The following is a 91742-nucleotide window of genomic DNA, read 5'->3' as shown; positions in this document are numbered from 1 at the left end:
CCTGTGTCACGGCTTCCTCGACCACACCGGACTTTCCTTGTGAGCAGTACTCACCCAATTAACGAAAGGTCTTTAGGTTGGATGGATGCCCTCAGTCGAGCACACCGGGATCGATCCGGAGCAGTCTGCGGACCGCGCCGGCCCAGTAGACGCCCGCAGCGCGCTCTACGAGCGCCTTCTGCATCGCGGACCGGATGCTCTTCTCGATCGGCAGGGGCTCTTTGCCCAGCAGCAGGATGTCGTAGGCAAGTCGGCAGAACCGGTCGATCGACGCCGCGCGGTAGACCGCGAGTTCGATCGTGTCGGCGGTGGTGATGATGCCGTGACTGGCGAGGATCACGTTGTTACAGTCGCCGATCCGGTCCGCGAGATCCTTGCCCATTTCGGCGTCGTTGACCTCGCCACCGTACTCGTCGACCAGAGACAAGTCGTCGTCGTACAGACTGCCGGTCTGGTGCGCGATCATCGGCAGCACACCGACGGCGGCCAGCAAGGTCACATAGTACGGGTGGTTGTGGATGACCACCCGTGCATCCGGCCGACGTCGATGCAATTCGGTATGGATGTGATAAGCGGGCGTTACGTCCCACTTCCCTTCGATCACAACACCGTTCGAATCGACACGGCACACGTCGGAGGCCGAGACCTCCTCCCACCACAACCCCCACGGGTTGATCAAGAGGCTGGAGTCGTCCCGGTCTGCCCACGTGATGTGGCCGGCCATGTTCTCGCTGAAGCCGTCATGCGCCAACGTCCGGAACGCACAGGCAAGACTCTGCTCGTTCGTGAGGTCGACGCCGATCGGTGGAGTGGCACGCGGACTCCACTCGACCGCAGGATCCGTATCCGCTCCGGTCGTCGCCGGTTCGTCGTACACGATCATAACGCCCTCCAGAAGTTGAGATCGGGATCACAGATTAGGGATGGCCCGAACTCTAACTGACAAAGATTGGCAATGGAAGCAAATGCCACTCAATCGATTGATTGACTTCCGTCGATGGTAGTCCTATATTTGTGACGCACGCCATCCAGCGTGGACATCCATCTCCCCGCCCCTTCGTGTTGACCCGCGGGTGACCGACTCCAAACGCCCCCAGGAGCAGAAATCGATGAACGCCGGTGAGGTCGGGGATCGAAACAGTCCGGGAGAATTGCTCTCCCGGATACTGAACCGCCGGCGTGACACTCCGCTCCCACGCTTCCGTCGAGGCTTGTCGCGACAAGGAGAACAGGCATGACGTCGTCGTCACGCAACGACACTCCGCAGAATCCTGAGGCCGCCCCCTCGTCCACGTTCAGAGCCAAGGCGCGGATGATCCTGGCCGTCAACATGGGTAACTCATTGGAGTGGTTCGACTGGACCGTCTTCGCGATCTTCGCGGTCTACTTCTCGAACCAGTTCTTCCACTCGGCCAACGAGGTGTCGAACCTCCTCTCCACGATGGCTGTGTTCGCCGCCGGATTCGTCATGCGCCCGATCGGCGGCTTGCTGTTCGGTCTCGTCGCCGATCGACGGGGACGCAAATTCGTCATGGTACTGACGATGACGCTCGTCGCCGCATCGAGTGTCCTTATCGCAGTGGCACCCACCTACGACCAAATCGGCGTGTTCGCCTCCCTGTGGCTGCTACTGGTTCGGTGCATCCAGGGCGTGGCCCACGGCGGTGAGCAGGGCGGTTCATACACCTACATCGCCGAAGTCGCGCGCCCGGACAACCGCGCACTGTGGGGCAGCACGATCATCATGTCCACCGTCGGCGGAACGGTACTCGCCACCCTCCTCGGCGCCCTCATGCGCACCGCGATCGACTCTGACGCAATGGCCGACTGGGGATGGCGCATTCCGTTCCTGATCGGCGGTGCTCTCGGCTTCTTCGCGCTCTATCTGCGTCGCGGTCTTGAAGAATCCGCGGCCTTCGCTGATCACTCCAACGAGGACAACGAGCCCATCACGCAGTCGTCGGCACGATCGGCACTACACGACATCTGGGCGCAGCGCGGTTCGATCCTGCGGGTGGTCTTACTGGTCGGCGGCACCTCGGTCTTCTCGTACACCTGGTCGGTAAACGCACCCGCATACGCCATCAGCTTCCACCACGTGAACGACAAACTGGCGATGTGGGCTGGGGTAGCCGCCAACCTCGTCTTCATTGCCGCCTTACCACTCGCAGCGCTCCTCGCGGACCGCTTCGGACGACGCCTCAACAACATCGTGTGGGGACTCGCGGTGGCCTGTATTGCCTTCCCGTTGTCGGGGATGCTCGATGACTCGGCCCGCACCCTGGCCGTGACGATGTCTCTCGCGCTGGTCATCCAAGCGTTGGCCGCCAGCACTCAGGTCGCGTGGTTCGCCGAACTGTTCGCGACCAAGACCCGCGCCGCGGGCATCGGGATCGCAGTGTCGCTCGCGGGCGCGATCTTCGGAGGTACCGCGCCGTACCTCAATTCGTGGCTGACGTCCCGCGGCGCAGCGGACACGTTCACCTGGTACGTCATCGTGCTCGCGCTGGCTGCTGCCGTGACCGCCTACTTCACCCACGAGACCAAGGGCATCGACCTCACCGAAGCCAAGAAGACCTCGCAAAAAACGGCAGCCCGCGTGGACTGACCATTCGATACACCTCGAGGATCGCGGCATACACTCCAGACTGAACCTGACCCGGGTTGTCGCCACAGCCGCTCGTCCAATCAGACGCCGGAGCTCGACGGAGCCACAGCACCGACTCTCCCGATCCGGCGACCGAATCAACACCCATTCGCACATAGCGCTTTTCACATCAATTCAATCGAAATACGAGGAGCTGACATGGTCGACGACACTCGCACAGTTGATTTCACCAGGATGGACGACGCGACTCGCCCGGAGATGGAGCTGATTCAGTCCATGGCCGCGATCCACCGGCGTGACAACTGGCTTCCCACAATCTTGCGGTTGCTCGAGGCGATGAAGGGCAACACCTTCGGCTATCGCGTCGATCGCTACGAACATTCGCTGCAATCCGCGACGCGCGCCTATCGAGAGGGCGCCAGCACCGATCTCGTGATGGCCGCACTTCTGCACGACATAGGCGACGATCTGTGTCCAGATAATCACGCCGCCGTTGCGGCCGCGATTCTGCAGCCGGTCCTCAATGACGAAGCAGTGTGGGTCATCAAGCACCACGGCGTGTTCCAAACCTTCCACTATGGAGACAACCTCGGCATCCCGACCGACAGCCGTGAACGGTATCGAGATTCTCCGTATTTCGATTCGTGCGCGCATTTCTGCGCTGCTTGGGATCAGGAGTCGTTCGACCCGAACTACGACACCGAATCACTCGAGTTCTTCATGCCGATGCTCGAAGAAGTCTTCTCACGCCCGCCCCGCTCATGGAGCGAGCAGGACGTGGCGTGGTCGCGCGAGACGCCTGCCGATCCGGAACCCTCGTAGCTCGAGGCGCTTCGTTTGAGCTCGACCAAACATCGATCCGGTCGCCGCTGCGACGCGCACCCATCATCCCCCAACAGGAGCAGTACATGAATCTGATCGACACCGCCACGGCACGGCAGTACGTCGAGTCCGGTTGGTGGGGAACCGAACCACTGCACGAAATCATCCGGGCGCAGGCCGCCGCAACCCCGGAACGACCCGCTTTCATCACACCGTCGGAGAGAATCTCGTGGCACACGTACGACTGTGTAGCAGACGATCTGGCCGCCGCGTTGGTGGCGCTGGGTCTACCGACTGGAGCCCGGGTCGCGGTCCAGTTGCCGGACACCTTCCTCGTCCACGCCGCACTTGTCGCGGCTGCGAGGGCCGGCGTCGTCGCGGTCGGCATCGGTGCACGGGCGGGAACTCGGGAAATTGCCCACCTCATCCGCAAAACCCAGGCACTCACCCTGATCAGCATCGAAACCCTCGGCGGTCGGTCATCGGCACAACTGGTGCAGGAACTGCAAGGGCGGGACGTGTCGCTCGACTTCCACATCGTGCTGTCGGATCGCGGCGTGGACCGGATCACCGACGTCCGCGGTTCCGAGCCGCGCTCAATGGAGCCCGGTCGGGCAAGCCGGTCGGCGGTGGCTGCCCGCAGCATCGGACCGAACGATCTGTGCATGCTCAACTCGACGTCCGGAACGACCGGTCTCCCCAAATGCGTAACGCAGTTCGACAATCGATGGATGGCCTTCAGCCGCCTCGCGATCGAAGCCGGCGAACTGGGCGACAACGAAATCTTCCTCGGTGGCGTTCCGGCACCGTTCGGGTTCGGCCTGTGGACATCGCACTATGCCCCGGCGATCCTCGGCGCACCCACCGTCGTACTCCCCAAGTTCAATGCCGAGACCATGATCCGGATGATCGCCAAGGAGCAGGTGACAGTCCTGTGCTGCGTGAGCACGCAGTTCCGGATGCTGCTCAACTCACCACTGGCCGACGAGGAGGATTTGTCCTCGCTCCGGGTGATGTTCACCGGCGGTGAGGCCGTACCGCCGGATCGTGCGGCCGAGTTCGAGGCGCGCACGGGTGCCACGGTTCTCCAGTTCTTCGGGTCGAACGAGAGTGGCGCCTTCAGCGTCACCCGAGTCTCCGACACACCCGCCCAGAGGCTGAGCACCTCCGGTCGACTCATTCCCGACATGAACGTACGGTTGTTCGACGACCGGGGACGAGACGTCACGGCCACCGGAGGTCCCGGGCAACCTGGTGGACGGGGTCCGCTGGCATGCGCAGGCTATTACGAAGACGCTGCCGCCAACGCTCAGCTGTACACACCAGACGGTTGGATGCTGATGGGTGACGTCGTCACGATCGAGGACGGCTTTCTTACGCCCGTGGGCCGCACATCCGACATCATTATTCGCGGCGGGAAGAACATCTCTGCATCCCAGGTCGAGCAGGAGGTGGAATCCCATCCGGCCGTCGATCTGTCCGGCGTGGTTGCCGTACCGGACTCGGTGTTCGGCGAGCGGGTCTGTGCTGTTGTCAGTCTCCGCCCCGAACATGAGCTCACACTGTCCCAGCTCACCGAGCATCTCACCGGTCGCGGTGTGTCCAAGGAGCTCCACCCGGAGCACCTCGTGGTCGTCGACCACCTGCCCCGTTCTTCGGGTGGCAAGGTAGCGAAGGGCGAGATCCGCACGATCGCACTTGACTCCGTCGCCGCGTCGTCGAATGTCAGCGTGTCGTGAACAAGGTCAAACCGCCGACGTCTACACGTGTTGGGAGATCCTGCGCAGCAGAGCCGGAATCGAACAACATTCGTTGCCGAACGGGTTCGAGAGTGCTGGGCCGAATTATCCAGAGGCTGCGCCGAATCCGATGTTCAGCAGGCCACCTCACAACACTCCTGCGCGTTGACACCCCCGTTGACGTTTGCGAACATCGTCAGGCAGCTCTGATCGTGAAGCGGCCCTCGAGTGGCGACGGTCGCGGAGCTCGTCTGATACCTGATGTACAACCGCACTCGACACGGTGGGACATGCCCTTCCGAGCAGGGCTTCGAGCTCCCATTCTCCGAAGGTCTGCGCAACATCGAACGTGGACCGCGACCTGGTCGACTCATGAGAAGTCGCTTCTCCACACCCTTACCCGCCCATGCGGCGATCCCGGTGGACGCTCGAAGTCACACTCCCGTATGACCGGCACGTTCGTGTAGTCGGCCCCGACCCGCTGCTAGCCTCGGCTACGGCACTTGCACAGAGATTGTCAGTCCGGACACGAAAGGTGAACAGTGGCAGCCAGTCGGCGTCAGATGATCCTGGCAGAATCCTCTCGGTTATTCTCCGAACGCGGACTGTCTGCAACGACGATCCGTGAGATTGCCGATGCTGTCGGCCTGAACTCCGGGACGCTGTATCACTACTTCAGCTCGAAGGACGCCATCTTCTCCGAGATCCTGATGGGCTTCCTGACCGACCTGGTGCAGGGCTACGATGCCGTCCTGACCGGGGGCGGAACGGCCCGACACCGCCTCACACTGATGGTCCGAATCTCGCTCGAAGTCGCAGACCAACACCCCTACGCCACCGAGATCTACCAAAACGAGTACGAGAATCTGAGCGCGCTTCCCGACTACGCTGAGATCGCGAAGGCTGTCGAATCGTCACATCGTGCCTGGTACGGCGTCGCCGAAGAAGGCGTGAGCGCCGGGGAATTCAATTCGCGCATAGATATCTTCGAGTTCCAGAGGATGATGCGCGAGTGCGTATTCCAGTCGGTCAGGTGGCATCGGAACACCCTCGCCACCGATATCGAAACGATCACTGCTACTGTCACATCGGTCTTCCTCGACGGCTTCGCGCCGGCTCGAACCGAACAATCCGAGGCAACGCTGCAGCCGGCGCCAGCGAACGAACAGCGCGAACAAATTCCCGCCGCGGAGCCCGACCTCGAGCCATCCACCGGCATTGTGGACGAACTTCGCTCCGAACTCGACGAGCTGCGCTCCGATCTACATGCCATGCGCAACCTCATGGAGTCGTTGGCCAACCCACCCCGTGCACACCAAAGCGACAGCGGTAGCTGACGTTCCGCCGGTGAGTGCGGCCCGCGCACAACCTCGGCCACGTACCTTCGGAACGAGCGAGGAGGGCCGTAATGAGAGGTGGGGCTGTCCCATGGGAGGGGACACCGGGGACACGCTGACCTCCCCGGCTCTACAACGATCATTTTGCATTGCTGCTGTGGGCGGCAGGACAGTATGAGATCAACTCTGGCAATCAAGGACTGCTGTCACCTGAGCCAGCGCCTCGAACGGGAACTGATCGCGGCAGGTGAACAAGCGGTCCTGGTGCCCAGCGAAGCTCAGGCGATGGTGCACAACTGCCCAGACCTCAGCCCCATCGATACGCTTGCGGTCGTCCGAGCAGCCTTGCACGAGCCAGGCCTGTCCGACGCTCATCTCGACGGCGTCGAATGTGAGATCCGGCTCATGGTCGATCACCGCCAAGAACCTCGTGGCTGAACGCAGTCACATCATTGCACGGCTGCTCTGGCACCTGAACTCGATCCAGGCTGGACACTGCCCACGAAAGCGGGGCGAACCAGTGCTTTTCGTAAGATCGAGGCGTATACGACAGCGTTCATGGGCCCGGCCATCCATCGGACCGGACTGACTCAGGCCTGCCGACATGACGAGGCACGAGCACGAGTACTGTTGTCACGGCGCAAAGCCAACGGAGATGACGGCATGGAAGCACCGCGCATCCCCAAACGTCGGCTCCCCGATGTCGTTATCGACTCCGACTCCGACAAATCATCCTTACGATGCGCTCCGGGAGATCGTGATAAACGTGGTGCTCAGCCGCGAGAGCAATTGGTACTGCACTGGTCGAATGCACCTCAGACATCACTGACTTCTCCGAAGGCCTGCGCGCCGTTCTCAATGCGTGGAGCTTCATCGAGCCGCTTCGACTAAACTTGCCGTTCGACCCGGGGGACTGGCACGGGGATGGCTTCGAGGAGCTGTTGAGTGTAGCTCTCGCGGGGATCGGTGTAGATCTGGTCGACCGTGCCGGTTTCCACGACCTCTCCGGACTTCATGACCAGGACCCGGTCGGCGATGACCTCGATGAGCGCCAGATCGTGGCACACGAACAGGTAGGCGAGCCCGAGTTCTTCCTGCAGGTCGCGCAACAGATTGAGGACCTGGGCACGCACCGAGACGTCAAGGGCCGCGACGGGTTCGTCGCACACGATCATTTTCGGTTGGAGGGTCAACGCGCGGGCTATCGCCACTCGCTGAAGCTGTCCACCGGACAGCTCGGCCGGATACCTCCCGAGATACCGTGCGCCGATACCCACCTTGTCCAGCAGCCCCTCGGCGCGACGCCGACAAGCCGGGCGGTCCATGTCGGTATGCACGATGAGTGGCTCCACGACCGCGTCGAGCACCATCATCCGCGGGTCGAGCGAACTGTGCGGATCCTGGAAGATCATCTGCATGCCGCGCCGCATTTCGCGCAGCCGAGCAGGTTTGGCGGCGAGCACGTCTTCCCCGTCGAACATGACTGTGCCCGAGTCCGATTCGACCAATCGAAGCACCATCCGCCCGACCGTGGACTTACCCGCACCGGATTCGCCCACCACAGCAAGACATTCGCCGGAATCGAGAGTGAAGGACACATCGCGCACGGCGTGCGTCCATCCGGTGCGGCGCCCCAGCAGGTTCCGCCCGGTCGGGAACGACTTCGTCAGGTTCGCTACCTCGAGCAGGCTCATGATCCCGTCACTCCTTGCAGTTCCAGGTCGGTCACGCGCAGGCAGCGTGCGGAACGACCGGATATGGTCTCGTCCAACGTCGGGTGGATGCTGTCGCAGAGCCCCGTCCGGGCGTGGGCGCAGCGGTCGTGGAAGTGACAGCCGGCAGGCCACTCCCCCGCGGCGGGGATACGCCCGGGAATCGAAGCCAGCCGTCGGCCGGCGCTCATGCCGGGCCGCGGGATCGACGACAGCAGTCCCGACGTATACGGATGCTGCGGGGTGAAGAAGACCTCGTCGACCATGCCGTCTTCGATGACCTCCCCCGCATACATGACGACCACACGCCGGCACAGTTCCGCCACGACCCCGAGGTCGTGCGTGACGAACAACAGTGCCACTCCTGTCTGTTCCTGCAGGTCCTGCAGCAATTGCAGGATCGTCTTCTGCACTGTCACATCCAACGCCGTCGTCGGCTCGTCCGCGATCAGCAACCGCGGGTTGCAGGCCATGACCATCGCGATCATCACGCGCTGACACATCCCACCGCTGAACGCGTGCGGATACTCGCGCACTCGATCAGCGGCACGCGGAATCTGTACCATGTCGAGCATCTCGACTGCGCGAGCCATTGCAGCTTTGCGATCGAGACCAAGGTGCTTGCGGACCGACTCTGCGATCTGGTCGCCGACGGTGTAGGCGGGATTGAGACTGCGGATGGGTTGCTGGAAGATCATGCCCATCCCGGTGCCACGCAACGCCCGCCACTCCGCCTGCGGTGCCGACACCAGGTCACGCCCTTCGAATTCCACACTGCCGCGAGAAATCCGACCGCCGGTGTCTCCGGTCAAACCCATCACTGCGAGAGACGACACGGTCTTACCTGATCCGGACTCACCGACCAGAGCGACCGATTCACCGGCCGCGACGTCGAACGACACGCCCTGCACAGCAGTCACCCACTCCTTGCGACCGGTGCGGAACTGGACCGTCAGGTCGCGCACCCGAACCAACGGTGAGGTGGAGTCCGACGGGGTCTTCTCGAGATGCGTGAGTGCGTCAGTTGCCGCCATGTCGACTCCTCGTCAGAGCGCGGCGAACTCCGTCGCCGAGGTAGGTGAACGCGAGCACGGTCAGGAAGATCATCACGCCGGGCGGCCACACCAGGTACGGGGCGAGCTGCATATTCGACGCGGCAGTGCTGAGCATCGCTCCCCAGCTCGCAGCCGGCGGCGCCGCACCGAGCCCCAGAAAACTCAGGCTCGCCTCAGCCGCAACCGCAGTGCCGAGCGACACCGAGATCACCAACACGATCGGCGGCATCACGTTCGGAAGTATGTGTCGCGAGATCGTGCGGAAGGTACTGCATCCCAGTGCCACCGACGCTTCGATGTAGGTGTCGCCTCGCACGTCCATCGTCGAGGCCCGCGCCACCCTGAAGAACCGGGGTGCCATCACCAAGCCCACCGCGAGCATGGCATTGGTGATACCCGAACCGAGGACCGCGACGATCGTGATCGCCAGGACGAGCGACGGCGCGCTCATCAACGCGTCCATGATGCGGGTGAGGACGGTGTCCACCCAGCTGCCGCGATACCCGGCGACCACCCCCAGCGGAAGCCCGAGGACGAGGGCCAGCGCGACGGCCTGCAACGAGGCCTGCAGAGAGATGCGGACTCCGAAGATCAGCCGGCTCAACACGTCCCGGCCGTAATCGTCGGTACCCAGCCAATGCGCAGACGACAGCGGCTGTAACCGGTTCGCCACCTCCTGTGCATAGGGGTCGTAGGGAGCGATCAACGGCGCGAAGATCGCCATCAGCACCAGCAGCAGCACGAATGCCCCGGCGATCACCATCACCGGACGCCGCCGCGCGAACCCCCACACCCGCCCGGCGGTCCCGTGAATGCGCTCGGACGCGGTTATGGTAGGCAGAGTCGTTGTCATGTGCGCACCTTCGGGTTGAAGTAGCCGTACGAGATGTCGACCAGCAGATTCACGATCACCACCACGCACGTGGTAAACAACACGAACCCGAGCAAGACCGGAACGTCATGGTTCTGCACACTGTTGACCGCGAGGCTGCCCATACCCGGCATGCTGTAGATGATCTCGATCGTCACCGCACCGCCGAGCACCTCCGCGACCCGGAATCCGAGCACCGTCACGACCGGAATACACGCGTTTTTCAACCCGTGCTTGAGGACGACGCTCGCCAGCCCCAGCCCGCGTGCCTTCGCGTTGAGGATGTAGTCACTGCCCATCACCTGACCGAGTGCCGACCGCAATTGCACCGTCACCTCCGCTGCCGGTAGCAGGGCCAGTGCCACACCCGGCAACACCAGGTGCTGGAACCACGGCACCACACCGTCCGCAAGTGGTACGTACCCGAAGGCCGGGAAGATCTGGTTCGACACCGCGAACACCGACACCAGTACCAGGCCGAACCAGAACGCCGGGATCGCGATCGCGACCGAGGCGATCACGTTGATCGCGCGGTCGATCACGCCTCCGGGGCGCAGCGATCCCAGCACCCCCATGACCACACCGATCACGACCGCCAACACCATCGCGAAGCCTACGAGCGACAAGGTGGTCGCCATCCGTCGCAACAGCAGTTCGGCCACCGACTGGTCCGAGAGCAGCGACACACCGAGGTCGCCCTGCAGGATGCCCCCCACCCAGTCCAGATACCGCACGAACACGTTCTGGTCCAAACCCAACGTGGCCCGCAACAGCTCGAGTCGCTCCGGAGTCGGATCCTCCCCCGCAAGAATCACCGCCGGATCGCCCGGCGCCAGATCGATCAACAAGAATATCAACAACGGCACGATCAACAGCAGCGGAATCGCCGCCAGCAACCGTCGGCCGACATAACGCAACATCGTCAACCCCCAGTCCATCTCAGCAGGTATCGGTGTCTCAGCAGTATCGGTGTCGGAAAGAGAGGGCTACTTGGTCATGCCCACGTGCCGCACGTCGAAGATGCCGAGATTGACCCACGGCATGTCCTCGGTGCCGGTCACCTTGGCGGTGGAGACCGTGGCGTTGGTCTGGTTGCAGATCGGCACGAACATCGCTTCCTTCAACGTCAGATCCCAGATCTGGTTGTAGATCGGCGCCCGCTCTTCTTGCGACAGGGTCGGATCAGCGGCCTGCGCCGCAAGTTCCTTGATCTGCTGGTTGCCGTTTCCGAAGTCATACGGACCCGTCACGAAGGCGCTGACCGTCTCTGCAGGATCCACCTTGGGGCTGAAGCTGTTGGAGACAATCGACTGGAAGTCACCCGCGATGTAGCGGGGCTCGCTCTGCGTGATGGGAACCGGGTTCAGCTCGGCGTCGATCCCGGCCTGCGACAGCGCAGACTGAAGGACATTTGCCGGCTTCTCCGTGCTGGCGCCCGCTGCGAACGTCAACGTGACCTTCGCGCCGCCGACGGACTGCACCAAACTCTTTGCCTTCTCCAAATCAAACGTGTAGGGGTACTCGTATTCGTCGTCAGCAGGCCAGCTTCCCGGGGGATATATCTGACGCTGCGGCATGCAGGTTCCGGAGAACATCTGGCTGATTGCTTCAGGATCGATCGCGGACGCCACAGCCTGACGAACCTCTGGCTTGGCGAGATCACCCTGCGGTCGTATGAACACGCCGAACACATTGCGATAGGGCACCTCGATCAGGCTCATCGCGCCGCGGCTTGCCATCGCTTTAACCTCGGTCACCTCGTTGGCCGAGCTCATCCACGTCAGATCCGTCTCGCCTGTCTTGAGTCCGTTGAGTCGAGTGGTCGCGTCCGGGATCCACGTGAACTCCATGCCCGCAACCTTCCCTGCTTCTGGGTCCCAATTGGTGCCTTCAGCGCGGGCCAGGGTGACCGACTCCTCGGGCACGTAAGAGGCGACGACGTAGGCGCCGGAGCCGGACTGGCCCGGATTGTTGCGCAGGTCCGCACCCGTCTCGATGGCCTTGGGGCTGACCATCATTCCCGCATTCGAGCTGAAGACACCGGGCAGCTCCACGCCGGTGCCCGAGGCGAGTTGCAGACGCACGGTGTGGTCGTCGACGACCTCGACGTTCGTGATGTTCTTCAGCGCGGCGACGACTGTGCTGCCCTCCATCGTCTGTCCGCGCTGAATGTTGGCCTCGACAGCTGCCGCGTCGAATGGCGTGCCGTCGTGGAATGTCACGTCGCCACGCAGCTTCAACTCGAGGTATGAACCGTCCGGTCCGAACGTCCAAGATTCCGCCAGTCCGGGAATCAGGTTTCCTTGGGCGTCGACCATGGTCAGCCTGTCGAAGACCGGTGTCAGATAGCTCCACCCGCCGGAGCTGGCCTGAAGGTAAGGGTCGAGGTTACGGGTCGGCGCATTCGAGGTGATGCGCAGGACTGCGTTCGGATCAAGCTCACTACCTGAGGCGGCGGATCCCTGTGGAGACAACGCGGCACCGCCGCCGCACCCAGCCAACACGGTGGCTGCGACGGTGACTGTCGCAGCCCAGCAAATCCCTCGAATAGTCCTGTATCCCATGCATGTCCTCCTTAGAGCGGTGGACACTGCGTGTCCTTCCGAGTTGAGAATGATGGCTTACGCCATGAACGATCTGACTTGCAGGCGCTTAAGGTGGCGGACCGGGACGCAATCGGATGTAGATGCCAGCGGCGGACATCGTAGTGGCAGCTCGTCGACCACTATTGTCGGCGAGCTATGACCGGCGTGAGCACCGGACTTGGGTTCCTTCCGGATATCGACAGTCAGTCGCTGCGGTAACCCGTCGCGGGCCGACGACCTCCCGAAGGTGCGGAACGATCGACGCCAGTGCCATCGTCGGATGGTCGAAAGGGATACCTGTTTCTACGAGCCGCAGAAGTGTGCCGTCGCGTCCTAGTACGGGATTCCCTGTGGCGCTCAAGCGCGTTCCGGTCCAACCCGATCTTGTCGAAGTAGTGGTGTCCCTGGAACAAGCCGTGATGTTCGACCACCCGCATAGTCTCCTCGTCCAGGTACGGCCTGAGGATCGACGCTGCCAACTCTGCGTGGTTAGCCAGACCCATCGCGTCCCCACATTATGCAGAGTGCCGCCGGGACCCTGTCTACACGCGCAACCTCACGAAACGCACGCGTCGCGGTCAGTGAGTGTTCGTAGCGGTCGACACGGTACCCGAGCGTCGGCCCCTTCAAAAAGGGTTGAGCAGTCGATCATGGTGTCGACCGGCGTCATCTTCAAGCGCTCCTTCGACAGCACACCGATGAAGGATAGCTCCTCCTACATCGCGTCGTCCTTCTGAATGACCGACACCTGGAGTCTCTGATTCGCTGATCGAGTTCACGTCACTCCTTCTGAAGCCAGGCGGCCGGAGATTCGAAACCGGCATGCGAGAATTGATATCCGGCCGCGCGGCTTGGGCGTATTAGATGGTCGGCGACCCAGCAACAATTTGGCCCTGTCGGCAACCCGAGCTCAACCGCCGAGGAGCACAGACATGGGAATTTTGCTACTTCGCGCCGACTGGTACCGCCTCTTCGGCATTGCGCGCCGCAGATCCAAGCCGACGTGGGAGGAAGGCTGCGCAGATACCTCCGACGAGCGCACATGTAGCAATTAATCCGAAGGCCCACATGAACCCAGCACCCGCGTACACCGGCACTCCTTCGACCAACGTCTGGACGTTGGCGTTGAGCACGACGAACACCACCGTCGTTCCGACACCGGCCATGAGAGTGCGGCTGACCTCGGCGACACTCGAGCTCACCACCTGCGAGCCGGCAGGCACAGCCGCGATGACGAGGTTCGGAATGGCCGCGCCGGCCAAACCAACACCGAGGTGCGCCACCCCGGTGGCGATCAGCACCACCAGCTCTTCTCCGCGACCGGCGCCCATCATGAGGACACCGATCGCGATGAGAGCAGCAGCGGAAACCATATGCAACTTCGCGCCGGTTCGACGGGCGGTCAGCCCGACGATCAACCCACCCAGGACAATTCCAACGCCATTGATCACACCGAAGATCGCGTACTCACTGGCCGTCATACCGAAGCCGTAGTCGCCGCCGGACTCGCGCGGAGCCATCGCCATAATCGCGAGGATCGAGCTGCTGGTGGTCCCCACGCCGTACACGAGGCCCGACGAGAGCACAGTAAACAGCAGCGCCGGTCGACGTAGCTGCCGCACGTTGATCAGCGGCTCCGATATACGGCCAGCCTGCACGAGCCAAGCGGCGAACATCGCACACCCGAGCAGAAACAGCACCAGTGTTCCTGCGCTGAACCAACCCCACGCCGGAGCCTTGCTCACCGCCACCAGAACCGCCGCCACCGAGCCACCCAGAAGGACCGCACCCACCAGGTCGAGGTGGGAGTCCCCCGAGCGCACCGGCGATTCCGGGACGACTACGAATGCGGCAGCGGCCAACACGGCGGTGAGCGCCGTGATGAACCAGAACGCGCCTGCGACACCGTGATTGTCGATCAGCCAGCCCGCGAGGAACGGCTGCAGGACGACCACGATGCCGGTTCCGGTGATGGTGACGCTCACGGCGAACGGAACGATCTTCGCCGGGAACACATCCCGGATCAGCGAATAGCACAGGAACGCGACCGAGAAGATCGTGCCCTGCAGTGCACGCCCGATCAGGAACACGGAGAAGGTCGTCGCCACCGCGGACAACACTGACCCGATTACCGTCACTGCGAGCACGATCATGAGCAGCCGCTTCTTGCCATACATGTCAGCGAGCTTGCCCACCAACGGCATCGCGATGCTGGCCGTTAAGAAGGCGATCGTCATGGTCCATCCGGCCTGGGTGGTCTCGAACTCCGCTGTGATGGCGGGCAGCGCGGTCCCCGCGAGAACCGACGAGACGGGAACAATCTCGGATACCAAGATCAGCACGACCAGAATGGAGACCAGTTTCGGTGTCCACTGGTGCGTTTCGTTCGCGGCGGCCGCTTCCGCCGCCCCGTCGTCAAGCGTGCCGGTCACTGTGGAAGACCCTTGGTGCCTGCTGGCGGCGGCGTGTACCGATGTCCCCACACAGCGCCCTCGGTGATCTTGTACGTGGGTCTTGGACCCTCTATACGTTCTCCACCCCAACCGACCTCGGTAGCGTGGCCTTCAGGAGAGTAGACGTAAAACGACAACATCAGGTCGTTCGTGTGCTTGCCGAGCGCCTGCATCATCGGCACGCCGAGATCGGCTGCACGGTCGAGTGCCTTGCCGACATCGTCGATTTCCTTGGTTTCCACCATGAAGTGCATCAACGCGGGGGCCTTTGCGGGGCTGAGCCCGAACGTGTGCTGCCGCGGGTTGCAGCCCAGAAAGTAGCTGACACCGCCGGGCACATCAAGCGAGTTTCGTTCGACGAACCCCAGAACGCCCACATAGAATTCGTAGGCCTCCTCGGTGTCGAGCACGTTCACGATTACATGTCCCATGCCCTGGTCACCGGTGACGAAGCCGGACACACCGTTCAACTCCGCGGGACGGTGGCTGAGAACAGGACCGTAGAAGAGCTCGAGCGGGTTCCCGGACGGATCGTCGAAGCCCGCGAAGCCTGTGACCTGGCGCAGCTCGCACTCCGCCTGAGTACCGATATGGACCTTGACACCTGCGGCCTCGACCCGCTCGACCAAATCCTGCAGGTCCCTCCGATGAAGGACCTCGAAACCGATGGCCTCCAGTCCCGGTGTGAGGGATTCGGAGATCACCAGGCGCGGCGGATAGTCGTCCAGGCGGTAGTGCAGTGCATCGGGCAGGGGGCCGTCGACGTGCATCATGCCCAGGAAGACGCCGGCGAATGTCCGCCACGACTCGGTGGATTCGACACGTAGACGCAAGTATCCTAGCGAGAGGATCGGCATGACAGCTCCTTAAACATGAAAGCTCCTTGGATTAGTAGAGGCCATTGAGAGCGCCGGTGAGCAGGTACTCGCCGTACTCGTGGTTCACTTTGTCCGGTAGGTTGATCGCATGGTGCTGACCGGCGTGGACGTCACGCCAAACTGCCTGCAGCGCACACGATGACACAATGGAACGTGGGCCGCCGACCTGATAGGCCTTGTCTGCTGCCGAGACGGCCAGGCCGACGGCGGCAATGTGGTCACGCTTGCTGCGTTGACGCATCGGGAGCGGCACTTCTTTTCCGCGGACCACCGCCGCGTAGGCATCCGCCAAGTTGGACTGCAGGATTCGCTGGGCGGTGTCGACCTCACAATCCGCCTCGGTCAGACGCGCCAACGACGCCGGATGCGGGAGCTTCGTCGGGTCCGCTGCCAGCCGGGACTTGTGGATGCCTACAGCTTCGTCGACGACACGGCCGGCCATCCCGACCAGAGGCACCACGACCGCATTGACGAACACCGTGTACCACGGCATACGGAACAGAGGTCCGGGGTTGACCTCGTTGCCGGGGTAGCGCTCGCTGTACAGATCCGCGACATCGTGCACGCGGTGCTCAGGCACGAACACTTTGTCGACGACGATGTCGTTGCTGCCGGTGCCGATCAGGCCCGAAGTGAACCAGACGTCGTCGATCGTGTAGTCCTTGCGGGGAAGCAGCAGGTGAACCTGCTGTCCTGTGCGACGTCCGTCTTCGTCGGCGACCATCGCGCCGACGAACACCCAGTTGCAGTGATCGCTGCCGGAGGAGAAACCCCACCGGCCGGTCAACTCGTAACCGCCCGGCACGATCCTGGCGGTACCCGCCGGGCTGTAGGACGAGCTGATCCACGTATCCGGATCATCCCCCCAGACGTCTTGTTGCGCCTGGTCGGGGAACAAACCCAGATGCCACGAGTGGACGCCGACGACGCCGGTCACCCAGCCTGCGGAGCTCGACAAACGAGCGATCTCGTACATCGCGGCGTTGAAGATGCAGGGGTCGGCTTCGAACCCACCGTAGCGTTTAGGCTGGAGGAGTCGCATGATCCCCGCGTCGCGGAGAATTTTGGCTGTTTCGTCGGCGAGCCTGCGTTGCTGCGTGGATTCGGCTTCGAGTTCTCTCATCCGATCGCGCACCGTGAGTACCGTGTCGATGGCTTCGTGATTGATATGCATGGTTCTGGTTCCTTTTCGCCTGCGAGAGAAGGGATTCAGCGGGTGAGGAATGCCGTGGCGAGCGATTCGAAGTCATGCTTGCGCTCAACCTGAGCCCAATGCCCGCACTCGCCGAGGATGTGCAGGTCAGCCTTCGGCATGCGTCGCAGCGCGAAGAGGGCGCCGTCCGGAGGGAGCATCCGGTCGTCACGACCCCAGGTGACCAGTGTTTCGTGTCGGATCTCGTCGGTACGGGCCCACAGCGGCGCCTTCCCGGGCAGGCGCAGCGACGCCATCACCGCACGCATGCGTTCGATTGCCCGGGGCGCGGTGGCGTTGGACCAGCGCTCGTCGAGCAGTTGCGGTGTGATAGTTGCCTGGTCGTAGACCATGGAGTCGACCCACGCCTCGAGGTTCTGGCGGCTCGGTTCGGCCAAGAACTCATGTAGACGTCGGGCCCCTTCACTCATCATCGGCCCGAGCAGCGGCGCGTAGAGGCCGCCCGGACCCATCAAGACCATGCGTCCGATTCGTTCCGGTGCGAGCGCGGCCGTTTCGAGCGAGACCCATCCGCCCATCGAGTTGCCGAGCAGGTGGGTCTTCTCGATGCCGAGGTCATCAAGGAGTGTGACGATCGCCTGCGCCGCAATCTCGGGGTACGGACGGTCGTACTCCATATCAGGACTGGCACCGAACCCGGGCATATCGACAACGATTGTGCGGAATTTGCGTGCGAAGACGGGGAGATTCTTCGAGAAGTTCGACCAACCGGACACTCCAGGCCCTGACCCATGCAGCAGGACGAGAGGATGCCCGTCGCCAGCCTCGTGGTAGTGCAGTTCGTCCGTGACAGAGGGGCCACGAGTGGTGTCGCTGTAGTCATCCAAAAGGGTCACAGGTCTCCGATCTTCGGTGAGAATTCTCTGGCGAGCCGACTGGCCCGCGTGTGACCTCGTTCGGTTCGCGGCCCCGGGCAACTGAGGTCCACCGTCGGCCTAGGATCAGCACACGAGACACGCGATCAATAGTGACCGACGTCACCCGCCTTGTCAACCAATCGATTGAGAGTTGATCAATTGATTGACTGACTCTTGGATTCAGGCTTGCGTTCGCCGACAGTCGCTAACATGCCTGATTGTGCGCGTGTAATCCACGAGTCCACTCGGACGAGCCCATCGACTGATTGACTGACAATAGTTCGTGATCTACGGTTGGGTGAACGTAATGATCTCGCAGTACTGCCCATTCCCTCGGCTGATCTGTTGACGATCAGATCGGCGGTTGCGCCGGTGAATGCACCATCGTCCGGCGCGACCAGGAAGACCCTGCCATGTTTCCAAAGGTCGAATCTGTCCCCACCTCTTCTGTGCACGGCAGGGGAATTTTGCGCGACTAGATGGTGGTTCCGAAAACTGGCTGATGACGGATCGGTGAGACGAAACGCAAGGATGCAGAGGGAGGGTTCAACATCAATGTGCGACGAAAGACCTGACAACCCTCCTGACCGAACTGTGTGCTGCCCTCGACGATCATCTCGCCCCGCGCCCCGGGACGCAGTCGACGACCCCAGGACCGACGCCGACACTGCTCACTGTCGCGCAGGTGCTGCTCGGGCTCGGATGCGAACGTCGCTGGATCCGGCACGCCTACACCAACAGGGCACCGCGTGCAATGTTCCCCTACCTGCCCACCCAGCCCATCTAGCACACGCGATTCAACGCAGCACGGAGATTGTGGACCACCATGATTCGGATCCGTACAGCTCTCTGCGCCGCGGCACGACGACCTGCCGTTGCCAATGCAACCCCGGTTCCGGGTGGCCGGTACCGGGTACCGGTCAAGCGTTCCGGGCTCAGCCAGGGACGCCGGCGACTCGCTTCGCACTTCCACTTCTTCTCCGGGTTCAAGTTATACCCAGTATGTGTGCCGATGACAGGATGCCGATCATGTGAGCAACGGCGAACCCGAAGATCGGCGAACCAGACCCTCAAAGGTCAGCTCAGCCTGGAGAAAACACGACGGCCGCACCGTCGACGGCGTGGGCACCCGAGGCGCAAGCGACTATTCGCGACGCTGTTGGGACCCTGTACAACTGGAATACCCGGAACCCACCAAACGGTCCATCATCGCCTACGCTCCCCGAACCCGGATCAGGGAATCAATCGTCCCGGGCACAATGGCAACGAAATCGGTTCGGTAGTCGAAAGTAGCCAGTTGCCATCATCGTTCGGGGCACTCCTGCTCATCGATTGGAGATACTATGTCGGAGCGCACCACGATTGCCGAGATGCTGCTCGATCGCGTCGGGGACCAACACCTCGGTCTCCGCACCCGCGAACAGGACTGGACGTGGGACGAAGTTGTCCGTGCGAGCGCCTCGTGCGGTCAGCTCGCACGGTCACTGCGGGTCGACGGGCCGTTCCACATCGGCGTCCTGCTCGAGAACGTGCCCGAGTTCCTCTTCTGGCTCGGCGGTGCCGCGCTCACCGGCGCGACCATCGTCGGAATCAACCCGACCCGTGGCGCCACTGAAGTCGCGGCCGAGATCCGGTACGTCGACTGCCAGCTGATCGTCACCGACACGGCGGGCATGGACAAGCTGAAGGACCTCGACCTCGGTCTCACCGAGGACCGCTTCGTCCTGGTCGACGCCCCGGACTACCACGAGCGGCTCCACGCGCACCGAGTCGAGCCCGCGATGGCCGCCGGCATCGACGAGTTCAGTCTGTACCTGCTGCTGTTCACCTCCGGCACCACCGGCATGTCGAAGGGCGTCAAGTGCAGTCAGGGCCGCCTGTCGCGCCAGGCGTACGCCAACACCAAGAGGTATGGTCACAAACGCGACGACGTCGATTACTGCCCGATGCCGCTGTTCCACGGCAACGCGCTGATGGCACTGTGGGCCCCGGCGCTCGCAAACGGCGCCACGGTGTGCCTACCGGAAGCGCGCAAGTTCTCCGCCTCCGGCTTCCTGCCCGACGTGAAGTTCTACGGAGCAACATTCTTCACGTACGTCGGCAAGGCGCTCGCGTACCTGATGGCGACGCCGGAGCAGCCCGACGACAATGACAACAAACTCGAGCGCGGTTTCGGCACCGAAGCCTCACCTGAGGACAAGGCCGAGTTCGTGCGCCGCTTCGGCGCCGAGCTGCTCGAGGGATACGGCTCGTCGGAAGGCGGAGGTTCGGTCACACTCGATCCCGACGCGCCCGAGGGCGCGCTCGGACGTCCGGCACACGCAGGCATCTTGATCGTGAACCCCGAGACTCAGAAAGAGTGCGCTCGCGCGATCCTCGACGAGCACGGCCTCGTGTTGAACCCGGACGAGGCCATCGGCGAGATGATCAACACGGAGGGTGCGCGCGCGTTCGAAGGCTACTACAAGAACGATGCCGCCGACGCCGACCGCATCAAGCACGGCTGGTATTGGACCGGCGACCTCGGTTACATCGACGAGGGCGGCTTCATCTACTTCGCCGGACGCAAGGGTGACTGGATCCGGGTGGACGGCGAGAACACGTCGGCGTTGATGATCGAGCGCGTGCTGCGCCGGCACCCCGAAGTCATCGCGTCGGGTGTGTACGCAATCCCCGACCCGCGTTCAGGTGACCAAGTGATGGCAGCGATCGAGGTGGAGTCCCTCGAGTCGTTCGATGCCGTCAAATTCGCCGAATACATTGCCGGTCAGAATCATCTGGGAACGAAGGCGATCCCGCGGTTCGTCCGTGTGTCGACGAACCTGCCTATCACCGGTTCCAACAAGGTCCTCAAGCGTGAGCTGCAGGCAGACCTGTGGCGCACCGTCGAGCCGGTTTACCGCTGGGAGGGTCGCGGCGAGCCGGTCTACAAGCAGATGTCCGACGACGACAAGGCTGCGCTCGAGGCCGAGTTCGTTACCTTCGGCCGCCAGCGCTTCCTGGGCGTCTGAAATGACGAGCCGCGATATCCATCGAATACGCGTGTCCGAGCAGCAGGCTACGGTGCTTGGTCCGCACGAGTCTCGAAACGCCTTGTAGGGACATCCACAAGTTCCCTGCCACTGGGACAAGGTCGCATCAACGCGATGACCGTTGAATTGCCCCCTTCGCTCCATTTCTCGTTTGGACGTTCTTGTCTGCAAGCAGAACCACCGACCTTTGTTGATAGGGAGAGCATTGATGGATTTACGGGAATCCCCCGAACAGCTCGCGCTCCGTAGGGAGTTGCGCGCGTATTTCGCGTGCCTGATGCCGGAGGAGAAGCGGCGCAAGGCCGGAGAACAGGGCGTGGGTGGCGAGTACTTCCGCGAGGTCGTCACACTGCTGGGACAGGACGGTTGGCTGGGTATCGGCTGGCCTGTGGAGTACGGCGGACAGGGCCGCTCGATCGAGGAACAGTTCGTCTTCTTCGACGAGGTGCAGCGCGCCGGTCTGCCGTTCCCGTTCGTCACGGTGAACACCGTCGGGCCGACGCTGATGAAGTACGGCACCGAGGAACAGAAGGAACGTTTCCTGCCGGGCATCCTCTCCGGCGACATCGTCTTCGCGATCGGCTACACCGAGCCCGAGGCCGGCACCGACCTCGCCTCGCTCAAGACCCGCGCCGTCCTCGACGGCGAAGAGTTCGTGGTCGACGGCAACAAGATCTTCACCTCCGGTGCAAACACCGCCGACTACGTGTGGCTCGCATGCCGCACCGATCCTGAGGTACCCAAGCACAAGGGCATCTCGATCCTGGTCGTGCCTACCGACGATGAGGGGTTCTCCTGGTCACCGATCAACACGGTCGGCGGTCTCCAAACCACATCGACGTACTACAGCGGCATCAGGGTGCCGCGCAAGGACGTCATCGGTGAGGTCAACGGCGGTTGGCAGCTGATCGCCGCGCAGCTCAATCACGAGCGCGTCGGTCTGGCTGCGATCGGCGGACGCACCTACGGCCTGTGGCAGCAGACCCTCGACTGGGCCAGGGAGAACGGTGCCATCGAGATCCCCTGGGTGCAGCAGGAGTTTGCGCGCACACACGCGAAGCTCGAGGCGATGCGCCTGCTGAACTGGAAGATGACTGCGGCCGTCGCGGCGGACACCCTGTCCGGTGCCGACGCCGGCGCCACCAAGGCCTACGGTACCGAGACGCACATCGACGTCTATCGCACGCTGCTCGGCATTCTCGGTGCTGCGGGTCGTATCCGTCCGGAGTCGCCGGGTGCGCTGCTGGCCGGTCAGATCGAGCAGATCTCGCGACAGGGCATGGTCAACACGTTCGGCGGCGGCGTCAACGAGGTGCTGCGCGACATGGTCGGCACGATGGGCCTCGGGCTCGTGCGTGAGAAGAGGGTCAAGTGAGCGAATTCCTCACCGAGCTCGCGGCATTCGAGGGCAAGACCCTCGTCCCCACGACGTGGGGACCGGACGAGGTCAACACCCCGATGATCCGGCACTGGGTCGAGACCATGGGCGACACCAACCCCATCCACCTCGACGACGATGCCGCACGTGCCACCGGACGGGACGGTGCCGTCGCGCCCGCACTCATGACGCAGGTGTGGATCATGCGTACGTTCGTCGACAAGATGGCGAACAACGATCCGTCCCAGGTGTGGACGGATCTGATCGCCACGCTCGACGGTGCCGGATTCAGCTCTGTCGTCGCCACCGACTCCGACTTCGAGTTCTTCACCGAGCTGCGTCCCGGCGACCGGGTGTCGTTCACCGAGGTGATCGAGGACATCTCCGGCGAGAAGTCCACCGGACTCGGTGTCGGACATTTCGTGACCACCCTCAAGACCTATCGCAACGGTGATGACGAGGTCGTCGCGACCCAGCGGTGGCGCACGCTCCGTTTCCGGCCGAAGGCCGCCGAGAAGCCCACGGGATTGCGTCCGCGCCCGGCGCTCAACGCCGACAACGCCTTCTGGTTCGAGGCTGCGAAGGAACACCGCCTGGTGATCCAGCGCTGCACGGCCTGCAGCACCCTGCGGCACCCCACCGGACCGATGTGCGGTCAGTGCAGGTCGCTCGAGTGGGACACGGTCGACGCGTCGGGTCGTGGCCACGTCTACAGCTTTGTCGTCAACCACCATCCGCAGATCCCCGGCTTCGAGTATCCGCTCGTCGTGGCGACCGTCGAGCTCGACGAGGGCACCCGCCTCATCGCGAACATGACCGGTGTCGCACCGGAGGATGTCGAGGTCGGCATGGCAGTGGACCTGGACTGGATCGACGCCGACCCGGATCTGACGCTGCCCGCGTTCCGGCCGGCCACACGGGAGGAGCACTGATGGACTTCAACTTCAGCGAAGAGCAAGAGGCAATTCGCACCCTCGCCGACGAGGTTTTCACCAGCAAAGCCGGCATCGACCGCGTCAAGCAGGTCGAACTGGGCGACGAGCGCATCGACCGGGACCTGTGGCGCGAACTCGTGACCACGGGTCTGCTCGGCATCGCCCTGCCCGAGGAATACGGCGGTGGCGGACTCGGCCTGGCCGAACTGTACGTACTGCTCGAGCAGCAGGGCCGGCACGTCGCACCGGTGCCGATCTGGCAGACGGCCCTCGCAGCCCTCGCAGTCGTCGAGTTCGGCACCGACACCCAGCGCACTGCGCTCGTCCCCGGCGTCGCCGACGGCAGCAGTTTCCTGACCATCGGTCTCGAGGAGTTCGGTCCGTACGTCGACGGTGACCCGCAGACCACGGCCACCGAAGCCGGTGGTCGATGGACCCTGACCGGCGCCAAAGCTGTTGTCCCGATCACGCACGTCGCCGACCATGCGATCGTCTCGGCAACCACTCCCACCGGCGCTGCGCTGTTCGTCGTCGACCTGGCCGCCCCAGGTGTGTCGGTGGAGCAGACGCAGTCCACCAACTGGGAGATCTGCGGCAACCTCACGTTCGATGAGGCTCACGCAGAGCTGCTCGGCCCCGCTGACGGCAGAACCGCACAATGGTTGCTCGACCGGGTCGAGCTCGCGCTCTCGGCGCTCTCGCTCGGCGTCGGTTCCGGTGCCGTGGCGCAGGCGGTGACATACCTCAACGGCCGGCACCAGTTCGGGCGCCCGCTCGCGACGTTCCAGGCCGTCAACCATCAGCTGGCCGACTGCTACATCGACCTCCAGGCAATGCGCGTGACGCTGTGGCAGGCCGCGTGGCTGCTGGCCGAAGGCCAGGAGCCCGGTACGTCCGTGCTCGTTGCGAAGTGGTGGGCTACCGACGGCGGGCAGCGTGTCGTGCACAGGACCACGCACGTCCACGGCGGTATGGGTGTCGACACCGACTACCCGGTGCACCGCCACCTGCTGTGGGGCAAGCAGATCGGTGCCACCCTCGGTGGCGCGGCGTCCGACCTCGCGCGTCTCGGCGCGCAGCTCGCGGCCGGTGCGGAGGTGGTCGCATGACCGCCGCCGACACCATCACGGGTTGCAGTTACGACGACATCGTGGTCGGCGAGGTGCTGCCCGAGCTGGCGATCCCGCTCACCCGCACGCTGATCGTGGCCACCGCGATCGCCACGCGTGACTTCCAGGACGTGCACCACGACCCCGAGCTGGCGCGCGAACGCGGCTCGAAGGACGTGTTCATGAACATCCTCACCAGCAACGGGCTGGCCGGACGATTCGTCACCGACTGGGCCGGCCCCTACGTGACGGTGCGTCGCGTGAAGATCCGGCTCGGCGCCCCCAACTATGCGGGCGACACCATGACGATGACCGGCGAGGTGCTGTCGAAGAAGGACGGTGTCGTCGAAGTGCGGGTCGTCGGCGCGAACAGCCTGGGCAACCACCTCTCGGGCACGGTCACGGTCGCGTATCCGGCCGGTGAAGGGAAGGATGCCTGATGTCGCCGAGTCCGCTCTCGGGTGCCGCCGCGATCGTCGGTATCGGCGCCACCGAGTTCTCCAAGAAGTCCGGTCGTTCCGAGCTGCAGCTCGCGTGCGAGGCGGTTGTTGCCGCGCTCGCCGACGCCGGTATCGACCCGTCCGAGGTCGACGGTCTGTCCACCTTCACGATGGAGACCAACGGTGAGATCCTCGTCGCCCGCAACTGCGGGCTGGGGGAGCTGAAGTTCTTCTCCCGGATCGGGTACGGCGGCGGTGCCGCGTGTGGGTCGGTGCAACAGGCCGCGATGGCCGTGGCGACCGGGGTCGCCGATGTGGTGGTGGTCTACCGTGCCTTCAACGAACGTTCGGGTATGCGCTTCGGCCTGGGCCAGCACGACCGTCCGATGGACTCGACCGCGGACCGCGCCGCGTACGCGTGGCTGACCCCGCAGGGGCTGGCGACACCCGCACAGTGGGTCGCGATGTTCGCCCGCCGCTACATGCACCAGTACGGCGCTACCAGTGAGGACTTCGGCCGTGTTGCGGTGGTGGCCCGCAAGCACGCCGCGAACAACCCGGCCGCGTGGTTCTACGGCAAGCCGATCACGCTGGAGGACCACCAGAATTCTCGGTGGATCTCGGAGCCGCTGCACCTGCTGGACTGCTGCCAGGAGACCGACGGTGGGCAGGCGCTGGTCATCGTCTCCGCCGAGCGTGCGAAGGACCTGCGCAACACGCCCGCGATCATCAAGGGCGCCGCCCAGGGCAGCGGTAAGGACCAGCACATGATGACGAGCTACTACCGTCCCGACATCTCTGGTATCCCGGAGATGGGTCTGGTAGGCCGCCAACTGTACGCACAGGCCGGTCTGACGCCGGACGACATCGATGCCGCGGTCCTCTACGACCACTTCACTCCGCTGGTGCTTCCCCAGCTCGAGGAACTCGGCTTCTGCGGAGTCGGCGAGGCCAAGGACTTCATCAGAGAGGGCAATCTGGAGATCGGCGGCCGGCTGCCGAGCAACACGCACGGTGGCCAGGTCGGTGAGGCGTATCTGCACGGCGTCAACGGCATCGCCGAGGCGGTCCGGTTGCTGCGGAGGTCGTCCACCAACCAGCCCGAACACGTCGAGAATGTGATGGTCACGGCGGGAACCGCGGTTCCCACGAGTGGCCTGATTCTCGGCGCCACGTCACTATGATTCCTTGAGGAGGTAGCGATACAGCATGACGGGACAATCCAAGTCTCCCGCTGACGCGGATATCGAGCGGTTCCGCGACGTTCTGGGGAGGTTCTGCAGCGGTATCGTGGTGGTGACCGCTCTCGATAAGGGACGACCCATCGGGTTCACTTGCCAATCCTTCGCATCGCTCTCGCTCGATCCGCGGTTGATCATGCTCAGCCCAGGCCGGACATCGACGACCTGGCCGTCCATCCGCAACATCGGCTCGTTCTGCGTCAATGTTCTCGCCGAAGATCAAGCAGACGTCAGCGCGCGGTTCGGCCGGCCGGGTAAAGATAAGTTCGAGGGCGTGAGATGGGTCCAATCGCCCGGGGGTGCGCCACTCATCCTAGGGTCACTCGCATGGATCGACTGTCAGCTTTGGGCCGAACACGATGGTGGCGACCACACCATTGCCCTCGGCCAAGTGACCAACTTCGACGCGGCAACCAGCGGCAGCCCCGTTGTTTTCTTCCGGGGTAGCTACGCGGCCCTGACACTGTCGACCTTCTAATCTCGATACCACCACCGATCGCCCATCCCGTCCGTGCCGGTGCACTCGCTACCGTTCTGATCACCGGCGTCGGCTACGGCACCCTGGTCTCGATACCGCTGACCGCACTCAGTGGACCCGCTGATGTCCTGGTGTTCGAATCCCGCCGCCGCGCCGAACTCGGCGCGTATGCCATCCCCGCCCCGGCGCGTCCGTTGCTGGGCGCCGCCCGCACCTTTCAGGCTGTGCGTGGCGCCGAACCGCACAATGCGTTGTTCCGCGGCGGTCTCGGCGGCAAGGGCCGCTTTGTGCGGGAATCCGCCGTGGCCTGCGGGTTGACGCTTCCGCCTCGGCATCGGTGGGACGCGCGGTGGTTGTCCATGGTCACGGCGCACCCGTACGACGACCCTGATCGGTGATAGCCGCCCGAGAAACCCGTCTTCGTCGGACTCAGCGGCGGACGTGGCGGCTCAGGTCGGCCGAGAGCGGGGCGTTCCACGTTCACGCACCCACTCTCAGCTGAGAATTCCCGAGGGAGTGTCAGTAGCGATTCCCGTTTCGATGTCAGTGGCCGAGTCGGACCTGGGGATGAGCAACATCCGGCGCTGCACTCTCCTTCGACCAGGACGGATTCATCCTGATCTGTCGCGAAATCCTATGCCTCCGCCACATTCCCCAGGTCAACCCCGCGCCGGGCCCACTGACATCGAGTGGGAAGGTTCTCTGACAGGGATGGGAAAAACCCAGCTCATCGAACTGACATCCCGATGGGAAGTCTCAGTCCGAAGAACGTGATTCGCGGAAACATGCAGGTAGACCGGTCTCGTCCGGTACAGTGAGGGACGCGAGTCCTGCACGTGGCCGTTGCGTGTTCCCGGCCCTGTTTCGAGCCGGATGACGCTGGATGCGGCTGTTCGCGACACCTCTCTTTTCGGATATTTCGGGCATTTTTCTGTCCTGGGGGTTTGTCACTCCCGGTGTGTGCGGGGTGACCGACGAAAAGTGACATTATCGCGGCTATCCCTCGAAACTCCGAGGTGAAGTCGAACGAGTCCAGCGTGGCCGGGGTCGGCAGGCACGCGAACCGCAACCGGCCGGCCAGGCGGCGGGCTTCGGTGGCCTCGACCTCGACCGACAACAGATGCTCGAGCGTCTGCGTCATCGACCACTGCTGCGCCGCGGCCTCATCGAGAACCCGAGGTAAAGCCTCAGCGGCGGCCTCGAGCTTGAGGATGGCCAGATGAGTGCGGAGCTGCTGATACATCGAGATCGCCGCTTGGGAGTGCGGTGCGGCCGATCCGATGTTCGTGGTACCCATGGCAGTGTGGTCCCGTTCTGTGCGGCGCGTTCGTAGACGCTCATGTCGATCGCCGTCGCGTCGACGTCGGACGATGCTGATTCGATTGTGTTGCAGCGCAATATCTCTGCCTCGCTGCGCGCCAGCTCGCCGGGTGGGATGCGTTCCTTGCTGCGGTGCGGACGACCACCGGTGACCGCGGCCGCCAATGCGGCGGCATCGAGGGCGAGAATATGCCCGTGATCGCGGACCGCGATGCCGACGCCCGGTGAGGCGCACCGATGCCGGGCGATCACACTCCCCGTGGTGGTCGCGATGTCGATATGTCCATCACCGGGGCGCTCGCTGACCGTCACCTCGGCCATCGCCAGCTCTGGGGGCACCGAATAGGTGTTGCCGCGCCACGCCACCAAGGCCTGCCGGGATACTTGCCGGATTTCGGTCACGATCGCCGGGAACGGACTGACCGGCGGCGGTGCGAGGGGTTCGCGTTCGGCGACGGTGGCCACGGTGTACTTGCCGTCGGCGGTGGCGCGCATGCGGGTGTCCCCGCAGCGAGCAGAACTTGTCCACACTAGCCTGGGCCTGTTCGACGGTGAGGTCGTCGGCGAGGGTGCGCCACCAACGCTGCGCGGCGCCTTTGTTGGCGGCCTCGACGACGCCTTTGCGGTTGCCGCGCCTTGGTGGGCAGATCGCCACCGACACCCCGTAGTGCTTGGCCACGGCCGCGAACTCGGCGGTGACCTCACCACTGGCCGGGTGGCAGACCGTGGCCATGCGATCGAACTGCCACGTCCTGGTCAGGCCCCCGAAGCGGCGGGTGACGCGGTCGATCCCGGCGATAACCTGTGGGCGGGTCATGTCCGGGGCCAGATAGGCGCGCCACCGGCCCGAATGTGCCAGCGAGCCGACCAGAAGGAATGCTTTCGCACCCCATCGCCACGATGCGGGAGGATTCGGTAGTTCCAGCCAATCCCATTGGGTCTCTTCACCTGCTGGATGTTCGATGCACGCGTTGGGGCGTTGTGTCGCGTTCGCGCACTGGACGCAGACCGGGCGTAGTGCGCGGGCGCGGATCTGGCGTGTGAGCGTCTGATAGGGCCCTTCTCGGATGCTGGTGCATGGTCAGAGACCATCAGCATCGAGGGAGTCCCGCCCTGTTTGGCGGTGCCACACAAGTGAGCAGTTTCAGTTCGCGGAACTGGGCAGTTTCAAGGATCTGGCGCACTTTCCGTGAAGACGAAAGCATGCCGCTGATCAGCGGAAATATGCGATAGACCAAGATTATCCCGGTGTGACTTCGCGCCCCTAACCGCTCTCCTTCCTCACCTGAACGGCGTCGTCATCGAGCCGGGCAACTTCGTGATGTCCCAGGTGTACGTAGCCGCGTTCGGACAGGCCACCCGCAGACCGTCACGCATCCACGATGGCGCGCAGCTTCTCGATCTGCGCGACACGGCCCGCCGCGTCGGGGGCGAGGGCCCGGACGTTCAGCGTCGTCGCGCCGGACTCCTTGAACGCAGCGACCCGTTCGCGTACGTAGCCTTCAGGCCCGATCAGCGAGATTGCGCGTACGAGATCGTCGGGCACGGCCGCAGCGGCCTCGTCTTTCTTGCCGTCCAGGTACAGATCCTGGATGGTCTTGGCTTCCGCTTCGTATCCATATCGGCATGCGAGGTCGTTGTAGAAGTTCTTGCCGCGCGCACCCATTCCGCCGATGTAGAGGGCGAGGTGAGGCTTGACCGCATTGAGCAGGTGACCGACGTCGTCTCCGATTGCGAGAGCAGGTCCGGCATAGACCTCGAGTTCGCCGAGCGACGAATCACGACGTGCCGCGCCCTTCGCCAACGATTCGCCCCACACATCCTGCGCCCGCTCGGGATGGTAGAAGATCGGCTGCCAGCCCTCGGCAAGCTCAGCTGTGAGCGCCACGTTCTTCGGTCCCAATGCTGCAATGACGATCGGGATGCGGTCGCGCACCGGATGGTTGATCAGCTTCAGCGGTTTGCCGAGACCGGTGCCCTTGTCCGCCGGGAGAGGGATCTGGTAGTGCTTGCCGTCGTGGCGGACCGGTTCGCGTCGCCACACCTGCCTGCAGATGTCGACGAGTTCGCGGGTGCGGCCCAGCGGGGAGTCGTACGGCACGCCGTGGAAACCTTCGATCACCTGCGGCCCTGATGCGCCGATGCCGAGCACGAACCGGCCGTCCGACACGTAGTCGAGGCCGGCCGCCGTCATCGCCATCAGCGACGGGGTGCGTGTGTAGATCTGAAAAATACCGGACGCCAGCTGCACCGTCTTGGTCTTCGCTGCGAGGTAGCCGAGCTGACTGACGGCGTCGAACGAGTACGCCTCTGCCATGAAGATGATGTCGAGTCCGGCGCGTTCGAGATCAGCTGCCTCCTCGACGGTCTCGGCGAACCCACCGCTGTAGGTGATCATCGTTCCGATGCGCATCGGCAGTACTCCAATCGAACGACCCGGGACCCGAGTACGGATCCGGGTTTCGCGAACCTGAGGATTAACGCAGTTCAACAGTTCGCGATGCGTGACGCAAAGACACATCTCCGATTCAATACATCAGCAATGCCTATGCCGAGACTCCGACGGGTCCCTACCAGTTGACGGCTTCCGCCGCACGTGGGACCATCCCTCCACTGACCTTGAAATTAGGTCGACCCCGGCCGGTGCGCCAACACCGAACCGGGGTCTGGGCACACGACAGAAAGAGCTGTCATGCACCGTACGGTGGATTCTATCCACACGCCCCACAGAGGCGTGCACCAGCAACGAGCCGCGAGCGCCTTCTCACGCGCCGGCCACCTCTTCTGGCCTCCAAGTTCATCGACGTCCTGACCTTCTCACCCCTCGATCCTGCTCCGGCAGCCGGTCGAGGGGCCCGAGGTGTTTGCCGCCTGCACCGGCGTGCACAAGGGCCGTTCCGGTAACCACGGCACAGCGGGCAGGCATCGTCGCTCATCTCCCACAGTCCGACGTCAGCGCATCGACGCTGCGAACCGGGGTGCCATTCCCACGGTTCGAAACCGACTGGGCACCAGTATTCCTCGTCTCCACAGCTGGTGGTGGAGCACCCGATCGTGAGGGTCGACACGAACGACCGGGTCCAGCGCGAGCCACACGTCACTTTCGACGTGGGGCCAAAAGTGCTGGCCGAGACGGTCTATCGGGACATGGCGACCGGGCAGCGTTGGGGAAGGGGCCGAAGGCAAGCTCAGGGACCCGCAGGGTCTCCGCATGGTCAAGCACAGCCGCCCGAAGGGCGTCCTTCTCGAGTTGCCCAGCACGACACGGATCGCCCCTCAGCTTCCTGCGGTCGTGGTGTTCAAATATCGGTGACGTGGACACGTTCGCCCTGCACGCTGTACAGAGCGATGATCTCGGCGGGTCGGTCCTTGTGGGCGTTGGCGATCCAGTGCGGAGTCGTGGTGGCGAACTCTGCCGCCTCGCCCGCCCCGAGGGTGGTGCGCTCGTCGGACAACGCCAAGGTCACCGTGCCGCTGAGGACGTAGAACCACCCTCGCCCCGGATGGGTGTTGTACTTCACCGGGCTCGCCACACCACTGGGCGGGTAGATCACCTTGAATCCCCGTATGCCCCCGGCGTGGACGCCCAGCGGGATGAAGGTCAGACCGTCCTTACGCACAGGCTTCAGATGAACTCTCGGATCACCGACGCGCGGGGCAGCGACGAGTTCGTCCAGTGGGAGTCCATAGACCCGGGCGAGTGGAAGCAGCTGCTCCAAACTCGGACGCACCAGACCCCGCTCGAGACGGGAGAGCGTGCTGGCCGTAATCCCGCTACGTGCGGACAGCTCGTCGAGGCTCAGCCCGAGCGATTGCCGGAACCCTCGAAGCCGTGGACCGACCGCGCGGAGCACCTCGTCATCCATCGCGCCTCCTCGACCCAACCGGGCACCCTCATTTTGCAATCCTGCAAGGCCCCTGGCTTCGATGCAATACCGGGTGCGAGCGTGGATCCCATGACCAAACCTTCCATGACCACCTCCGAACCCAATCGGGGCGACGCCGACCGAGGACGATCGTCATGACTGTGAACCGACGCCGCGACGCCCCGCCACCGAAGACCGGCAACAGCGAGGCCGAGGTGCTGCGCGGCTTCCTGGACTACCTCCGCACATCGATCGCAACCAAGGTCGAGACCACCCCCGAGCCCGAGGTGCGCACCGCGGGCATTCCGTCGGGCACCAGCCTGCTCGGCCTGCTGAAACACCTCGCTCACGTCGAGAAGTCGATCTTCCTAGGCCGCCGAACCACCAATTGGCCGAAGACATTTCGTTGTGATTCCACAGACACCGTCGAGAGTGTCGTTACCCGCTACCGCGCTGCCGTCGAACAATCCAACGTGATGCTGGACAAGTGCACGGACCTTGCCGCGCCGATTCCACACGGAGCCGGTGAGCGTCCGGGGCCGAGTGCGCGGTGGGCGCTGGCGCACATGATCGAGGAGACCGGCCGCCACGCCGGGCACGCAGACATCCTCCGCGAGCTCATCGACGGAACCACGGGCCGATAGTGTGGATTCGAGCCCGGATACCGGGCTCGAATCCACACAAGTTCACGCGCGCCTCACAGCATCTCGACCGCGGCTGCAATGTAGGCATCGCCGTCGAAGTTGTCGTACAGGGACTGCTGCACGATGAAGCCCTGGACCACGCCGAGCACCACCGGTGCGTATCCGGCCGCCCAGGTGTGAGAGTCGACAGCTCCGGCGGGAAGCACGTCCGGGTCTGCTTCCGCGCATTCGACGAGTGCATCAGTGATCGCCCCGTGTAGCCGCCCGATGACGAACTGTGCGAGTTCGCGGATCTCGGGGTCGATGGTGGCTTCGGCCCACACCTGCAGGATCGCCCTTCCGTAATCGCCGCCCGCGAAGGTGTGCAGGTCTTCGGTAAGCGTCCGTATGATGCCGACAGCGACATCTCCTGGGCTCCTCGCTCCTGCAAACACGCCGCCGGTGTCCAGTGCAGTGTGCCGGTCGCTGAGGATGTGGTCGGCGACCGCGACGAGCAATTGCTGCTTGCCGCTGAAGTAGCCGTAGATGGCACCGGCCGACAAGCCGGACTCGGCAATGATGTCGGCCATCGATGTGCGCTGGTAGCCCGCACGGGTGAAACACCGTAGGGCCGCGTCGATGATCTCTGCCCGCCGCGCGACACGATGCGCCTCACTCACCCTCGGCACGACATTTCTCCTGTTCACAGCATCGTTGTTGACAAGCCACTCTAGCCGACCTCACTATAAAGAACGAATATTCTTTTTGATTGGAGCATCATGAGCGCCACCCCACCGGCGACAGGTACGCCACCGATTGCACGCGCCATCGCCCTCGCCGCCGGCGCAGCCGTCATCGTCGGCGTCGTCCTGCTGGCATTCGCGTGGCCGGCCGTCACCTCCGAACCGCGCGACGTGCCCGTCGGAATCGTCGGTCCCGCCGCATCCGTCGCACAGACCACCGGGATGCTCGAAGCTCAGTCCGGCGACGCACTACTCCTCACCGAGGAGGACACCCGCGACGCAGCGGTTGCCGCGATCGAGCGACGCGAGATCTACGGCGCGATCATCCTCGGCGACAGCCCCACCGACACGCCCGAGGTCCTCGTCGCCACTGCGGCGAATGCCCAAGTCGCGGCGATGCTTCAGGGCATCGCGACCGGCATGCAGCAGCAGATCGACGCGCAACTGCGGACGGCTACCGAAGCCGCGATCGCGCAGCGTCTCGCCGACCCTGCCGCCGCGAACGCGCCGATCTCCTTCACCATCCCGCAGGCCGAGGTTCCGGTGACCGACGTCGTACCCTTCTCCGATTCGGATGCGCGCGGGGTGAAGCTGAGTGTCGCCGCGTTCCCGCTCGTTCTGGGTGGGATGGCAGGCGCCGTCCTCATCTCGTTCGGTGTTTCGCGCGCATCCCACCGCCTTGCCGCGCTCGTGGCATACGGAGTGGTCGGGGGACTGCTGCTCGGCGCCATCCTGCAGGGCATGTTCGGGGCATTGCAGGGCAACTACTGGACGAACGCCGCTGCAATCGGGTTCGCGCTCGTCGCGATCACGGCACCCATCGTCGGACTCCGCAGCCTGATCGGCGCTCCCGGCATCGGGATCGGCGCCGTGCTGATGATGCTCGTCGCCAACCCCATTTCGGCTGCCACCATGCCCGTCGAGTTCCTGCTCTCACCGTGGGGCGCGATCGGCCAGTGGTTCCCGCCCGGCGCGGGCGCGACACTGCTGAAAGAACTCTCGTACTTCCCAGACGCGAGCACTGCGTTCGCCTGGGCTGTACTGGCGGGGTGGACGGCAGTCGGCGTGCTGCTCACCGCGATAGCCGTTGTGCGCGAACGGCGCACCCCCGACTCGGTCGACGCTCCGGAACTCGTGCCTGTCGGCTGAGCGAGCCCTCCGGGCGGCACGCGCACTACCGAACGATGCCCGCCGCTCGGGCTGCACGCAGCCAGTCCGGAAATTCGCTGAGCAACCGGCGGTAGAGCTCTGCGTCGCTGATCTTCCCGATGTCGTCGACGCTGAAGAATCCGGCGTTGTCGACAACGCGTCCCTCCATGGTGTCGAGACTTTCGAGGACCCCGTAGTCGGCCTTCCCGAGCCCGACGAACTGCCAGAATGCAGGCAGCGCGGCCGCTTCTTTCATCAGCGCGCTGATCTGCTTCTTCTGACTGAAGCCGCCGTCGGTGAAGAACAACACCAGGGTGGGCATCGTTGCTCCTGGTCTGAGCGAGGAGATGATCTCGCCCATGATCGGCAGTTCGTCGTTGAACCCGCCGATGCGCTTGTAATCGATACCGCCATGCACACCGCCCAGGTGCAGGTAGGTCGACGACCACTCTTCGACTTCGTGGACAGCGATGTCGGGAAGCCGAGCAAACGACACCGCGTACAGGTAGGGCTCGAGCTTTCCGTCGTCGTCGACCTGCACGGCGATCGGCACCATGCGTTCGACGACTTCGTGGATGCGCTTCTTCGAATACTGGCGATGCATGCTGCCGGTCTTGTCGATGACGAGAACGACGCGTGCCCGCACCCCGGGCGCCCCCTTGTCGAGGAGCACCTTGGCGACCTCACGCTTGCGCAGGTCGAGCTTCTGGCGCTTCTCGAGCGACAGCTTCTCCTCGCCCGCGACGGTGCGCACGCCGTCCTCGGCCGGTGCAGGCGCAGGAGGCGCGTCGTCGACCTGCACACCGTGCTCGGTGACGAGACCGGACAGGCCGGAATCCCAGCCGGCGGAGACATTGCGGATCTTCCACTCACCGTTGCGCCGGTAGACCTCGAGGAGCACTGCAGCGCGTTCGCTGGTCAGATCGAGAGCTTTCGCAGTCGCAGCGCCAGTGGGATGAGCGACGTCGACTCCGAGTCCGGGTACGGAGGCGAGACTGCCGGAGACGCTGTCGTCGAGTGCAACTGCGATCGAGAGACGTTCGATCGCGGGCGGGATGGCGGTGAGGTCGATGGAGACGCGGTCGGCGGCGACCAACCGGACAGCACCTTCTGGCGACGCTGGCTGGTTGAAGAACACGAAGTCGGTGTCGCTACGGACTTTGCCGTCGGCCCCGAGCTGGAAGACCATCAGGTCGACGGTCCCCTGCTTCGCTCCCGTCACCGATGCCGTCACAGCTCCGGTGCCGATGGTGGTGTTCTGTCCGCGCGCCAACTCAGCCATGACTGATTCTTACCTCGAGCTCTGCCGGAGAGACAGTTGAGTGTGCAGTTGTTGGCGGGTTCAGGACCAAATCATGCCGATAACTGCACACTCAAAAGGATTTCGAACGACTCGTAAGCCAAATTCCCGTCACGTCAGGTCCGGTCAGCGGGAACCGTGTCCGCCACCTTCTGGAGCGACGTTGTCCCCCACGAGAGCTACGCGCAGGTCAGTACTGTCGGGTGACGATTTCGAGGCACTGGATCCGTAGGTTCGAAACGATCGCGGCGCTCGGGGCCCGCGGCGCCGACGAAGGGATCTTCATGAGATTCGTCCTACAGCTCCTGGCCGTCGCGGCGGTGTCGTTCATCGGCAGTCAGGTCCTGTTTGCTGTAGACGGGAATGCTTGGCTCACAGCGTTTGTCGGCGTGTGTGCGGCAGTATCTGCCCTGTGGGTCTACCGCTGGGTGGTGCGACGCACCGAGCACCGGCCCACCACCGAACTGGCCCGACGCGGAGCCTGGCAGGCCATGGGGTGGGGGACGCTCATCGGTATCGCGCTTTTCGCCTTGGTGATTGTGAATCTTGCTCTCCTCGGAAACTACGACGTCGAGGGTTGGGGCTCGGTAACGGGGGCGTTGGGGATGATCGGGTTCATGGCCGCAGCTGCCGTCACCGAGGAGTTGCTCTTCCGCGGCGTCCTGTTCCGGATCGCGGAGGAACGCGTGGGTACGTGGATCGCGATGGTCGGGACCGGCCTCCTGTTCGGCATGGTGCACCTGTTCAACGAGCACGCCACCGTGTGGGGTGGCCTCGCGGTCGCGATCGAAGCCGGTGGCATGCTCACGGCTGTATACATTGCGACCCGCAGTCTGTGGCTGCCGATCGGGCTGCACTTCGGCTGGAACTTCGCCGCGGCAGGCATTTTCAGCAGCGAGGTTTCGGGAAACGCCGCCACATCCGGACTGTTGCAGACTTCGACCTCAGGTTCCACGCTGGTCACCGGCGGTAGTTTCGGCCCGGAAGGAAGTCTGTATTCGGTCGTGTTCTGTGTGCTGGTGACGCTCGCGTTCCTGTGGCTGGCGCGACGCCGCGGCCAGATTGTGCCGCGGCGTGGGCGCGCCGACCGAAATGCTGCCCCCGCTACACTCGGCCGGTGATCGGACTCGGACCGGTGCTCGGGCAGACAGGACAGGCCTGGCGCCGTCTCGATGTCACCGCTCGGGATCTGGCCCTCGGGGTGGTGCTGATCGTCATCTCGTATCTGCCGGGCTTCCGCAGCAACGGGACCCAGATCGGCGATCTGGCGACCCGCCCCACCGATGCGCTGGCATTTGTCGCACTTGCTCTGGAGTGTCTTCCACTCGCCATTCGCCGCCGGTTGCCGGTCGTCTGCCTCGCCTTGGTCTCGCTCGGCTTCTGCCTCGACCAGCTCCGCGGCTACCATTCCTTCGCCGGCATCGGCCTGTGCATCGCGTTGTTCAGCGTCGGCGCCCATCTGCATCGGTACCGGTATGTCACGGCAGTCGCGTTCTCGGTGGTCTACGTGGCATTCGCCGTCTCGCTCACCTGGATCGGGGCAGGTGAACCGCCCAGCGAGTTCGTCACCTTCTACCTGGCGTTGACGCTTCCTTGGGGTATCGGCGCCTGGGTGCGCACGGCCCGCATCGCGGAGTCCGAGCACCGTCGACGCGTTGCCGAGGACACCCGCACTGCGGAACGCATTCACATCGCCCGCGAGTTGCACGATGTCGTCACCCATCATGTGACCGCAATGATCGTGCAGGCCGAAGCGGCGCGCTATCTGACTGCGGCTCCCGAACGCCTCGATGGGGTGTTGACCGACGTCTCCGACACCGGTCGCAAAGCCATCACCGACTTGCGGCATATCCTCAACCTGCTCGACCCCGATCACGGGCTCGGAGACCGGACGCCGGCCGTGGGTCGACTGCACACACTCATCGAACAGACCCGCCGTGCCGGGCAACCGGTCGAGTTCACCGAGGAAGGCTGCCCGGCTGCGTCCGCGGGAAGCGCCGACCTCGTCGCCTACCGCGTGGTCCAGGAAGCTTTGACGAATGCGCTCAAGTACGATCACGGCGGCCGGACCTCCGTCCAGGTTTCTCACGGAGAGAAGGAGATAACCGTGACGGTCGGGACCGACGGTAGCGGTTCGTCCCTCCCGGACCCCGGAGGCAGCGGGCGCGGACTGGCCGGGCTCCGTGAGCGAGTCGACATTCTGGGCGGCGACTTCCGCACTGAGAACTTGATGGACGGCGGCTATCTCGTTTCTGCCCGCATCCCGGCGGGGAATCCTTCGTGACCGACCCGATTCGTGTCTTGGTCTGCGACGACCAGATGCTGGTCCGCACCGGACTCGTGACGATCATCGATGCCCAACCGGACATGGAGGTGGTGGGCGCATGCGGCGACGGCCGGACTGCAGTCGACCTGGCCGGCCAGGTGCACCCGGATGTCGTCGTGATGGATATCCGTATGCCTGTGCTCGACGGCATCGAGGCTACCCGGTTGTTGTCCGGGGCAGGGGTGGCCCGACCGGCCAAAGTGCTGGTGGTGACCACCTTCAATCTCGACGAGTACGTGTATGACGCGCTGCGTGCCGGAGCTTCGGGGTTCCTGCTCAAAGAGGCTCCTCCGGCCCAGCTCCTCCACGGCATACGTACGGTGGCCGGTGGTGCGGCGCTGCTCGATCCCGATGTCACCCGCCAGCTCGTGGGCCGCTACGCCACCCGAATCCGCCCTGCCGACGGCGCGGCCCTTCCCGACGTGCCGCTGACCCCACGCGAACTGGAGGTTCTGCGTCTCATCGCCGACGGGCTCTCCAACAGCGAGATCGCCGGGACCCTCCAGATCAGCCCCGAGACCGTCAAGACGTTCGTCTCCCGCATCCTCGCCAAGCTCAACGTGCGCGACCGTGTCCAGGCCGTGGTGTACGCCTACCGGAACGGTCTGGCTGTCTGACGCGCGCAGTTCGGCACCCTCCCCATTTCCGAGCCCTTGCCACACTCCGGGAAGTGAGCTTAGACTCCCCTAAGTTACGGGGTGCAACTTAAGGGAACGGGGGCGACGAGCAAGTGGCCGAGCCGGGCAGACGCGTGCGCAAGATCGACATCGACGACATCGTCCGAGTCGGTCGCGAACTGGGCATGCGCCACCTGAGCCTGAGCGCGGTCGCCGCCGAACTCGACGTGTCCACCACCGCCCTCTACCGGCACGTCGACGGACGCTGGGGTCTCGAGCTGGCGGTGGGAGAAAGCCTGCTGGATGACCTCGTCCTGCACGACGACCCAGCCCACGACGCCACACAACACCTGCTGTCGTTCGGATTGCAACTCAGAGCCTTCGTTCTGGCCAACCCCGGGCTCGGCACCTACATACAGACACTCTTCCCGCGCGGCGAAGCCGGCCGTCGCCTGATGGTGCACGAGGTGGCCGCCCTGGCCCGACGCGGATACACACCCGACCTCGCCATCATCCTGTCCAGTGCGGTCGCGGGCAACACGATCAATTACGCGGTGGCAGACGAAAACCAGCAGGAAAGGGCAGAAGGACTCGAGGACCAACGCCGCAATGTCACGAACCAGTTGGCTACCGACGCGGAACTGGGCACAACCCACCGTGAGCTACCGACTTTCACACACGACGAGTACGTGAAACTTGTTCTCACAGCAATAATTCGAGGCCTTGTCGCGGTCGCACCTCCAGGTCGGCCGTTGGAGCAGGTGGTCGCCGATCTGGCGGCCACCGGAATGGGGATCTGATGGCCAAACGGGGGTTCCAGGGCGCGGTGATGCGCGGATTCGGTGCCCGCGTCCACGACGCGGTCGTCACCGGTACCGAGCAACTCGCACCGCACTTCCTGCGTGTGCGGTTCTCATCCACAACACTGTTCGACGATGCCGATCCGGGACCGACCGCATATCTACGGTTCTGGGTCCCCGACCCCAACGACCCCGACACGGAACATCAACGGGGATACACGTTCTCCGAGGCAGACACGGAGGAAGGCACCTTTGCGGTCGATTTCGTGCTGCACGAACCGGCGGGGCCGGCATCGGTGTGGGCGAAACACGCAGAACCCGGTAGCACCATCAGCATCACGTCGTTCGGTTCCAAGCAGTTCACCGTGCCCGACGAACTGCCCGCCGGCTACCTGTTGATCGGCGACTCCGCCTCGATTCCCGCGATCAACAGCATCATCGACGTTCTCCCCCGCGATGTCGCCGTCGAGGTGTACCTCGAACAGCACGACGACGCCGACCTCCTGATCCCCATGTCCGATCATCCGCTGATGAACACGCACTGGGTCCCGCGGCTCGGCCCCACCTCGCTGGCCGCGGCGATCGAGGATCGCGACTGGTCCAATTGGAAAGCATGGGCCGGTACCGAATCCAAGGCCCTCAAGCATCTGCGGACCCGTTTGCGCGACGATTTCGGATTCCCCAAATCCGAGGTGTACGCACAGGCCTACTGGTTCCACGGCCGTGCCATGGGCACGTACCGCTCGAACGGCAACGCCGAGCCGGAACCCACGATCGAAGAGGCACCACCGGCGCCGCAGCCCACCCGGAGCAGTCGCGGCTCGTGGCAAGCGGAGTCCGGGAGCAAGCTGATCGGCACGCTACGCAACACATTCGTCGCTGCCGGCGCCCTGCAGGCCTTGATCACCCTGATCCAGCTCGCCCCGTTCGTACTGCTCACCGAGCTCGCTCGTCGCATGCTCGACGGAGCACCGGAATCACAGCTGTGGACGATCGGTATCTGGGCGATCGGACTGATGGGCGCGGGCACGCTGCTCGCCGCCGCACTGTCCTTCTGGCTGCACACCGTCGATGCACACTTCGAACGTGGCCTGCGGAAACAGCTTCTGAGCAAACTCGCGAAACTTCCTCTCGGCTGGTTCGACGACCGCGACTCCGGGCAGGTGAAACGTGTCGTGCAGGACGACACGTTGTCGCTGCACTACTTGGTGACACATGCCGTCACCGATGCCGTCGCCGCGGTGGTGGCGCCCGTTGCTGTACTGATCTACCTGTTCACCGTGGACTGGCGTCTGGCGCTTCTGATGTTCGTGCCGATCCTCGTCTACGTCGTGACGACGGTGATCATGGTGGTCCAGTCGGGAAACAAGACGGCGCAGGCGATGCGCTGGGCCGACCGCATGAGCTCCGAAGCGGGTGCCTATCTCGAAGGACAACCGGTGATCCGTGTGTTCGGCGGAGCAGCGGCATCCACGTTCCGCGCACGACTACGCGAATACATCGAGTTCCTCGACGGTTGGCAACGCCCGTTCAGCAACAAGAAGTCGCTCATCGACCTCGCGACGAGACCCGCCACCTTCCTGCTGCTCATCACTGTCGCGGGGACCGCTCTGATCACATCCGGAAGCATGCAGCCCACAGCTCTGCTGCCGTTCCTGTTCCTGGGGACCACGTTCGGAGCTCGCCTTCTCGGCCTCGGGTACGGTCTCGGTGGCCTGCGCGGAGGCATGCTCGCTGCCCGTCGAATCGGTGTCGTCCTCGACGAGCCCGAACTCGGCACCCGTGAAAGCGACTCCGCGCCAGCCCGTCACGCAAGCTCCGTCGAGTTCGACCGCGTCTGCTTCTCCTACCGGCCCGGTGTCCCCGTGATCGACGACGTCTCCCTCGCCCTGAGTACCGGAACGATCACCGCGCTCGTCGGGCACTCGGGTTCCGGGAAATCCACGATGGCGGCACTGCTCGCCCGGTTCCACGACATCGACGACGGCACCATCCGCATCTTCGGACGCGACATCCGCGAGTTCGATGCCGATTCCCTCTACGAACAGGTCGGATTCGTCTTCCAGGACACACAACTCGTGATGGGAACGGTGCGAGACAACATCGCGCTCGCCGTTCCCGACGCCACCGACGAACAGATCGAATCGGCTGCACGGTCCGCGTACATCCACGATCGGATCCTCCAGCTGCCCGACGGATACGACACCGTGCTCGACGCCGATCCACAACTGTCCGGCGGTGAACGACAACGTATCACGATTGCTCGTGCCATCCTTGCCGACACTCCGATACTCGTCCTCGACGAAGCAACGGCCTTCGCCGACCCCGAATCGGAATACTTCGTCCAGCAGGCACTGGGCAGGCTCACCGCGGGCCGCACCGTACTGGTCATCGCACACCGCCTGCACACCATCGTCGACGTCGACCGCATCGTCGTCCTCGACCGCGGACGCATCGCCGAAACCGGCACCCACAGCGAACTGCTCGCCGCAGACGGCCGCTACCGGCAGATGTGGGACGCGGGTTCCCACACATCGAACGAACTCGCCTACGCAGACCAGGAGCCGGCCCGATGATCCGCACCCTGCTCGCCCTGCTGCCACCGGGCAGCCGCCGCACCGTCGTCCTCCACCAGAGCCTGACCGTCGTCAGCGTCGTCCTCCGCGCCGTCGGTGTCGTCCTGCTCGTGCCACTCGTCGGTGCCCTGTTCGGCGCCGCCCCGTCCGATGCGTGGCCCTGGATGGGCGCACTGGCCGCCGTCACCGTCGCGGGATGGATCGTCGACACAGCCGCCTCCCGGCTCGGCTTCGACATCGGCTTCGGGCTGCTCGACCACGCCCAGAACGAAGTTGCCGAGCGCACCGCACGAATCCGGTTGACATGGTTCACAGGTGAGAACACCTCCATCAACCGTCAAGCCATCGCGGCCACCGGACCGGATCTCGTCGGTCTCATCGTGTATCTGGTGACACCGATCCTGAGCGCAATCCTGCTGCCGCTCGCCATCGCGATCGCGTTGCTGCCGATCAACTGGGTCCTCGGTGTCGCCGCGCTCGCCGGTGTGCCCATTCTGCTCGGAGCGTTCCTGTTGTCGGGGCGACTCGGGCGCAACGCCGATCGCGTCGCAGCCGATGCCAATGCTGATCTCACCGAACGAATCGTCGAGTTCGCCCGCACCCAGCCCGCCCTGCGAGCGGCACGACGTACCGAACCCAGCCGCAGCCACGTGGGCGAGGCCCTGGAGCGTCAGCATTCCGCGACTCTCCGAGTGCTGCTCATGCAGGTCCCGGGACAGCTCATCTTCAGCCTCGCCACCCAACTCACACTCGTGATCCTTGCGGGCTCGGTGACGGTACTGACCGTGCGCGGCGATCTCGATGTGTCCGAGGCGATCGCTCTGGTCGTCGTCATCGTCCGGTACCTCGATCCGTTCACTACGCTGAGCGACCTCACCGGAGGAGTGGAGTCGTCGCTGACCACGTTGCGTCGCATCCGCGCCGTCCTCGAGGCGCCGGTCGACAGTGACGACGGCGCCTGCACGATCACCGGGAGAGCTCCCCGAATCGAATTGCAGGACATCCGATTCTGGTACGGAGGCGACGCCCCGGCACTCGACGGTGTGGATCTCACCTTCGAACCCGGCACCACCACTGCCATCGTGGGACCGTCGGGTTCGGGCAAGAGCACCGTCCTCAGCCTGCTCGCGGGTCTTCACACCCCGCGTTCGGGACGAATCCTCATTGATGGCATCGATATCGAAGACCTCGACTCACTGTCACGCGATTCCCTGGCCGGTATGGTCTTCCAGCATCCCTACCTGTTCGACGGCACGATCCGCGAGAACATCCGTGCCGGCGACCCGAGCGCCGACGACACGGCACTCGCCGCAGCCGCGTCGCTCGCGCAGGTCGATGAAGTGTTGGCTCGTGTCCCGGACGGGTGGGACACCCGGGTCGGCGAAGGCGGCAGCGCTCTGTCGGGTGGTGAGAAGCAACGTGTGTCCATTGCGCGGGCCCTGCTCAAACCCGCACCGCTCCTGCTCGTCGACGAAGCGACCAGCGCGTTGGACACCGAGAACGAGACCGCGATCGTGCAGGCCCTCACGGACGACCCCACCCCGCGGACCCGCGTGATCGTCGCGCATCGGCTGGCGAGCATCCGCACCGCCGACCGGGTCGTGTTCCTCGAGCAGGGCAAGGTCGTGGAGGAGGGCACGGTCGAGGAATTGCTCTCCGCCGGCGGACGTTTCGCCGAGTTCTGGCGCCAGCGCGACGCTGCGTCAGGGTGGCAACTCGAGACGTCGGGCAAGAATCAACTCGGATGACAACCGCCGGCGGACTTGCTGACGCCCTATTGCGCGGGCACTCCCTCGACTTTGATCCGCTCGATGCGCAGCGTCCGGATCTTCCAGGATCCATCCACCCGTGTATAGGTCTCGTGATAGTAACCGAAGCCGAAGATCTCCGAATAGGGTTCGCCCGCAGGGAAATAGAGGTGGTCCGACATCGACCAGACGACGCTGGCGGTGACGTCGTCGATGAACTCGATTTCACAGGTGTGGCCCGCATGCACGCTGACCATCGTGCGCGCACCGCCCGACTTCCACGATGCATGACCCTTTCTGACTACATTCATCTGAGGAAGGAAGTCCCGACCTGTCACCGGGTCGGTGCAGCAGCCTGTGTAGTCGAGTTCGCAGTCCTCGGCCAGAATCCCGTGGACCAGCCCGAGATCCCCGGTGTCGACCCCGCGGAAATATTTGGCCTTGGCCTGCTTGATTGCGTCGATCGCGATCAAGCGCTCCACGTCGTTCATTGAGCACTCCTCGATAAGAATGGCATTCCGTGTAGAGGAGATTATAATTCTCCTATCTCGTCAAGGCCGGCCGCATCGCTCGCATCGCCGGAACGACCGCGGAGACCAGCCCGATCACCAGCGATACCGCCCCGACCCCGACCACGGCACTCCATCGCACTTCCAGTGACACGGGAGTACCGAGGTCATCGGCCAACCCCGCCGCGACACCGGCCAGCGCAGGCCACGCGAGGGCCGCACCGAGCACCGCGCCGATCACGGCCACCACCGCCGCCTCTACCGCCACGACGCCGAGGATCTGACGACGCGTCGCACCGATCCGCTGCAACAGCGTGAAGGCGGGACGCCGGTCGGAGGTGGCCATGAGCATCGTGTTCGCGACGGCCAGTGCAGCGAAGCCGAGGGACAGCCCCACGAGCGCGAGCTCGAACAACCGCAGGAGCCGCGCATCCTCGGCGTTGCCCGCGCTCTCGTACTGCGCCGGCGTCTCCACCCGCACACCCGTACCGGCCAAGGCGTCCGTCAGAGCTGCCTGTTCGACGCCGTCGACGTACAGCAACGGTGTCATCGCGACCGGATCGTGTGCCAGCGCCGTCTCCGTATCGACGTACGAGAATGCCGGCCCTCCCGAAACCACGGACACCACCTCGAGCGGTTCCTCTTCGCCGTCGGGGAACACCGTCCGAACCGCCGCTCCGACTCCCACACCCAGTCGCGACGCCGCGTCCACATCCAGGACGACGGTGCCGGGTGCGAGACCGTCGACCGAGCCTTCGTCGGTGGTCAACCCCATCGACGAGAGAGCCGCCGTGTCGATCCCCCACACGTCCATCGCCCTGTCGCCATACACGAGCATGGTCGCGACCGGCGCGACCACAGATCCTCCATACGACTGCACGGTATCGACGACATCGAGCGGAAGCGCCGGGCTACCCTCGCCCGGCGACACGACCAACTCCGAGGGAACCGCCGCTGATGCCGTTTCACCGAATGCCTTGTCCATCGTGTCGATCAGGCCGGTGAGCATCACCGCGAATCCGACGAGAACGAGGATCGGCGACAACACCGACGACACGCGCCGCACACCGTGTGACGACTCGGCGCGCACCAATTCCGCAGTGGGACTCGAGCCCCACACGAACACCCGAATCAACCTCGACAGATAGACCGGACCAAGTGCCGTGGCACCGATGATTGCCGACATCACTGCCGCAACCGCGAAGGATGCCGTCGAGCCGCCACTGCTACTCGTCGCGCCGACTGCCGCGAACCCGAACGCCCCGACAACACCCGCTCCACCGGCGATCCACCGCACCCTCGTCATCGGCGACCTCTCTGCCTGCGCCTCCCGCAACGATTCCATCGGCTGCACCCGTGTGGCCCGGCGCGACGCGAACCATACGCCCGTCACCGCGACTCCCAGGCCGGTCGCTACCGACGCCAGGACCGGCATCACCGTGATCGACAGCTCCCAGCCTGCCGGCAGCATCCCGGCGTCACGCATCCACCCACCGAGCATCGGCGCCAACGCACACCCCAACACCGACCCGACGACACTCGACACCGCACCGATGACGACGGCTTCCGCCAGGAGCATCCGTCGTACCTGCCCTGGCGTAGCACCTACAGCCCTCAGCAATCCGAGTTCTCGTCGACGCTGAGTCACGGTGAACGCAAAAGTGGTTGCCACGATGAATACGGTGATCGTCGCAGCAAGTAGTCCCATTGCGCCGAGCAGCTGCGACCCGATATTGCGAGCGCCGCGATCCGCCGACGATTCGATCGCGGCCAGATCATCGCCGGTGAGAACGTCACCGGAAGCTCCGACGATCGCTGCGAATTCTGCGCGCACCGAGTCGATGTCGACTCCCTCGTCGAGAATCACTCCGATCGTGGTGGCACCTCCCGACAGGGTCCGAGCGGTCGCGTCGTCGACGTAGACGGAACGTCCCTGCGCCAGACCCGTCACGATGACGTCCCTCCGGCCCGCAGCGGTGACGAGTGTGGTCGAATCACCGACCCCGAGCCCGCTGGATTCCGGCGCGACAATCTGACCGGCCCCGACCGGGGGCGATCCGGCAAGGATTCGATTGCCACCCAGAGACGATGACGACATATTGTGCCCCAGTGGGTCATCCCGATCGGTCGGGGTGAGTACCCGATCACCCTCGACGAGCTGCGCGGGAAACACTGAACTCGGAACCACCGAAGCAACGCCGTCGACGCGCTCGAGCCGGGCGACCACGCTACCCTCCGCTGACTCTTCCCACGGCCTGCGTACCGGTGTGGAGTTGTAGGTCTCGCCCAGCACCTCGGAGGCGACGACGATGTCCGCGTCGGCGTACTGGGTCGGCGGACGCGGCTGCGCGGAGACGATGACCAGCAAGGTGGCGGAGAGCAGCCCGATACCGCAGGCGAGCGCGACCGCACTGCCCAGCAGATTTCGCCACTGATGTCGCGCCGAAGACACTGCGAGCGAAAACATCATGCCTCCCATTCGGTCATGCGCGCCGCGATCCGCTGGGCTGGCGTTCTCGAACTGAACTCATCGACGACCCTGCCGTCGGCGAGGAACAACACCCGATCGGCGGATGCTGCCACCACCGGGTCGTGCGTCACTGTCACGACCGTCTGACGATGATTGTCGACCAGTCGTCGAAGTTGTTGCAACACAGTGCGAGACGACGTGATGTCGAGAGCTCCCGTCGGCTCGTCGGCGAACAGCACCGAAGGATTCGAGATCAGGGCACGCGCAATGGCGACACGTTGCTGCTGGCCGCCCGACAGTTCCGACGGGAGGTGCACGGCGCGGTCGCTCAGTCCGACGAGAGCCAGCGCCGCAGCCACTTCCGCGTCATCCGGGCGCTTTCCGTCCAACCTCAGCGGCAGTGCCACATTCTGCGCGGCGGTGAGCGACGGGACGAGGTTGAAGGCCTGGAATACGAACCCGATGTGCCGGCGCCGGAACTTCGTCAGCTCCTTCTCTCCCAGCTGTGTCGTGTCGACGTCACCGATCAGGACCGATCCGGTGTCGGGTCGGTCGAGGCCGGCGGCGCAGTGCATGAGTGTGGACTTGCCCGAACCGGACGGTCCCATGATCGCGGTGAAGCTACCCGGGGTGAACTGAACCGAGACGTCGTCGAGGGCCGACACCACTTGGTCGCCGAGCCGATAGTTACGCGATACGCCGCGCAGTGCGACATGTCCTCGCGTCGTGTTCTGAATCGTTGTCGTCATAGGTCGAGCCAACCGGTTTCCGGTGGCCGTGTCTGTCGCGCAGAAGTGACTCTTACCAGTAGCGCCAGCACTACTGTGGCGCCCTGCAGAAAGCGATAACGTGCTTGGACGTGGAACCTTCTACGCTTCGCACCGCGGTGCCACGATCGCCGAGACGGTTCCTGCTGTCGTGGTGGCCGTGGCGCGCCGTCGCCTACCTCGCGACAGGTGCCGCGCTGGGCGCGTTGACCGCCGCGGTGGTTGCGATGGCGATAGTGTTGTCGATCTACATCGTGGGTCTCGTCCTGCTCGCGGCATCCCTTCTCATGGGAATTCCGATCGCCCGGTGGGAACGCACTCGGCTCCGTTTGGTGGACGAGGAGCCGACCTTCGATCCACACGTCCGAGTGACGGAGCGGGGCCTGCGCGCGTGGCTCCGAGTGCGGCTGCGCGAGCGCGTCACGTGGCGGGAGCTGGGCTATGCCGTCGTCAATGCGTCGATCCTGTGCTGGATCGACGCGCTGGTCCTGCTCCTCTGCCTCGGGACGGTGTTCTTCGGTGTCGAGATATCGCTGACGGAACCCGGTGTGCCGACGCACTATCGGGTGATCTTCGTGGTTGCGTCGCTCGTATTCCTTCCGATCGCGATGTACATCATCGCGGCGTGGGCGGCCGGGCGCGCCGAGATCGTCCGCGCAGTGCTCTCACCCCGCGACGCCGAACTCGACCGTATGCTCAACGAAGTGACACTCTCGCGCAGTGCTCTCGCTGCAGCATTCGACGCAGAACGCCGACGCATCGAACGCGATCTGCACGACGGTGCACAGCAACGCCTCATCGCGCTGTCGATGTCGCTCGGGATGGCAAAACTCGATCTGCCCGCAGGTTCCGCAGCGGCCGACCGGGTCGGTGACGCCCAGCAACAGGCGAAACTGGCGTTGCAGGATCTACGCGACCTGATCCGCGGAATCCACCCGCAGATTCTGGCGGAGCGTGGCCTCGCGGCCGCCGTCGACGATGTGGCAGCACGTTCCCCGATCCCCGTGGACGTGCAACTCCCCCTCCCGCGGATGCCCGCAGACGTCGAGTCCACCGCCTATTTCGCGGTGTGCGAGGCACTCGCGAACGTCGCACGTCACGCCGGAGCGTCGCAGGTCAGTGTGTCTGGCCGCGTGGCCGAGTCGACACTGTTCCTCGACGTCACCGACGACGGCTCCGGTGGCGCCGCCCCAGAGCAGGGAACCGGCCTCGCCGGGCTCGGCCATCGCCTCGCCGTACTCGGCGGCACGATGATGCTGGACAGCCCCGCAGGTGGCGGAACCCGACTACGAATGGAGATCCCATGCCGGCACTTCGCGTAGTGTTCGCCGAGGATTCCCTCCTCGTTCGGGAGGGCGTGGTGGGGATCCTGAGCCGGTTCGGGCACGACGTCGTCGCTGCTGTGACCGACGCCGATTCCCTCCGCGAAGCCGTCGTGTCGCACCGTCCGGACATCGCGATCACCGACGTCAGGATGCCGCCGACGCATACCGACGAGGGTCTCGTGGCAGCGATCGCCTTGCGTCGCACATTGCCCGACCTCCCGGTACTCGTTCTCAGCCAATACATTCAACCCACATACGCTGCCGAACTCATCGATTTCGACACCGGTGGCGTCGGCTACCTCCTCAAGGACCGTGTCGGGGAGGTCGAGCAGTTCGTGTCCGACGTCGAACGTGTCGCGGCGGGCAGTACGGTGGTGGACCCGGAGGTGGTTCGCACTTTGCTTGCCACGAACCGAAATCCACTGTCGCGGTTGAGCAGCCGAGAGCTGGAAGTACTCGCGCTGATGGCCGAGGGCGATTCGAACGCGACGATCGCCGCGAAACTGGTGGTCACCGACGCGGCGGTAGCGAAGCATGTGCGGTCGATTCTCATCAAGCTCGATCTGCCACCCGAGATGGACGGCCATCGGCGCGTGCTGGCGGTGCTGAAATACCTACAACGGTGAAGGTCACCTCACTGTCGCTCAGCCGCACGCTTCTCGACCAGATCCTTGATATCGTCGTCGATTTCGAGCTCGAACGACCTGAACATGCGCGCCAGCATGTCGTAGCTACCCACGGTGAAGATCAGGTCGAGAATCTGCTGGACGTCGAGATGCGCAGCCAGCACCTTCCACGTGGATGCGCTGATCTCGCCGTCCACGATCAGTTCATCGACGGATTTCAGCATTGCACCATCGAGCTCGTCCCATAGCGGTGCCGTCGGGCCGAACGTGACCCTGCTGATCTCCTCGTCGGAGAGACCGGCATCCCTCGCCATGAAGACATGCTGAATCCACTCGTATCCCGAGTCGCGTACTACCGACACACGCAGGATGAGAAGTTCGCGCTGACGCTCCGACAGGGTGGTCGCCATCAGAAGGTGACCGTTGAGAGTGAAGTACGCCTTCGCCAGTTCCGGATGGTGCGCGAACGTGCCCAGTGTGTTGAGCGCTTTGGGGCGCCCCTCCGTCGACGGCTGCGGATGCCGGGGGTTCGGTGGGGTCATCGCAGCGAGTGCCCCACGCATCTCCTTGGGAAATTCGCGCAGAGCCAGCGGTTCGATTCGTGCCATGTCGCTTCGTCCTTCTGTTCGTCTATCCGTGATTCCGCAAACCCGAAAGAGATGCGGCTATGCGACCGCTTCTTCACCCACCAGCGTTGTGCGATGCATCAGGCGAGGCGTTGTGGGCTCGTACGGCAATGCTCGGTGTAGAAGCCCTGTGTTGTCCCACATTACGAGGTCACCGACCTGCCAGCGATGACGGAGCACGAACTGCGGTTGCGTCGCCCAGTCCAGCACGTCGTCCAGCAGCGCGCGTCCCGCCTCGGGAGTCATCCCGACAACCTGCCCGGCGGTCGCTCCGATCAGTAGCGAGCGGCGGCCGTCCCTGTGCGTCCATACCAGCGGGTGTTCGCGCGCGGGAAGTTGATTCCACGCATCCTTCTGCTTCCGAGTGGCGTCTGGATGTGTCAGCAATTGCGCGGCGGCCATACTGTGAACTACTCGATACTGGGCCAGTTCGGCCTTCCGTGATTCCGGCAGGGCATCGTAGGCCGCGTAGGTATTCGCGAATTCGGTATCGCCCTCCCCTTCGGAGACTGCGCGCGCGGTCAGCAGCGTGGCCTTCTGCGGGATGTCGTCGGTGACTCCGTCGACGTGCCAGAAGATTGTGCTGCGGCGGGCCCGCGCCAGCTCACTCCTACTGGGGTCGAGGGAGACCGGGGAGATCTCAGGGAACTCCGGGTGCCCGCCGACGGGAGCGACCACCACATCACCGAGCATTCGACTGAATGTGACCAGGTCTGCATCGGAAATATGCGCCCGGGGAAAGACGACGACACCGTGGCGGGCCAGTAGTTCCGAGGTGGTCGACGCAATACCCGGATCGGTGAATCCGTTCTCCGAGATCCCTTGAATCTCAACACCGATGGATGGAGAAATCATGCTCGTGATCATGAACGCACCCTTCTTCGTCCATCGGAACCTTAGATGCGCGGCGCCAATGTTGTCAATGACTACATTGCGTCGGTGTTTGCTAGAGTTCGCCGACATGACCAAGGGCTACCATCACGGAGATCTTCGCGCCGCACTCCTGACGAAAGCCGAGGAGCTACTGCAGACATCCGGGGAATCCGGACTGTCCTTGCGCGAACTCGCCCGCGCGGTCGGGGTCAGCCACAGCGCCCCGAGTCGCCATTTCGCCGACAAAGCCGCGCTTCTGGAGGCTCTCGCCATCGAGGGGTTCCGCCGGCTGGGTGCCACACTGGGCGCTGCGGCCGCGATCGAGGGCCGCAGCTTCGCAACCACGCTGCACGACGTGGCAGTGACCTTCGTCCGGTTCTCGACCGAGAATCCCGCACTGGTGGAGCTCATGTCACACTATCGGCAGGGAGAGGTCACTTCGGAATTGAGGCATGCGCGCGCTGCGAGCTTCGCTCCGGTGGCCGCGCTCGTGGACATCGGCCTGTCCAGGGGCGAACTCGTCGGAGAGGCTCGGACCATCGGCACCGTCTTCTTCGCGACGCTGCAGGGAATCTACGTCATGAGCAACAACAAGACGCTCGACCCACTGGACGACGAACTGATCATCGATGTGGTCGATGCGCTTCTGAACGGTTTGGCACCGTCGCAATCAGAAGCACGACCAGCGAGATCAGAGGGGTGACGCAAGCATCTTCGACTGTCTTATTCGATGGGTTTGACGGAGTCGATCGACCGAATGAACCGGGCACATGACTCGATGGAAGCGTTGGACACATCGTCACCGGGGTGCACCAGCGGCCACGTGTGCCCCTGATCCGCAACCACTTCCAACGTGCAGGTGATGTTCGCGGTCGCGAGCCCCCGAGCGAGACCGAGTGCATCGTCGACCAGCGCTTCGTTTCCTCCGACCTGGATCAAAGTGGGAGGGAAGCCCGTGTGGTCGGCCAGCAACGGCGAGACCAACGGGTCGTCCTCCGGGGCACCCTGCAGGTAGTCGTCCCGAGCCGACACTGCACTCGCCAACGGGAACAGGACGTCTGGCGCGGTGTCGTAGAACGGTGACGAGCACCGCAGGTCGAGCCACGGCGAAAGCAACATCAGTCCATCAGGGGTACGAACACCGCCGGCGCCGACGGCAACGACGAGCGCGGCCGCGAGACCCGCGCCTGCCGAGTCTCCGGCAACCACGATCGGGCCGCCCGTCGCGGACACGAGATCTTCGTACACCGCGAGGGCATCACGCAGTCCGGCCGGGAACGGGTGTTCCGGCGCAAGCCGATAGCGGGGTACGACGACTGTCGCCTCGGCACCCGCCGCCAACGCTGCGGCATAGGCGTTGTACGCCTCCGGACTGCCCATTCGGTAGCCGCCCCCGTGCAGGTAGAGAACTGTGGCTCGGTCTCCGGCACGGATGGTCCGGCACGGAATGCCCCCGAAGTCCGCATCACCCGCTGTGACGGCCAGTTCGGGGTCGATCTGGGTCGCAGCGAACTTCGCACGACGTTCCAAGAGCTCCGGGCTCGCCGATACACCGACCCGTTCGGCGGGCAGCGAATCGTGCAGTGTTGTCGACATATGCTCTCCCAAAGTGCTTTACGATGCGGTACTCACGAATATGCGATATCGACGAGCTTGTCCGGATGGCGAGCTGCGACTGTACGCCGGATACCTTCGCGCCAGTTCACCGTGCACGGGCCCGTGATGGACATGCGCCGAGTCGTATCTGCGATCGAACCCCGCAACGTCCCCTCGATCGGGTCCACATCGACAGTCGCGTCGATCCCCATCAGCTCGCCCGCATATTTCGTCCATTCCTGCGCGCTGACTGCCTCGTCGCCGGCCCAGTTGACGATCGTCGCGGGGACCGTCGCTGCTTCGAGCAGACTGCTGACCTGACTGTTGATGTCGTCCTCGAAGATCGGGCTGTACATGCACGGATCCCAACGCGTTGTGACCGTGTGTCCGGCGGCGATCGCATCGATGTGGAGGGCGGGCAGACCGCCGTTCGGGCCGAAGGACGCATTCATGCGCGCGATCGTCACCGGCACGTCGAAAGCGCGTGCAGCGAATCGTGCGGTCGCTTCTTGGCCGATCTTCGACACCGAGTAGGTGGGGCTGTGGGTGCTGTTGCACTCCCCGAGCGGCGACTCCTCGGTGAACACGTACATCGGGTCTTCCTGCGGGCGGTAGACCGAATGGGTCGACATCACGAGGACGCCCTTGGCCGATCGGCAGTGCTGAAGCAGGAGCCCGGTGCCTTCGGCGTTGTCACGCAGAGCACTGTCATAGTCCCATCCCGGAGACTGATTCGCCGCCAGATGAACGACATACGTGAAATCGGTCGGCAGATCGGAGAACTCGCCGCTGCCCACGTCGCCCTTCACCGGGGTGATCCCTGCGTCGACGAGCCGCTGCCTGTCCTCGGGCTTGCTGAAGCGAGCCAGACCCCAAACCTCGTTGTTCGCGCCCAGTTCACGCGCAACGGGGAAGGCGATCTGCCCGGCTGCTCCTGTCACCAGGATCTTCTCACCGCTCAGCATTCTTGACTGACCTCACAGATGTCGGCGACAAGCACCGGCTCGTCGCGTCTCGGATGTACCGCGCCCGATGGTGAGCGCGAGTGCATGAACGGATGCGCGGGCGCAATTGCGCCCGCGCATCCGCGATGATCACCAGAGTTGATCGGTGTACTTGTCGGTTCCGACCTCGGTCGGGATGAACGGCGACGCGAATGTCACCTTCCCGGCGCCGGACTTCTCGACATCGGTCGCGTAGTCGACGATCTGCTGCCAGCTTTCGGTCGGGTCACCCTCGAGGAAGCACAGCTGCATGATGCGATCCAGGGTGCCACCGTCATTGCCCATTTTCATCGGCACATTGTGGTCAGCAGGCCACGGCTTCATCCGCCAGCTGCTCACCAGGTCGACCCCTCCCCTGGCCAGCAGATCACGCACCGGCCCCGCATCGAGCGTGGCGATCGCGTCGTCGCGCTCGACCGCATCGGCGGGTTCGATCATGATTGCGACGAGGCCACGGTAGTTGTGATCGAGCGCCAGTTCGAGGGGGACGCCGTCTTCCTGCGCCGAGACGACCGTGTCCGGCAGATACTGGCCGGTGTGGACGTGCTCCCGCTCGGCGAAACCGCGACCGGCCGCATACAGTTCACCCACCTGGGTGCGCGCCCACGCCTCGGCCTCTTCCATCTCGGGCTCGTGCACCCAGTACGTCGCGAGGTATGAACCCGCATCGATCGGCTCGGCGACCGGACCGGTCTCCGGGAACCGCAGTGCCTTCAAGTCCCGCGTTGCGACCCAGCGCCGGCCCGCGAACCAGCCCGGACCGATCATGCAGCCCGCATAGATGTGATCCCGCTCGTACCAGCGGTTGTACGCGACTTCGTGGCCGCGCGTGGGGTCGACCATCGTGAAGAGCATCTGGCCTACCTTGACCGGTGCCTCCGCCATTATCTGTCTCCTTGTTGGTATGAATGCTTCCCGAGAGCACGGTCTCAGTGCGAAAGAACGACGCCTTCGAGCTTGCCGTCCTTCCGCCAGTTCTCGAGCAGCTCGAAATACTGATAGCCCGGCACGTATACGCCCGACACCAACGGATTCCGAGTGTCGGCGATCTTTCCCTCGTTGTTGTAGAGGCCGGGGGTGCAAGTGAGCAGCCAGTCGGTACGGGTCGCAGTCTGATCACTCATGACCTTGCCCCAGGCCTGCTCGGCTTCGGCCGTCGGCTCGATCGTTCGGGCACCCGACGAAATGCACTGGTCGATCAGGTACATCATGTGGGTCGCCTGCTCGTCGATCAGGTGGGCGATGTTCGTGATGGTCGCCGTCTGAGTGAAGCCGAGCAAGAACAGGTTCGGAAAGTCCTTCGACAGGAAGCCGTGCAGAGTGCTGATGCCGTCCGCGAACTTCTTCGACAGCCGGTTGCCTTCCCGCCCCAGCACGTCGTAGCCCGCCTTCTCCGTCCACGTGCGTCCACCCTGGAAGCCTGTCGCGTAGATGATCAGATCGAACTCGCGTTCCTGACCATCGGCCACGATCCCGTTTTCGGTGATCCGCTCGATCGGCGTGCTCGTCGTGTCGACGATGTCGACCGAGTCCTTGTTGAACGCGGGCAGATACTCGTCGCTGAACCCCGGCCGCTTGCACATGGTGCGGTAGTAGGTCTTGAGCTTCGCAGCCTTCGATTCGTCCTCGACGACGGCATCGACGCGATCGCGGAGCATCTCGTTCCACTCGTAGTCCGAACGCTCCAGCGCGTCCATCATCGCTTGGAGATCGGCATTCGCGCCACCGACCTCGGAGACCGCGTCCATCTGATACTTCGCAAACTTGACCCAGCCGTCATCGACCTCGCTGAGGGTGGCGCGGTCCTGCACACACTTGTCGAACGCCTCGCGGCGCTCGCGGTGCCAACCGGGCTTCAGCGACGTGAACCATTCGATGTCCGTCGCGGCGTTCTGCCGCGGCATCACCTGTGTAGGTGTGCGCTGGTAGACCACAGTTTCGTCTGCGTACTCGGCGATCTGCGGAATCACTTGCAATCCGGTGGCCCCGGTACCGATGATCGCGACCTTCTTGCCGCGCAGCCCGTCGAGGTTTCCGCTGTCGTCGCCGCCGGTGTAGTCGTAGTCCCAGCGGCTCGTGTGGAAGCTGTGCCCCTTGAAGGTGTCGATTCCGGGGGTTCCAGGAAGATGCGGACGCATGAACAGACCGCTCTGTGTGGCAACGAAGCGCGCCCGGAACTCGTCGCCGCCGTCGGTTCGGACAGTCCACCGAGCGCTGTCCTCGTCCCACTCCATCTCGGTGACCCGTGTCTGAAAGACGGCGTGGTCGTACAGGCCGTATTTCTGAGCCAAAGACTGACAGTACGCGAAGATCTCACTGCCGCGGACGTATCGCTCGGTGGGAACGTAGCCCGTCTCCTCCAGGTACGGAAGGTAGATGTACGATTCGACGTCGCATCGCACACCCGGGTATCGGTTCCAATACCAGGTTCCACCGAAATCGCCTGCGACGTCGAGGATCTTGTAGTTCGAAATCCCTCTCTTCCCGAGCTCGATGCCCGCGGTCATTCCCATGAACCCGGCACCGACCACGAGCACATCCAGATCGAGTGACATCGGACCCGCCTCACGCGGGCCGTCGACGTGCGGATCCGTGTCGAACTCCGAGAATTTTCCGGTGAAGTCGATAGCCTGGAACTGGCCGGCACCTTCCTTCGTCAGCCGCTTGTCGCGCTCGGCCGCATACTTCTCGCGGAAAAGCTCCAGGCGATCGACTTTTCGGGACGGAACGAAGGGATGAGGATCGGCAATACCGATATGTCGGTCATTCATGGGATGAGTCCTAGGGGAGTCTTAGCGCGTGGTTGTCAAGCCAGGTCTGGTTCGACCCGAACCGAACTCACCAGGCGGTGCCTGCGGGGATGTACATGAACTCGACCCGGTTGCCATCGGGATCGGCCACGAAGACGTACTGCGCGCCCTGCGGATCGTCCAGCCCCACGCGGGTATCGGGCACGATCGTGCCGCCGAACTCCTGCATCGCCTCCGCAGCGGCATCGATATCGTCGGCGAAGAACGACAGATGGGTGAGTCCGAGATTGTTGCGGCGGTGGTGGGGCTTACCGATCACGCCGGGTTTGCTGTATGCCAGCAGCTCGAACCGCAGTCCGTCTTTCTCGATGATTGTCGCGGTGAGGCTGCACGGTGCATCCACCTCGGGGATTTGCTCGTCGAGCTCGTAGTGAGCCAGCTCGGTGAAACCGAGACCATCCCGATAGAAGCGAAGGGCGCGGGCCAGATCCGACACACAAAGGCCGACATGAGAAGAGCGATAGGTACTGGCAGCTGAATTCTGCGTCATGCGGTGAATTCCCTCGAGTGAAGTGAATGAGTGAGTGGTCGCGATCAGCCGACAGCGACCGGAGTGACGGGACTTGCGGTGCCGCCGGTGATGGAGAGCGCACCGATGGTGAGGAGGAACTCGTGGCACTTGTCGGCCGCCAGTTCTTCGAGGTTCAAGTTCTCGACAAGGTGGATTCCGTTGTCGACGAGTAGCACGATGTGCCCTCCGAGGTACACGTCCTGATCGAACGGGATAGCCTCGACCGCCGAATTGTCCGACCCAACCAGTGCGACGTCGCACTCGGCGAGGTACGTGGCCGCATCGATGCCGATACCAGGCTGGGGCAGTAGCTCTCCCTGCGACCGCATGAAGTGCTCGAGCCATCCGGTGCGGATCAGCACGAGGTCACCGGCGGTCAGGGTGACACCCTGCTCGTCAAGAGCCTGCGTCAGCTCCTCCCGGGTGATCACATGTCCGGCAGGGAGAACGTCGACTCCCTTTGATGCCGCAACGTCGATGAGCACACCGCGGCCCACGATGGGGTCGACCTTTTCGATTCCACACTTGTCGGCGCCGGCATACGGGCTGACACCGTCATGCGGATGGCCGTTGTAGATCTTGTTTTCCGAATACACATGACACAGCGCGTCCATATGTGTCGAAGTGTGCGACGGCATGATCAGCTGATCCTCGTGAGCGCCGACGCCGGGGGCACCGCCGTTCGCGCGCGCCATCACCTCGTCGTCATGGTTGATCATCGTCAACCTCTGGGGCGTGCCGCGATAGTCCATGTTGGGCACACCCGAACGCTGAATGGGGATGCCGAGGCTGTACCGCTTACCGGTTCGGGGGATCTGCAGAGCCGCCAGCACACTCTCTTGCGTCAGGAGATTGAGCGCACCCCGCTCGTCCGACGCACCCCATCGACCCCAGTTCGACTTGCGTACAACCACATTGGCTCCTTCATCCGTCGATCATGTCGATTTGACCCAGTGATCATGCCCTGGCGGAGATGATGAATTCACACGCATCCCACAGAGCGGACCGCCAGCATGAGCAGGGTTACGTGAATGGCATCTCCGTGATAGGCATCACTGTAGCCAGTGGCTACTAGTTCGTCAACAAGATTCTCCGGTCACCGCGCCAACACAGACGAGGGCCGCTATCACAGGTGGCGAACACACCCTTCGACGGCGCCCTCTCGCCCTCCATCGATAGAGCATCCTGTTCAGTGACCGGCGAAGTCGATCACGGCACGGCCGCGCAGCGAGCCGTCCCGAAGCTTGCTGTACGCCTTCTCGATGTCAGAGGGCGAGAACACCTCGACCGGACTCTGGATCAGTCCACGCCGAGCCAACGCCATCACCGATTCGAGGTCGCTCACCGTCGATCCCTGATAGGTGAAGACCTCCCCGTCGCGAGGCAACAGGTGGAACCACTCACCGGGAGTCGCAAGACGCCCTCCGCCCGCGCCAACCAGGCCGTACTTGCCTCCGGGCCGCACAGCGGCGATGCCCGTGGCGATCGTTTGATCGATCCCGACGAAATCCAAGAGCGCATCGGCCCCTCGGCCTTCCGTCAGCTCGCGGATCCGGTCGAGTGTCGAGTCGTTCACGCCTTCGAACGCCTCGTGCGCACCCAACTCCCGTGCCATGACCAACTTTTCCGGCGACATATCGACGGAGACCACGAAGGCAGGACTTACCGCACGAAGAAACTGGATGGCGAAAGATCCCAATCCGCCTGCGCCGAACACGACTACGGTCGACTCAGGCGTCAGCGATCCCCGGATGCGGTCGACTCCGTGATACGCGGTGGAGCCTGCATCGGCGAGTGGAGCAGCGTGGATCGGGTCGAGCCCGCCGAGCGGCACGATGTCGCGCGCATTCTTCACCAGCACGAAGTCGGCGAGTCCACCGTCATCGCCGAATCCGCGTCCGGAACCTGCATTGCTGCAGTTGTTGGGGGCGCCGCGCAGGCAATACCAACACTTTCCGCAACTGCTCGCGGGCAGTACCACGACGGGCTCGCCCACGCGCAGATGATCGACGCCCTCACCCAGTACAGCAACCTCTCCGGCGATCTCGTGACCGAGAGTGAACGGGAACACCCACCCTGCCGGTTCCACTGAGGCCGCAGTCATTTCCTGCATGTCGAGGTCGGAACGACACAGTCCGACCGCGGACACACGAAGCACCGCTTCCCCTGGGCCCGGCGTCGGCTCGGGAACGTCCTCCCATGTCGGTGCAGTCAACGGCGCCATTATCCGGAATGCGCGCATTCTTCACTTCTCCTTCATCGTCAGGAACCATTCGGAACGTCGGACTCGACCGTTCGGGCTATGAGTTGACCGTATCCGTCGACGAACTCATCGGCGGCTGCCAACGATCTCGCATCCGCATGCACACACAATGACGTGGCTCCCGCCTCTCGTAACCTGCCGACGTCGTGATGCCACAACGCCACCGACGCGGCGTCGCTGAGGTCGACGGCGGGAGCCTCGACCTGAATATCGATCTCCGACAAGCTTCTTCCTGCTCGCTTGAGCTGGTCGCCGAGCGCCTTGACTGCAGCTCCGAACGCCTCGATGCTGTCGATCGCCGGAGTCCTGATCGCATCGGACGTTCCGCGGTCGGCGATGACCGGACACCATCCACTGCCGAATCGGGTCACACGACGTCGTGCCGCCGCACTGTTGCCGCCGATCCACAGCGGAGGATGGGGACTCTGAACCGGGCGCTGCAAGCGCATCTCGCCGGTAGCTGCGAAATCGGCGCCGACTACCGGATTCGACGGATCACGCCAGATGCTGCATATCGCGGCGATCGCCTCGTCGAACAACTCGGACCGCCTGGAGAAATCGACACCCAGAGCAGCGAACTCCGACCGTAGGTAGCCGGCACCGACTCCCGCGATGAGCCGGCCTCCAGAAAGCGTGTCGAGAGTGGTCAGTTCCTTCGTCGCCAAATATGGGTTACGGAAGGGCAGGACGAGCAGGTTCGTCATGAGCTTCAACGACGTCGTCACGGCAGCCGCGAACGCAAGCGCCACGACCGGCTCGAAGGTGTCGTGGCCACCGTTGCGAAACCACTTCGCAGACGGCGCAGGGTGGTCTGCGAGGCACACGGCTTCGAACCCGCTGATCTCCGCGCGACGGCTGACCTGTGCGAGTGCCGCTCCTGTGAACACGCTCGGATGCGCGTCGGGGACGTCACTCGGATACTCCAAGGTGAACTTCATGCCCGTGGCTCCGGTTTCTCTTTATCTGCGACACAGCCAGCGGGTCATCACCACCGCGAGCGCGCCGTGTCCGCTAGGTGGGCGGGCGCATGACAACTCGGACCGAATACTGCGGTCAGAACTCGATCTCGATCGGTCCTTGCTCCGGTCTGGACTGGCACCCCAGCACGTACCCCGCCACGACGTCTTCGGGCTCGAGGACATCCCCACCGTCGGCGGTGACCGACCCCTGCGTCACGCGGCAGACACACGACCCGCATTCGCCCGACTTACACGAGTACGGAACCTCGATGTTCCTTGCCAGCAATGCATCTACCAAAGTGACGTCGGCCGACCAGCCGAAGCGGTGAGTACTGCCATCGAGATGGACTGTCGTGTCGACCGCGGGTGCAGTCGGCCCCAGCGTGTCCACCGGATCAGCGACCGCTGCGAACGGATCGCCCGTGATCGAGGAGAACACCTCACGGTAGAACCGTTCACGTGGCACGCCGGCCGATTCGACCGCTGCGCTCACTGCGTCCATGAACGGGCCCGGGCCGCATACGAAAATCTCACACCCAGTGTTCTCGGCCACGAGTGCGGTCAGCCGATCGACGGTCGGCATACCCACCACACTGTCGAACCAATGGACCACTGTGAGCCGGGCACCGTACTCGGTCTGCAAATCATCGAGCTCACCGGCAAAGATCACCGAATTCGCATCGCGGTTCGCATAGAAGAGTATGGCATTCCGGCCACCGTGCACCAGTGCATCTTTCAGAATCGAGATGATCGGCGTGATCCCGCTACCTGCGGCAAAAAGTAGCAGATCACGCTCGTAGCCCGACGGGGTGAACCGACCCGCAGGCGGCAGCACCGTCATCCCCACCCCTGCCTCGATGTGATCGCACAACCAGTTCGATCCGTATCCGGACGCAACCCGCTTGACGGTGATCTTGAGGTCCTCGTCGAGCAGCGGTGTACTCGACAGCGAGTACGACCGAGCGATATGACCGGTCCCACCGCTCGGAATCCTTACGGTCAGGAACTGGCCAGGCAAGTACACGAATCTCGACCGATCGGTTTCGCTCGGCCGCAAGACGATCGACCGGGCGTCATCCGTTTCTTCGATCACTGCCATCACCTCGAGCCGATGTCCTCGGCTCAGAGGTTGTTCTGCGGCAGTCTGCATCGGCTGCACGACAGTCCTACTTCGTCTTCGCGTGCTGGAACTCGAAATCACTCAGCCGCGGATGCACGCACATCGCAAAGTACTCTTCGCCGTCCCACGGAGCACTCACCTGCATACGACCCCACTTGTTGACGTAGTAGTTCTTCTCCGTCGCACTCGTCTGCGAAAGGTAGATCAGTCGACCGGCTTCCTTGTGCAACTGCTCGTTGTAGTGCTCAAACGCCTCACGCCGGACACTGACGGAGTCATAGCCCTTCTCGAGCATCTCCAAGATCCCGTCGGCGATGTACGCACACCATGTCTCCAACCAAATCGGCAATCCGGCACCACTGGCGACCGGCTGCGAGTTGGGGCCGTAGAGCATGAACATATTCGGAAATCCCGGCACACTCATACCCAAGTGAGCCTGAGCACCCTGAACGTTCCATACCTGCTCGAGACTCACCCCGCCCTCGCCGATGTACTCGGTCGGCCACAGGAACTTCTCCGTCTGAAATCCGACCGCTGCGATGATCAGGTCCGCCTCACGCGCAACTCCGTCGGACGTCTCCACGGCAGTCTCGGTGAGCCGCTCGATCGGCGTTGTCACCAACTCGACGTTATCCCTGGTCAGCGACGCATACCACTGATTGTCCACCACCGGACGGCGAGTCATCGGAGGATAATCCGGAACCAGTTTCTCGATCAGGTCCTCACGGCCGTTCACCTGGGCACGGATATACCCGAGCAACATCTCCCGCATCGCATCGTTACGCTTGTTCACCACCCCGCCGTCGGCAATCCACTGCTCATCCGCGATGAGCAACTCTCGGAGATCGTTGTTCGCGAGACCTGCGACGTACTTGTTCCAATTCCAGTAGAACGGCATCGTCTGGAAGAGCCACTGCAACTCTTCGGAGATCGCTTCTCCGTACTTCGCACGCGGCGAAATCCATTGCGGTGTGCGCTGGTACACGCTCACCGAGGCAGCCTCACTCGCGACCTTCGACAACAACTGGACACCGGTGGAGCCATTGCCGATGATGGCGACGTTCTTCCCCGCGTACTCGACCGAGTCGTTCCATTCCGTGGTATGCACGATTTGGCCGGAGTACCCGGCAACACCCTCGATGGGCAGCTCACGCGGCGTCGCGAACAGGCCACTGGCAGCGACCACGACGTTGGCCACGACGGTGGACGGCGTCCGATCGGCCGACGCCACCGTGAGTGTCCAGGTCTTCGCCGCGTCGTCGAACTTCGCCGAGGTCACGTCGGCGTCGAACACCATGTGTTCGAACACGCCGTACTTGCGTGCCACGTGATCGAGATACTCACGCACCTCGGATTGGCGTGCGAAATACTCGGACCACGGATACTTCTTCTCGAAGGAGTACTCATACGACGCGCTGAGCGTGTCCACACGGACGTCGGGATAAGTATTGATACTCCACACTCCCCCGATCTCCGAACGCCGCTCGTAGATGGTGAACGGAATACCGAGTCGAGCCAACTGGACACCCATCGCGATCCCGGAGAACCCTGCCCCGATGATCGCCACCGAATAGCCGTCGGGCACCGATACGGTCTCCGGCCGCTCACGCTGGAAGGGCCACTCCGGCAAGGATAGGATCCGGCGCCGCATCACGAGTTTGTCGGGCGCGAGAGCACGAGCCTCCGCCATGAGGATGAGATCGTCGATCTCCTCGGTCGACAGCACCGTGTCGACGTCGGCAGTGTCGCCGGACATCAAGTACTCGACTGCTTTCGAACGGATCAGTGCCGTGTCCTCCGTGGAGAACTCCACGCTGTCCGCGACAGCGCCCGCGACCCGCTCGGCACGCACAGCGGCGATGTCCGCATCGCGGGTCGCCTGGAACAGAGCCATCCGGAGAACATTCACGTCTGCATCGGCGACCGCGCGTTCCACGAACGAACGGTCCGGTATCTGGGGGTTCATTTGCACTCCTGTGCATGCTCTGGGCATGAACGCATCGTCGTCACTCGGGTTCTTCGGACGGATCGTCCACGCTGCCTTCGACTACCGCGAGGACGGACGTCAGGCACCGCTCTGCGCGACGACCTGGCGATCGAGAATGCGTTCACGCAGGTTCTGCTTGCGGATCTTCATGGTCGGGGTCTTCGGCAGCTCACCGATGAACTCGAGCTGCTCGGGGAACTTCGCAGGCGAGATACCCGAATTCCTGCAGTATTCCCGCAGTTCGTCGAGCTCTATGCGCTTCTCCTGGTCGGTGAGTTGCACGACCGCGCAGATGCGTTCCCCCCGGATCTCGTCCGGAAGCCCGATGACGGCGACATCCTCGACAGCAGGATGCTTGCCGATGACGTCCTCGATCTCGGACGGGCTGATGGATTCGCCCTTACGGATGATGAGGTCCTTCTCGCGACCGACAAGGGTGAGGTGGCCCTCCGGTCCGAGCATGCCGATGTCACCGGTGAAAAACCAGCCATCGGCGTCGAACGGTCGATGGGCGATACCGTCGGAGAGGTAATGCTTGAACAGGATCGGCCCGCGTAGCCACACTCGCCCCGGGGTACCGTCGGGAAGTACCTCGTCTGATTCGGACCGGATCTGAATCTCGCAGTCTTGCACCGGACGACCGGATGTCGTTGCCAGCTGGTCGATGGTGTCGCTGGGGCGGGCCGACGCGATCATCGGAGACTCCGTCATTCCGTATCCATGCAGGATGGGCACGCCGACCTCGTCGAGAAACTCACGGAACAGCTTCTCCGGCATCGGTGCGCCACCACCGGCGAGCATCCGCAACGTCGGAACGACCGGCACGCCCGGCGTCTTCCGTTGCTGCTGAAGCAGCAACGAGTAGTGGGGGGTCGAGCCACCCGTGAGGGTGACGCGGTGCCGGCGCATCAACTCGACCGCAGCGACCGGCTCGTATATCTCCATCAGGACCAACGCCATACCGCTCGACAGCGATGCGATCAGCATGTCGGGTCCACCGATGTGCGCGTACGGGAACAGAATCGTTCCGATGTCGGTCTGCGTCACGTCGAGGGCATGCGCCATCCCGAGGCCACCGGCCACGAGTGTGCCGTCGGTGTGGCAGACGCCCTTCGGGGCAGAGGTGGTTCCGGAGGTGGTGTAGATCCAGCGCACCTCGTCTGCACCGGACACAACAGGATCCAGAGTCGCCGGATCTCCCTCGGGCAGCCCGTCGGCAAGCACGAGGACCCGCAGCGGTGCGGACACTGCTGCGCGAACCTCCTCGGCCATCCGCCCATGATCGAATCCACGGAATTCACCAACGGTGACGAACCACTGCGACGCACACTGCTCCACCATGGCCGTGACCTCGCGTACACGGTAGAGCGGAATGATCGGGTTCTGCACAGCACCGACCCGACAGAGTGCCAGGCTCAGAACGACCGCGTCGATGCTCGTGGGAAGCTGCCAGCTGACGACAGTGCCCGGACCGATCCCCTGTGCGAGCAGGCCGGCCGCAGTCCGTTCCGCAGCCGCGTGCACACCGGCGAACGTCTCGCGCCGCCCGTGCTCGTCGATCAGAGCAGTCGCGTCGGGGGTCGCCTCGGCCCGGCAGGTGAGCAACGCCCAGATCGACCTGGCATCGCTGATTCGATCGATGGTGTTCACGTCCGGTCCTTCTTCGACTCGGCCGGCAGTGGAGCGGCGGTGAGCAGCGGGTATCCGGTGGTCAGCATCGAGTTCGCGTGACCGAGCCAATGCATGTCGAACGCCGACTGAAGCGCCGCCTGCTGACCCATGATGTCCAGTGTCTGGTTCACGGCGCGCTTGCCCTGCCGCAGTGCCCAGGCGTCCATCTGTGCGATCTCGCGAGCGAGATTCATCGTCTCGGATTCGAGTTCGTCGACTGGGACGACACGGTTGACCATGCCGGCCGCGAAGGCTTCCTCAGCGGAGAAGCTGCGCGCGGTGAAAAGCATCTCTTTCGCTCTGCGAGCGCCGAGTTCCCATGTGTGCGCGTGATACTCGACTCCGCCGATCCCGTACTTGGCGACCGGGTCACTGAAGAACGTGTTGTCGGCAGCCACGATGAGGTCGCACGGCCAGATGACGTTCAGCGCGCCGGCGATGCAGGCGCCCTTGACCGATGCTATCGACGGCTTGGGCACGTCACGCCAGCGACGGGAGAAACCGAGGTAGTACTCGGTCTCCCATCCGTACGCGTTCTCGAGCTGGCTCTTGACTTCCGACTGTTCATAGCCGGATGTCGTCGACTTCAGATCGTGTCCCGCCGAGAAATTGTCACCGTTGGCTCGCACGACGATGACCTTGACCGCATCATCCGTTGCCGCGGCACGCCAGGCAGCATCGAGTTCCTCGAGCATCGGCTCGTTCTGCGCGTTGTGCTTCTCCGGACGGTTCAGGGTGATGACCGCGACGGCGTCCTCGACCTCGTAATCGATCAGCGGCATCGTCACGCTCCTTCGTAGATCCGTGTGATCGCCGAGGCGATCGAGGCGTTGTTCTCGGCAGCGTTGCCGAAGTCGTACTGCCAGCGCTTGGCCGCATCGGTGAACAGGTGCACGTTCGACTCGACCATGTATCCGATGCCCGCGTGGACCTCGTGTGCGCAATGGACCATCTGCAGCGCAGTCTTCGCGGCCTGCTTACACATCAGGCCGAGGTGCGGCTGAGGATCGTCACCCGATTCGATGGCAGCGACCACCGAGCGCACATGCGCCGAGGTGAGGTGTGCTGCGATCGCGATGTCGGTGCACAGGTACTGGACCGCCTGGAATCTGCCGATCGGACCGCCGAATTGACGCCGCTGCTGCGCATACGACACCGTCATATCCAGCAGCCGCATCCCCGCACCGTAGACCTGAGCAGCGCGCAGCACGGCGCCACGCTGCCCGGCCAGCAGAGCGGCACGGTGGGCATCGTCGCCACCCGCCAGCACATCGGCTTCGGCCACCGGCACATTGTCGAAAGTCACCGCGAACATCGAGTGGCCGCCCATGTTCGGCATCGTTTCGATACCGATCGAGGAGCTCGAATCCACCAGAGCGACAACACCGTTGTCACCGGCCGTGTGGACAAGGAAGCTGTCGGCGTGGTCGGCATGGCCGATGGCCAGCGCAACTCCGTTCAGCGATCCGTTCGAATACGAGACAGCCGAGCCCCAGTCGGTGGACGGAAAGACCGGGATCACCACGGCCCCACCACTACCGATGCGTTCGGCGACTTCCGTCGACCTCTCGGTACCGATCAGCAGCGCCATGTCGCGGGCAATCGTCAAGTCGAGCAACGGCGTATCAGCCAGTGCGCGGCCCATTTCCACGAACACTGCCGCAATCGTTCCGAGTGACGGGCTGTCGGCGTCAGCGGCGACGGGATCCGACAGCTGCAACCAGCCGAGCTCGGCGAACTGCGCGATCTGCTCGCCGAACGGAACCGAGTTCGTTCGTTCTTCCAGCGGTGAGTATCGTGCGAACACCGACTTGCTTACATCTGCGAGAGCGGTAAAGTCCTCGCCCCATGCCAAATCCATCATCTGCTCCTATCGCGGCAGGCCTAGGCCCCGCGTCGCGAGCACCATCCGCTTGAGTTGGGACGTTCCACCGGCATGGTTCGCGAACGATTGCCGATACCATGCCTCGGGTTTTCCGTTGAGTGGGGCATACAACGACTCCGACCGCAGTTGGCTGGTCGGGCCGAGCACCCGGTCGTAGATCTGCGCGAACAGCGGCTCGAACTCCTTGGCTGCGACCTGCTGGACGCCGCCACCCCAAGGGGTCTGCCGACCGTGGGCGTTGTCGCCGATGATCTCGTAGGCGAGCAGGCGCTGCGTCTGGATCATCTCGGCCAGCTCGGCCAGGTCGGCCTGCACATGCGGATCGTCCAGCTTGCCGGGGATCGCCTTGCAGTGTGCGATCAGCTCCCGCAGGCGAGTCTCCTGCATCGCATAGATCGGCTCGACGGTCCCGGAAGCGTAGAAGGCACGCATGATGTACTGCCAGCCCTTACCTTCTTCACCGATCAACGAAGATGCGGGCACGCGCACGTGGTCGAGGAAGGTGCTCGACTGCACTCCGCCACCGTAGTTCCGCATCGGATGCAAGGTGACGCCCGGACTCCGTAGATCCACCACGAAGATGCTGATCGCATCGCGCGCAGCGGGGTCCGTCGCGGTCCGTGCAGCCACATACAGAACATCCGACATCGGCCCCCAGGACGTGAAGGCCTTCTCTCCGGTGATGACCCACTCGTCACCGTCGCGGACCGCTTTGGTCTTCAGAGAACCGAGGTCGGACCCGGCCTCGGGCTCGGTGAGACCCTCTGCCCACAGGGTCCGCATATTCGCGATATCCGGTAGCAGTCGCTTCTTCTGTTCCTCTGTGCCACCGACCAAGATGGTTCCCGCAGCGAGGAAGATGCCGACCGAGTTGATCATCGGCGCATCGGCCGCGTACAGCTCTTCGAGCAGAATCTGGTTCGCGATCGGGGCGAGCCCCTTACCGCCGTACTCTTTCGGCCAGGTCAATCCGATCCAGCCCCTGGCCGCCACCTTCTTGCTGAATTCGACGGCAATCGCCCACTGCTCCGGCGCGTCGTCGAATTCCGGGTTGAAGGCGTGTTTCGCCGGCAGTTCTGCGTCGAGAAACTCGCGGATCTCTGCCCGCCATGCCTCGTGTTCGTGTGCCAGTGTCGGTCTCATGATGTGCTTTCCGCCCGGAGTTCATCGGTGCCTGCAGTCTGCTCGGCAGCGCCGCTTCCGAGGTCACCCTCGGGGTAGAAGCGACGAGCCCACTTTCGGATGTCGCGGAAGCCGGCAGCCTCGGCAGTAGCCAATCCCGGCGGTTCCGTGTAGCGCTGGTGTTCCCAGATCGCGATGTCTGCCTTGACCTGCCCCACAGCGCTTCGCTGCCGCTTGGCCACGCGGGTGTCGTCCTCACCGGGTTCCTTGCTCGCCCAGGCCGAGAACCGGAGAATTGAGCGCTCATCGTCGACCGGGGTCACTGCCGACAACGAGCAGATCGAGCCGACCCCGTCTGCGTGCGAGAAGCCAAGTCCCACACCCAGGAGCAATGCTCGGGTGCGTCCTTTGACATCTTCGATCGTGCCGTCGCTACCACGACGTTTGAAGTTCAAGGCGAGTTCAGTGGCGAAGTCGTACTCACCGAACTCGCGGTTGACGACAGTCGGGACCTCGTCGGCGCGGTGGACGTACTTGAAGTGCGCGAAGTCGACGCCGTTCTCGGCCGCATACTGCGGATGGATCGGCAGCTCGGCAGTTTCGAGGCGACCGCTTTCCCCCAGTTCGTGGTAGTCGTTCGACGAACCGGACCCGGGAAACATGTCGAAGACGCTGGGTACGTCGTAGAGTGGCTCTCCGCCTTCCACGTCGTGCCAGATGTACATGATTCCGTCGCGCTCGACGGTGGGCCAGGTGCCGATCTTGCGGACCCGGTTCGTCGCTTTCTGGTACGGAATGCAGGTATTGCGGCCTTCCGGGCTCCACTGCCAGCCGTGGAAAGGGCAAGCGATGTCGTCACCGACCACCGAGCCGCCGTATCCCAGGTGTGCGCCGAGGTGCTCGCAGTATGCGTTCAGAACCACCAGCCGGCCGTTCCCGGTGCGATAGGCGACCAGCTCCTGGCCGAAGTACCGCATCGGCTTGACCTCACCGGCAGCGAGGTCGGACGACCAGCCGATCTGAAACCATCCTGTGGGTTTCATCGATAACGCCATGGGTGACACTTCATCCTCCTGAACCATTGCTACAGAAGCATCTTCGTCGAGTTCATTAATTTCGCTCTACAACAAGCACTTTCACGCTCCTCAGGTTCCCGAGGGTGCGTCGACGCAACACGTCGCCGAAGCATGTCCGGCAATCCGTGAGCTGCGGTCGCAGATCGTCTCCACGGCGCGTCGTGACTGCCATCACTGTAGCCATTGGCTACGTATGCGTCAACACACCCGCTGTAAGGTTGAATAAACCGAGGTCACAGGCTTTCGAGAGGCAAGCCACAGCTCAGCTGCGAGCCAACTTTCCCGCCTGCGACAACACAGCTACCGGGCGAGCTCGACGGGGGCCGAAGAAGCTTGACTGCAGAACCGTCCGCCCATAGCATCAGCCGCGTTGAACCGGAAGCCTCAGCGCTGTCCTGGTTTTCCTCATCCCCATCAACATCTACAGTCGTCGCCCGGCTGCGCCAACGCACAGCGCGGAGTGAGCACAGGCACAGAACAGCGAGGTCACAGGATGAAAGCAATCGTCTTCGACGGCACCGTCAACAAACTGGTTGACGGAGTCACCGTCCGCGACCCCGGACCCGGCGAAGTCCAGGTCCGCATCGTCGCGAGCGGCCTGTGCCAGAGCGATCTGAGTGTGATCAACGGGAAAATCCCATTCCCGGTCCCGGTTATCCTCGGGCACGAGGGTGCAGGCATCGTCGAGGCCGTCGGACCGGGCGTCACCATGCCTGCTGTCGGCGACCACGTGGTGTTGTCAACGCTCGCGACGTGCGGTCAATGTGCCTCGTGCACTTCCGGACACCCCACGATGTGCCGTGAGTCGTTCGGGAAGACGGCCACGCCGTTCGAACTCGACGGAACCCCACTCCACAGCTTCGCAACGCTCTCGACCTTCAGCGAGCGAATCGTCGTCAAGGCAGGGCAGGCGGTGTCGATCCCGAAGGATATCCCGCTGTCGAGTGCGTGCCTGGTCGGTTGCGGAGTATTGACCGGCGCCGGAGCGGTGCTGAACCGAGCCCGGGTCGCCCCCGGCGACTCGGTGGTCGTCATCGGCGCCGGCGGCATCGGCCTGAACGTGATTCAGGCTGCCCGAGTCGCGGGCGCAGCGACAATCATCGCCATCGACACCAACCCCGGTAAGGAGCCGAAGACGCGCCTCTTCGGCGCCGGCCACTTCATCGATGCGACCGCAGGCGACACCGTCGCAGCTGTCCGCGAACTCACCGACGGCGGAGCCCGTCACGTCTTCGACTGCGTCGGCGGTGAGGCAATCACCAGCCAGGCCATGGACATGCTCGACTGGGGCGGCCAGTTGATCATGCTCGGCGTCGCCGGACCCGAGGCCAAACTGTCGGTCCCGGCCGGCACCTTCTACATGGATCGCTCCGTGCTCGGCTGCCGCTACGGTTCGTCGCGACCGGGCGCGGACATTCCCAAATACCTCGACCTGTACCGATCCGGCCGGCTTCTGCTCGACGAGCTCGTCACCCAGACCTACGAGCTGGAAGACTTCCAGTCGCTCATGGACGACGCCCGGAACGGCAAGCTCGACCGCGGAGTCCTGCTGATGCCGTCCTGACATCAGCTTTCCCGCCGAACGATGCGGAGGGCCTATACCGGCGCTCCGCATCGTTCGGTTTCTCCATTGCGTTGAGGGACTATCCGTTCGGCCGTGTTGCGTAGATCAGGACCTTGAGCATGTCGGCGACTTCCTTGCGGACGCCTTCTCGGCTGCGGTCCGGATAGTCGCCGAGCACAGTGAGATACGGCTCGTACAGATCCCACACGGCGCCCACGAGGGCGATCAACGAGGCCAGCACTCGCGAATCGAACTCGGTATGCACTCGGGGCTCGACCGGATCCTCCCACAAGGTATCGATCTGCGATCGATAGCCTCGCGAACGGACGCCGCCGAGCAGACGATCCGGTCGGGTTCCCTCGAAGATCGACCACGTGAGCATTCGGCCGAACTGACCGGCGTCGATATCGGCGCCGAACGAGTTCTCGATCGCAGCGTAAGCGTCTTCTTCACCCGACAGCCGCTCGCCGCCATAGGTGACGAGCAGTTCCATTACCGCTACCAGCAGGTTCTCCTTCGTTCGATAGAACCGGTGGATCAGCCCGTAGGTCACGCCGGCAGCACTGGCGATCTCCCGTAGCGTCACTTTGGCGGGGCCCCTACGTGCAAAGAGGTCCGCAGCGGCGAGAAGAATTGCCTGTTGCGGACCGGTCGAACCCGCTTGGGTCGGCACCCACTCCGCGATCTCCGTACCCGTACGTCGCGCAGTCTTTCCGACAACCGAGGAAGGATTCTCCTCTGTGCGGGCCGCATACTCGCCGGCCATGCGGAGCGCTTCGTCCTTGGAATCCGAGCTCAGCAACAGTTCGGCCGGTGTCCGATCGGTGCCGGTGATTCTGGTGGTCGACCACTGCGCAATGGCAAGCATCGCAGTGTCTTCATCGAACTGGGCCAGGAACTCGAGGGCTTCCGGACGAACGCGATGCTTGTCCAAGTCGAACTGCCAGACCGGGAACAGTGTTGTTCCGCCACCGGGATATCCGAGCATCTTCCGGTTGTGGATCCGCTTGTTGATCGCCTGACGACTGATAGCCAAGAACTCCGCCACCTGCGGTGTGGTCCAGACGTCATCGACTGACACAAGGAATTTCGAGAGCTCTCCCATACTGCAGGGACCCTATCAGGCTCAGGAGCAAGAAGATTCACGCTCTCTTCGGGGCGACCCGATAGCCGGGGCCACTCTCCCCTCCGGGCCGACGGGGGCGAATCATCCATCCACCCACCCCCTGTTGACGCGGGCATGGCCACTGGCTACAGTGACGATCATCACTACGGTGCCGTCGTGGTGATCTGAGGGGGCACGATCGTGCGTCGCCCGAGGGAGTTCGAACGGGGCCTCACGTCCACGCCCTCCTTCGGGACGGGCAGCGATCCGGCAAAACTCTTGCCGTAGAGCAGCTTCTGTACTTCGTCGGCGACTTCACACCCAGGAGGTACGGAGAAGAAACGGCACCGGATGCGCAAAGTCAGGTCAGCTTCTCTCGGTAATCACATCGAATGTCACGTCGAACAGGATCACAATGAGTTCTCCCGAGATCACGGCTTCACCGACGCTGGTACGTAGGGCATCGCTCGCCGGCTTCTTCGGAACCGCCGTCGAGGCATACGACTTCATGGTTTTCACGTTCCTGATCGCATACCTGTCCCCCAAGTTCTTTCCCAGCGACGATCCCGCAACCGGCATTCTGAGTTCACTCGCGGTTCTCGGCACCGGATTCCTTGCGCGCCCGATCGGAGGCATCGTCTTCGGCCGAATCGGTGACCGTTACGGTCGTCGATTCACTCTGATCCTCACCATCTCAGGCATGGGCGGCGCCACCATCCTGATGGGGCTGTTGCCGACACACTCCACCGTCGGGATCCTGGCCCCGGCTCTGCTCGTTCTCACGCGCCTGCTCCAAGGATTCTTCGCCGGGGGTGAACAGATGGGCTCGGCCACCTTCGTCACCGAGCACGCATCCGCCAAGAACTACGGCATCCTGAGCGCAATGACCCCGGTGGGATTCGCATTCGGCGCCGCGGTGGCACCGCTGGTCGTGGCCGTCACCACTTCCTTGTCTTCGGAAGACGTGATGTCCAGCTGGGGCTGGCGTGTTCCCCTCCTCATGTCGCTGCCGCTGATGCTGTACGTGCTGTACCTGCGCACCCGGTTGGAGGAATCACCTGAATTCAAGGGCCTCGCCGACAAACACAAAGTACAGGCCGCCCCGCTGCGTTCGGTCATCACGCGATACCCAGTGACACTGCTGCGTGTAATCGCAATCAGCACCTCGGTTCTCGCGATCGGCTACGTCGTTCCGGCGTACATGCCGCTGTTCCTGCAACAAGAGGTCGGTATGACCCCAGGCGCCACCGCATGGCTGGCCACCGCCGGGTCGGCCTTCGCCATCGCCATCAGCTTCGGCGCCGGATTCCTCATCGACAGAAGTGGTCGCAGAGTCACCCTGGTGCTGGCGCTGGGCATCCTCCTGGTGGCGATGTTCCCGATCATGTATTTCATCAAAGCAACCGACGGGCTCCTGGTCGTCACCGCACTCGGTCACATGCTCCTCGTCGGCATGGCCGGCGCCGCGGCGGTCCCCGTGTACGCAACACTCACCTCCGCATTTCCGGCGGCGGTTCGCTACACCGGCGCCGCAATCGGATTCGGTCTCGGCTCGGCGTTCGGCGGCGGTTTCGGTCCCTACCTGGCGGCGAAGTTCACCGAGATGACCGGGAACGCATACGCCTCGTCGGGTGTGGTCGCCGCGGCAGCCCTGCTTGGGATCATCGTGATCGTCACGATGCCCAACAGCAATACCAGTGCAGCACCGGAAGCTGCGCTGCTTACCGGCGAGACAGAGTCGCTCGACACGAACTCCTCGGAGCATAGTCCGGCCTCACCGAAGACAGCCTGACGCCGATGGTCCAGACGTACCCCCGTCAAAGCAGTATCGCTTCCGAACAACCCGTCCTGTGCCCTCGGAGCCTCGAGGGCGTCACGGTGGGCAACTTTCGTAGTGCCTTCGAATCAACCTCCCAAGGAGATATCGATGACTCTGTTGTTCGACACGTACCAACTCGGTGATATCACGCTCGGTAACCGCATGGTGATGGCTCCGATGACCCGTGCCCGCAGCGTCGACACCGTCGCAGGCCCACACACTGCGGAGTACTACCGCCAGCGCGCGACGGCCGGTCTGATCGTCACCGAGGGCACGCCGATCTCCCCGGAAGCGCAGGGATATGCGTACGTTCCCGGAATCTGGTCCGACGTGCAGGTTGCCGGCTGGCGTACAGTGACGGATGCCGTCCACATCGAGGGTGGCCGCATCTTCTCCCAGCTCTGGCATGTAGGCCGACTCTCACACAGGTCGCTCCAGCCCGGTAGGCAACAGCCCGTCGGAGCCAGCTCGGTACCGGCCGACGGCGGCAAGACCTTCGCCTTCAACGACGACGGCACCGTCGGATTCGTCGATGTGAGCGCCCCTCGGCCACTGTCCACACAAGAAGTGGACCGAGTGATTCTCGACTTCTCGGCCGCGGCAGCGAATGCGGACGACGCAGGCTTCGACGGTATCGAACTGCACGGTGCCAACGGGTACCTGTTCGAGCAGTTCCTCAATCCCTCGACCAACACGAGAACCGATCGGTACGGCGGATCGATCCGGAATCGTGCGCGTCTCCTCCTCGAAACTGTCGATTGTGTGAGCGACAAGATCGGCTCCAGCCACGTCGGTATCCGGTTGTCACCTTTCAGTGAGCTGTTCGACATGCCCTCCTACCCCGAGGCCATCGACACTTACCTGCACCTGGCATCCGAACTGTCCCGGCGCGAGATCGCCTATGTGCACCTCGTCGATCAGCTTCCCGCAGGAAGTCGCGTCATCGATGTCGATACTCTCACCGGATTCCGCGCCGAGTTCCCGGGAACGATCATCCTTGCCGGCGGCATGACCCGAGAACTGGCGGACGACCTGATTGATAAGAACCTGATCGATCTCACCGCATTCGGGCAACCCTTCATCTCCAACCCCGACCTGGTCGATCGCATACGCTACGGATGGCCTCTGACACCACCCGACCGGGACTCCTATTACGGCGGTGGCACAGCAGGTTACGTCGATTATCCCAGGTATGTCCCGGCCGGCGTGTGATCCCACCTCCCCTGCAACGAACCCGTACATCCATGTCGCCGCACCCGCACGAGGTGCACCGACCCAATCCCACCTTGGAGTTCATATGTCCGAATTGACCATCCCTGAATACGATCCGGCCACCACCGTGCGCTCCGTGACGGTCGAGATCGATGCACCCGCAACCCTGGTCTGGCAAGTACTCGTCGATCTCGAACGCTATCCCGACTGGAACCCGTTCTGCATCTCCGCGAAATCGACCCTGGAAATCGGCGCTCCCATCGAGATGTTGCTCACCGACTACTCAGGCGGGACAGAACCGTTCCCGTGGGTCGAATACGTCTGCGCCGTCGTGCCAGAGCGGCTGTTGTCATGGGAATTGCTCCCCACCACAGAGTCCCGGCAGGCTGCCCGGCGCGACCAGGTCATCGAGCAGATCGACGAGAACCGTTGTCGCTACTACTCCACCGACGCCTTCCTCGGAGAAGAAGCACACCAGATCATGGAAGACACCGGCGCCTGGGTCCTACGCGCGTTCGACGAGACAGCGGTGGCCCTGAAAAAGCACTGCGATGCCCTCTACGCCGAACGTCAGCGCTGAATCAACAGATGAACACCCCCGTCGCCCCTCGGCCGGACAGGCTGTCCGGCCGAGGGGCGACGCGAAAACTCGTGCCGCACCTCAGCCCACGGGACCACAGCGAAAACACCTGCAAGTCATAGCATCGAAGATGCTATTCATGCGGACGTGTCGCGTACGCGAGTACCTTGAGGATGTCGGTGACCTCCTGCCGCACTTCCTCGGGAGTACGGTCCGAATTGTCGGCGAGAGTTGTCAGATAGGGCTCGTACGGATCCCATGTCGCGCCGATCAAGGCGATCAATGCAGCGACGACCCGAGAGTCGAAATCAGTGCGCGCGGGTGGAGGCACCGGATTTCTCCACAGCGATTCCACCTGATTGCGATATCCGCGCGATCGGATGTCGGTTCTGAACAGTCGCTCCGGCGTTGCGCCTTCGCAGATCGACCACATCAACATCCGACCGAATTGGCCCGAATCGACGTTGGCGCCGAAGGAATTGTCGATCGCCGCGTAGACGTTGTCCTCCTCGGTGAGGGCCACTGCGGCGTACTCGACGAACAACTGCATCACGCTCGTGAGGAGGTTCTCCTTCGACTTGAAGAACCGATGAATCAGGCCGTAGGTGACACCGGCCTCGGCGGCGACCTCGCGAAGCGTGACTTTCGCCGGGCCCTTGCGAGCGAAGAGGTCTGCAGCGGCCATGAGGATTGCATGCCGCGGGCCTGCGGAGTCGGCTCGTTGGGGGATCCACCCCGCCACCGGCTTGTCGAATTCTTTCCCTGATTCCTCCGGGTCGGGGTTCACCGGCGCCGCCGGATCGTCCGGTGCCGGGTGCTCCTCCTCGTCGGACGCCGCACTGTCGGCTGCCCGAAAACTCCTCGCCAGCGCGAGTGCGACCTTCCTCGTCTCGGCGCCCCTCAGTAACTCCACCGGCGTGACGCCCCGATCCGGATCAGGTGTGGTCGACCAGCGCGCGATCACCTTGGGGTCGTACTCCCCGTCCGCGAATGCCGCGAGGAACTCCTCGACCTCCGGACGCGGGTGGCAGGTCTGCGGATCGAACTGCCACGCCGGGAAGAGTGTCGTCCCCTTACCGCGATAGCCGAGCAACTTCCGATTACGCACCCTCTTGTTGATTGCCTGGCGACTGATGCCCAGAAATTGGGCAACGCGGGAAGTGGTCCACAGGTCGCCCTCAGCGATTCCGCGGTCGAGGTCGTTGTTCATGGTGGCACCATCCTGCCATGCGACGGAGCCACCGGTGCAGCGACCGCGAGCCCGATCTACCGGCCGCGAGATCGAACTCGAGCGGAATGTCCACGGTCCAGCCCGGAGGATTCGGGCTACCGAGGTCACCGGTGATGTTGGACAGCAACGGCACTCGCGATATCGCCTCTACACCGCGGGCCACCCCTGTGTCGATCACACCCCGCCGGTCCGAACGCTCTCTTGGTGTCGCGGAAGCCGCTCTTACTGCTCCGGTCTCACTGGGTGGCAGCGACGACCGCAGCAACCATCTCCTCGACCGCGCGGCGGCAATCGTTGCGGTCGTAGCCGAGCAGCGCCGTCTCGTCCGCATCCGGCTCGTACGCCAGCGTGTTGCCGCGGCCCTGAACGATCGCGGCGTCCGACAGCAAGGGGTGCGACTCGTCCTTCACCGCGATCTCGCGGTTCCCGCCTGCGGCGTCGACCATCATCTGGAAGAAGCTCCGGTAGGTGAGGTTCTCGTCGCCGATCAGGTACGCCTTCCCGGACTCGCCGTGATGCACAGCGCCGCGGATCGCCTGCGCGAGCGAACGGGCAGACAGGTAGTTGGTACCTCCGGGCGGAGCGAAATCGGGAATCTGCGGCTCGTTGCCTGCGGCCCACGAGACCATCTTCCGGTAGCGGCGGGTGGAGGCACCCGGCACGACACCGAGGATCGACGGCGGATTGAGCGTACAGACGTTGAACGACTCGTCGGCTAGCGCACGGGCGCCCTCGTCGGCGGCCTTGCGTGCCGCGACATACAGGTTGGTCTCGGCGATATCCGGACGCACCTGGTGGTAGTAACTTCCGACCTGCACGAACCGCCCGACGCCCGCGTCCTTCGCTAGTTGGGCGAAACGTGGCACACCCACACTTTGTGTGGTCTCCCAGAATTTCAGCTCGTCGTCGTCCTCGCGTGGCTTGTGTCGCGGATCCTGGCCGGCAGCGAAGACGACGGCCTCGAAACCGGACAATTGTTCGCGGGTGAAGGTCGGCACCGTGTAATCACCGGTCAGCAGCGGAAAATCGGCGACGAGCGAGTCGTCGGGAAGTGGACCGCGTCCCGCGACCGTGACGTCGTCGCCGTGTTCGCGCAGTTCGAGTGCGGCGTGGGCGCCGATCATGCCGGTGCCGCCGACAACCAGAATTTTCATGATGCTGTCTCTTTCGGATCGTGGATCAGGGATTGCGGGGACGGTTGGTCCAGCCGCCGGAGTTGCGGGGCACCCATCCACCGGACGAATGCGTACCGCCGTCGACGTGGATGGTGCCTCCGGTGACGAACCCGGACAGGTCGGAGGCGAGGAACAGCGCAACACCCGCGACGTCCTCGGGCTGCCCGGGACCGCCGAGCGGCGACCAGTTCGGCCACAGCGGCAGGTCTTCCTCGGGCACGAGCGTCGCGTAGGGAACCTGCACGGACTCGATGAGGTCCGGGGCGATCGCGTTGACCCGGATGCCGGCTGGGCCGACCTCGGCCGACAGCGAGCGGGTGAATTGCGTCAACGCAGCGTTGTAGGCGGAGTACACGGTGTGGCCTGGAATCGCACGGTGGGCTTCGACGGTGGTCAGGTTGATGATCGACCCGTGGCCACGTTCGATCATGCCCGGTAGTAGCGCATGGGTCAGTCGCAGGATGTGCGCGAAGTTGATGTCGTGCAGCTCGTCCCACAGCGACGGCGAGTTGGTGGTGAATGCGTGCGGTGGCTGCAGATAGTGGCCGACGTTGTTGACCAGCACGTCCGGCCGGTGCTCGACGAGTTCGGGCGGACACGATCCCTCACACACATCCCACTCGACGGCGGTGATCTCCCCGCCCGCCGCGGTGTCGAACTCGAGCGAACCGACCGGCTCGATGTCCGCAACGAGCACATCGGCGCCGTGGGCGGCGAACGACCTCGCGATCGCAGCGCCGATGCCCGCGGCACCGCCGGTCACGACAGCTCGACGACCCGCCAGCATCGCGCCCGGAGTCATACATGAGGGATTCGGCATGGACGGAGTACACCGCACTTCGCGTCAGGAAGGACAGCTCCGATTCCGGTAAGCGGAAGAATCACCTCTACGCACTCGACGGTGTGTTAACCATGTTCAGGAATGAGGAAGGGAGAGCCGGATGGAGGGACCTACGGGAACTCTGCAGCGTGCAGCCGTGATCCTCGACGTGTTCGAGGGCGCGGACCGCCTGAATCTGTCGCAGATCGTCGCGGCCACCGGGCTCCCGCGCACCTCGGTGCACCGCGCACTCGAACAGCTCGTTGCACTCCGCTGGGTGTATCGCGAGGGCATGAACTACCAGCTGGGAATGCGAATGATCGAGCTCGGCGCGGCGGCTGCACAGCAGAATGCCCTGCGTCGCGCTGCTCTGCCCAGCCTGCGCCAGTTGCATCGGACGACGGGATGCGTCGTCCACCTCGCAGTGCGGGACGGGTCCGAGGCGGTTTATCTCGAGAAGGTCGGTGGCGAGGCGGTCCCGCTGGTTCGGTCACGCGTCGGCGACCGGCTCCCCATAACTTCGTCGACGATCGGCAAGGCATTGCTGGCTCTCGGCGATCCCACCGAGGTGGACTGCCCCGAACTCACGAGAGTGCGTGAACTTCGTCTGGCCTACGACCCGGAACGCTGTGTGAAGGGCTTCAGCTGCGTCGCCGTGCCTATCGGAAAGATCGGCGGAACCGAGGCAGCAGCGCTATCGGTGTTCGGTCCGGCCGACCGCGTACGCGACAAACGAATGATGTCATCCGCGCAGACCGCAGCCGCCGAGACCTGGCGCCGACTCGCTGCAGAGAACCTCGTTTCGAAATACTGAAATTCCTATCGCAATAGTGCGGGAATTTGGCGTAAGGTCCCCGATCACGAAAGTGATGTCGGACATCCCCTGAACGGGAGGCCTTACGCGGTGCCCGAATCGACAACACCACTCGACGTCGACGCCTTACGCGCGAAGTACAGACACGAACGAGATCGACGCATCCGGCCGGAGGGCAATGCGCAGTACCAGCGCGCAGCGGGCAAGTTCGGCTACTACATGCACGACCCGTACACCGAACGTGTCGAGCGCGACCCGCTGACCGACCGCGTCGAGGTACTCGTCATCGGTGGCGGGTTCGGCGGCCTTCTGGCCGGTGCCCGCTTGCGCGAGGCCGGGTTCGAATCCATCCGCATGATGGACGAGGCCGGCGATTTCGGCGGCGCCTGGTACTGGAACCGCTATCCCGGTATCCACTGCGACATCGAGTCGTACGTGTACATGCCTTTGTTGGAAGAGATCGGGTACATCCCGAAATGGCGGTACGCCCCCGGCGAGGAGATCCGGCAGCACGCGGTTGCCATCGCCGAGCACTACAGCCTCTATCGCGATGCCGTCTTCCACACCCGGGCGACCGACTTCACGTGGGACGAAGACGCCGTCGAGTGGACGGTGCGCACCGACCGCGGCGACATCATCCGCGCCCGCTACGTCATCGCATCCTCGGGGACACTCACCCAAGCGAAACTGCCCGGCATTCCCGGTATCGAAGATTTCCGCGGTCACACCTTCCACACCAGCCGTTGGGACTACGCGTACACCGGTGGCGGTCCCGACGGCGGGCTGACCGGGCTCGCCGACAAGCGCGTCGCGGTGGTCGGCACCGGCGCGACCGGCCTCCAGATCGTTCCGCACGTCGCCGAAGGCGCAGAGCATCTGTTCGTGATGCAGCGGACTCCGTCGACCGTGGACGTACGCGACAACCGCCCGACCGATCCCGCGTGGGTGGCCACACTGCAACCCGGTTGGCAACGCGAGCGGATGGACAACTTTCTGGCCATCATCTCCGGGGAGGACACCGCCGAGGACCTCGTCCAGGACGGGTGGACCGCAAACGCCCGCCTTCAACGCAAGATGATGACCGGCGCGCTGGATACCTCCCTCGACCCTGCCGAGCGCGAACGTCGCGACGAGCTGGCCGACTTCGTGACGATGAACAAGATGCGCGCCCGTATCAGGAAGGTCGTCGACGATCCGGCAACCGCGGAAGCGCTCGAGCCCTGGTACCGGTACATGTGTAAGCGCCCCGGTTTCAGCGACCTGTATCTGCCGACGTTCAACCGGCCGAACGTGACGCTCGTGGACACAGCGGACCACGGCGGAATCACCCGGATGACCGAGAACGCAGTCGTGGTGGGCGAGGCGGAGTACGAGGTCGACTGCGTCATCTTCGCCACCGGATTCGAGGTCGGGATCTCGGGCGTGCTGTCCGGCACGCTACCGGTCTACGGGCGAAACGGGAGGACGCTGCTCGAAGCGTGGGCGCGGGGTCCGCGCACATTGCACGGCTTCTACACCCACGGCTTCCCCAACCTGTTCCACTTGGCGTCGATTCAGAATGGGAACTCGGTCAACATCTCTCACGTGCTGCAGGATCAGGCGACCCACATCGCAGCGGTCATCGCGATGGCCGACAAGACCGGTGCGAAGTGGGTGGAGCCGACGGCGGAGGCGGAGCAAGGGTGGTGTGAGACGGTCGCCGAGAACGCGGTCGATAATTCGGCGTTCCTGACCGAGTGCACGCCGGGCTATTACAACGGGGAAGGGACGCGCACGACATCATCGTCGTACGCGCCCGGCCCTGTCGCATTTCATCGTGTGATCTCGCGGTGGCGCGAGGGCGATATGAGCGATGTCCTCGTCCCCGCGACCGACGACGAGGTCAGTCCTTCGGGCCACCGGCAACGTAGATGACCTGACCCGACACGAAGCCTGCGCCTTCGGAGGCGAGGAACGAAGCGGTGTGGGCGATGTCCTCGGGCTCACCGACACGTGCGACGGGGATCTGCGAGGCGGCCGCTGCCTTGTAATCCTCGAACGACGCACCGACGCGCTCGGCGGTCGCGGCGGTCATCTCGGTTGCGATGAAGCCCGGGGCGATCGCGTTTGCGGTGACACCGAACTTGCCCAGCTCGACGGCGAGGGTCTTGGTGAAGCCCTGCATGCCTGCCTTGGCGGCCGAGTAGTTGACCTGGCCGCGGTTGCCCTGCGCCGACGTGCTCGACAGATTGACGATGCGGCCGAACTTGTTGTCCACCATGTACTTCTGGGTGGCGCGCGACATGAGGAAAGCGCCACGCAGGTGAACGCTCATGACGGCGTCCCAGTCTTCGACCGTCATCTTGAACAGCAGGTTGTCGCGCGTGATGCCCGCGTTGTTGATCAGCACGGTGGGTTCGCCCAGCTCCTCGGCGACCTTCTCGACAGCAGCGGCGACGGAGGCTTCGTCTGCGACGTTGGCGCCCACGGCGAGGGCCTTACCGCCGGCGGCCTCGATGGCGGAGACGGTGTCGGCGCACGACGCGGCGTCCAGGTCGAGGACGGCGACCTGCATGCCGTCGGCGGCCAGACGCTTGGCGACTGCAGCACCGATACCGCGTGCGGCTCCGGTGACGATGGCGGTGCGGACTGTTGAGCTCACTGCAAACCTCCGTGAAGTGATGCGGTCAATTGATGGTGAGGCCACCATCGACCACGATGGTCTGGCCGGTGACATACCCGGCCGCCTCGGACACCAGCCACACTGCGGTGGCGGCGATTTCTTCCGGATCGCCGGTGCGACCCAGAACGATGCGCGGCTTCATGCTGTCGAGGTAGCCGGGCAGGTACTCATCCGTCATCTCGGTTTCGAAGAAGCCCGGTGCGATCGCGTTGACGCGGATTCCCTTCCTGGCGCCCCACTGTTGAGCGAGGTCGCGGGTGAGGCCGATGATCGCGGCTTTGCTCGACGCATACGCGGCCTGCGGCAGGCGCGCGGTGGTCAGGCCGAGCACCGAGGAGATGTTGAGGATCGAGCTACCGGGCTGCATGACACGGCCGGCCGCTTGCGCCGCCCAGTACGATCCGTTCAGGTTGATGTCGATGACCCGCCGGAATTCATCGGGGGTTTCCTTGGTGGCAGGCACCGCGGTGCCGATACCTGCGTTGTTGATGAGGACGTCGACCTTGCCGAGCTGCTCGACGGCCACGTCGACCATGCGCTGCGCCTGCTCGGGATCGGCGATGTCGGTCTCGACCGTAACGGCGCGTCGTCCCGCGGCGCGGACGAGTTCTGCGGTCTGCTCGAGCCGGTCGGCGCGGCGCGCCGCGAGAACGACATCGGCGCCCGCTTCGGCGAGAGCTTGTGCGAATGCGACACCGAGACCGGACGATGCGCCGGTGACGATCGCAACGCGGCCGTCGAGGCGGAACCTGTCGAGTACGGACATGCAGTGATCTCCTCGTGTGACGGGGCCTACGTATGTATAGCCCAAGTGAAGTCCGATGACAAAGGCAAAACACAGTTGAAACGCGTTAGGCCGCATGCCTTTTCAGACATGCGGCCTAACGGTGACTTAGCCCGAACCTATGTGTGGATCAGTTCAGGCGCTCGAGCACCATCGCCATACCCTGGCCGCCGCCGACACACATGGTCTCGACGCCGAACTGCTTGTCCTGGGTACGGAGGTTGTTGAGAAGCGTATTCGTGATCCGCGCTCCCGTCATGCCGAACGGGTGGCCGAGCGCGATGGCGCCGCCGGAGACGTTGAGCTTGTCCTCGTCGATCCCGAGCTCACGAGCCGATCCGAGCACCTGCACGGCGAACGCCTCGTTGATCTCGAACAGATCGATATCGGAGACGCCCATGCCGGCAATTGCGAGAGCCTTCTTGGTGGCCTCGATGGGACCGAGACCCATGATCTCGGGAGACAGTCCCGATACACCGGTCGACACGATCCGCGCGAGCGGCGTCAGACCCAGCGCCTTGGCCTTGGTGTCGGACATGATCACCAGCGCCGCAGCGCCGTCGTTGAGCGGGCACGCGTTGCCTGCGGTGACGGTGCCGTCGGGACGGAACACCGGCTTGAGCTGGCTGACGGCCTCGTAGGTGGTGCCGGGGCGCGGACCGTCGTCGGTGGACACCACGGTGCCGTCGGCGAGCGTGACCGGGGTGATCTCCCGCTCGAAGAAGCCCGACTTGATGGCTTCCTCGGCGCGGTTGTGTGAGCGCACACCCCAGCGGTCCTGGTCTTCACGGGAGATGCCGGTGAAGGAGGCGACGTTCTCCGCGGTCTGGCCCATCGCGAGGTACACGTCGGGGATCAGGCCTTCTGCACGCGGATCGGTCCACGCCGTGCCACCCTCGGCGAGCTTGGCGCTGCGCGCCTGTGCGTCGTCGAAGAGCGGGTTCTTCGTGTCGGGCAGGCCATCGGCGTTGCCGGTGACGAAGCTCGACACGGACTCGACACCTGCGGAGATGAACACGTCACCCTCGCCCGCCTTGATCGCGTGCAGCGCCATCCGGGTGGTCTGCAGCGACGACGAGCAGTACCGGTTGACGGTGACGCCGGGCAGGAAGTCGTAACCGAGCTGGACTGCGACGACGCGAGCGATGTTGAAGCCCGACTGGCCGGCGGGCTGACCACAGCCGAGCATGATGTCGTCGATCTCGGTGGGGTCGAGCTCGGGGACCTTCGCCAGCGCGGCGGCCACCATCTGCGTCGCCAGATCGTCCGGGCGGACCGTCTTGAGCGAGCCCTTCATTGCGCGCCCGATGGGCGAGCGGACGGCGGATACGATCACAGCTTCGGGCATGACATGCTCCTCGTTGGTTGTCGTTACCGGGCTACAGGCCCAGGTCGCGGCCGATCAGTTCCTTCATGATCTCGTTGGTCCCCGCCCAGATCTTCGTCACGCGAGCGTCCTTCCAAGCGCGGGCCACACGATATTCGTTCATGAAACCGTAGCCGCCGTGGATCTGCACGCACGCATCCAATACCTCTGACTGGGATTGTGCACTCCACCACTTCGCCTTCGCGGCATCCACCGCAGTCAGCTCGCCGTCGGCGTGGGCCTCGACAGCCTGGTCGACGTAGGCCTCCGCGACCTCGATCTTCGTCACGAGCTCGGCAAGCAGGAATTTGTTGTACTGCATGGTGCCGATGGCCTTGCCGAACGCCTTACGTTCCTTCGCGTACTCGATGGTCTCGAGCAGGATCTGCTTGGCGTGATGCACGTTGTTGACCGCGGAGCCGAGCCGTTCCTGCGGCAGCAGTTTCATCATCGAGATGAAACCCATGCCTTCTTCGCCGAGCATGTTGGCCTGCGGGACGCGCACGTTCTCGAAGAACAGTTCTGCGGTGTCGGCCTCGGGCTGACCGACCTTGTCGAGCTTGCGACCGTTTTCGAAGCCCTCCATCCCACGCTCGACGACGAGCAGCGAGATGCCCTTCGCACCCTTGCTCGGATCGGTGCGGGCGGCCACGACAACGAGATCGCAGTTGTAACCGTTGGTGATGAAGGTCTTCGCGCCGTTGAGGATCCAGTCGTCACCGTCGCGCACCGCAGTCGTCTTGAGGTTCGCGAGGTCGGAACCGCCCGACGGCTCCGTCATGCCGATCGCGCAGATGAGTTCACCGGTCGCGCACTTGGGCAGCCAGCGTTCGCGCTGCTCGTCGTTACCGAGATGAACGATGTACGGGACGGTGATGTCGGAGTGGATGCCGATCGACGACGACAACGCCATGTTCGCGCGCGCCATCTCCTCGGCGACGACCGCGTTGAACCGGTAGTCGCCGGCTTCGCTGCCGCCGAAGCGCTCGGGGATCTCGAGCCCGAGGATGCCGGCCTTACCTGCCTCGATCCAGATGTCGCGCGGGATCTCGTGCCGCTCGATGAGCTCCTCAGCGCGGGAGAGTACGAACCGATTCACGAACTCGCGAACGGACTCGCGGAACGCCTCGTGGTCGGGGCCGTACAGGGTGCGTCGCATTCAACTGCTCCTCATAGATAAGCGCTCGCTTAGATTCTAAGCGCTCGCTTATTAAACGTCGCTGTGGTTTGCTTGTCAACCACAGATGAAAGGAGGCCGGACCCACCGTGAGCGCACCCGAGAACACCGTGATCAGTAGCTCCAAGGCCGCCGCGCGCATGCGGGAGGCCGCGATCGAGGCGTTCGCGGAGAACGGCTACGGCAGCACCACTACTCGGCAGATCGCTGCGCGCCTCGGCATGAGCCCGGCCGCGATGTACCCGCACTACCGGTCGAAAGAAGAGCTTCTCTACGCCATCGCATACGAGGGCCACGACCTTGCACTACGGGTCGTGCGCGACGCCGACCTCCCCGACGCCGACCCCATCGCGCGTCTCATCTCGATCATCCGGCGCTTCGTGGAGTGGCAAGCCCAGAACCATCGACGCGCCCGCGTCATCCAGTACGAGCTGACCGCGCTCGAACCCGACCACTATCGCGCCATCACCGGCCTGCGGCGCGACACCACCAAGGTGGTCCGCGACGTCGTCGACCTCGGCATCGAGTCGGGCCAGTTCACGGTGCCCGACGCCGAGGGCGTCACCCTCGCACTCATGTCGCTGTGCGTCGACATCTGCCGCTGGTACCCGTCCGGTCGCTACAACGAACCCGACACCCTCAGTACGCTCTACGCCGACCTCTCATTACGCCTGGTCGGGGCGGTTCACTGACCTCCGGTCGCGGCGTGCAGCAGACCCACGACAGACAATCAGCGCAAAAGCCGACCTCAGGGTGCTCATACACCCTGAGGTCGGCGAGATCGAGGTCGGCTCGGTCAGCGTCCGGCAGAGCAGGTGGAGTGCCCACCTTCGGCGCGATCCACCAGCGTCGACGCCGGTGTCCACACCCGACCGTGGACCTTCTCGAACTCACGGATCTTGCCCAGCACGACGTCGAGGCCGACCGTCTCGGCGTAGTGCATCGGGCCACCGCGACGCTTGGGGAATCCGTAACCGTTGGTGTAGACGACGTCGATGTCGGATGCCCGCTGCGCGATACCTTCACCGAGCAACGCCGCGCCTTCGTTGACCAACGCGAGGATGCAGCGGTCGACGATTTCCTCGTCGGTGATGGTGCGACGTTCGATACCGTCCTCTTCCGCGCACTTACGAATGATCTCCTCGACGGCCGGGTCGGGAATCGGTGTCCGACTCCCCTCTTCGTACTTGTAGTAACCGGATCCCGTCTTCTGACCGAAACGCCCTGCCTCGCAGAGGGTATCGGCTACGCGCGAGTAGCGCAGATCCTTCGGCCGGGTCGGGGCGAGCCGCTTGCGCGCGGCCCACGAGATGTCGTTGCCCGCGAGGTCGGCCATGGCGAACGGCCCCATCGCGAGTCCGAATGCCTTCAACGCTGCGTCCACCTGTTGCGGGGTCGCGCCTTCCTCGAGCAGGAAGTCGGCTTCGCGCCGGTACGGGGTGAGCATGCGGTTGCCGATGAATCCTTCGCAGACCTTCGCGAGCACCGGGACTTTGCCGATCGTCTGTGCCAGCGCCATGGAAGTCACGACAACATCGTCGGCGGTGACATCACCGCGCACGACCTCGACGAGCTTCATGACATGTGCCGGGCTGAAGAAGTGCAACCCGATCACGTCCTGCGGACGTGACGTGCTGCGCGCGATCTCGTCGAGATCGAGCCGGGACGTGTTCGACGCAAGAATCGCCCCGGCCTTGCACAGCCCGTCGAGTTTCCCGAACACCTCCTTCTTGACACCCATGTCCTCGAAGACGGCTTCGATGACGAGGTCTGCGTCGGAGGCCGCCGCGAAGTCGAGGTGCGGTTCGATCAGTGCCACACGCTCCTGTGCCTGTTCAGCGGTGATCTTGCCCTTGGACGCCGACGACTCGTAGTTCTTGCGAACCGTGTTGATCCCCCGGTCCAGCGCCTCGGAGCTCTGCTCGATCAACGCGACCGACAAGCCTCCGTTGGCAAACGCCATGGCGATACCCGAGCCCATGGTGCCCGCGCCGATCACGGCGACGCGCTTGATCGGGCGCGGCGTCACCGAATCGGGAATGTCGGCGACCTTGGACGCGTCCGCGACAGCGGTGGCCAAATACCGCTCGGCGGCGGATTCCGGGCTGTCGGTAGAGGTGGGAGTACTCACGAGCCGCACTTCCTCTGAGGTCGGGGCACAAGGTGCCGTGATCGGTGGTCACCCAATTGTCTGCCGGATGGATGGACAGCCAATTGTGATACAGGTCCCAATACCCCGCCACTTTCCTCACGTTGTCCGGATTGCCACGGGTCGTGAGGCAACGGGAACCCGGACGACCGGGCGAAAGTTTCGCAGTGAAGGCACTCGCTCGGTCGCGTGCCCGGATCTGCGTTAATATCTGCCCGACCGGACGGATCGGGGGGGATCCTTGGCAATGGCGTATCCACGTCTTCTCGGTGCCGCAAGGGTGGGGGCGGTGCTCATCACCGCGGGCGTCGTGCTCAGCGGCTGCACCGCGAGCGAGGCCACGGTGGCCGCAGCCGAAGACACAACGACAACCCCGACGACCCGCGCACCACGTATCACCGACGACTCGGGCAGGCCCGCCATCACCTTCGACCCGTGCCTCGACATCCCCGACGATTTCCTCGCCGAAGCCGGCTACGATCCGCGCACCGAAGACGTATCCGACTACCGGATGGAGCAATACACATTCATGGCGTGCTCCTACCGGGCACCAATGAATATTCCAGGGGTGATCCGCTCCTACGGACTCAACATCCTCTCCGGAAACGTCAGTATCGACGAGGAACTCGCCAAAGTCGGCGACATCGCCAGCGAAACAACGGTCAACGGACGCCGAGCCCTACTGGAATACGACCCGAAGCCGGACAACACCTGCGCCCTCACGCTGGAGACCGACTTCGGCATCGTCATCTTCAGCCGTCTCTACCATGCCGATCACACCCGCACCCTCACCTATAACGAACGCTGCGGTGGCCTGGCCGACACCGTCGCGCTGTTGGAGCCGTTCATCGAGAACAACCCCGGAAAGAAGCCGCAGTGAGCGAATTCGTCCGCCTCGAGCCACACGTCATCGACGAGATCCTCGCGATATGCGACACCGTAATCGCAGAACTCGACAAGGCATCCCGGATCGCGGACGGACTCGGCCGAGCCGAAGGATTCGGCGAGTTCGAATCCGCCAAACAACTCGCCGCCGGCTTCGCCCGCAAAGGCGCAGGCACACCCGAGTCGGCAAAAGAGCGCGTCGACCAATTCATCGTTGCCTTCACCCAGTTACGCGACGCATTCGCCTCCGGTGGCGAAGCCTTTCTCGAGGCAGAGTTCGACTGGGTCCGCCAGCTCGCCTCCATCGAACAGGAGTTGTGACGATGTCCGACAACGACAATCCGATCAGCGAACTCCTCACCCCGCTACTGGGCACCGTGCCACCGGAGTCGGTCACGCGTCGCCAAGCCCGCCACGACGAACTGGCAGGACGGGTCGGCGGCGGCGTCGATCCCGATTACATCGCGCAGTTCGAGAATTTCCACGGCATGGAGCACTCGGAGATCTATCAGCTCAGCCAGACGATCAGTCCACTCGCGATGTCCACACTCGCGAACGAATGGAGGGATCTCGGAACGGTATTCAGCTTCACGGTCGCCATGGCCACCGCGATGATCCGCGACAAGATCGCCCAGCATTGGGAAGGGGGCGCTGCGGAAGCCGCATCGTCGGCGACGGAATTGTTCGGCACATCTGCACAGCGGCTGAGCGATGCGTCGCTCGCCGTGTCGCAGAAGCTCGAGATCGCTTCGGATGTGGGTGCACGAGTGAAGTCGTCGGTCACTCCCCCGTCGACCTCTCTCCCGTTGCCGATGGACGTGCTCAGCCCCGTCGCAGCGGCAGATAGGGAGCGTCAGCAGGAGGCCGCACGGCAGCAGGCGATTCGCATCATGGAATCGCTCTACAAGCCGTACTACCGCGATTCCGGATCTGCGGTTCCCGTTCTACCTCCACCCCAGGACACCGCCGGCTCCGGCTCCGCAAGCGCGGTCACAGTGGGGTCCGGGAACCCCTCGGCAGCCGGCACCGGTGCCTCGTCGTCGTCCGACCGGCCCTGGCCGGCGAATGTTCAACAGCCCGGATCCACGGTGACCGCGAACGGCAACAATACGACCGACAGTTCAGAGACCGACAGTTCCCGAAATACTCAGCAGCACTCTGGCGGATCCGAGGCGTCAGGAGCACCGCAATCCGAATCGGCTCGCACCTCACCGACCTCGACGACCTCGACATCGACGCTTCCCGGCAACACAACCGCGCAACCGTATGGTTCGTCGGCTACCGGCGCCGGACTGCCCGGAAGCGGCGGCTACGGCAGTAGCGGCGGCGGTAGCGGTAGCGGTAGCGGTAGCGGCGTGACCGGAACTGGTGGTGGGGGTGGTTCTGCGCTCGGCCCCGGCGCTGTCGGTGGCGTCGGTGGCGTCGGTGCGGCCGCCGCCTCGGCACCTTCCGCCGCCCAGCAGGGAGCAGCCGCTGCCCGCCCCGGTTCGATGCGCCCGATGGGTATGTATCCCGGCATGATGTCCGGTCAACAGCGCGGCAACGACGAAGAACAGAGGGTCGCGAGTTATCTCGTCACCAACGATCACGGCAACGAACTGATCGGGTCGCTTCCCGACACCGCCCCGCCCGTCCTAGGAGTTGATCCGCTTTGACCTGGGTGGTCACGCCCGACCGTTTCCTGTCGCTCTGGACGACTGCGGGGAGCGACGAGTTCCCCTTTCCGCTGCGCTACCGATCGACCTCGGTGTGGGAGGACGAACACGACGCCGATCTGCGCGCCGCGCACGAGTGGCGGCGGGAACTGTCCGATCCACGACTCGAGCACGCGATCCGCATCCTGCACGCGGGTGAAGTCGCAGTCGAGGTCTACGGCAATGCAACCACCGGCGACATCCGAGTGCGCGGTGGAGCCGAGGGCGCATTCGCCGTCGTCGCACGCCAGCACGCCTCCGGCGACATCCAGATCATCCCGATCCGGTCGGACACACTCGTGCGCGCCGTCATCGCACAGATCCCGGATGCGCCATGCGGACGCGAGAAGGCTCGAGCAGCGTCGATGCGCGAACTCACCGAACCCAGCAGCACCACATCCGTGAGGGAGCAAATCGGCGAGAACGAACCGCGGGCGCTGCGCCGCCTCCTTCTCCGCGACCGTTCCGGTGCGGGCAGCATCCGGATCCTTGCCCCGAATACTCACGGCCGCTTCACGACCGAAGCGGATATCGGCTGGTTCGATGTCGTCGACGACGGTCGTTACATGTTCATGCCGGGCGCAGACATGCGAGTGATGCCCGCTACCAACGACATTCTGTGCGACGAACTCACCCGTCGGATCGGCCGGGCGCGCACCCACCGAGGACAGGACGCACCGACCCCCTGGTGACGGGCGCTATCCGCGTGCTGCACATTCTTCGGCGAACGCCACCACACCACGGTGATACTCGGCCGCCGCGAACCCCACACTCATGTTGTGCCCGCTGCCGGTCTGCCGATACTCGACGAATCTTGGAGTCGCGACGAATGCTGCCCTGATCTCTCCGCGTACCGCAATGTCGGTGTCCCACACTCGTTCGTGTTCGGCGTAGGTGAGCCGCACCGGAATCCGGACCGCCGGAGCGAGGCGCATGAAATCGCGGGGCCATTCGGCCGCCACCACCGTCTCGTAGCGCGGAGTGATGCACGTGAGACTTCGCCCGCCACGGACCTCCGGCGGATACAGCTCTTCCGGATACCACAGCAGATCTCGGATGGCTCCGCGGTTGCGCGTGGTCCGCATCCGCTTGATGATCTCGAGCGCTTCGCGTTGCTTACGTGTGCCGGTGCCCGCGAGTTCGACACCGAGCAGCGACGCACCACGCGGGTCCGCGGCCATCCGGAGACCGAGGTCGCAGCCCGCCGAGTGAGCAAGAAGGAAGACACCGGCTCCGCGCGAACAACCCTCGAGCAGCGCGTCCACAGCACCGTAGGCGGCGTCGACACGGCTGTCGGGATCGTCGAACCGCTCCTGGCATTCGAACGAGTCTGCGTAGCCCGGGCGATCGATCGCGATTGCGGTGAATCCGAGCGCTGCCGCCGTGCGGAGCAGCGACAACTCGGGTCGACCCTCCAGGTCGAAGTATCGCGAGGTCGTGGCGCCGCCGTGAAGCGCGACGATGACTCCTCGCGGTTGTTCGACATACGAGCACAGTGCCGAGATCGGAACCCCGTCCACGTCTACTGTGCGAACAACCACCGCGCCGATGTCGTCGATCTCGCCGACGTCTGCGGCATTCACCGGTCTGCTCTCAGCAACATGACACCGCTGGGTGTCAGGCCTCCGCTGCTCACCACCGCGACACGTGCACCGGCAACCTGCCGTGCGCCCCCGTGCCCCCGCATCTGTGTG

The 91742-nt window shown here is 63.9% G+C and carries 80 protein-coding genes and 2 pseudogenes (1 of these 82 cut by a window edge); 35 read left to right on the top strand and 47 right to left on the bottom strand.

Annotated elements, in window-relative coordinates; genetic code table 11:
• Positions 1-91: 91 nt before the first annotated feature.
• The gene (locus HCA61_RS18470; protein WP_169689634.1) at positions 92-883 is read right to left on the bottom strand and encodes a class II aldolase/adducin family protein; all 792 of its coding nucleotides are present in this window, start codon (positions 881-883) and stop codon (positions 92-94) included.
• 351 nt (positions 884-1234) lie between these two features.
• Here HCA61_RS18470 and HCA61_RS18465 point away from each other — a divergent pair, with 351 nt between their 5' ends.
• From HCA61_RS18465 to HCA61_RS18445, 5 genes are all read left to right on the top strand, one after another.
• A complete protein-coding gene (locus HCA61_RS18465) occupies positions 1235-2608 on the top strand; it encodes an MFS transporter (protein ID WP_169689633.1) in 1374 nt (457 codons plus the stop codon).
• 198 nt (positions 2609-2806) lie between these two features.
• The gene (locus HCA61_RS18460; protein WP_240959769.1) at positions 2807-3430 is read left to right on the top strand and encodes an HD domain-containing protein; all 624 of its coding nucleotides are present in this window, start codon (positions 2807-2809) and stop codon (positions 3428-3430) included.
• An 86-nt stretch (positions 3431-3516) separates the two neighbouring features.
• On the top strand, positions 3517-5169 hold the full coding sequence (locus HCA61_RS18455; protein WP_169689632.1) for a class I adenylate-forming enzyme family protein: 1653 nt from the start codon (positions 3517-3519) through the stop codon (positions 5167-5169).
• A gap of 542 nt (positions 5170-5711) precedes the next feature.
• Positions 5712-6506, top strand: a complete 795-nt coding sequence (locus tag HCA61_RS18450) for a TetR/AcrR family transcriptional regulator (RefSeq protein ID WP_346777593.1) — start codon at positions 5712-5714, stop codon at positions 6504-6506.
• Between the two features lie 174 nt (positions 6507-6680).
• Positions 6681-6944, top strand: coding sequence for a hypothetical protein (locus HCA61_RS18445; protein ID WP_169689631.1), 264 nt, complete (start codon positions 6681-6683; stop codon positions 6942-6944).
• A gap of 449 nt (positions 6945-7393) precedes the next feature.
• Here HCA61_RS18445 and HCA61_RS18440 read toward each other — a convergent pair whose 3' ends face one another.
• From HCA61_RS18440 to HCA61_RS18400, 9 genes are all read right to left on the bottom strand, one after another.
• Positions 7394-8200, bottom strand: coding sequence for an ATP-binding cassette domain-containing protein (locus HCA61_RS18440; protein WP_169689630.1), 807 nt, complete (start codon positions 8198-8200; stop codon positions 7394-7396).
• Positions 8197-9252, bottom strand: a complete 1056-nt coding sequence (locus tag HCA61_RS18435; RefSeq protein ID WP_169689629.1) for an ABC transporter ATP-binding protein — start codon at positions 9250-9252, stop codon at positions 8197-8199. Before HCA61_RS18435 ends, HCA61_RS18440 begins: the two co-directional genes overlap by 4 nt.
• Complete coding sequence (locus tag HCA61_RS18430) at positions 9239-10126, bottom strand: ABC transporter permease (protein ID WP_240959768.1); 888 nt, start codon at positions 10124-10126, stop codon at positions 9239-9241. The genes HCA61_RS18435 and HCA61_RS18430 overlap by 14 nt, the downstream gene beginning before the upstream one ends.
• The gene (locus HCA61_RS18425) at positions 10123-11082 is read right to left on the bottom strand and encodes an ABC transporter permease (RefSeq protein ID WP_240959767.1); all 960 of its coding nucleotides are present in this window, start codon (positions 11080-11082) and stop codon (positions 10123-10125) included. Before HCA61_RS18425 ends, HCA61_RS18430 begins: the two co-directional genes overlap by 4 nt.
• 48 nt (positions 11083-11130) lie before the next feature.
• Complete coding sequence (locus HCA61_RS18420; protein ID WP_240959765.1) at positions 11131-12618, bottom strand: ABC transporter substrate-binding protein; 1488 nt, start codon at positions 12616-12618, stop codon at positions 11131-11133.
• A 1055-nt stretch (positions 12619-13673) separates the two neighbouring features.
• Positions 13674-15161 (bottom strand): MFS transporter, encoded by a 1488-nt coding sequence (locus HCA61_RS18415; RefSeq protein ID WP_169689628.1) that lies wholly within the window; start codon positions 15159-15161, stop codon positions 13674-13676.
• The gene (locus tag HCA61_RS18410) at positions 15158-16039 is read right to left on the bottom strand and encodes a VOC family protein (RefSeq protein WP_169689627.1); all 882 of its coding nucleotides are present in this window, start codon (positions 16037-16039) and stop codon (positions 15158-15160) included. Before HCA61_RS18410 ends, HCA61_RS18415 begins: the two co-directional genes overlap by 4 nt.
• Positions 16040-16070: 31 nt before the next feature.
• Positions 16071-17234: an acyl-CoA dehydrogenase family protein gene (locus HCA61_RS18405; RefSeq protein WP_169689626.1), complete on the bottom strand. Its 1164-nt coding sequence runs from the start codon at positions 17232-17234 to the stop codon at positions 16071-16073.
• Between the two features lie 35 nt (positions 17235-17269).
• Positions 17270-18109 (bottom strand): alpha/beta fold hydrolase, encoded by an 840-nt coding sequence (locus tag HCA61_RS18400; RefSeq protein WP_346777592.1) that lies wholly within the window; start codon positions 18107-18109, stop codon positions 17270-17272.
• Positions 18110-19473: 1364 nt separating this feature from the next.
• Here HCA61_RS18400 and HCA61_RS18395 point away from each other — a divergent pair.
• From HCA61_RS18395 to HCA61_RS18360, 8 genes are all read left to right on the top strand, one after another.
• Positions 19474-21141, top strand: a complete 1668-nt coding sequence (locus tag HCA61_RS18395; protein ID WP_169689625.1) for an AMP-binding protein — start codon at positions 19474-19476, stop codon at positions 21139-21141.
• Positions 21142-21370: 229 nt separating this feature from the next.
• Positions 21371-22537: an acyl-CoA dehydrogenase family protein gene (locus HCA61_RS18390; protein ID WP_169689624.1), complete on the top strand. Its 1167-nt coding sequence runs from the start codon at positions 21371-21373 to the stop codon at positions 22535-22537.
• Positions 22534-23472 (top strand): MaoC family dehydratase N-terminal domain-containing protein, encoded by a 939-nt coding sequence (locus HCA61_RS18385; protein WP_169689623.1) that lies wholly within the window; start codon positions 22534-22536, stop codon positions 23470-23472. Before HCA61_RS18390 ends, HCA61_RS18385 begins: the two co-directional genes overlap by 4 nt.
• Complete coding sequence (locus HCA61_RS18380; RefSeq protein ID WP_169689622.1) at positions 23472-24584, top strand: acyl-CoA dehydrogenase family protein; 1113 nt, start codon at positions 23472-23474, stop codon at positions 24582-24584. Before HCA61_RS18385 ends, HCA61_RS18380 begins: the two co-directional genes overlap by 1 nt.
• Positions 24581-25024, top strand: coding sequence for a MaoC family dehydratase (locus HCA61_RS18375; RefSeq protein ID WP_169689621.1), 444 nt, complete (start codon positions 24581-24583; stop codon positions 25022-25024). The genes HCA61_RS18380 and HCA61_RS18375 overlap by 4 nt, the downstream gene beginning before the upstream one ends.
• Entirely contained in the window at positions 25024-26208 is a 1185-nt protein-coding gene (locus HCA61_RS18370) for a lipid-transfer protein (RefSeq protein WP_169689620.1), read from the top strand. Before HCA61_RS18375 ends, HCA61_RS18370 begins: the two co-directional genes overlap by 1 nt.
• A gap of 25 nt (positions 26209-26233) precedes the next feature.
• Complete coding sequence (locus HCA61_RS18365; RefSeq protein ID WP_169689619.1) at positions 26234-26743, top strand: flavin reductase family protein; 510 nt, start codon at positions 26234-26236, stop codon at positions 26741-26743.
• Between the two features lie 131 nt (positions 26744-26874).
• The gene (locus HCA61_RS18360) at positions 26875-27141 is read left to right on the top strand and encodes a hypothetical protein (protein WP_169689618.1); all 267 of its coding nucleotides are present in this window, start codon (positions 26875-26877) and stop codon (positions 27139-27141) included.
• Between the two features lie 614 nt (positions 27142-27755).
• Here the strand turns inward: HCA61_RS18360 and HCA61_RS26405 are convergent.
• The 4 genes and pseudogenes from HCA61_RS26405 to HCA61_RS18345 form a co-directional block, all read right to left on the bottom strand.
• Positions 27756-28040 (bottom strand): annotated as a pseudogene (locus HCA61_RS26405) (ATP-binding protein); the annotation flags it as partial.
• A 17-nt stretch (positions 28041-28057) separates the two neighbouring features.
• Positions 28058-29117 (bottom strand): annotated as a pseudogene (locus HCA61_RS18355) (IS21 family transposase); the annotation flags it as partial.
• 315 nt (positions 29118-29432) lie between these two features.
• Complete coding sequence (locus HCA61_RS18350; RefSeq protein ID WP_169689617.1) at positions 29433-30476, bottom strand: LLM class F420-dependent oxidoreductase; 1044 nt, start codon at positions 30474-30476, stop codon at positions 29433-29435.
• A gap of 886 nt (positions 30477-31362) precedes the next feature.
• On the bottom strand, positions 31363-31929 hold the full coding sequence (locus tag HCA61_RS18345; protein WP_169689616.1) for a helix-turn-helix domain-containing protein: 567 nt from the start codon (positions 31927-31929) through the stop codon (positions 31363-31365).
• Between the two features lie 155 nt (positions 31930-32084).
• Here HCA61_RS18345 and HCA61_RS18340 point away from each other — a divergent pair, with 155 nt between their 5' ends.
• On the top strand, positions 32085-32573 hold the full coding sequence (locus HCA61_RS18340; RefSeq protein ID WP_169689615.1) for a DinB family protein: 489 nt from the start codon (positions 32085-32087) through the stop codon (positions 32571-32573).
• Between the two features lie 53 nt (positions 32574-32626).
• Here HCA61_RS18340 and HCA61_RS18335 read toward each other — a convergent pair whose 3' ends face one another.
• Positions 32627-33241 carry a TetR/AcrR family transcriptional regulator gene (locus HCA61_RS18335; protein WP_169689614.1) on the bottom strand — a complete coding sequence of 205 codons (615 nt, stop codon included), beginning with the start codon at positions 33239-33241 and terminating at the stop codon, positions 32627-32629.
• 90 nt (positions 33242-33331) lie between these two features.
• On the opposite strand from HCA61_RS18335, the gene HCA61_RS18330 reads away from it, so the two are divergent.
• Positions 33332-34444: an ABC transporter permease gene (locus tag HCA61_RS18330; protein ID WP_169689613.1), complete on the top strand. Its 1113-nt coding sequence runs from the start codon at positions 33332-33334 to the stop codon at positions 34442-34444.
• A 25-nt stretch (positions 34445-34469) separates the two neighbouring features.
• On the opposite strand, the gene HCA61_RS18325 is transcribed toward HCA61_RS18330, so the two are convergent.
• Positions 34470-35726 carry a VWA domain-containing protein gene (locus tag HCA61_RS18325; protein WP_169689612.1) on the bottom strand — a complete coding sequence of 419 codons (1257 nt, stop codon included), beginning with the start codon at positions 35724-35726 and terminating at the stop codon, positions 34470-34472.
• Positions 35727-36028: 302 nt separating this feature from the next.
• Here HCA61_RS18325 and HCA61_RS18320 point away from each other — a divergent pair, with 302 nt between their 5' ends.
• The 6 genes from HCA61_RS18320 (at position 36029) to HCA61_RS18295 (ending at position 43811) form a co-directional block, all read left to right on the top strand.
• A complete protein-coding gene (locus HCA61_RS18320; RefSeq protein ID WP_169689662.1) occupies positions 36029-36865 on the top strand; it encodes a type II CAAX endopeptidase family protein in 837 nt (278 codons plus the stop codon).
• Positions 36862-38028 (top strand): histidine kinase, encoded by a 1167-nt coding sequence (locus tag HCA61_RS26855; RefSeq protein ID WP_206040252.1) that lies wholly within the window; start codon positions 36862-36864, stop codon positions 38026-38028. The genes HCA61_RS18320 and HCA61_RS26855 overlap by 4 nt, the downstream gene beginning before the upstream one ends.
• Positions 38025-38687 carry a response regulator transcription factor gene (locus tag HCA61_RS18310; RefSeq protein WP_169689611.1) on the top strand — a complete coding sequence of 221 codons (663 nt, stop codon included), beginning with the start codon at positions 38025-38027 and terminating at the stop codon, positions 38685-38687. The genes HCA61_RS26855 and HCA61_RS18310 overlap by 4 nt, the downstream gene beginning before the upstream one ends.
• 134 nt (positions 38688-38821) lie before the next feature.
• Positions 38822-39487, top strand: coding sequence for a TetR/AcrR family transcriptional regulator (locus HCA61_RS18305; RefSeq protein ID WP_346777591.1), 666 nt, complete (start codon positions 38822-38824; stop codon positions 39485-39487).
• Positions 39487-42063, top strand: a complete 2577-nt coding sequence (locus HCA61_RS18300) for an ABC transporter ATP-binding protein/permease (RefSeq protein ID WP_169689609.1) — start codon at positions 39487-39489, stop codon at positions 42061-42063. The genes HCA61_RS18305 and HCA61_RS18300 overlap by 1 nt, the downstream gene beginning before the upstream one ends.
• Positions 42060-43811 (top strand): ABC transporter ATP-binding protein, encoded by a 1752-nt coding sequence (locus HCA61_RS18295; protein ID WP_169689608.1) that lies wholly within the window; start codon positions 42060-42062, stop codon positions 43809-43811. Before HCA61_RS18300 ends, HCA61_RS18295 begins: the two co-directional genes overlap by 4 nt.
• Before the next feature lie 26 nt (positions 43812-43837).
• Here HCA61_RS18295 and HCA61_RS18290 read toward each other — a convergent pair whose 3' ends face one another.
• From HCA61_RS18290 to HCA61_RS18280, 3 genes are read right to left on the bottom strand one after another with little or no spacing between them, the layout of a single operon-like run.
• Positions 43838-44302, bottom strand: a complete 465-nt coding sequence (locus tag HCA61_RS18290) for a nuclear transport factor 2 family protein (RefSeq protein ID WP_169689607.1) — start codon at positions 44300-44302, stop codon at positions 43838-43840.
• 52 nt (positions 44303-44354) lie between these two features.
• Positions 44355-46787: an FtsX-like permease family protein gene (locus tag HCA61_RS18285; RefSeq protein ID WP_206040251.1), complete on the bottom strand. Its 2433-nt coding sequence runs from the start codon at positions 46785-46787 to the stop codon at positions 44355-44357.
• Positions 46787-47539: an ABC transporter ATP-binding protein gene (locus HCA61_RS18280; RefSeq protein ID WP_169689605.1), complete on the bottom strand. Its 753-nt coding sequence runs from the start codon at positions 47537-47539 to the stop codon at positions 46787-46789. The genes HCA61_RS18285 and HCA61_RS18280 overlap by 1 nt, the downstream gene beginning before the upstream one ends.
• 110 nt (positions 47540-47649) lie before the next feature.
• On the opposite strand from HCA61_RS18280, the gene HCA61_RS18275 reads away from it, so the two are divergent.
• Both HCA61_RS18275 and HCA61_RS18270 read left to right on the top strand, forming a co-directional pair.
• Complete coding sequence (locus HCA61_RS18275; protein WP_169689604.1) at positions 47650-48879, top strand: sensor histidine kinase; 1230 nt, start codon at positions 47650-47652, stop codon at positions 48877-48879.
• A complete protein-coding gene (locus HCA61_RS18270) occupies positions 48861-49508 on the top strand; it encodes a response regulator transcription factor (RefSeq protein WP_169689603.1) in 648 nt (215 codons plus the stop codon). The genes HCA61_RS18275 and HCA61_RS18270 overlap by 19 nt, the downstream gene beginning before the upstream one ends.
• Before the next feature lie 8 nt (positions 49509-49516).
• Here the strand turns inward: HCA61_RS18270 and HCA61_RS18265 are convergent, their stop codons facing one another.
• The gene (locus HCA61_RS18265) at positions 49517-50116 is read right to left on the bottom strand and encodes a carboxymuconolactone decarboxylase family protein (protein WP_169689602.1); all 600 of its coding nucleotides are present in this window, start codon (positions 50114-50116) and stop codon (positions 49517-49519) included.
• 57 nt (positions 50117-50173) lie between these two features.
• Positions 50174-50989 (bottom strand): TauD/TfdA family dioxygenase, encoded by an 816-nt coding sequence (locus HCA61_RS18260; RefSeq protein WP_240959763.1) that lies wholly within the window; start codon positions 50987-50989, stop codon positions 50174-50176.
• Between the two features lie 106 nt (positions 50990-51095).
• Here HCA61_RS18260 and HCA61_RS18255 point away from each other — a divergent pair, with 106 nt between their 5' ends.
• On the top strand, positions 51096-51710 hold the full coding sequence (locus HCA61_RS18255; protein ID WP_206040250.1) for a TetR/AcrR family transcriptional regulator: 615 nt from the start codon (positions 51096-51098) through the stop codon (positions 51708-51710).
• A 20-nt stretch (positions 51711-51730) separates the two neighbouring features.
• On the opposite strand, the gene HCA61_RS18250 is transcribed toward HCA61_RS18255, so the two are convergent.
• The 15 genes from HCA61_RS18250 to HCA61_RS18180 all read right to left on the bottom strand — a co-directional run bounded on the left by HCA61_RS18250 (position 51731) and on the right by HCA61_RS18180 (position 68978).
• Positions 51731-52603 (bottom strand): alpha/beta hydrolase fold domain-containing protein, encoded by an 873-nt coding sequence (locus tag HCA61_RS18250; RefSeq protein WP_169689599.1) that lies wholly within the window; start codon positions 52601-52603, stop codon positions 51731-51733.
• 32 nt (positions 52604-52635) lie between these two features.
• Positions 52636-53568: an NAD(P)-dependent oxidoreductase gene (locus tag HCA61_RS18245; protein WP_169689598.1), complete on the bottom strand. Its 933-nt coding sequence runs from the start codon at positions 53566-53568 to the stop codon at positions 52636-52638.
• Between the two features lie 129 nt (positions 53569-53697).
• Positions 53698-54492 carry a hypothetical protein gene (locus HCA61_RS18240; RefSeq protein WP_169689597.1) on the bottom strand — a complete coding sequence of 265 codons (795 nt, stop codon included), beginning with the start codon at positions 54490-54492 and terminating at the stop codon, positions 53698-53700.
• 44 nt (positions 54493-54536) lie between these two features.
• Positions 54537-56378, bottom strand: coding sequence for an NAD(P)/FAD-dependent oxidoreductase (locus HCA61_RS18235; protein ID WP_169689596.1), 1842 nt, complete (start codon positions 56376-56378; stop codon positions 54537-54539).
• A 67-nt stretch (positions 56379-56445) separates the two neighbouring features.
• Positions 56446-56907, bottom strand: coding sequence for a VOC family protein (locus HCA61_RS18230; protein WP_169689595.1), 462 nt, complete (start codon positions 56905-56907; stop codon positions 56446-56448).
• 44 nt (positions 56908-56951) lie between these two features.
• Positions 56952-57842 (bottom strand): cyclase family protein, encoded by an 891-nt coding sequence (locus tag HCA61_RS18225; RefSeq protein WP_169689594.1) that lies wholly within the window; start codon positions 57840-57842, stop codon positions 56952-56954.
• Positions 57843-58117: 275 nt separating this feature from the next.
• Entirely contained in the window at positions 58118-59143 is a 1026-nt protein-coding gene (locus HCA61_RS18220) for an alcohol dehydrogenase catalytic domain-containing protein (RefSeq protein WP_206040249.1), read from the bottom strand.
• A 47-nt stretch (positions 59144-59190) separates the two neighbouring features.
• Positions 59191-60129: a TIGR03619 family F420-dependent LLM class oxidoreductase gene (locus HCA61_RS18215; protein ID WP_169689592.1), complete on the bottom strand. Its 939-nt coding sequence runs from the start codon at positions 60127-60129 to the stop codon at positions 59191-59193.
• A 115-nt stretch (positions 60130-60244) separates the two neighbouring features.
• Positions 60245-61249, bottom strand: a complete 1005-nt coding sequence (locus tag HCA61_RS18210; protein WP_240959791.1) for a ferredoxin--NADP reductase — start codon at positions 61247-61249, stop codon at positions 60245-60247.
• Positions 61250-61316: 67 nt separating this feature from the next.
• Positions 61317-63236, bottom strand: coding sequence for an NAD(P)/FAD-dependent oxidoreductase (locus HCA61_RS18205; protein ID WP_169689590.1), 1920 nt, complete (start codon positions 63234-63236; stop codon positions 61317-61319).
• A 99-nt stretch (positions 63237-63335) separates the two neighbouring features.
• Positions 63336-64907 (bottom strand): AMP-binding protein, encoded by a 1572-nt coding sequence (locus HCA61_RS18200; RefSeq protein WP_169689589.1) that lies wholly within the window; start codon positions 64905-64907, stop codon positions 63336-63338.
• A complete protein-coding gene (locus tag HCA61_RS18195; RefSeq protein WP_169689588.1) occupies positions 64904-65710 on the bottom strand; it encodes an enoyl-CoA hydratase in 807 nt (268 codons plus the stop codon). The genes HCA61_RS18200 and HCA61_RS18195 overlap by 4 nt, the downstream gene beginning before the upstream one ends.
• 2 nt (positions 65711-65712) lie before the next feature.
• Positions 65713-66789, bottom strand: coding sequence for an acyl-CoA dehydrogenase family protein (locus tag HCA61_RS18190; RefSeq protein ID WP_206040248.1), 1077 nt, complete (start codon positions 66787-66789; stop codon positions 65713-65715).
• 9 nt (positions 66790-66798) lie between these two features.
• Positions 66799-67956, bottom strand: a complete 1158-nt coding sequence (locus HCA61_RS18185; RefSeq protein ID WP_169689586.1) for an acyl-CoA dehydrogenase family protein — start codon at positions 67954-67956, stop codon at positions 66799-66801.
• Positions 67953-68978: a Rieske 2Fe-2S domain-containing protein gene (locus HCA61_RS18180; protein WP_240959760.1), complete on the bottom strand. Its 1026-nt coding sequence runs from the start codon at positions 68976-68978 to the stop codon at positions 67953-67955. Before HCA61_RS18180 ends, HCA61_RS18185 begins: the two co-directional genes overlap by 4 nt.
• Positions 68979-69504: 526 nt before the next feature.
• Here HCA61_RS18180 and HCA61_RS18175 point away from each other — a divergent pair.
• Entirely contained in the window at positions 69505-70575 is a 1071-nt protein-coding gene (locus HCA61_RS18175) for a Zn-dependent alcohol dehydrogenase (RefSeq protein WP_169689584.1), read from the top strand.
• Positions 70576-70654: 79 nt separating this feature from the next.
• Here HCA61_RS18175 and HCA61_RS18170 read toward each other — a convergent pair whose 3' ends face one another.
• Entirely contained in the window at positions 70655-71611 is a 957-nt protein-coding gene (locus HCA61_RS18170; protein WP_169689583.1) for a TetR/AcrR family transcriptional regulator, read from the bottom strand.
• A gap of 484 nt (positions 71612-72095) precedes the next feature.
• Here HCA61_RS18170 and HCA61_RS18165 point away from each other — a divergent pair, with 484 nt between their 5' ends.
• From HCA61_RS18165 to HCA61_RS18155, 3 genes are all read left to right on the top strand, one after another.
• Positions 72096-73472 carry an MFS transporter gene (locus HCA61_RS18165; RefSeq protein WP_169689582.1) on the top strand — a complete coding sequence of 459 codons (1377 nt, stop codon included), beginning with the start codon at positions 72096-72098 and terminating at the stop codon, positions 73470-73472.
• A 135-nt stretch (positions 73473-73607) separates the two neighbouring features.
• Positions 73608-74711: an alkene reductase gene (locus tag HCA61_RS18160; protein ID WP_169689581.1), complete on the top strand. Its 1104-nt coding sequence runs from the start codon at positions 73608-73610 to the stop codon at positions 74709-74711.
• Between the two features lie 85 nt (positions 74712-74796).
• A complete protein-coding gene (locus tag HCA61_RS18155) occupies positions 74797-75291 on the top strand; it encodes an SRPBCC domain-containing protein (protein WP_169689580.1) in 495 nt (164 codons plus the stop codon).
• 133 nt (positions 75292-75424) lie between these two features.
• Here HCA61_RS18155 and HCA61_RS18150 read toward each other — a convergent pair whose 3' ends face one another.
• The 3 genes from HCA61_RS18150 to HCA61_RS18140 form a co-directional block, all read right to left on the bottom strand.
• On the bottom strand, positions 75425-76501 hold the full coding sequence (locus HCA61_RS18150) for a TetR/AcrR family transcriptional regulator (protein ID WP_169689579.1): 1077 nt from the start codon (positions 76499-76501) through the stop codon (positions 75425-75427).
• A gap of 257 nt (positions 76502-76758) precedes the next feature.
• Entirely contained in the window at positions 76759-77676 is a 918-nt protein-coding gene (locus HCA61_RS18145; protein ID WP_169689578.1) for an NAD(P)-dependent oxidoreductase, read from the bottom strand.
• 25 nt (positions 77677-77701) lie between these two features.
• Positions 77702-78517, bottom strand: a complete 816-nt coding sequence (locus HCA61_RS18140) for an SDR family oxidoreductase (RefSeq protein WP_169689577.1) — start codon at positions 78515-78517, stop codon at positions 77702-77704.
• A gap of 121 nt (positions 78518-78638) precedes the next feature.
• On the opposite strand from HCA61_RS18140, the gene HCA61_RS18135 reads away from it, so the two are divergent.
• Positions 78639-79331 carry an IclR family transcriptional regulator gene (locus HCA61_RS18135; RefSeq protein ID WP_169689576.1) on the top strand — a complete coding sequence of 231 codons (693 nt, stop codon included), beginning with the start codon at positions 78639-78641 and terminating at the stop codon, positions 79329-79331.
• 90 nt (positions 79332-79421) lie between these two features.
• Positions 79422-81245, top strand: coding sequence for an NAD(P)/FAD-dependent oxidoreductase (locus HCA61_RS18130; RefSeq protein WP_346777590.1), 1824 nt, complete (start codon positions 79422-79424; stop codon positions 81243-81245).
• On the opposite strand, the gene fabG is transcribed toward HCA61_RS18130, so the two are convergent.
• The 4 genes from fabG to HCA61_RS18110 all read right to left on the bottom strand — a co-directional run bounded on the left by fabG (position 81214) and on the right by HCA61_RS18110 (position 85302).
• Positions 81214-81972, bottom strand: coding sequence for a 3-oxoacyl-ACP reductase FabG (gene fabG, locus HCA61_RS18125; RefSeq protein WP_169689575.1), 759 nt, complete (start codon positions 81970-81972; stop codon positions 81214-81216). The genes HCA61_RS18130 and fabG overlap by 32 nt on opposite strands.
• A gap of 25 nt (positions 81973-81997) precedes the next feature.
• Entirely contained in the window at positions 81998-82759 is a 762-nt protein-coding gene (locus tag HCA61_RS18120) for a 3-oxoacyl-ACP reductase family protein (protein ID WP_169689574.1), read from the bottom strand.
• A 148-nt stretch (positions 82760-82907) separates the two neighbouring features.
• On the bottom strand, positions 82908-84125 hold the full coding sequence (locus HCA61_RS18115) for an acetyl-CoA C-acetyltransferase (RefSeq protein ID WP_169689573.1): 1218 nt from the start codon (positions 84123-84125) through the stop codon (positions 82908-82910).
• A gap of 31 nt (positions 84126-84156) precedes the next feature.
• Positions 84157-85302 (bottom strand): acyl-CoA dehydrogenase family protein, encoded by a 1146-nt coding sequence (locus HCA61_RS18110; RefSeq protein WP_169689572.1) that lies wholly within the window; start codon positions 85300-85302, stop codon positions 84157-84159.
• A 158-nt stretch (positions 85303-85460) separates the two neighbouring features.
• Here HCA61_RS18110 and HCA61_RS18105 point away from each other — a divergent pair, with 158 nt between their 5' ends.
• The gene (locus HCA61_RS18105; RefSeq protein WP_169689659.1) at positions 85461-86012 is read left to right on the top strand and encodes a TetR/AcrR family transcriptional regulator; all 552 of its coding nucleotides are present in this window, start codon (positions 85461-85463) and stop codon (positions 86010-86012) included.
• Positions 86013-86116: 104 nt separating this feature from the next.
• Here the strand turns inward: HCA61_RS18105 and HCA61_RS18100 are convergent, their stop codons facing one another.
• Positions 86117-87451 (bottom strand): 3-hydroxyacyl-CoA dehydrogenase NAD-binding domain-containing protein, encoded by a 1335-nt coding sequence (locus tag HCA61_RS18100; protein ID WP_346777589.1) that lies wholly within the window; start codon positions 87449-87451, stop codon positions 86117-86119.
• A gap of 265 nt (positions 87452-87716) precedes the next feature.
• Between HCA61_RS18100 and HCA61_RS18095 the strand changes: the two genes are divergently transcribed.
• The 4 genes from HCA61_RS18095 to HCA61_RS18080 are packed head-to-tail and all read left to right on the top strand — an operon-like array spanning position 87717 to position 90740.
• The gene (locus HCA61_RS18095; protein ID WP_169689571.1) at positions 87717-88349 is read left to right on the top strand and encodes a DUF3558 domain-containing protein; all 633 of its coding nucleotides are present in this window, start codon (positions 87717-87719) and stop codon (positions 88347-88349) included.
• Positions 88346-88675, top strand: a complete 330-nt coding sequence (locus HCA61_RS18090; protein WP_169689570.1) for a hypothetical protein — start codon at positions 88346-88348, stop codon at positions 88673-88675. Before HCA61_RS18095 ends, HCA61_RS18090 begins: the two co-directional genes overlap by 4 nt.
• Before the next feature lie 2 nt (positions 88676-88677).
• Positions 88678-90009 carry a hypothetical protein gene (locus HCA61_RS18085; protein WP_169689569.1) on the top strand — a complete coding sequence of 444 codons (1332 nt, stop codon included), beginning with the start codon at positions 88678-88680 and terminating at the stop codon, positions 90007-90009.
• A gap of 5 nt (positions 90010-90014) precedes the next feature.
• The gene (locus HCA61_RS18080; protein WP_346777597.1) at positions 90015-90740 is read left to right on the top strand and encodes an ESX secretion-associated protein EspG; all 726 of its coding nucleotides are present in this window, start codon (positions 90015-90017) and stop codon (positions 90738-90740) included.
• Positions 90741-90746: 6 nt separating this feature from the next.
• On the opposite strand, the gene HCA61_RS18075 is transcribed toward HCA61_RS18080, so the two are convergent.
• A complete protein-coding gene (locus HCA61_RS18075) occupies positions 90747-91631 on the bottom strand; it encodes an alpha/beta fold hydrolase (RefSeq protein ID WP_346777588.1) in 885 nt (294 codons plus the stop codon).
• A protein-coding gene (locus tag HCA61_RS18070) for an OB-fold domain-containing protein (protein WP_169689567.1) crosses the window boundary here: on the bottom strand, positions 91628-91742 show its final stretch. Its footprint extends 1541 nt past the window's final position; 115 of the gene's 1656 nt are visible here — the last part of the coding sequence; the start codon falls outside the window, past its right edge; it ends in the stop codon at positions 91628-91630. Before HCA61_RS18070 ends, HCA61_RS18075 begins: the two co-directional genes overlap by 4 nt.

The sequence above is a fragment of the Rhodococcus sp. HNM0563 genome, assembly GCF_012726195.1.
Classification (GTDB): domain Bacteria; phylum Actinomycetota; class Actinomycetes; order Mycobacteriales; family Mycobacteriaceae; genus Rhodococcus.
This window is presented reverse-complemented; position numbering and strand designations above follow the sequence as displayed.

Bases quoted from the DNA above. Each gene is read 5' to 3' on its own strand.
- HCA61_RS18210 (WP_240959791.1), bottom strand. From the start codon at position 61,249: ATGGCAGTGATCGAAGAAACGGATGACGCCCGGTCGATCGTCTTGCGG.
- HCA61_RS18095 (WP_169689571.1), top strand. From the start codon at position 87,717: ATGGCGTATCCACGTCTTCTCGGTGCCGCAAGGGTGGGGGCGGTGCTC.
- HCA61_RS18270 (WP_169689603.1), top strand. From the start codon at position 48,861: ATGCCGGCACTTCGCGTAGTGTTCGCCGAGGATTCCCTCCTCGTTCGG.
- HCA61_RS18205 (WP_169689590.1), bottom strand. From the start codon at position 63,236: ATGAACCCCCAGATACCGGACCGTTCGTTCGTGGAACGCGCGGTCGCC.
- HCA61_RS18215 (WP_169689592.1), bottom strand. From the start codon at position 60,129: ATGAAGTTCACCTTGGAGTATCCGAGTGACGTCCCCGACGCGCATCCG.
- HCA61_RS18230 (WP_169689595.1), bottom strand. From the start codon at position 56,907: ATGACGCAGAATTCAGCTGCCAGTACCTATCGCTCTTCTCATGTCGGC.
- HCA61_RS18155 (WP_169689580.1), top strand. From the start codon at position 74,797: ATGTCCGAATTGACCATCCCTGAATACGATCCGGCCACCACCGTGCGC.
- HCA61_RS18195 (WP_169689588.1), bottom strand. From the start codon at position 65,710: ATGCCGCTGATCGATTACGAGGTCGAGGACGCCGTCGCGGTCATCACC.
- HCA61_RS18250 (WP_169689599.1), bottom strand. From the start codon at position 52,603: ATGTCGACAACACTGCACGATTCGCTGCCCGCCGAACGGGTCGGTGTA.
- HCA61_RS18465 (WP_169689633.1), top strand. From the start codon at position 1,235: ATGACGTCGTCGTCACGCAACGACACTCCGCAGAATCCTGAGGCCGCC.
- HCA61_RS18325 (WP_169689612.1), bottom strand. From the start codon at position 35,726: ATGGCTGAGTTGGCGCGCGGACAGAACACCACCATCGGCACCGGAGCT.
- HCA61_RS18410 (WP_169689627.1), bottom strand. From the start codon at position 16,039: ATGCCGATCCTCTCGCTAGGATACTTGCGTCTACGTGTCGAATCCACC.
- HCA61_RS18115 (WP_169689573.1), bottom strand. From the start codon at position 84,125: ATGCCCGAAGCTGTGATCGTATCCGCCGTCCGCTCGCCCATCGGGCGC.
- HCA61_RS18175 (WP_169689584.1), top strand. From the start codon at position 69,505: ATGAAAGCAATCGTCTTCGACGGCACCGTCAACAAACTGGTTGACGGA.
- HCA61_RS18135 (WP_169689576.1), top strand. From the start codon at position 78,639: ATGGAGGGACCTACGGGAACTCTGCAGCGTGCAGCCGTGATCCTCGAC.
- HCA61_RS18425 (WP_240959767.1), bottom strand. From the start codon at position 11,082: ATGGACTGGGGGTTGACGATGTTGCGTTATGTCGGCCGACGGTTGCTG.
- HCA61_RS18280 (WP_169689605.1), bottom strand. From the start codon at position 47,539: ATGACGACAACGATTCAGAACACGACGCGAGGACATGTCGCACTGCGC.
- HCA61_RS18330 (WP_169689613.1), top strand. From the start codon at position 33,332: ATGAGCGCCACCCCACCGGCGACAGGTACGCCACCGATTGCACGCGCC.
- HCA61_RS18390 (WP_169689624.1), top strand. From the start codon at position 21,371: ATGGATTTACGGGAATCCCCCGAACAGCTCGCGCTCCGTAGGGAGTTG.
- HCA61_RS18105 (WP_169689659.1), top strand. From the start codon at position 85,461: ATGCGGGAGGCCGCGATCGAGGCGTTCGCGGAGAACGGCTACGGCAGC.
- HCA61_RS18120 (WP_169689574.1), bottom strand. From the start codon at position 82,759: ATGTCCGTACTCGACAGGTTCCGCCTCGACGGCCGCGTTGCGATCGTC.
- HCA61_RS18370 (WP_169689620.1), top strand. From the start codon at position 25,024: ATGTCGCCGAGTCCGCTCTCGGGTGCCGCCGCGATCGTCGGTATCGGC.
- HCA61_RS18165 (WP_169689582.1), top strand. From the start codon at position 72,096: ATGAGTTCTCCCGAGATCACGGCTTCACCGACGCTGGTACGTAGGGCA.
- HCA61_RS18285 (WP_206040251.1), bottom strand. From the start codon at position 46,787: ATGTTTTCGCTCGCAGTGTCTTCGGCGCGACATCAGTGGCGAAATCTG.
- HCA61_RS18430 (WP_240959768.1), bottom strand. From the start codon at position 10,126: ATGACAACGACTCTGCCTACCATAACCGCGTCCGAGCGCATTCACGGG.
- HCA61_RS18180 (WP_240959760.1), bottom strand. From the start codon at position 68,978: ATGAAACCCACAGGATGGTTTCAGATCGGCTGGTCGTCCGACCTCGCT.
- HCA61_RS18365 (WP_169689619.1), top strand. From the start codon at position 26,234: ATGACGGGACAATCCAAGTCTCCCGCTGACGCGGATATCGAGCGGTTC.
- HCA61_RS18240 (WP_169689597.1), bottom strand. From the start codon at position 54,492: ATGGCGGAGGCACCGGTCAAGGTAGGCCAGATGCTCTTCACGATGGTC.
- HCA61_RS18245 (WP_169689598.1), bottom strand. From the start codon at position 53,568: ATGCTGAGCGGTGAGAAGATCCTGGTGACAGGAGCAGCCGGGCAGATC.
- HCA61_RS18190 (WP_206040248.1), bottom strand. From the start codon at position 66,789: ATGGATTTGGCATGGGGCGAGGACTTTACCGCTCTCGCAGATGTAAGC.
- HCA61_RS18265 (WP_169689602.1), bottom strand. From the start codon at position 50,116: ATGGCACGAATCGAACCGCTGGCTCTGCGCGAATTTCCCAAGGAGATG.
- HCA61_RS18350 (WP_169689617.1), bottom strand. From the start codon at position 30,476: ATGCGCATCGGAACGATGATCACCTACAGCGGTGGGTTCGCCGAGACC.
- HCA61_RS18160 (WP_169689581.1), top strand. From the start codon at position 73,608: ATGACTCTGTTGTTCGACACGTACCAACTCGGTGATATCACGCTCGGT.
- HCA61_RS18255 (WP_206040250.1), top strand. From the start codon at position 51,096: ATGACCAAGGGCTACCATCACGGAGATCTTCGCGCCGCACTCCTGACG.
- HCA61_RS18295 (WP_169689608.1), top strand. From the start codon at position 42,060: ATGATCCGCACCCTGCTCGCCCTGCTGCCACCGGGCAGCCGCCGCACC.
- HCA61_RS18395 (WP_169689625.1), top strand. From the start codon at position 19,474: ATGTCGGAGCGCACCACGATTGCCGAGATGCTGCTCGATCGCGTCGGG.
- HCA61_RS18320 (WP_169689662.1), top strand. From the start codon at position 36,029: ATGAGATTCGTCCTACAGCTCCTGGCCGTCGCGGCGGTGTCGTTCATC.
- HCA61_RS18300 (WP_169689609.1), top strand. From the start codon at position 39,487: ATGGCCAAACGGGGGTTCCAGGGCGCGGTGATGCGCGGATTCGGTGCC.
- HCA61_RS18235 (WP_169689596.1), bottom strand. From the start codon at position 56,378: ATGAATGACCGACATATCGGTATTGCCGATCCTCATCCCTTCGTTCCG.
- HCA61_RS18145 (WP_169689578.1), bottom strand. From the start codon at position 77,676: ATGAAAATTCTGGTTGTCGGCGGCACCGGCATGATCGGCGCCCACGCC.
- HCA61_RS18455 (WP_169689632.1), top strand. From the start codon at position 3,517: ATGAATCTGATCGACACCGCCACGGCACGGCAGTACGTCGAGTCCGGT.
- HCA61_RS18340 (WP_169689615.1), top strand. From the start codon at position 32,085: ATGACTGTGAACCGACGCCGCGACGCCCCGCCACCGAAGACCGGCAAC.
- HCA61_RS18380 (WP_169689622.1), top strand. From the start codon at position 23,472: ATGGACTTCAACTTCAGCGAAGAGCAAGAGGCAATTCGCACCCTCGCC.
- HCA61_RS18435 (WP_169689629.1), bottom strand. From the start codon at position 9,252: ATGGCGGCAACTGACGCACTCACGCATCTCGAGAAGACCCCGTCGGAC.
- HCA61_RS18185 (WP_169689586.1), bottom strand. From the start codon at position 67,956: ATGAGACCGACACTGGCACACGAACACGAGGCATGGCGGGCAGAGATC.
- HCA61_RS18290 (WP_169689607.1), bottom strand. From the start codon at position 44,302: ATGAACGACGTGGAGCGCTTGATCGCGATCGACGCAATCAAGCAGGCC.
- HCA61_RS18150 (WP_169689579.1), bottom strand. From the start codon at position 76,501: ATGAACAACGACCTCGACCGCGGAATCGCTGAGGGCGACCTGTGGACC.
- HCA61_RS18375 (WP_169689621.1), top strand. From the start codon at position 24,581: ATGACCGCCGCCGACACCATCACGGGTTGCAGTTACGACGACATCGTG.
- HCA61_RS18110 (WP_169689572.1), bottom strand. From the start codon at position 85,302: ATGCGACGCACCCTGTACGGCCCCGACCACGAGGCGTTCCGCGAGTCC.
- HCA61_RS18445 (WP_169689631.1), top strand. From the start codon at position 6,681: ATGAGATCAACTCTGGCAATCAAGGACTGCTGTCACCTGAGCCAGCGC.
- HCA61_RS18345 (WP_169689616.1), bottom strand. From the start codon at position 31,929: ATGGATGACGAGGTGCTCCGCGCGGTCGGTCCACGGCTTCGAGGGTTC.
- HCA61_RS18440 (WP_169689630.1), bottom strand. From the start codon at position 8,200: ATGAGCCTGCTCGAGGTAGCGAACCTGACGAAGTCGTTCCCGACCGGG.
- HCA61_RS18460 (WP_240959769.1), top strand. From the start codon at position 2,807: ATGGTCGACGACACTCGCACAGTTGATTTCACCAGGATGGACGACGCG.
- HCA61_RS18405 (WP_169689626.1), bottom strand. From the start codon at position 17,234: ATGCATATCAATCACGAAGCCATCGACACGGTACTCACGGTGCGCGAT.
- HCA61_RS18260 (WP_240959763.1), bottom strand. From the start codon at position 50,989: ATGATTTCTCCATCCATCGGTGTTGAGATTCAAGGGATCTCGGAGAAC.
- HCA61_RS18085 (WP_169689569.1), top strand. From the start codon at position 88,678: ATGTCCGACAACGACAATCCGATCAGCGAACTCCTCACCCCGCTACTG.
- HCA61_RS18140 (WP_169689577.1), bottom strand. From the start codon at position 78,517: ATGCCGAATCCCTCATGTATGACTCCGGGCGCGATGCTGGCGGGTCGT.
- HCA61_RS18470 (WP_169689634.1), bottom strand. From the start codon at position 883: ATGATCGTGTACGACGAACCGGCGACGACCGGAGCGGATACGGATCCT.